The following is a 114,909-nucleotide window of genomic DNA, read 5'->3' on the forward strand; positions in this document are numbered from 1 at the left end:
CCCAGAGCCCGATTGCCAGCGTGGTGCCATTGATGCTGTTCCTCATGGCAACCTTCCTGATGATCCAGCTGCACAGTGTGCAGAAGATGTTTCTGGTGGCGAGTGTTGCGCCGCTGGGGCTGATCGGCGTGGTGCTGGCGCTGATTCCCACCGGCACGCCCATGGGCTTTGTGGCAATCCTGGGTATTTTGGCGCTGATCGGCATCATCATCCGCAACTCGGTGATCCTCGTGACGCAAATCCATGAATACGAGGTGGCCGGTTATACGCCGTGGGATGCGGTGGTGGAAGCTACCGAGCACCGGCGTCGGCCGATCCTGCTCACGGCGGCGGCGGCGAGCCTGGGCATGATCCCGATTGCGCGGGAAGTGTTCTGGGGGCCGATGGCGTACGCGATGATTGGCGGGATTATCATCGCCACGTTGCTGACGCTGTTATTCCTGCCGGCGCTGTATGTGGCTTGGTACAAAATCCGCGAACCCAAACAGGAAACCCAGGAAAAACGCAGTTAAAAATGTGGGAGCGGCGGTGCGACGATTCGACTTGCTCGCGAATGCGGTAGCTCAGTTACAGATGTACTGACTGACACCCCGCATTCGCGAGCAAGCCCGCTCCCACAGTCGGAATGCATTGCCAGGCTGCTTTCAGCGTTTGCGCCAGACACTCGCCAGCCACGGTTGCTGCTCCCGAGGCAACCCAGCGGGACGGTAGTAATGCTCCAACTCATCAAACCCAGCCGCTGTCAGCAGTGACTGCCACGCCTCCAGGTCGTGATAAGACCCATACCGTGGCCCGTTCCAGCCTTCCCGGTTTTCGCCGCGTGGATTGGAGCTGAACAAGACTCCGCCTGATTTCAACGACCCGTGAAGCTGCTCCAGCACACGCGGTAATTCCTGCTTGGGAATGTGAAACAGCACCGCATTGGCAAAGATTCCATCGAAGCGCCGGGCCGGCAGATCCAGTTTGAGGAAATCCTGCTGCAACACTTCACAGCCACTGTCTTCGCGCGCCATCTGCGCAAACCGCTCCGAACCATCAAGCCCCACGGCGATATGCCCCATGCGCGTAAACGTCTGCAAATCGCGCCCCGGCCCGCAGCCGAAATCCAGCACGGTAAACGGCGCGGAGCCCTGGATATGCCGCAACAGCGCGTCGATGTTCTGGCTCACATCGTGATCGCGGGTGCCTTCGCGGAAATCCTCAGCCACTGTGTTGTAGTGGCCAAGGGTGGTGGCGGTGATCTGGTCGAGGTCGTCGGGCTTGAGAGTCATGGAGAGCAATACCGGGCGCTGAGATGGTCCGACTATACCTCACCGCTTGTTCAACACCCGCGCCAACCGATCCCCACCCAACTGAATCACCGCCACCAGAATCACCAGCAGCACGATCACCGTCAGCATGATCTGCGTATCGAAGCGCTGATAACCGTAGCGGTAGGCGATGTCACCCAAACCGCCCGCGCCAATCGCCCCGGCCATGGCGGACGAGTTGATCATGGTCACCAGGGTGATGGTGAACCCGCCGACAATTCCCGGCAACGCTTCCGGCAGCAGCACGTGCCAGATGATGTGCCAGCGTCGGCAGCCCATGGCTTGCGCGGCTTCGATCAGGCCGTGGTCGACCTCACGCAGGCTCACCTCGGCAATCCGTGCAAAAAATGGCGTGGCGGCGATGGTCAATGGCACGACCGCCGCCCACACGCCGTAGGTGGTGCCGACGATCAATCGGGTGAACGGGATCAATGCCACCATCAGGATCAAGAACGGAATCGAGCGGAACAGATTGACGAACGCCCCCAGCACGCGGTTCAGCGCCGGGGCTTGGTAAATACCGCCCTTGTCGCTGGTGACCAGGAACACCGCCAGTGGAATTCCCACCAGCAACGCGATCAGCGACGACACGCCGACCATCAACAAGGTGTCGATGGCGCCCTGTACTAAACGATCAAACCACATAGCCCAGCACCTCCACCTGTTGTGCCCAATTCCCGGCGCGTTTACGCAGCTCGCAGGCGTCGTGGGGCGAGCCACTCACCGCCAGCAGCAGTTGCCCCAGGGCGTGCCCCTGGATACGTTCCACGCCGCCTTGCAGCAGGCGTACACGCCCGCCGAGCGCGCTGAACAACGCGGCCAGGTCCGGCTCGTCGGTATCGCTGCCGGTAAACTGCAAACGCAGCACCACAGCGGCATCGGTGGATTGCGGTGTGGCCTGCAAACGGCTTTGCAACTCGTCCGGCAGCCCATGTTGCAGCGGTGCCAGCAGGGTTTTGCTGACGTCATGTTGCGGGTTTCCAAACACTTGCCATACCGGGCCCTGTTCAACGATGCGCCCGTGTTCCAACACCACCACGCGGTCGCAGATTTCGCGGATCACTGCCATCTCATGGGTGATCAATACGATGGTCAGGCCCAGGCGCCGATTGATCTCACGCAGCAGGCCGAGGATCGACTGGGTGGTCTCTGGATCAAGGGCCGAGGTGGCTTCGTCGCAGAGCAAAATCTCTGGGTCGTGTACCAACGAACGAGCGATGCCCACGCGCTGTTTTTGCCCGCCGGAAAGCTGCGCCGGGTAGGACGTGTGCTTGTCCTGCAAACCCACCAATTCCAGCAGTTCGCGCACCTTTTGCTCACGTTGGGGCTTGGGCACTCCGGCCACTTTCAGTGGTAATTCGACGTTTTGCCACACGGTCTTGGCCGACATCAAATTGAAGTGCTGGAAGATCATGCCAATACGCCGACGCAGCGCCACCAGGCGGTCTTCGTCAAATTCGCCAATGTCCACCTGATCGATCAGCACCCGTCCGCTGCTGGGCTGCTCCAGGCGGTTGATGGTGCGGATCAGCGACGACTTGCCGGCGCCGCTGCGGCCGATAATGCCGAACACTTCACCGCGCTGTATCGCCAGGTCTATGCCTTGCAAGGCGTGCACGGTGCCGTCATAGGTCTTGCCCAGGTTGATAAAACGCACATGGGCGCGGTTCAGGTCCGGATGCAGTTCTGTCTGCTCGGCGTCCCTGGGCGCTGAGCCCAGGTCGCGCAATTGGGCATTGGCGGCGGTCATTTTTTATCTTCCCAGCCGACTTGGTAGAGCTTGCCGAGGGACTTATCCAACGCAGCGCGTACCACGGGCGAGTGCTGGTAGATATCGACGAACTTGATCACCCGCGGGTCGGTTTTGCTTTTCGGCTGGATCACGAACTGGATCACGTACTCCGGGTGGTCGAGGCCGTCGAACAGCAGCGCCGATTCAGCATCGAAGGTTTTGGACAGGCGGATATAGGCCGGGTAGCCCTGCACCAGGTCTGCATCGTCATAAGCGCGCACCAGTTGTACGGCCTCGACTTGCAGGATCTTGATCTTTTTCGGGTTGGTCACAATGTCTTCTTCGGTGGCCTTGTAGCCCACGCCCGGCTTGAGGGTGATCAGGCCAGCCTTGGCCAGCAATTGGAGGCCGCGACCGCTGTTGATCGGGTCGTTGGCAATCGCCACGCTGGCGCCCTGGGGCAAGTCGTTGATGCTTTTATATTTTGTCGAATACAGCCCGACGTTGTTGATGATGCCCGGCGCGTACGGCACCAGGTCAAAACCGGCGGCGGCCTTGGCGTTTTCCAGGAATGGGATGTGCTGGAAGTAGTTCACGTCGATATCACCGGCGGCCAGGCTGACGTTGGGCGCGATCCAGTCGGTGAACTCCACCAGCTCGACCTTCAGGCCTTGTTTGTCGGCTTCGGCTACCGCGGCTTCCAGGGGAATGGCGAAGGCGGCGGTGGTGCCGATTTTCAACGGCGCATCGGCGGCGAACGCCGCAGAGCTGAACAAACCGAAGGCCAGGGCCAGTGCTTTGACTGGGTGAGAGAGCAGTGTTTTTTTCATGGTCGATTTCCAGTCATAAGGTGTATTCATTAACAACTCGGTCAACTGTGGGAGCTGACTTGCCTGCGATGGCGGTCTTTCAGCCACATGTGTATTCGCTGACCTACCGCTATCGCAGGCGAGCCAGCTCCCACAGTTTTGGTTCAGTGTCGGTAGGTCGAGCCGGTGTGTTGTTCGGGTAAGCGGGCGCTGCCACCGAAGACCTTTTCGCGCAGCGTTCCGGTGTCATAAGCAGTCTTGTACGAGCCGCGGCGCTGCAACTCCGGCACCACCAGATCAATGAAATCCACGTAACTTTCCGGCGTGACAATGCGCGTCAGGTTGAAGCCATCCAGGCCGGTCTCACTGATCCACGACTCCAACTCATCAGCAACCTGCTCAGGCGATCCCACCAACGTGATATAGCGCCCGCCCAGGGCGTGTTGCTCGAGCAATTTGCGCCGGGTCCAGTCGTTGTTCTGCAGGTTCTTGGTGGCCGATTGGATCGCATTGCTCTTCACGTATTGGATCGGCTCGTCCAGTTCGTACTGAGCGAAGTCGATCGCGGTGGACGCCGAGAAATGCGCCACGCCGGCCTCTGCGCTGGCGTAGCTCAGGTATTCGGCGTGCTTGGCCCAGGCCAGCGCTTCAGTGGCGCCAACGATCACGTTGAGGCCCATGAACACCTTGATGTCATCCGGGTTGCGCCCGGCTTCCACGGCGCTGGCGCGCACCTTGTCCACCTGGAGCTTGGTCGCGGTCTTGTTCTGTCCGCTGATGAACACGCATTCGGCATGACGCCCGGCGAACAGCAAGCCCCGGTCCGAACTGCCCGCCTGAAACAGCACCGGCGTACGTTGCGGCGAGGGTTCGCACAGGTGATAACCCTCCACCTGATAGAACTCACCGTGATGCTCGACCTTGTGCACCTTGCCCGGCTGCGCATACACCCGCGCTTGTGGATCGTTGATCACTGCGTCGTCTTCCCAACTGCCTTCCCAGAGTTTGTAGAGCACCTCCAGGTATTCATCGGCCTGGTCATAACGGCGGTCGTGCTCGACTTGCTCGGTAAGCCCCATGGTCTTGGCGGCGCTGTCGAGGTAGCCGGTGACGATGTTCCAACCGACCCTGCCACGGCTCAGGTGGTCGAGCGTGGACATGCGCCGGGCAAACAGATACGGCGGCTCATAGGTGAGATTGGCGGTGAGGCCGAAGCCGAGGTTTTTTGTGACGGCGGCCATGGCCGAGACCAGCAGCAACGGGTCATTCACCGGCAGTTGGATCGACTCCTTGAGCGGCACATCAATCGAGTGCTGGTACACGTCGTACACACCGACGATATCGGCGATGAACAGGCCGTCGAACAGCCCACGCTCCAGGGTTTGCGCCAGGTCGGTCCAGTACTCGATGGTCTTGTACTGGGTGGACGTGTCCCGTGGGTGGGTCCACAGGCCGTGGTTGATGTGCCCGATGCAGTTCATGTTGAAGGCATTGAGCAGGATTTTTTTCTTCGCCATCAAATGGTCCCCCGCAGTGGCGGGTTTTCATTGTTGAGGTAGTAATTGCCCACCGCGTGGTACTTCCAGCGCACCGGGTCGTGCAGGGTGTGCACGCGAGCGTTGCGCCAGTGACGATCAAGGCCGTGCTCGACCAGGGTGGCCTGGCTGCCGGCGAGTTCAAACAGCGCGCTGCCGGCGGCCAGGGAGATTTCGGTGCTCAAGGCGCGCACTTCAGCGACGGCAATTGAGGCGGCCGCAACCGTCTCGGCATTGCTGTCGGCCTGGGCACGGTCGAGAAATTCCCCTGCGCGTTCCAGCAGTGCCTCGGTGGCATGCAGGCGGATGCTCAGGTGGCCGAAGCTTTTCAGGGTCAGCGGGTCTTCAGTGGCCTTGTCGCTGCCGGAATCGATCCACGGGCGGGTCTTGGTGCGCACGAAGTGCAGCGCATCTTCAAAGGCTGCGCGGGCAATGCCGGTGTCGATGGCCGCATGGAGGATCTGCGCCAGCGGGCCGACGGTGGTCGGGCGTTCGAAGGCGCTCTGGAACGGGATTACGTCATGCGCGGCGACCCACACGTTGTCGAACACCACCGAACCGCTGCCAGTAGTGCGCTGGCCGAAGCCGCTCCAGTCGTCGATGACCGTCAGGCCGTCGCTGTCGCGCGGGACAAAGGCGAGTTGCTGCACGCCCTGTTCATCCACCACTGACGTGGGGATGCGCTGGGCGTAGATCGCGCCGGTGGAATAGAACTTGCGGCCGCTGATGCGGAACCCGTCGCCGTCGCGGGTGATTGAAGTGACGCGGTCATGGGCGGTCTTGGTGCCCAGTTCCGCCAGCGCATTGCCGAAGCGCTGACCGGCGAGCACTTCGGCGTACAGACGCTTTTGCTGCGCAGGGCTGCCGTTTACGCGCAGCACTTCCAGTGCGTAGAAATGGTTCTGCGGGATCTGGCCCAGCGAGGCGTCAGCCTGGGCGATCAGCGCAATGACCTTGGCCAGGGTGACGTTGGACACGCCTGCGCCGCCGTACTCCTTGGGCACGCTGATGCCCCACAGGCCGGAGCGCGAAAACACGTCCAGCTCGGGCAAGGGCAGGCGGCGCTCGCGGTCGCGCTGGGCGCTGTCGCGGCGGAAGTCTTCGGCCAGGTCGCTGGCGACAATAAGGGCGTGTTCGTCGCTGGTAATGACCGCGACGGGGTTAGAGAAAGTCATGATGTTCTCCAGATGTCTGGTCAGTCAGATCCAGGAATGTCGAGCCGGCAACGTGCCGTTCAGTCGATAAGCGCCCACCGCGTGATACTTCCAGCGCACCGGGTCGTGCAGGGTGTGCACCCGCGCGTTGCGCCAGTGACGGTCGAGGTTGAACTCGGCGAGGGTGGCGCGGCTGCCGGCCAGTTCGAAGAGCTTTTCGCTGACCAGCAGCGACACTTCGGTGGTCAGCACTTTCGCCTCGGCCACGGCAATCGACGCACGCGCGGCTGACTGAGCGGTGATCGGCGCGGCGCTGACCTGGTCCAGCACCTGACCGGCCTTGCGCAGCAGGGCTTCGGCGGCGTGCAGTTCGATCTTGAGCTTGCCGATATCGGCGATCACATACAGGTCATCACTGGCGCGTTCGACCTTGGCATCGATCCAGGGACGCGAGCGTTCACGAACGAAGGCGATGGTGTCCTCAAGCGCGCCGCGCGCAATGCCGGCGTCGATGGCGGCCTGAATCAGTTGGGAAACGGCGCCCTGGATGTTCGGGGTTTCGCCGATGCGCCAGTTTTCCACGACCCGTTCGGCGTCCACCGGCACCTGGTCCAGCAGCACCGTGCCACTGGCGGTAGTGCGTTGGCCGAAGCCCGACCAGTCATCAACAATGCGCAGCCCTTCGGTGCCACGGCGCACGAACGCCATGACCTGCTTGCCGTCATCGTTCAGGGCTTTTACCGCAACCCAATGCGCAAACAGCGCGCCGGTGGAATAGAACTTCTGGCCGCTGATTACGTAACCGTCACCCTTGGCGGTGATGCGCGCCTTGAGCTCCAGGGTGTTCTTGGTCCCGCGTTCAGGGCCGCCATTGCCGATGCGCCAACCGTCGAGGACGCTCTGGAACAGCTGCTTTTTCTGGCGCTCGGTGGCCGCACCCTGTAACAGGTGCAGGATGCCGAAATGGTTCTGCGGGATCTGCCCGAGGGCCGGGTCTGCCGCGCTGATGATCGCGAACACGTCGGCCAGGGTTACAAAAGACACCTGCGGGCCGCCGTATTCACGGGGAATGGAAATACTGCCCAGCCCACTGCGGGTGAACTGTTCAATCTGCGCCCACGGCAACTGGCGTTGCCTGTCGCGCTTGGCGGCTTGCAGGCGCGCAGCCTGAGCCAGCTCACGGGCAGCGTTCAACGCCTCTGCATCGTTGCGCAGCACAGCGGCCGGCAACAGCAGGGGGGCTACATCCAGATCACGCTGGGGAGTTGTTAGAGCCAAGTTAGACATCAGCGCCGCTCCTTGGCTGCACGTAATGCCCTGGCGTTGCGCACCGGGGTAATTCTGACCATACCGACCTCGCATTCAATGAAATAAAAACAGAAAAATCAGAGATGTCCGGTGGTCCGGTGCATATACCCTAAGCGTGTTAAATATTTAAATAAACTAACTTTTGGGAATATGCATAGAAGGTCTGTCACCCAGGTTCGCAGGGCGACCCGAGAGGGCGGGGACGATAGATCAGCGCAGTCCCGGCCGGGTGGGTTGGCACCTCGGCGGCAATGCGTAAAGTGCGGGCGGGTGCCCAGCGTGAGTTGTTGCCGACGCGATCCAGAATGCAATAGGTCACCTCCAGCCGGCAGTCGTCGCCGGCTTCGACAATCACCGTCGAAGGCACCCACACCTGCACCGCCTGGCCGATTTCCCTGGCCTGGATCTTCGGCAGATCCAGGCGCACATCGCCCCAGCGCAGGGTGATGGCATCGCCGGTGGTCATGTTCAGGTACGGCTCGATGGTCAGGGGAATACCACGCCGTACCTGGCTGGCGTTGACGCCGCAGCGGCGGATGGTCTCGGGCAGGCCCACGGGGGCGAGGTTGTGGTTTTCGTCGCGGTACAGGGGCGAGGGTTGGCCGCCAGGGTAGTGGGTCTTTACGCGCACCCGCGTTTCGGCGGAGCGCGCAGGGCCATGGCCGATCTGCATGACCTGGTAATGGACCTGAGCCGGTCCATCCAGCACGAAACTTTCCGGCACCCGCAGGTGGGTGAATGCGCCGACCTTGCACGCGGTCACCCGCCGTGAAGCGGCAAAGCAGTTGTTCCAGAACAGCTCGATCAGGTCGCCTTCATCCATGCCGGGATACGGCGCGATGTCGACCTGCAGGTGTGTGGCGGCCAGGGCATTGATGCCATTGCCGATGGCCTGGGGCAGTGTCGGGGCAGTGAGCAGGGGGGGCGTCATAAATAATCTCCTTGATACAGCCAGCAGCAATCGTCCCGGACCTTTGGCGCGGGTGCGCGGGGTGACCGAAATGAACGATTCAGAAAACAGCTGGGATAGGATCCAATCCTCTGAACGCTAGATAAGAGGGTTGGCCAAGGGGCGTCAATGGCGGCAAAAGGCTAAACGGCGGGTTTGGCGATATTCAGAAGGGTCTGACTGGGGCGGGGATATTCAGGCGGATACGGGGGGATGTTTTACAGGTTGGAATGAGGACTTCCTGTAGGAACACCCTTGTGTGGGAGCTGGCTTGCCTGCGATAGCATCACCCAGGTGTGACTGCTCTACCGAGGTGTCTGCATCGCAGGCAAGCCAGCTCCCACACAGGGGTTCAGTGCGCCAGAAACTTGCTCAAAAACTGCCGGGTGCGTTCTTCCTTGGGGTTGGCAAACAGCGTCTTGGCTTCGCCTTGTTCAACGATCACGCCCTTGTCGAAGAAGATCACGCGGTTGGCCACGTCACGGGCAAAGCTCATCTCGTGGGTGACGATGACCATGGTGCGGTTTTCTTCGGCAAGGCTGCGAATGGTCGCCAGCACTTCGCCCACCAGCTCCGGGTCCAGCGCCGAGGTGGGTTCGTCAAACAGAATCACCTCCGGCTCCATGGCCAGTGCACGCGCAATCGCCACGCGCTGTTGCTGGCCACCGGACAAGCGCCGTGGGTAGACATCTTCCTTACCTGCCAGGCCCACCTTGGCCAGCAGTTTGCGCCCCAGGGTGTCAGCGGCTTCGCGTGGCATCTTCTTGACCACGGTGGGGCCTTCGATGACGTTTTCCAGCGCAGTGCGGTGCGGGAACAGGTTGAAGCTCTGGAATACAAACCCCACGTGCTGGCGCAGGCGCCGCACCAGGCTTTGTTGCTGGTTGATCGGCCTGCTGGTGTCGATTTCGATGTCGCCTACCTTGATGCGGCCACTGGTGGGCTGTTCGAGGAAGTTCAGGCAGCGCAGGAAGGTGGTCTTGCCGGAACCGCTGGGGCCGATAATGGCGATGACTTCGCCTTCCTTGACCTCAAGGTCGATGCCGTTGAGCACCACCTGACCGTTGAATTGTTTGGTCAGTTTTTCAACCACGATCATGCTTCAGGACTCCAGGTCATGCCGGTTGACCCGGGCTTCCAGACGATTTTGGAAATACGCCAGGATGCTGACCAGCACCCAGTAGATCAGGGCGGCCGACAGGTACATCGCGAAAATCTCGAACGTGCGCGCGGACACCAACTGCGCCTGGCGCAGCAGCTCGGGCACTTGGATGGTCGCTGCCAGCGAGGTGTCCTTCACCAGCGATGTAAAGCTGTTACCCAGCGGTGGCAATGCAGTACGCATCGCCTGCGGCAGGATCGCCCGACGCAGGGTCTGCACACGGGTCATGCCGATACTGGCAGCGGCTTCCCACTGGCCACGCTCGATAGAGCTGATGGCGGCGCGCAAGGTTTCACAGATATACGCTGCCATGTTCAATGAGAGGCCGATCAACGCGGCGGGAATCGGGTCGAGTTCGATACCCACTTGCGGCAAGCCGTAATACATCATGAACAGCTGCACCAGCAACGGCGTACCGCGAAAGAACGACACGTAGACGCGGGCGATCCAACTCAGCGTCTTGAAGCGCGACAAACGCATCAAGGCCAGGCCGAAGCCCAGCACAAAGCCGAAAAACAAACCGCCCAGGCTCAAGATCACGGTGAAGTACACGCCCTGCATCAAGAAGGGCGTGGAATTCAGGATCAATTGAAACTTTTCTTCCATTATTGGGTGACGTCAGCGTTGAAGTACTTCTCGGAGAGTTTTTTCAACGTGCCGTCTGCGCGCAGTTTTTCGATGGCCTTGTTGACCGCAGCCAGCAACTCAGGCTCGCCTTTACGCAGGGCTACGCCTGCTTCTTGACGAGAAAACGCGTCACCGGCAGCGGCGGTGTCCGGGGCTTTTTTGGCGTATTCCAGTGCCGCCAGGCGGTCGATCAGGATGGCGTCGATACGGCCGATGCGCAGGTCCTGGAACTTGGTTGGGTCATCTTCGTAGGTGCGGATATCAGCGTTCTTGACGTTGGCTTTCACCCACTCCTCGTAATTGGTGCCCAGGCCCACCCCGACCTTTTTACCGGCCAGGTCGGCAGCAGATTTGATATTGAGTTTGTCTTCGTTCTTCTTCAGTACCAACGCCTGAATCCCGGAAACGGTATAGGGCTCAGAAAAGTCGTACTTCTTTTTGCGCTCTTCGGAAATGGTGACTTGGTTGATCACCGCGTCCAGTCGCTTGGATTCCAGTGCGGCCAGGATGCCGTCCCACTTGGTGGCCTGCAGTTTGACCTTCACGCCCAGCTCCTTGGCCAGCGCTTCGGAAAACTCCACTTCAAAACCCGCGAGCTTGCCGTCTTCCCCGACAAAGCTGAAGGGTGGGTAAGTGCCTTCCAGACCGACGTTGATGACGCCGGCTTTCTTGATGTTGTTCAGCTGCTCGCCGGCAATTGCCTGGCCCATCAGGCCAGCCCCGAGTGCCAGGCCCAAAGTGCCGACCAGCAACGTGCGACGGAATACAGAAATAGTCATGAAGAGCCCCTGTGTTTTTATGTTGAGCGAAGCAGGTGACGCGGTAGTCGTATCCTGCCTTAAAGCGCGTAGCGCGTCTTCGCCTACGGCGCGACTATAAAGCTGGTTTTTAAGACTTGAAAATAATATAAATATAAATTGATATTCTTTTTTAGAATATATCAAGGATCTAATGTGGCAGCGTTTATTCAGCTGAACACTGAGTCATAGGCAAACAACGCCGGCGCCCCGCCGGTATGCAGGAAAATAATCGGCCCGTCTTCAAACCGGTTACGGCCGATACCGTCCAGCAAGCCGGCCATGGCCTTGCCAGTGTAGACCGGGTCCAGCAGCAGGCCTTCCTGACTCGCCAATAGCTTGACCGCAGAAAGGGTGCCGGCGTTCGGTTCGCCATAGCGCGGCCCGAAGTATTCGTCCCACAGGATCACCTTGAACGCTTGCGGGATATCCACACCCAGCAACTGCGCGGTACGTTCGGCCAAGTCCTGCACTTTCGGGCGCTGGGCTTCGTCGGTACGCGACACGGTGACGCCAATTACGGGCAGGTCTGGCAGCACTTCACTCAAGGCCAGGGCGAGGCCGCTGTGGGTCCCCGCACTGCCGGAGGCCAACACCACGGCGGCAAATTCGATGCCGCTGTCTTCGATCTGCGCGGCCAGCTCAAGCCCGGCGCGTACATAACCCAGGGCGCCCAGGGCATTGGAGCCGCCGATAGGCACCAGGTACGGCTTCTTGCCGCTGCTGCGCAGGCGGTCGGCGAGGGCATTGAGCTGGTCGTCGACGTTGTCGAGGTTTTCCACCAACTCTACTTTGGCGTCGAACAGGTCAAGCAGCAGGCGGTTGCCATTGCCCAGGTAGTTGGGGTCGTCGGTACCGGTAGGGTTTTCCAGCAAGGCAACGCAGCCCAGGCCCAGCTTGGCGGCCAGCGCAGCGGTCTGGCGTACGTGATTGGACTGGATAGCGCCGGCGGTCACCAGGGTGTCGGCGCCTTGGGCGATGGCATCGGCGGCCAGGTATTCAAGTTTGCGCAGCTTATTGCCGCCCATGGCCAGCGGCGTGGTGTCGTCGCGCTTGACGTACACATCCCTGCCCAGCCAGGCCGACAGCCGCTCGAGTTTTTCCAGGGCAGTGGCGCCGCCCAGCAATTCCAGGCGGTTAAAACGGTCGAGCTGTTGTTTGATCATGGCTACGCACGGTTGATGAGTATGGGGCGACTATAGGCAGGCACTTTTCATCGGGCAACCGACAATCGCTTATTCCGGACAGTTCTTAGTATCACACCATTGGTTCTTAAGAGTGGCCCGGGCGCATACCGTAAAGTGATGGCCATTTCGTCAGGAGTGAATACCGTGAGTGAGCGTTCCAGCCATTGGCAACTACAGACCATCGTCAGCCAACTGCGCGGCGCCCGGGACCAATGGCGAACGCGCAATGGGCGCTTGAGTGGCGAGCATGGCGGCCGTGAGTTGCCGTCACGCGAGGCGGTGGCGCAGATTCTCGAAGCACTGTGTGGCGCGCTTTTCCCCATGCGCCTGGGGCCGGTGGACCTGCGTGAAGAGAGTGAAGATTTTTACGTCGGCCATACCCTCGATGTGGCACTCAATGCTCTGCTTGGTCAAGCGCGCCTGGAGTTGCGCTACGCTGCGCGCCAGGGCGCCCAGGACGACAGCACTGTCGATGCTCACGCCATCCGCCTGATCCAAGATTTCGCCCTGGCCCTGCCGTCCCTGCGCAGCCTGTTGGACACCGACGTTCTCGCCGCCTATCACGGCGACCCGGCCGCGCGCAGTGTTGATGAAGTGCTGCTGTGCTATCCGGGGATCCTGGCGGTGATTCACCATCGCCTGGCCCACCACCTGTACCGCGCCGGCCTACCGCTGTTGGCGCGGATCAGCGCGGAAATTGCCCACTCGGCCACCGGTATTGATATCCACCCCGGCGCGCAGATCGGCCCGAGTTTCTTTATTGACCACGGCACCGGTGTGGTGATCGGCGAAACCGCGATCATCGGCGAGCGCGTGCGCATCTACCAGGCCGTGACCCTGGGCGCCAAGCGCTTCCCGGCCGATGAAGATGGGCAGTTGCAGAAGGGCCACCCACGCCATCCGATTGTCGAGGATGACGTGGTGATTTACGCCGGGGCGACCATCCTGGGACGCATCACCATTGGCAAAGGCTCAACCATCGGCGGCAACGTGTGGTTGACTCGCAGTGTGCCGGCGGGGGCGAACCTGACGCAGGCGAACCTGCAGCACGATGACGGCACGCAAAAGTAAACTCGTCAGCCGTCAAGCCGACTCAGTGACAGGCGGGTTTGCTCGCGCAACCATTCGTTGCGCCGCGCGGCCAGGTCGTTATAGACCTGGTCGTAGAGCGGCACATATTGCTTGGCGTTTTCTGATCTTTCCTCGTGTTATGTGCTGAACGTTTTGTCATCTCCGCCCGTCATACCTTTCCCTGAGCTAGTGTGGGAATTGTCTACCACTCGGCCCTGCGATTAGTCCCAGACCGCCTATCCATGTTTAACTTGAATGCTCGTTCAAGTTAAACCCGGTGGTTCGCTGCCCGCTCACAACAGGAGGCTTACCTTTGCTGAGTCCGTTATTTACAGCCACATCCCTCATCGTCGGGGTGCATCGTTCATGAGTGCATCGTCCACCCCCGCAAGCGGCCTGGTGCGCATGAATGCGCCGGTCTTCTACTTTGCCGCCAGCTTCATCCTGCTGTTCGGCATCACGGTCATCGCTATTCCGCAACAGGCCGGCGCCTGGCTGCTGGCGGCGCAAAACTGGGCGGCCAATACGGTCGGCTGGTACTACATGCTGGCGATGACCCTGTATCTGGTCTTCGTGGTGGTCACCGCGCTATCGGGCTACGGCAAGATAAAACTCGGTGCCGACCACGACGAGCCCGAATTCAGTTACCTGTCCTGGGCCGGCATGCTGTTCGCCGCCGGGATCAGCATCACGCTGTTTTTCTTCTGCGTGTCCGAGCCGCTGACGCACTTGGTGCAACCGCCTCAGGGTGCGCCGATGAATGCCGATGCCGCGCGCCAGGCCATGCAGGTGCTGTTTCTGCACTGGGGCCTGCACGGCTGGGGCGTGTTCGCCTTTGTTGGTATGGCCTTGGCGTATTTCGCCTACCGGCATAACCTGCCGCTGGCGTTGCGTTCGGCGCTGTACCCGCTGATCGGCAAGCGCATCAATGGCCCCATCGGTTACGCGGTGGATGGCTTCGGCATTATCGCCACGGTGTTCGGCCTCGGCGCTGACATGGGCTTTGGGGTGTTGCACCTCAACTCCGGTCTCGATTACCTGTTCGGCATTGCTCATACCCAATGGATTCAGGTCGGCCTGATCACGCTGATGATGGGCGCCGCGATCCTGGTCGCCGTCTCCGGCGTCGACAAGGGCGTGCGGGTGATGTCCGACATCAACATGCTGCTGGCCTGTGCGCTGCTGCTGTTCGTACTGTTCGCCGGGCCCACCCAGCATTTGCTCAACACCCTGATCCAGAACATCGGTGACTACTTGGGCGCCTTGCCGACCAAGAGTTTCGACGTGTATGCCTACGACAAACCCAGCGACTGGCTGGGCGGTTGGACGGTGTTCTACTGGGCCTGGTGGATTGCATGGTCGCCGTTCGTGGGCCTGTTCATCGCACGCATTTCCCGTGGCCGGACCATCCGCGAATTCGTGTTCGGCGTGCTGCTGATCCCGCTGGGCTTCACCCTGGCGTGGATGTCGATCTTCGGCAACAGCGCCATCGACCAGGTGCTCAACCACGGGCTGACCGCACTCGGTCAGTCGGCCATCAATGACCCGTCGATGAGCCTCTACCTGCTGCTGGAAACCTACCCGTGGAGCAAAACCGTCATCGCGGTCACGGTGTTTATCAGCTTCGTGTTCTTCGTCACGTCGGCCGACTCCGGCACCGTGGTGCTCTCAACCCTGTCGTCCAAGGGCGGCAACGCCGACGAAGATGGGCCGAAATGGCTGCGGGTGTTCTGGGGCGCGATGACCGGGCTGGTCACCAGTGCCTTGCTGTTTGCCGGCAGCATCGACTCGCTTAAATCTGCGGTGGTGCTGACCTCGTTGCCGTTCTCGATGATCCTGCTGCTGATGATGTGGGGGCTGCACAAGGCGTTCTACCTCGAATCGCAGAAGCAGATCGCTCAACTGCATTCGCTGGCGCCGGTGTCGGGTTCACGCAAGGGCACAGGCGGCTGGCGCCAGCGCTTGAGTCAGGCCGTGCATTTCCCGTCACGGGATGAGGTGTACCGGTTCCTTGAGACCACGGTGCGCCCGGCGATTGAAGAGGTGACGGCGGTGTTCGTCGAAAAAGGCCTCAGGGTTGTCACCCAGCCCGATCCGTCCAACGACAGCGTCAGCCTGGAAATCGGCCACGGCGAGGAACATCCGTTCGTTTATCAGGTGCAGATGCGTGGCTATTTCACGCCGTCATTTGCACGCGGTGGAATGGGTTCCAAGCAGCTCAACAACCGTCGCTACTACCGGGCGGAAGTGCACTTGAGCGAGGGCAGCCAGGACTACGATCTGGTCGGCTACACCAAGGAGCAGATCATCAACGACATTCTCGACCAGTACGAGCGGCACCTGCAGTTCCTGCATTTGGTGCGCTGAGGCGAAGGACCGCGCATTTACGTCATTGGACCGTACCACTCTGACAAGACTTTGCTGTAAAAAGAAAGGGCAGAGTTAAGCGATTCAGCTGGTTAAAAGGCCTGGGAATATCGTTATTCCCAGGCCTTATTTGCCTACGTCCAAGAGAGGATTCGATGACTTACATTGCTGCCGAAAACCGCTATGAATCTATTCCGTACCGCCGCGTAGGCCGCAGTGGATTGGTGCTGCCTGCACTGTCCCTGGGGCTGTGGCACAACTTTGGCGACAGCACTCCGATCGACACCCAGCGCGCCCTGCTGCGCACCGCGTTCGACCTGGGGATCAACCACTTCGACCTGGCCAACAACTACGGCCCGCCCTACGGCAGCGCCGAGATCAACTTCGGCCGTTTGCTGCGCGAAGACTTCAAGCACTACCGTGATGAACTGATCATTTCCAGCAAAGCCGGCTGGGACATGTGGCCTGGCCCCTACGGCCAGGGCGGCGGTTCGCGCAAATACGTGCTGGCCAGCCTCGACCAGAGCCTGCAACGCCTGGGCGTCGACTACGTGGATATCTTCTACTCCCACCGTTTTGACGCCGACACCCCATTGGAAGAAACCGCCAGCGCCCTCGCCACCGCCGTGCAACAAGGCAAGGCGTTGTACATCGGTATTTCCTCCTACTCCGGGGTAAAAACCCGCGAAATGGCGGCCTTGCTCAAAGAGTGGAAAGTGCCGCTGCTCATCCACCAGCCGGCCTACAACTTGCTCAACCGTTGGGTCGAAAAAGACCTGCTGGACACCACCGAGGCGCTCGGTGCCGGGGTGATTGCCTTCACACCACTGGCCCAGGGTTTGCTGACTGACAAGTACCTCAACGGTGTACCGGCGGATGCGCGGGTCAATCGCCCGGGCGGTGGTTCGTTGCAGGCCAAGCACCTGTCCGAAGAAAACATCGCTCATGTGCGGGCGCTTAATGAAATCGCCCAGCGTCGTGGTCAGAGCCTTGCGCAATTGGCGTTGGCTTGGACGTTGCGTGATCCACGGGTGACCAGCGCGTTGATCGGTGCGAGCCGGCCGGAGCAGATTATCGAGAACGTCGGGGCGTTGAAGAATTTGAGCTTCAGTGCAGAGGAATTGGCGGAGATTGATCGGTTTGCGCAGGAAGGCGGGATCAACTTGTGGGAAAAGCCATCCACCGCTGAATAACCGGACACACCTGGGTAAATTTGTGGGAGCGGGCTTGCTCGCGAAGGCGGAGTGTCAGTCGATGAATCTGTTGGCAGGTCCACCAAGCTCCCACATTTGAGCTTAGCCAGGCTCTAGAACGGTACGTCGCCCAAGATTGTGGCTCGATGCATCACCCGCCGCTGCGGCCGGTAGTCATCCACTGCGTAGTGCTGGGTCACACGGTTATCCCAGAACGCCACGTCGTGCTCCTGCCAGCGCCAACGGCTGGTGAACTCCGGGCGGGTGGCATGGGCGAACAACAGCTTCAGAATCGCCTCGCTTTCCGCCGGTTCCAGCTCGTTGATCCTGGTGGTGAAGCCCTCACTCACAAACAACGATTTACGCCCACTCACCGGATGCGTGCGCACCACCGGGTGTGACAGCGGTGGGTTCTTCTTGCGTGCTTCTTCCCACCGAGCCAGGTCTTCGGCGGTGTTGCCAAAGCGCTCCAGCGGGAAGGATTTAGTGAAGTCGTGGGTGGCGGTGAGTCCATCGAGCAATCGTTTCAATGGCTCGGACAGTGCTTCATACGCCGCAATCCCACTGGCCCACAGCGTATCGCCGCCAAATGCCGGCAGCAGCTTGGCACTCAGCACCGCACCCAACGCCGGAGTGGGCAGGAAGGTCACGTCGGTGTGCCAAACGGCATTGTCGCGCACGTCGGTGACGGCGGTGTCCAGGATCAATACTTCGGGCTGTTCCGGCACGTTGGGGTAGATCGGGTGAATATGCAGATCACCGAAATTCGCCGCGAACCGTGCTTGCTGCTGTGGGGTGATCGGCTGGTCGCGAAAGAACAGCACCGAATGCGTGAGCAACGCCTGTTCGATGGCGTCACGCTGTTCGAGGGTCAGCGGCTGGGTGATATCGACGCCATTGATCTGGGCGCCCAAGGCGGTGCTTAGTGGGGTAACGGTCAGGCTGCTCATGCTGTTCTCACTCAATGTGCCTGGCCATGCCACGGCACCAGTTTTCGCTGCAGGGCACGCAGGCCCATTTCCATGGCGAAGGCGATCAGGGCGATCACCAGGATGCCCAGCACCACCACGTCAGTGACCAGGAACTGCGCCGCCGACTGCACCATGAAGCCCAGGCCGCTGGTGGCCGCGATCAGCTCGGCGGCGACCAAAGTGGACCAGCCCACACCCAGGCCGATGCGCACGCCGGTAAGGATGTCGGGCAGGGCACTCGGCAGGATTACGTGCCGAATCAGCTGGGCACGGGTAGCGCCCAGCGACTGCGCCGCCCGCAATTTGGCGGGGTCAACAGTGCGCACGCCGGTGGCGGTGGCGATGGCAATCGGTGCAAAGATCGCCAGATAAATCAGCAGCACTTTGGACAGCTCGCCAATGCCGCACCAGATCACGATCAGCGGCAGATAAGCCAGGGGCGGGATCGGCCGGTAGAACTCGATCAGCGGGTCCAGAATGCCCCGCGCAATTCGGTTGGAGCCGATGGCAATCCCTACCGGCACGGCGGTCAGTATGGCAAAGCCCAGGCCCAGGCCGATGCGGCTGAGGCTCGCACCCAGGTGCTGCCACAACGTGGAGTCCATGTAGCCCGTGGTTGCCAACAGCCAGCCTTTTTGCAGCACGGCGGAGGGTGGTGGCAGGAACAGTGGTTCGATCAAGCCGGTGGCGGTCACGGCCCACCAGATGGCCAGCAACGCGACCAGGGTCAGCAGGCTGATCCAGCGCGTGCTCAAGCTGCGACGTGCCGGAATAACCGCGTGCGCCACCGGTTGTGCGGCGGTGGCGGGGAGTTCGTAGCTGCTCATGCGGACACCTGCCGTTGGGAGAACACTTTGCCCAGCACGTGCTCGCGGGTTTCGATAAAGCGCGGGTCAGACTTGATTGCCCGTGCCGATTCACCCGCTGCATAGCGTTGGCCGAAATCCAAATGCAGACGCTCGACGATCTGGCCCGGGTTGGGCGCCAGCAGAATCAGGTCGGTGGCAAGAAACACGGCTTCTTCGATGTCGTGGGTAATCAGGAACACCGGCTTGGCTGTACGCCGCCAGACTTGCAGCAAAAGCTCCTGCATCTGTTCGCGGGTAAACGCATCGAGGGCGCCGAAGGGTTCGTCCATCAGCAACACGCGAGGGTCGGCAGCCAGGGCGCGAGCCAGGCCAACGCGTTGCTTCTGGCCGCCGGAAAGCTGCCAGATGCGACGGCTGTCGAAACCCGCCAAGTCCACCAACGCGAGCATTTCCCGGGCGCGCACTTCACGTTGCGCCTTAGGTACACCGGCCAGTTCAAGGCCGAAGCCCACATTAGCCAGCACGTCCTGCCAGGGCAGCAGGGCGTCGTCCTGGAACACCACGCCACGCTCGGCGCTGGGGCCTTTGACCGGCACGCCGTCCAGGGTGATGCGCCCGGCAGACGGTTCGACAAAGCCGGCGATCAGGTTCAACAGCGAAGTCTTGCCACTGCCGGACGGGCCGAGCGCCACCAGCAATTGCTGGGGCCCAAGGTCGAGTGAAATGTCGGACAGTACCGGTTCTGTGGCGCCTGGGTACTGTGCGCTGATGCGCTCCAGCTGAAGCAAGGCCATCGCAATGAACTCCTGATCAGTGGGTAATGAATTTGGCGCTGACGAAAGGTGCGTAGTCCGGCAGCACCGCTTCGACCTTGCCTTGTTCCTTGAGGAACGCAGCGGTGTCGGTCACAGCCTTGGTGGTCGGTGCACCCAACAGGGTCACCTGATCAGCGGCCAGCGGGTAGACGTTGCCTTGCAGCAGCAATGGGATGTCGCTGGCCTTGGCGCCGGAGAGCTTCACCAGTTTGTCGACGTTGGTTTTGTCGGCGAGCCAGGCTTGTGGGTCTTTGCGGTAGGCGGCGTAGGCATCCAGGGTGACTTTGGCGAACGCCGTGACGATTTCCGGGTGCTTCTCGGCGAAGTCCTTACGCACGATCCATGCGTCGAAGGTCGGCGCGCCGAACTTGGCCAGCTCGCCGGAGGTGATCAGCACCTTGCCGTTTTCCTTGGCCACGCCCAGGGCGGGGTCCCACACGTAAGTAGCGTCGATGTCACCGCGCTTCCAGGCGGCGATGATCGCCGGTGGGGCGAGGTTGAGGATGGTCACTTTGGACGGGTCGATGTTCCAGTGTTTCAACGCGGCGAGCAGGCTGTAGTGCCCCGTGGACACGAAGGGCACGGCGATCTTTTTACCGATCAGGTCCTGCGGGCTGTTGATCCCGGAACCGTTGCGCGCCACCAGGGCTTCGGCGCCGCCGATCTGGGTCGCGACAAGGAAGGTTTCCACCGGTACTTTGCGGGTGATCGCAGCGGTCAGCGGGCTTGAGCCGAGGTAGCCAATCTGTACGTCGCCGGAAGCGATGGCCGCGATGATGTCGGCGCCATTGTCGAATTTGCGCCAGTCGATCTTGGCGTTGGTGGCTTTTTCGTACGCGCCGTCGGCCTGGGCGACTTTGGCCGGGTCCACGGTGGTCTGGTAAGCGATGGTCACATCCGCCGCCTGGGCAAACAGGCTGGCACCGGCCAGGGACAATGCGGCCAGGAAGCGCAGAGGGGTTAACAGTTTCAAGGGGAAGCTCCTCAATCAGGCGGCCGAGGGTCGGCGTGTGAGGAGACTAAATGATCTAAGAATCCGAAAATAAATAACGTTTTCGAATTAGCTTATGAGCAGAAAAGTGCGACTCGGTCTTCAGGCTGAGGCGCAAATGTGGGAGCTGGCTTGCCTGCGATGCAGACAACTCGGTATTCCAGATAGACCGAGTTGATGCTATCGCAGGAAAGCCAGCTCCCACAGGGGACCGCGTAAGGATTTAGTTGCTGATGGCCAGAATGCTCGCCTGGTACGACCCGACAAACACATCAAAGTCGCCCACTTCGTTCTGCTCCAGCTCTGCCTGTTGCGCCAGCGATGTACGTGCCAGCTGTTCAAAGCGCGCCTGCTCGTCCGCCGGCAACGGCTCCTTGCGAAAGTGCTCAGCGTGCACCTGGCTCTGGTGCAGGGAGAACTGCGCAAAACTCTCTTTACGCTCGGCCATCGCCGCCAGCACCTGGGCCGACGGCGTCAGGGACGGGTCCTTGACCTTGGCCAACTGAGCGTCCAGCGCCTGGCTGTGCTCGGTGATGCCGTGGCTCTCATCCAACAACGCGGCCAACGGTGCAATCTGCTCCAGCAGCTCGGCAGCCCATTCCTTCATGTCCACCGGTTGCCCCTGACGTTGCAATTGCAGGCCCGGACGGCGACCTTCCTTGACCACGCTGAGGAAGTTGGAGGTTGCGTTGCCACATTCGTTGTTGGCGAACAGCGGGCTGTCGTTCAGCGCGCAATACAGCAGGAAAGCGTCGAGGAAACGCGATTCCGGCAGATCGATGCCCATCGGCAGGAATGGGTTGATGTCCAGGCAGCGCACTTCGATGTACTGGATGCCACGCGCCATCAGCGCCTGGATCGGCCGCTCGCCGGTGTAGGTCACACGCTTGGGGCGGATGTTGGAGTAGTACTCGTTTTCGATTTGCAGGATGTTGGTGTTGAGCTGTACCCATTCACCGTCCTTGTGCGTGCCGACTTCTACGTACGGCGCGTAGGGCGTTGCCACCGCTTCACGCAGGCTGTCGGTGTAGCTGGCCAGGTCGTTGTAGCACGGCGTGAGGCCGGCCTGGGCGTTGCTCTGGTAACCCAGGTCGCTCATGCGCAGGCTGGTGGCGTAGGGCAGGTACAGGGTGTCAGCGTCGAGCACTTCCAACTGGTGCGAGCGACCGCGCAGGAAGCCCGCGTCCAGCGCTGGCGAGGCCCCGAACAGGTACATCAGCAGCCAGCTGTAGCGACGGAAATTGCGGATCAGCGCGATATAGGCGTTGGACTGATAGTCGCGGTCAGTACCGACAAATCCTTCAGTTTCCTTGAGCAACGGCCACAGCTGTTCCGGCAGGGAAAAGTTGTAGTGGATGCCCGCGATGCATTGCATGGTCTTGCCGTAACGCAGGGCCAGGCCCTTGCGGTACACGTACTTGAGCTGTCCGATATTGGACGTGCCGTAGTAGGCAATCGGAATGTCTTCCTCGGCCGGCAACGGGCACGGCATCGAGGGGCTCCACAGGTATTCGCTGCCGAGCTTGGTGTAGGCAAAGCGGTGGATCTTGTCCAGGCTGCTCAGGGTATCGGCCGGGTTGGGCAGGGCGGGAGTGATGAACTCCAGCAGCGATTCCGAGTAGTCAGTGGTGATCAATTCGTTGGTCAACGCGGCGCCCAGGGCTTCGGGGTGCGGCGTTTGTGCCAGGCGGCCCTCACCCGTAACGCGCAGGCATTCGCGCTCGATGCCGTGCAAGCACTGCTCTAGCAGGGAGAGGTGTTCGCGCTTGCCGAGCAAAGCCAGGCGGCGGTTGAGAAGTTCGCTCAAGTTGGATTCCTTCACGCGTCAGTCGCCCCAATATGGGGGTGGGCAGGACGGTCTACAAGGGTGAAGTTAAAACTGGCGTGATCGCCTGGTTTAGAGTCGATTTGACCCGCTGTGAAAAAGCCTACTTCACTCCATGAATTTGGCTACAGCGCGGCAAGAAAATTCCGACGCTGTGATTGCAGCGCCGAAATTAACTCAAATCGGGGGTAGGGAGCTATAGGACAGCGAAGGTGCCCTGCGCTTTTGCGACAAGTCTTTCGTCTTGGTACACATCCGCCTCGACCACCAGCGTGCGGCGCCCGGCATGAATCACCCGGCTGGTGCACAGCACGTCACCGCCTTCCACCGCTCGGATATAGTTGATTTTGCACTCGATGGTCGCGCTCTGCTGGTCGAAACCATGTGAGCTGGAACAGGCCAGCCCCATCGTAATGTCCACCAGGCTGAAAATCGCCCCGCCATGGAGCTTGCCCGCGCGGTTGCGCAGGTGCGGCTCGAGGGTCAGGGCCACCTCGGCAACGCCTTCCTCCAGGCGTTGCAGACGGCAGCCGATCAGTTCGCTGAACGCGCTCTGGGTCAAGCCGGCCGGAATTTCCATCAACGCTTCTTCAGCTGTTTAGCGTTGGCGAACAGCGAGGCCATGGCGTTGTTGCTCGGCGCTGCGGTGGCGGTTTCCTTGCGTGGCGCGCTGTTTTGCGACTGGCGCGGTGCGGAGCCTGGGCGTGCGCCACGGGCACCGTCGATTTTCTCGCCGGGGGTGTCGCTCATGCGCATCGACAGGCCGACGCGTTTGCGCGGGATGTCGATTTCCATGACCTTGACCTTGACCACGTCACCGGCTTTCACCGCTTCGCGCGGGTCCTTGATGAATTTCTCCGAAAGCGCGGAGATATGTACCAAACCGTCCTGATGCACGCCGATATCCACAAAGGCGCCGAAGTTGGTCACGTTGGTGACGACGCCTTCGAGGATCATGCCCAGTTGCAGGTCCTTGAGGTCTTCGACACCGTCCTGGAACTCGGCGGTCTTGAACTCGGGGCGGGGGTCGCGGCCCGGCTTTTCCAGCTCTTGCAGGATGTCGGTGATGGTCGGTACACCGAAGGTTTCATCGGTGTACTTCTTTGGATCCAGACGCTTGAGGAATGCAGCGTCACCGATCAGCGAACGGATGTCGCGGTCGGTTTCGGCGGCGATGCGTTGCACCAGGGGGTAGGCTTCCGGGTGAACCGCGGAAGAATCCAACGGGTTATCGCCGTTCATCACGCGTAGGAAACCGGCGGCCTGTTCGAAGGTTTTTTCACCCAGGCGTGCGACTTTTTTCAGCGCTGCACGGGTTTTGAACGCGCCGTTTTCGTCACGGTGAGTCACGATGTTTTGCGCCAGCGTGGCGTTGAGGCCGGAAATACGTGCCAGCAACGCGACGGAAGCGGTGTTCACGTCTACGCCCACGGCGTTTACGCAGTCTTCCACCACTGCATCCAGGCCGCGCGCCAGTTTCAGCTGCGACACGTCATGCTGGTACTGGCCCACGCCGATGGATTTAGGGTCGATTTTCACCAGTTCGGCCAGTGGATCCTGCAGGCGACGAGCAATCGACACCGCGCCACGGATCGACACGTCGAGGTCCGGGAATTCCTTGGATGCCAACTCCGACGCCGAATACACCGAAGCACCAGCCTCGGAGACCATGACTTTGGTCATCTTCATGGCTGGGTATTTCTTGATCAGTTCGGCGGCCAGCTTGTCGGTCTCACGGCTGGCGGTGCCGTTGCCGATAGCGATCAGGTCGACCGAGTGTTTGGCGCACAAGGCGGCCAGGATCGCGAGGGTCTGGTCCCATTTGTTGTGCGGCACATGCGGGTAGACAGTCGCGTGGTCCAGCAGCTTGCCGGTGGAATCGACCACGGCCACTTTGCAACCAGTGCGCAGGCCTGGGTCGAGGCCCAGAGTGGCACGTGGCCCGGCCGGGGCAGCCAGCAGCAGGTCGTGCAGGTTGTGGGCGAACACGTTGATCGCCTCGGTTTCGGCGCCGTCGCGCAGTTCGCCCAGCAGGTCGGTTTCCAAGTGGGTGTAGAGCTTGACCTTCCAGGTCCAGCGCACCACTTCACCGAGCCACTTGTCCGCAGGACGGTTCTGATTCTGGATGCCGAATTGTTGACCGATCATGCCTTCGCAAGGGTGCATGGTGCCCGGCAACTCGTCGCCGACCTTCAGCGCGGAGCTGAGAATGCCTTCGTTGCGGCCACGGAAAATAGCGAGTGCGCGGTGGGACGGCATGCTCTTGAGCGGTTCGTCGTGTTCGAAGTAATCGCGGAACTTGGCGCCTTCTTCCTCCTTGCCGGCGATGACGCGGGCACTGAGGATGGCTTCCTGCTTAAGGTAGGTACGCAGTTTTTCCAGCAGGCTGGCGTCTTCGGCGAAGCGCTCCATGAGGATGTACTTGGCGCCTTCGAGGGCGGCCTTGACATCGGCGACGCCTTTTTCGGCGTCGATGAAGCGTGCGGCTTCGGTTTCCGGGGTCAGCGACGGGTCGTTGAACAACCCGTCGGCCAGCTCGCCCAGGCCAGCTTCCAAGGCGATCTGGCCCTTGGTGCGGCGTTTTTGCTTGTAGGGCAGGTACAGGTCTTCGAGACGGGTCTTGGTGTCGGCGAGCTTGATGTCGCGCTCGAGTTGTGGGGTCAACTTGCCTTGTTCCTCGATGCTGGCGAGGATGCTGATGCGCCGTTCGTCGAGTTCTCGCAGGTAGCGCAGGCGCTCTTCCAGGTGACGCAGTTGGATGTCGTCGAGGCTGCCGGTCACTTCTTTACGGTAACGGGCGATGAAGGGCACCGTGGAGCCTTCATCCAGTAGAGCGACGGCCGCTTCGACCTGTTGTGGGCGTACACCGAGTTCCTCGGCGATGCGGCTGTTGATGCTGTCCATAAAACCACCTGAAATTCTTAAAAGCAGCTCGCAAGCCCGGAAAACAAGGCGTTGGGAGGCTGGTTGAGCGGCCCGACTGGCGCCGCTGCCTGGGTCAAGAGGCAGCCTATTGACCCTCGAAATCGAAAAAATCACGACAAGCGGTGAAAAAAGCCTCGGCATCAAACGGTAACGATCTGACGTTGCCCTGCACGACGGCGCCGCATTATAACCAGCGTTCTGCCCTTGGGGGGGATTGCGCCAACGGTTGTAGGGCGCGGGTTCGCTGGCAGTAGAGGAAAAATCTGCTAACAATGCACACGGTGCGTATAACGGCAGCTAGGCCATAATGCGCGCCGAGATAAGAGGAGCATCTAATGAGCAGCACTGCACAAACTGCTGAAGGCGAAAAAATTCTCATCGTTGACGACGATCCGGGGCTGAGCAGCCTGCTGGAGCGTTTCTTCAACTCCAAGGGCTACCGCGCCCGCGCGGTGCCGAACACTGAGCAGATGGACCGCCTGTTGGGGCGTGAAGTGTTCAACCTGGTCGTACTCGACCTGATGCTGCCCGGCGAAGATGGCCTCACCGCCTGCAAACGCCTGCGCGGCGCGAACAACCAGATTCCAATCATCATGCTCACCGCCAAGGGCGATGAGCTTAGCCGCATCAAGGGCCTGGAGCTGGGCGCTGATGACTATTTGGCCAAGCCGTTCAACCCCGATGAGCTGATGGCGCGGGTAAAGGCCGTGTTGCGTCGCCAGGCGGCCCCGGTACCGGGCGCACCCGGCAGCGAAGACGAAAGCGTCACCTTTGGCGACTACGAACTGTCGCTGGCGACCCGTGAGCTCAAGCGTGGCGATGAAGTGCACATGCTGACCACTGGCGAATTCGCCGTGCTCAAGGCCCTAGTGATGAACGCTCGCCAGCCGCTGACCCGCGACAAACTGATGAACCTGGCCCGTGGCCGGGAATGGGACGCCCTGGAGCGCTCCATTGACGTGCAGATTTCCCGTCTGCGCCGGATGATCGAGCCGGACCCATCCAAGCCTCGGTATATCCAGACCGTGTGGGGTGTGGGTTATGTGTTTGTGCCGGATGGCAATAAAACCAGTTGACCGATGATTTGCAGGGCGGGCCTCCCGGCGTTTGATTCCATGAGAATCGACGGGAGGCCCGGCATCTGCAATTCTGCGAGCGCTGCTCGTTTCTGCAAGGTATCTAGCTGTCTTCTATGAAAACCCCGCTGTGGTTCCCCCAAAGCTTCTTCTCTCGCACCCTTTGGCTGGTGCTGATCGTCGTTCTGTTTTCCAAAGCACTCACGCTGGTTTATCTGTTGATGAACGAGGACGTGCTGGTGGATCGACAATACAGCCACGGTGTTGCCTTGACGCTGCGCGCCTATTGGGCGGCTGACCCCGAGAACCGCGAGAAAATCGCCAAGGCCGCCACGCTGGTCCGTGTGGCGGGCGCGGGGGTGCCCGAGGGTGAGCAACACTGGCCCTACAGTGAAATCTACCAGCGCCAGATGCAGTCTGAACTCGGTGAAGACACTGAGGTGCGGCTGCGTATGCATGTATCGCCAGCGTTGTGGGTGCGCGCGCCAAGCCTGGGTGAGGATTGGCTGAAAGTGCCGCTGTACCCGCATCCGCTGCGTGGGCAGAAGATCTGGAACGTGCTGGGCTGGTTCCTGGCGATCGGGCTGCTTTCAACGGCGTCGGCGTGGATCTTTGTCCGGCAGCTCAACCAACCACTCAAACGCCTGGTGTTTGCCGCCCGCCAATTGGGCCAAGGGCGCAGCGTGCGCTTGCCGGTCAGCGATACGCCCAGCGAGATGACCGAGGTGTACGGCGCGTTCAACCAGATGGCGGAAGACGTCGAGCAGGCCGGGCGCGAACGCGAGTTGATGCTGGCGGGAGTTTCCCACGACTTGCGCACACCCTTGACGCGGCTGCGCTTGTCTCTGGAGTTGATGGGCAACCATAGCGATCTCACCGATGACATGGTCCGCGACATTGAGGACATGGACGCTATTCTCGACCAGTTCCTCGCGTTCATCCGTGATGGCCGGGATGAGGTGGTGGAAGAGGTCGACCTGACTGACTTGGTGCGTGAGGTGGTCGCGCCCTACAACCAGAACGGTGAGCAGGTGCGCATGCGCCTTGAGCCGATCCAGCCTTTTGCGTTGCGGCGGGTCTCGATGAAGCGCCTGTTGAACAACCTGATCGGCAACGCTTTGCATCACGCCGGTTCCGATGTTGAAGTGGCGGCGTATGTATCCGGCGACAGTGCTGCGCCCTATGTGGTGCTGAGCGTCATGGACCGGGGCGCGGGCATCGACCCGGACGAGCTGGAGGGGATCTTCAACCCTTTCACCCGCGGCGACCGTGCCCGAGGTGGTAAGGGTACTGGTCTGGGGTTGGCAATTGTGCGGCGGATTGCCTCGATGCATGGCGGCAATGTTGAGTTGCGTAACCGCGAGGAGGGAGGGTTAGAGGCGCGAGTGCGTTTGCCGCTCGGGCTGATGTTGCCGAGAGACGCGGTCTAACAAACAGCAGCGATCCAAATGTGGGAGCTGGCTTGCCTGCGATGAGGGCGGCGCATTCAACGTCATTGTTGACTGAGCCTCCGCTATCGCGGGCAAGCCAGCTCCCACAGTCGTTGTGAGAGTCTGGAGGTGGAGGGTTGGGGTTTGTCAGCCCTTGCCCTTGGTCCGAGTCATATTCGCCCCGCCACTCTTTTCCAAATGCTGAATGATGATCCCCGCCACATCCTTGCCTGTGGTGGTCTCGATCCCTTCCAGCCCCGGCGATGAATTCACCTCCATCACCAGTGGCCCATGGTTGGAGCGCAAGATGTCCACACCCGCCACGCTCAAACCCATCACCTTCGCCGCCCGCAGCGCGGTCATGCGTTCCTCGGGGGTGATCTTGATCAGGCTGGCACTACCACCGCGGTGCAAGTTGGAGCGGAACTCCCCCGGCTTGGCCTGACGCTTCATCGCCGCAATCACCTTGTCACCCACCACGAAGCAGCGGATATCGGCGCCGCCGGCTTCCTTGATGTATTCCTGCACCATGATGTTCTGCTTGAGACCCATGAATGCCTCGATCACGGATTCCGCCGCCGTCGCGGTTTCACACAGCACCACACCTATGCCCTGGGTGCCTTCCAGTACCTTGATCACCAGCGGCGCGCCATTGACCATCTCGATCAGGTCGGGAATATCGTCGGGGGAGTGGGCAAAACCGGTCACTGGCAGGCCGATGCCCCGGCGTGAAAGCAGCTGCAGCGAGCGCAACTTGTCCCGAGAGCGGGCAATGGCGACTGATTCGTTGAGGGGCGATACGCCCATCATTTCAAACTGGCGCAATACCGCGCAGCCATAAAACGTCACCGAAGCTCCGATGCGAGGGATCACTGCATCAAACCCCTCCAGCGGTTTACCCCGGTAATGGATCTGCGGTTTATGGCTGGCAATGTTCATGTAGGCACGCAACGTGTCGATCACCACCATTTCGTGGCCACGTTCAGTGCCGGCCTCAACCAGGCGACGGGTGGAATACAGACGCGGGTTTCGCGACAGCACAGCAATCTTCATGCAGCACCTGGGGCAGAAATAGTAGAGACCGGGAACACCGGCTTGTCTTGAACGTACTTGACGCCTGGACTGACCACCAATTGGCCGTCAATCAGCGCCTTGGAACCCAGTAACAGGCGATAACGCATGGCCTTGCGGCACGCGAGGGTGAATTCCACCCGCCATACCCGATCACCCAGCGCCAGGGTGGTGCTGATCACGTAGCGCACCTGCGCGTGGCCGTTGGAGCTTTTGATGGTTTTCATCGTCACCAGCGGCGCCTCGCAGCGGCGGTGGCGCAGTTGCACAATGCTGCCCAGGTGCGCGGTAAAGCGCACCCATTTCTCGCCGTCGCGCTCAAAAGGCTCGATATCGGTAGCGTGCAGGCTGGAGGTACTGGCACCGGTGTCGATCTTCGCGCGCAGGCCTGCCACTCCCAGGTCGGGAAGTGCCACCCACTCACGCAGACCCACAACGGTCAAATGGTCAAATGTCTTCAATATGGGTAACCGATCGATTCGCCCAGGCCTGGGGTGAAACCTCAGCCAGGGCTTTGAATGCAGGCTTGGCGAACCAATAACCTTGCATCAGAAATATTCCGCAGTCGGAAAGGAAGTCACGCTCACCAGCACTTTCGATGCCTTCGGCGATGACAGTAACCCCTAACTGCTCACAGATTGTGACAATCCCCCGGACGATGATCTGTCGGACACGATCCTGATCGACATCGCGAATCAGTGCCATGTCGAGTTTGATCAAGTCAGGTTGAAAATCGGCCAGCAAACCCAGCCCTGAATAACCCGCACCGAAATCGTCGATGGCGGTCTTGAAGCCGAATTCGCGGTATTCACGCAGAATATTCGTCAAATGGCGATTGTTATCTACGTGCTCGCTTTCGAGTGTCTCGAAAATCAGTTGGTTCAGCGGGAAATTGTTCGCGCGAGCCGCCTCCAGGGTGCTGCGGATGCACAGCTCCGGACGGTACACGGCGTTGGGCATGAAATTGATGGAAAGATGGGTTTGCATACCCAGGGCCGCCGCCCCGGCGATCGCTTGGGTTCGGCAGCGTTGGTCGAAACGGTAGCGGTTGCTTTCGTCGACCTGGTCCAGCACAAACTGCGCCCCTTCGCCTTGCGTACCGCGCACCAGGGCTTCGTGGGCGAAGATCGAATGGTCCCGAAGGTCTACGATAGGCTGGTAGGCAAACGCAAAATCGAAGCCCAAGGGCTCGCTTTGCTGGCAGCCCACGCAGCGCTGGTCAGGCGAGGTGAGTGAAGTGGGAAAGTCGGTCACAGCGTATCCTCGCGAAAACAGGGTGCTACCTGGCGTATCTTAGGTGAGCCTTGAGGTTTATGCGTCGAAGGGTTTCAACGTTAAAGTTGCGACATTTTTCAGAGCGAGGAATTCAAGTGGCTCAAAAGCAGGAAGAGGAAGAAAAAGTCCGTCTGGACAAGTGGCTGTGGGCTGCGCGCTTCTATAAAACCCGTGCCCTGGCGAAGGCTGCCATCGAGAGCGGCAAGGTGCATCATCGTGGCGAGCGCTGCAAGCCGGGCAAGGAACCTCGCGTCGGGGATGAATTTCAGATTCGTACCGGGTTTGATGAAAAAACGGTCGTGGTCCAGGCGCTTTCAATCGTGCGCCGTGGGGCGCCTGAAGCGCAGGCGCTGTATACCGAGACCGAAGCCAGTATTGCCAAGCGTGAAAATGCGGCGGCGATGCGTAAGGCCGGCGGTATCGGCATGACCACCGATGGCAAGCCGAGCAAGAAGCAGCGCCGCGACTTGTTCAAGTTTCGCGGCAGTGGCAATGACGACTGACCGAGCGCGTTTGTGTAGTGAGCGGGGCAAGCCCGCTCACTACAAGCGTATGACGCTTAGCCGACTAATCAGTGGCACGCGTTGAAACAGCCGGAAGACGGGCGCTGTCACCCGCAACAACCCACCCGACACCTTCGCCGCAAACGGTGTGTAATACCCCCACCCCAGCGCCAACAGTGCCAGCAACACACCACCGATGTAGTCGTCCTGCCCCCAATGTGCCCCCGCCACCAGGCGCGGCATCATGAACAACATTGCCAGGCCCCAAATCACCAGCACCTGGCCGATGCGCTTGGCGAACACCGTCATGAACATCCCCCAGATCAACAGCACCGACGCGTGATCCCCCGGGAAACTCTGGCTCGAACGGTCCTTCAGTTCCCACGTCTTTTCCAGCCCCGGGAAGTAGTCGCTCATCTGGATCGCCCCGCTGATTACCATCGACGGGCTACTGTGTTGCCAGCCCATGTGTGCCGCGATTTTGGAAAACAGCATGCGGATAAACAGCAACAGCAGCAGAATTCCGACAAAACCTAACAATGCCTGGCGCACCTGCACGGCCTTGAATACCCAATCACCGCGAATCAACAGCAGCAGCAGAATTACGCCGACCACTGCATCAAACGGTCGCAAACTGGCCACGGCCCACACGTGCAGCCATGTGGAGTTGCTCGCCAGCGGATCATTGAGCAGATGAAACAGCCACTCGTCGAAAACCACACACAGCATCTGGCCCGTGGGCCACAGCCAAAAACACAGCAGCCCGATCGCGAGTAGATTGCACCAGGCCCATCCCCCGAGGTTCCACTTGGCTTGGAACAAACCCGGATTGTTCATAAACTGTCCCCCACGGCTCTAGAAAACCGCACCAAAACGGTGCTAAAGCGTTTAATTCTATAAACCTTGTAATCAATTTGTCATCAATTCAGATACCCAGACCTATGACTGATCTACCGGATACCGACTTCACCCAACGCTTCATCTTCGACGAGAACGACGCCCGCGGCGAACTGGTCTCGCTGGAGCGCAGCTATGCCGAAGTCCTTGCCAAGCACCCCTATCCGGAGCCGGTTGCGCAACTGCTCGGCGAGCTGATGGCGGCCGCCTCGTTGCTGGTGGGCACGATGAAATTCGACGGTCTGCTTATTTTGCAGGCGCGGTCTGAAGGTCCGGTCCCGATGCTGATGATCGAGTGTTCCAGCGAACGCGAAATCCGTGGCCTGGCCCGTTACGACGCCGACCAGATTGCCCCGGACGCCACCTTGTCCGACCTGATGGCCAACGGCGTGCTGGCGATCACCGTCGACCCGACCGAAGGCCAACGCTACCAAGGCATCGTCGACCTCGACGGCGAAACGCTGTCGGACTGCTTCACCAACTACTTCGTGATGTCCCAACAAGTCGGCACCAAGTTCTGGCTCAACGCCGACGGCAAGCGTGCCCGCGGCCTGTTGTTGCAACAATTGCCGGCTGACCGCATCAAGGACGACGATGAGCGCACCGATAGCTGGCGCAAGCTGACCGCCCTTGCCGGTACGCTGACGGCGGAAGAGCTGCTGGGCCTGGACAACGAAACCATCCTGCATCGCCTGTACCACGAAGAAGCCGTGCGCTTGTTTGACGCACAAGGCCTGCGCTTCCGTTGCAGCTGCTCACGTGAGCGCTCAGCCAATGCCTTGGTCAGCCTGGGCCTGGAAGATGCCCAGGATCTGGTGGTCGAGCACGGCGGCAATATCGAGATCGACTGCCAGTTCTGCAACCAGCGCTACCTGTTCGATGCGGCCGATGTCGCCCAATTGTTCGCCGGCGCAGGCATCGATACCCCTTCCGACACCCGCCACTAAAACGTTTAAGCACAGGTGAATCACCTGACAATTGCCGGTTTAGCGCTGTTCTGACGGGAGGGCCCTACTTTTTTTGGGCTTTTCTGGCATAATCCGGCCCACTTTTTTCGCGGTAGTAGTGCGCAACTTTCTACTACAAAACGTTTGGAGCACTCGGCCATAGGCCGACGGGGAACCTCATGACGCAAGCCAACAACGCCGTATACACCGATCTGAGTGTTGATGATCTGGTTAAAGAAGCCCTGCAGCGCGGTGAAGGCGTGCTTGCCGATACTGGCGCACTGGTCGTAGAAACGGGTCACCGTACCGGTCGTTCGCCGGTCGACCGTTTCATCGTTGAAGAGCCTTCCACCCAGGACGCCATTGCCTGGGGCCCAATCAACCGCAAGTTCCCGGCCGACAAGTTCGATGCCCTGTGGGCTCGCGTCGAGGCGTTCAACAACGCGCAAGAGCATTTCGTTTCCCACGTCCATGTAGGTGCTTCCGAAGACCACTACCTGGCCGTGAAGATGACCACCCAGACTGCCTGGCAGAACCTGTTCGGTCGCTGCCTGTTCATCAACCCGGCCCAGTACAACCCGGCCGGTCGTGAAGAGTGGCAAGTGCTCAACGTGGCCAACTTTGAATGCGTGCCTGAGCGTGACGGCACGAACTCCGACGGTTGCGTGATCCTCAACTTCGCCCAGAAGAAAGTGCTGATCGCCGGCATGCGTTACGCCGGTGAAATGAAGAAAGCCATGTTCTCGGTACAGAACTTCCTGCTGCCGGCTTCCGACGTCCTGCCGATGCACTGCGCCGCCAACATTGGCGAAGCAGGCGACGTGACCCTGTTCTTCGGCCTGTCGGGCACCGGCAAAACCACCTTGTCGGCCGACGAAAGCCGTTACCTGATCGGTGACGACGAACACGGTTGGGGCGAAGGTGTGGTCTTCAACATCGAAGGCGGTTGCTATGCCAAGTGCATCGACCTGTCCGAGAAGAACGAGCCGGTCATCTGGAAAGCCATCAAGCACGGCGCCGTGCTGGAAAACGTGGTTATCGACGATGCCAGGCACGCCGACTACACCAACGTCAGCCTGACCCAGAACAGCCGCGCCGCTTACCCGCTGGAGCACGTTGCCAAGCGTTCCGAAAAGAACCTGGGCGGCGAGCCAAACGCGGTGATCTTCCTGACCTGCGACCTGACCGGCGTGCTGCCGCCCGTGTCGATTCTCAGCGAAGAACAAGCGGCTTACCACTTCCTGTCCGGCTACACCGCACTGGTGGGCTCGACCGAAATGGGTTCCGGCAGCGGCATCAAGTCGACCTTCTCCACCTGCTTCGGCGCGCCGTTCTTCCCGCGTCCGGCCGGCGAATATGCTGAGCTGCTGATCAAACGCATCCGTGGCTTCGGCTCCAAGGTCTACCTGGTCAACACCGGCTGGACCGGCGGCGGCTACGGCGTCGGCAACCGCTTCAACATCCCGACTACTCGCGGCGTCATCGCAGCGATCCAGAGCGGCGCGTTGATCGGTGCTGAAACCGAACACCTGGACACCATCAACCTCGACGTGCCATTGGCCGTACCGGGCGTTGAGACTGGCCTGTTGAACCCACGTAACACCTGGGCTGACAAGGCTGCTTATGACGACGCGGCGAAGGCGCTGGCTGCGTTGTTCATCGAGAACTTCAAGAAGTTTGAAGTGAGCGATGCGATCAAGGCTGCGGGTCCTAAGTTGTAAGATTCGATCGGTGTGAAAAAGCCGCCTCTCGTAGGCGGCTTTTTTGTGTGCGAGAGTTTAATCGGCGATGTGCAGAACCACAGCGCCGACCAGTACCAGCACAACCCCCAGCACCTGCACCGCCGACAACCGCTCCTTGAAAAACACAAACCCAAGCATCGCCGCAATCCCGCCCGACAACGTACTGATCACCGTCACCACCGAAACCGACCCCGCCATCGCCCCCCACGAAAACGCCGAGAACCCACCGAGGTTCATCAGGCTAGCCCCGGTCAAGGTCACGCAGTTTTTCAGCGGCGGGATTTTCAGGCCGTCCTTGATCTTCAGCACCATCACCACCAGCACGCACAGGCCTACCAGGTAACCCAGCCACAACATCGAGACCGGCCCCAGCGCCGGTAAGGTGTACCGGCCTTGCAGCCAGAAACTGGTGCCGTACAGCAACGCGGCAAGCATGGCGTAGGCAATGGACAGGCGTGGGTTGTTGTGGGGTACACCGTTGTCCTTGTGGATGCTGGAGAGGATCACGCCGATCACGCACAGGGCGATGCAGCCCAGCTGGATCAGGCTGATGTGCTCACCGCTGGCCCAGGACAGCAATGTGGTGACCACGCCGTAGGACGTCACCAGTGGCGCGACGATGGCCGCTTTACCCAGGGCAAAAGCCTTGGACAGCGCAAGGGCGCCGGAGACGGTAAGCAATGCAGCAGCGATGCCCAGCAGCCAGACGCTCAGCGGCGCATCGAGAGATTTGAACAGGAAGGTGGGGAAGATGACCAGCAGCAGCGTCATGATCAGGAAACCGAGCGCTTGGCCAAAATAGACCGCGCGTTTAACGCCCACGGCTCTGGCGTTGAGGCCCACGAGAAAGTCCGTGCCACCCCAGAGCACGGCGGCCAGCAGGCCCATTATTACGTCCATGTAAAGTCCTTGTTGTTCAGTGCGCGGTTGAGCAGATTAGTGCAGATCCAGTGTGGGAGCGGGCTTGCTCGCGAAAGCGATGTATCAGTCAACATATTCGGCGACTGACCCTCCGCTTTCGCGAGCAAGCCCGCTCCCACATTTGACTTTCAGTGTGTTCGAAATCTGTATTCTCTCAGCTCAGATTCTCCAGCGTCTGCGTATCCCAGCTATGGGTCTTGATAGCCAGGTAGAGCATGCCGATGGTCAACGGCACCTTCTCGCCTCGCCCTTTGGCCCGGCGCTTGAGAAACACATCAAACACCGGTGGGTTGAAGTAACGATAAGTGTCGTAGTCGCCGAGGTCGAGCGCGAATTCCTGCTCCAGTGCTTCCATGAGTTGCTTGGCCTCACTGCCGTCACAGCCCAGGTCGAAGTTGAGTGAGGTTTGCAGGCGGATCGTCTTGTGTTTCGGCAGGCCGATTTCTTCGTGCAGCAGTTGCAGGAGTTGCTGCATCACGGGGTCTTCGGGGAGGTCAGGGGCCAGGTTCATGGTGGGGGCACGCAGGAGTGGGTGAGGGGGATGGTTGTGTGGGTGTCGGTATTTAGTTTGGCGGATCAGCAAAGCAACGCCCGTAACAAAAGCAATGACAAGCAGGCTCTCGATCTGTGACGCCCTTATCCAAGAGGTCGCGCAGAATAGAAGTGTAGGACCGATTACCACAAGGATCAGCCCACACCATTTTCTAAGGGCAGGGCGCTTGAGTGTTTTTTCAACTAAGGCGGCAACGGCAAAGAGTAGGGTCAGGCTGATCCAGTCGAGGTAGTCGGTCATTGTATTAGCCACCCTGGCGATTGGCAGCCAAGAGGACAAGGCGAATCACCGTCAAGATGACGCCGCAGTGAACTATGGGTTGAGTCCTTTCCATATTCACGGGTCTTAGCCGAAACGGTTGAGAGGACGCTATTTTCCGTCAGCGGTGGGTAACATCTACAGAGGGGCGAGCGACTGTTTGAAGCAGTTTGGGAAAAGTACGGCGCGAGGGTTAGAGGTTTCTTACAGCGGTTTCCGGCATTTGTAGCTTGAAAGTGATTTAACAGAAAACGCTCCCACATTTGGTTTGAGGTGTTCCTACAATCGCTATCGAATCTGTCTGATTTGGCCCAAGGCCATCGCCGCACCCTGTGTATCATCCTGTCTCTTTTTTCCTTGCGACCTTTCTCGATTCGCTGAGATTCCCAGGCTATGTTTTTAAGCCAACTCAGCGGTCAATGGAGTGACAGCCTATGCACGACACCCTCCAGCAGGTCTTTGGTTATCCACAGTTTCGTTTGGGCCAGGAGCAAACGGTCAACGCCGTACTGGCCGGTCGTTCTGCAGCGGCAATTTTTCCTACCGGGTCGGGCAAGTCCTTGTGTTACCAGCTGTCGGCGGTGTTGCTGCCGCACCTGACGCTGGTGGTGTCGCCGCTGTTGGCGTTGATGCAGGACCAGCTTGGTTTTTTGCAGCGTCACGGTATTTCGGCAGGCAGTATCGATTCGGCCCAGAGCCGCGATGAGGCCAATGACGTGATGGCCCGTGCGCGCTCGGGTGAGTTGAAAATCCTGATGGTTTCGGTGGAGCGCTTGAAGAACGAGCGCTTCCGTAACTTCCTGCAAAGCGTGCAAATCTCGCTGCTGGTGGTGGACGAGGCGCACTGTATTTCCGAGTGGGGCCACAACTTCCGCCCGGACTATCTGAAGCTGCCGGACTACCAGCGCCAGTTCAATATCCCACAAGCGCTGTTGCTGACAGCTACAGCGACGCCCAAGGTGATTGCCGACATGCAGGCGAAGTTCGCCATTGCACCGGACGATGTGGTCACCACGGGCTTCTACCGGCCCAACCTCAATCTGTTGGTGGAACCCGTCAGCGGTGCGGACAAGCGTCGTCGTTTGGTCCAGTGGATGAGTGAGCGCGCCAATCAACCCAGCATCGTCTACGTCACACTGCAGAAAACCGCCGAGCAGATTGCCGAGCACCTGAACCGCAACGGTATCCAGGCCGAGGCCTATCACGCCGGTCTGCCCCACGATAAGCGCGAGGGCATCCAGCAGCGCTTCATGGACGGGCGCTCCAATTGCATCGTCGCCACCATCGCGTTTGGCATGGGCATCGACAAGAGTGACATCCGCAACGTGGTGCACTTTGACCTGCCCAAGTCCATCGAGAACTACAGCCAGGAAATCGGTCGCGCGGGGCGTGATGGGCAGCCGTCTGACTGCCTGGTGTTGGCCAACCGCGACAGTCTCAATGTGCTGGAAAACTTCGTCTACGGCGATACGCCGGAGCAGGACGGTATCCATCGGGTGCTGGAAGAATTGCAGGCCGCGCGCGGCGATGGGCAGTGGGAGTTTTTGCTCCGGTCTTTGTCGGACCACAGCAATATCCGCGAACTGCCGTTGAAGACCCTGCTGGTGCAGCTGGAGCTAAAGGGCGTGGTTGCGCCGCGCTACGCGTTTTATGCCGAGTACCGCTTCAAGTACCTGATCGAGCCAGAGGCTTTGCTGGCGCGATTCTCCGGCGAGCGGCAGCAGTTCGTGGCGGCGATCATCCAGGTATGTAAACGAGCGAAAACCTGGGCGACGGTGGATTTCGACGCACTTTATCAACAGCACAATGCCGAACGCAGCCGGGTGGTGAAGGCGCTGGATTACTTCCAGGAGCAGGGCCTGATCGAGCTGGAAAGCAAGCAGATGACGGAGGTCTACAGCCTGCTGGATACCGATTTTGATCCACAGGTCTTGAGCACTGAGTTGTACACAGGCTTCAAGCAGCATGAGGTGGGCGAGGTCGCACGAATTCATGCGATGCTCGATCTGTTCGCCACCGAGCGCTGCCTGGGGCAGCGCCTGGCGCAGTATTTCGGCGATGAAAATGCACCGCAGCGTTGTGGGCATTGCTCGGTGTGCCACGGTCACGTCGCGCACCTGCCGCCACCGCCAGGCTTGCCGCCGCTTGTGGATAAAAACTTCATGGGGCTGTGCGGTGATTTTATCCACAGGCATCATGAGCACACCGGAGAACTGCCGGGCGCGGAACGACTGACACGTTTCCTCGGCGGGATCAGTGTGCCGTTGTTTACCAAGTTGAAGGCGCGGGGTATTCCCGGTTTCGCTGCGTTGGAAGATTACCCTTACGCTGAAGTACGCGAGTGGGCGCAGGCCCATTTGAATGACCTGTAAACCCACCTCCGCGAGACTTACCGATGCCTGACTCAGTGCCACGACGTGCCGATTATCCTCACTTCCAGCCGATCATCACGCGCTGGCACGACAACGATGTGTATGGCCATGTGAACAACGTGACTTACTACAGCTTCTTCGACACAGCGGTGAATACCTACCTGATCGAACAAGGTGGCCTGGATATTCATGACGGTGAAGTAGTGGGGTTTGTGGTGAGTTCGGCGTGTGATTATTTTGCGTCGATCGCTTTTCCCGAGCGCATCGAAATCGGCCTGCGGGTGGGCAAGTTGGGTAACAGCTCAGTCCAGTACGAATTGGCGGTGTTCAAGGCAGGCGAGGAAGAAGCCTGTGCGGCGGGGCGCTTTGTGCATGTGTTTGTGGATCGCGGGTCGAACCAGCCGGTGACGATTCCGGGTTCGCTGCGCGAGGCGTTGCAGCGGTTGGTGGCCTGACCCACGATCATGCAAACAATGAAGGCCAACTGTGGGAGCTGGCTTGCCTGCGACAGCGGTAGTTCAGGTTAAAAAGTGTCGCCTGACACTACGCTATCGCGGGCAAGCCCGCTCCCACATGGTTTTTGCAGTGGTGTTCAGACCGCTGACTTACCGGTGACGGTAGTGATGCTTGTTCTTGCGATGCCCATAGGCATGCCCGCGTCCACGGTGATCGTCGCGGTCATACCGACGGTTATCACGGCTACGCGAACGACGGTCGTCGTCATCGCTCTTGTTACCCATGTAGTTACCCAGTGCGCCACCCGCACCGCCGCCGGCGGCTGCGCCGATCAGGCTACCGGTGTTGCCGCCCATGCTGCGGCCAACCACGTTGCCGCCCGCTGCGCCCAAGGCGCCACCGATGGCTGCTTCGCCACGGCTGCGTTTGTCGGCACCCACCGCACTGCCGCCCGCGCCGCCCAGGGCTGCGCCGATGGCCGAGCCCGTGTTGCCGCCGATCGACTGGCCAACAACCGAACCGAGTACCCCGCCCAATGCGCCGCCCACACCGGCTTCGGTGGTGCCACCAGCCATGGCTGCGCCACTGACCAGGCCAAGGGACAACAAGAGAATCGAGGAGAACTTCATAGGGAGACCTCAAGAGGATGACGGCGCGATCCTGAGGCTGTGTCGACATTGTGACAATAGAAATCCGACCAGTAACACGAGTTGTACACAATTCGCTAAGTTACTGTTTTAGCTGGGGAACTTAAGTCGAATTAGTGAGTCTTTAGCTACTTGGGAATGGCCGCTTTTATGCAAAAGCGGCCTTTTTTGTGCCCGGAATTCATGGTTGTAATGAGCGGGCATTACGCCGAGCGGGCCATGATCAAGCCATTGTCACTTGCCGATTCCAAGCGGATCGCCACGAACTTCGACGTCGGCGTATGGCTGCCATCCCCGGTGCTTTCCAGCGGCACCAGTGGATTAACTTCCGGGTAGTAAGCCGCAGCCTGGCCCGCCGGAATATCAAACGCCAGCAAGGTAAAGCCTTTCACGCGGCGTTCACGCCCATCTTCCCACAGCGATACGATGTCAGCCTTCTGCCCCGGCTTAAAGCCCAGGCGGATGATGTCGGCTTCGTTGACGAACAGCACGTCGCGCTGGCCTTTGACCCCACGGTAGCGATCGTCCAGGCCATAAATAGTGGTGTTGTACTGATCGTGGGAGCGCATCGACTGCATGATCAGGTCCGGTATCCGGCCGGTGGCGTGGGTGCGCTCGTGGATCAGGTCTTTGGGCAGGATGTTCGGGCGGAAGTTGGCGCGGCCCGACGGCGTGTTCCAGCGGCGCGCACCTGCGGAATTACCCAAGTAGAAACCGCCCGGATTTTTGATCTTCTCGTTGAAGTCCTTGAAGCCAGGAATGGTGTCGGCGATCAGGTCGCGGATACGCCCGTAGTCCGCCACAAGCCAATTCCAATCAACGGGTTTGCTACCCAGGGTGGCGGCCGCAATGCCCGCGAGGATTGCCGGCTCCGATTTCATCAGCTTCGACAGCGGCTGCAGTTGGCCGTTGGAGCCGTGCACCATGCTGAACGAGTCCTCTACCGTTACCGCTTGCGGGCCATCGGCCTGCATATCAATGTCGGTACGGCCCAAGCACGGCAGGATCAGTGCGTCTTTGCCGTGCATCAGATGGCTGCGGTTGAGCTTGGTGCTGATCTGTACGGTCAGGTCGCAATTGCGCAAGGCTTCGAAGGTGCGTGGGCTGTCCGGCGTAGCTTGGGCGAAGTTGCCGCCCAGGCCGATAAACACCTTGGAGCGGCCTTCGAGCATGGCGTGAATCGCCTCGACCACGTTGTGGCCGTTGTCACGCGGCACCTGGAACTGGAAACGTCGCTCCAGGGAATCGAGAAACGCCACCGGTGGGCGCTCGTTGATGCCCATGGTGCGGTCGCCTTGCACGTTACTGTGACCGCGCACCGGGCACAGGCCGGCGCCAGGGCGGCCAATGTTGCCGCGCAGCAGCATCAGGTTGGCGATTTCCTGGATGGTCGGCACCGAGTGGCGGTGCTGGGTGATGCCCATCGCCCAGCACATGATCACGTTCTTGCCTTTGGCGTACATGCGCGCCGCTTGCTCGATCTCGACCAGGGTCAGGCCGGACTGCTCGACGATTTCATCCCAAGAGGTGTCGTCGATCTTGCCCAGGTAATCCAGCACATTAGCGGTGTGTTCGTTGAGGAAGTCGTGGTCGAACACCGCTTCCTTGCCTTCGGCCTGGGCCTGGCGTTCCCACAGCAGCAGGAACTTGGCCATGCCGCGCAGAATTGCCATGTCGCCACCCAGCGCCGGGCGGAAGTACGCGGTATTAGTCGGTTTGTCGCCGTTGGTGAGCATTTCCAGCGGGTGTTGCGGGTGTTGGAAGCGTTCCAGGCCGCGCTCTTTCAGCGGGTTGATGCACACCACTTGGGCGCCGCGTTTAACCGCTTCGCGCAGCGGCTCGAGCATGCGCGGGTGGTTGGTGCCGGGGTTCTGGCCCCAGACAAAAATCGCGTCGGCATGTTCGAAGTCATCAAAGGTCACGGTGCCTTTGCCCACGCCCACGCTCTGCGCCAGGGCCACGCCGCTGGCCTCGTGGCACATGTTCGAGCAATCCGGGAAATTGTTGGTGCCGTAGGCGCGTACAAACAACTGGTACAGGTACGCGGCTTCATTGCTGGCGCGGCCCGAGGTGTAAAACTCGGCCATGTCCGGGCTAGGCAGGGCGTTGAGGTGTTTGCCGACCAAGTCGAAGGCCGCTTCCCAACTGATGGGCAGGTAGCGGTCGGTTTCGGCGTCATAGCGCATCGGCTCGGTCAGGCGGCCCTGGTATTCCAGCCAATAGTCGCTCTGTTCAATCAAGGCACTGACGCTGTGCTTAGCGAAGAACGCTGCATCCACGCGACGTTTGGTGGCTTCCCAGTTCACCGCCTTGGCGCCGTTTTCGCAGAACTTGACCATGCCGCTTTCCGGCGAGTCGCCCCAGGCGCAGCCCGGGCAGTCGAAACCGCCGTTCTGGTTGGTCTTGAGCATCATGCGCAGGTTTTTCAGCGCGTTGTCGCTGGTCAGCCACGCCTGGGCCACGCTGATCAGTGCGCCCCAGCCGCCCGCCGGGCCTTTATAGGGCTTGTAGCGTGGGGTCGGGGTTTGGTCGGCTTGGTGATGATTGCTCATGGCTGGTACTCCATCGCAGGGCTGTAGACCCGCGGCGCGCTTTTCTGCGGCAGGTGGATGAGATTGAGGTTGTGTCGGCGCGCCCATTGCAGGGCCAGGCCGGTGGGTGAAGACAGGCTTACCAGGGTCTGGATGCCCGCGCGCAGGACTTTCTGTATCAATTCGAGGCTGCAACGGCTGGTGACAATCGCCAGGCCGCCGTCAGTCGGGATCTTTTGACGGATGAGTGCGCCAATCAACTTGTCCAGGGCGTTATGCCGGCCGATGTCTTCACGGCCCAGCAGCAATTCGCCCTGGCCGTTCATAAACACCGCCGCATGCACCGCGCCACTGTATTGGCCCAAGGGCTGGAACGCGCTGATGCGCTGGCGCAGGCCGTCGAGCCATTCGGCAGGCGGCAAGGGTGCGCCGGGCAGCACTTGCAGGTCTGGCAAGGCTTGCTCCACCGCTTCCACGCCGCACAGGCCACAGCCGCTGGTGCCGGCCAACTGGCGGCGCTGCTGCTTGAGGTTCCAGAAGGCACGGCTGGAGATCTGCACCTGAGCGTATTGGGCCGAGCCCGAACCGCTGAGTTTAAGATCATATATGTCGCTAACGTCGGCGATAATGCCGCTTCCGAGGCTGAAGCCGACGATGAAGTCTTCCAGGTCGGTGGGCGTTACCAGCATGACCGCCTGGCTGATGTCGTTATAGGCAATCGCCAACGCCACTTCTTCCGCCAATGCAGTACTGGCGACTTCTGTGTGTTCGAGGTTGCAAAACTGGTAGCTCTGGCTGGCGGAGGGCGCAGGCGCTTCAACAGCGGGCGCCGCGCAGACTGGACGCTTGGCGTTCATGGGGCAGTACCACCGACGGATTGATCAGTGCTCAGACTAGGCGCGACAAAGCGTCACGTCTAATTGCCAGTACTGATCCGCCGATAGATGACGTCGATCAAGATTCGATTTGCGATTTCTGATACAGCGCGAAACACGCCTCCGCCAACGCTGAACGCGGCGCGCTGCGGCGCATGATCAACCCCAGGCGGGCCAGTGTATGGGCGTCTTCGATCGGCTGCAGGCGCAGATGTTCGGTGAGCGCGTCCAAGCCCCCATCCAGCGGCATCACCGCACAGCAGAGGCCGCCATGCACAGCTTGTAACAACTGATGGACGGCATCGGTCTGCAGCAACGGCTGCGGGTTGAGCCCACGGCTGTGGAAGTTGTGGTCGATGGACTGGCGAAAGTGCATGCCACTGGTCAGCATGCCCAGGGGCAGTTCGATCAGCGCTTCCCAGCTCAACGGCGTATCTCCAAAGCTGAAGAAGCGCTGGTCGTAAAGCAGGCCCATACGGGTTTCGCCCAACGCCAGCGAGTCGAAGCGTTCGTTGTCCAGGCGTTCGAGGTAAGACACACCCAGGTCCAGCCGATTGCTCGCCAATTGTTCAAGGATCTGTTCAGAGCTGAGCGCCGACAGCTCGAAGCGCAGGCTCGGGTGTTCTTTATGCAGTTGCTGCATCAACGCCAAGGGATCGAAGCTCGACAACGGCACCACGCCCAGGCGCAACGTACCCACCAGGTTGCCGCGACAGGCTGCCGCTTCGGCCTGCAAGCCGTCATATGCCGCTAGCACCGTGCGAGCCCATGCCAACACCCGCTCACCGGGGGCGGTAAAACCTTCGAAGCGCTGGCCACGGTTGACCAGCGATAGATCAAGCTCTTCTTCCAGGTTGCGCAATCGCATCGACAGAGTCGGTTGGGTGATGTGGCAGCGCGCCGCCGCCTGGCCGAAGTGACGGGTTTCGTCGAGGGCGATGAGGAATTTCAGCTGTTTGATGTCCATCTTCGCTCCAGGGCTTATTCCAATGGCGGGGGGATTCTAGCGCGTTTGGGTCTTGGGTCGGGCTGGAACCCAAGTCCACAGGACTGGTCTAGTCTTGGGCATCTGGAAATCAAAAACCAAGGAGAGCGCACTATGAGCATTTTTAGCTTTATCAAGGAAGCTGGCGAAAAGATTGTCGACCTGTTGACGCCGGGCAATGCAAACGCCAGTGAGCAGTTGAAGGACCACGTGTCCAAAGTGGGTCTGGGTAATCCGAGCGTGCAGACCACGGTAGATGGCGACAAGGTGACGGTGACCGGTGAAGTCGCCACCCAGGAAGAGAAAGAGAAGATTCTGCTGGCGCTGGGCAATATTGCCGGTGTGGCCAGTGTGGATGACCAGATCACTGTAACGGGGCCGGCTGTCGAGGCTGCCACTTTTGTAGTCGTGAAAAAGGGCGACACGCTGAGTGCTATTTCTCTCTCGGTGTACGGTAACGCCAATCTGTATAACAAGATTTTCGAGGCGAACAAGCCGCTGTTGTCCCATCCGGACAAGATCTATCCAGGCCAGACACTGCGTATTCCCAAGTAATACGAAGGCCTAAATGTGGGAGCGGGCTTGTGTGGGAGCCGGGCTTGCCCGCGATAGCATCGCCTCGGTTGGAGCTAAACACCGCGGTGCCTGCATCGCGGGCAAGCCCGGCTCCCACATGGATCTTCTCCCACTTGGGGGTCAGAGTCCGACAATGAGATCTCGGTAATCACCCACCGCTGCGAATTCAGCTGTGTCCTTGGGCCCCTTCTTACTGTCCGGCTCTTTCACTGCCAGCAAATGCCCCACGCCAAACGCCTGGGCGCTGCGCAGGATCGGCAACGTGTCGTCGATAAACAGGCTGCGGGCGGGGTCGAAGTTGATGTCGGCTTGCAGGGCATCCCAGAATTGCGGGTTTTCCTTGGCGAAACCGTAATCGTGGGAGCTGATCAACCGTTCGAAATACGGCGCCAGTTCAATGCGTTCCAGCTTCAATGACAGTGAATCACGATGCGCGTTGGTGATCAGGATCACACGCTTGCCGGCCCTTTTGATGGCCGCCAGGAACGTGTCGGCATCGGGGCGCAGGGCGATCAAGTGGGCGGTCTCCAGCTTGAGTTCGCGCACCGGGATCTTCAGCTCCGCGCTCCAGAAATCCAGGCAATACCATGGCAAGTGTCCAGCGTTACGCTCGAACAGGGGCTGCAACTCCATCTCGGCCATGGCGCGGCTCACCCCGTGCAGCTCGGCGTACCGCTGGGGCAGGTGGTCCATCCAGAAATGGTTGTCGTAATGCAGGTCGAGCAGGGTGCCGTCCATGTCCAGCAGGACGGTGTCGATGGCGTGCCAGGGCAAAGCGGGCATGGGGCGTTCTCATGTAAGTAAAGATATCCGACACAGACAATCGGAAAAGCCACGGTATAGTAACCCGATCACGCCAAGGAGCCGTTTATGCGCCAGAAACCCACCGTCCTCGCCCGCGAAATAGTCGCCAGTAGCCGTTTGTTCCGCGTGGAGGAAGTGCAATTGCGCTTTTCCAATGGCGTTGAACGGACCTACGAACGCCTTGTGGGCCGCGGTGCCGGCTACGGCGCGGTGATGATCGTGGCGATGATCGATGAGGATCATGCATTGCTGATTGAAGAATACTGCGGTGGCACCGACGAGTATGAGCTGTCCTTGCCCAAGGGCTTGATCGAACCCGGTGAAGATGTGCTGGCGGCAGCCGATCGCGAACTCAAGGAGGAAGCCGGCTACGGCGCGCGGCAGTTGGAACACATTACCGAGTTGTCATTGTCGCCCGGTTACATGAGTCAGAAAATCCAGGTGGTGCTGGCCACCGACCTCTACGAGGAACGCCTTGAAGGCGATGAACCTGAGCCGATGCGTGTGGACCGGGTGAACCTGCGCGAGCTGTCGATGCTTGCGCAAAACGAGCAATTCAGCGAAGGCCGCGCCCTGGCCGCGCTGTACCTGGTACGAGACCTGTTGACCCAGCGTGGAGCGTTTACTGCATGAGCGAACTGTTTTTAGGCCACGCGTTTATTGCCCCTGTGATCGAACTGGCACGCCAGGCGGGTGAAGTGATAATGCCGTACTGGCGCGCCGATGTGGCGGTGACTTCCAAGGCCGACGAATCGCCGGTGACGGCGGCGGACCTGGCCGCGCATCATCTGATCCTGGCAGGCCTGACCGCGCTGGACCCGAGCATTCCGGTGCTGTCCGAGGAAGACGCCGACATCGACCAGAGCGTGCGTGCCGGCTGGGAGCGCTGGTGGTTGGTTGACCCGTTGGACGGCACCAAGGAGTTTATCGCCGGCACCGAAGAGTTCACCGTCAATATCGCCCTGATTGAACGAGGCCGCGTGGTGTTTGGCGTGGTGTCGATGCCCACCAACGGGCGTTGTTATTTCGGTGGCGCGGGCCTGGGCGCTTGGCGTTCGGACGTCAATGAAGCGCCCAAACAGATTCAGGTGCGCGCCGCGCCGGCGGCGGGTGAGTCATTTACTGTGGTCGCCAGCCGTCGCCATACAAGCCCTGAGCAGGAACGTTTGCTGGACGGTTTGAGCGAAGGCTTGGGTGAGCTGAAACTGGCGAATATCGGCAGTTCGTTGAAGTTTTGCCTGTTGGCCGAAGGCAGCGCCGACTGTTATCCGCGTTTGGCACCCACTTCACAGTGGGACACTGCGGCGGCTCAGGGCGTGCTGGAAGGGGCTGGGGGCGAGGTGTTGGAGTTGAACGGCGCGCCGTTCAGTTATCCGGCGCGGGCATCGTTGCTGAACCCGTTCTTTTTGGCGTTGCCGGCGAAGGCGGCCTGGCGTGAGCGGTTGCTGACCCTGGCCCGGTCCTAAGGCCACCATACATTCAATGTGGGAGCTGGATTGCCTGCGATGGCGGTGGTTCAGTCACTGAAACGGTGACTGTCAGACCGCTATCGCAGGCAAGCCAGCTCCCACAGTTGGTTTTGCATGATTGCTTTTAGCGGTGCAGGACGTATTGACCGGTGAAAGCCACCGCTCTTTCCTCACTGCCTTCATTCACAATCCATGTCTCCAACGCCAACCGCGCACGGCCATGACGCTTATACGTCGCCACAAAGCGTTTCCACACCTTGTCCTCCGGCGCCGCGCAAACAGCCGTCGCATCCCGCGTGACCGGCAGCGGATAGCTGATCTGCCCCTCCTGAATCACGATATGCCCGTCTTCAATCCCTTCTTCACGCAGCTGCAAGTGCAGCCAACCCCAGCCCGCCAGGACTGCACCGCAATACAGGCTGCCGCCGAACATGGTGCTCTTATGGTTGATATTGGGTTGCAAGGGCAGGTGCAATTCCAGCTGCCCGTGCTGCCAATCAAGCACCTTGAGACCCATTTCCCGGGTGAGGGGGATGTCGTGGTGAAGGATGGATTCCAGGTAACGGCTGTCGCGGCTCATGGGGGCCTCTTGGCGGGTGGGAGCGGTCATTCGTCGTCGCCACTTTGGTTGGCGAAGTTCAGGCCGTGCTTGCGCAGTTTGTCGTGCAAGGTTTTGCGCGGTACGCCCAAGGCTTCGGCCAGGCTACGCATAGAGCTGTGCGGGCGGGTCAGTTCGGCGGCGATCAGGCTTTTTTCGAACTGCTCGACTTGCTCGCTGAGGCCGCCGGGCGTGGAGGTCAGGACACCGGCCGATGGATTGTCCGGTGTGTTATCCAGCGCCAGTTCCAGGCCCAGGGCGAAGCGTTCGGCAGCGTTTTGTAGCTCGCGCACGTTGCCCGGCCAGCTATGACGCAGCAGCAGCGCGCGCTGGCCCGGTTGCAGCTCGTGCAGCGGCAGGCCGTGGCGGCTGCTGGCTTCATCGGCAAAATGCTGGAACAGCATCAGCGCATCTTCACCGCGCTCACGCAGCGGTGGAATACGCAGCGGCGCGACGTTGAGGCGGTAATACAAGTCGGCACGGAAACGGCCCTGGTCGGCGGACTGGCGCAGGTCTTCCTTGGTCGCGGCGATGATGCGGATATCCAGCGGTATCAGCTGATTGCCGCCCAAGCGCTCGACGACGCGCTCCTGCAACAGGCGCAAGAGTTTGACCTGTACATCCAGGCTCATGCTTTCGATTTCATCGAGGAATAAAGTACCGCCGTTGGCAAATTCGAATTTGCCGATCCGGCGTTTCTGCGCGCCGGTAAACGCGCCGGGTTCATGGCCGAACAGCTCGCTTTCCACCACGGATTCGGCCAAAGCGCCTGCGTTGATCGCCACAAACGGACCGCTGCGGCGGCTCGATAGGTCATGCAGCGCGCGCGCCACCACTTCTTTGCCGGCGCCGGTTTCGCCGAGGATCAGCACATCGGCTCTGGTCGCCGCCAGTGCACCGATCTGTTCGCGCAGGCGCAGCATTTGTGGCGAGTGCCCCACCAGGCGTGTGCTCAATTGCTGGCGGTCGCTGAGGGCCAGGCGCAGGCTGCGGTTGTCCAGCACCAGGCGGCGCAAGGCCAGGGCGCGGCGCACGCTGTCGAGCAAGGCATCGCTGGCGAAGGGCTTTTCGAGGAAGTCATACGCCCCGGCGCGCATGGCTTGCACCGCCAGCGGTACATCGCCGTGGCCGGTGATCAGCAGCACCGGCAGGTCCGGGTCCTGGCCGTGCAGTTCGGCGAGCAACTCCAGGCCGTCCATGCCGGGCATGCGGATGTCGCTGACCACCACGCCCGGCCAATCCCGCGACAGGCGCGCGGTAAGGCCGGTGGCTTCGCCCAGGGTCAGGACTTTCAGCCCGGCCAGGTCCAGGGTCTGGCACAGGGCCTGACGCAGGTGTGGATCGTCGTCGATCAACACCACCTGAATCTGGTTATCGATACTCATACACTGCGGTCCTCGGACGGTTGCAGACTGACGCCAGGCGAGCCGGCACGCAATTTCAAGGTTAACAGCGCGCCGCCTTCCTTGTGGTTGGCAAACAGCAGTTCACCGCCAAAGGCGCGCATCAGGGTTTCACAGATCGCCAGCCCTAACCCCAGGCCCTGGGTGCGGGTCTTGGTGGTATAGAACGGCTCGCTGGCGCGGCCCAGGGCCTCCATGCAAAAGCCCGGTCCGTTGTCGCGAATGTACAGGTTGACGCCCTGCTCGGTGGTTTCGGCACTCAGCCAGAGTTTGCGCGGCGGGCCTTTTTCGGTGAGGGCGTCGAGGGCGTTGGCCAGCAGGTTGCCGAGCACCTGGCGTAACCGGGTTTCGCCGGCCTGTACCCACAATGTTGCCTCCGGCAAATCGCGGATCAGCTCCACCTCCATCGACCGACGCCGCTTGGCCAGCAAGGCCAGCGCATCGTCCAGTGCCGGTTGCAGGGCTACGCTTTCGGGCGCATGCCGGTCGCGACGGGCAAAGGCGCGCAAGTGGGCAATGATCGAGGCCATGCGCCCGGTCAGTTCGCTGATCAGCTTGAGGTTGCCCCGCGCGTCGCTGGTGCGCTCGTGGTCGAGCAGGATTTCGGCGTTTTCCGCATAGCTGCGAATCGCTGCCAAAGGCTGGTTGAGTTCGTGGCTGATGCTCGCCGACATGGTGCCCAGCGCCGACAGTTTGCCGGCCTGTACCAGGTCGTCCTGGGCACGCACCAGCTCCTGCTGAGCGTGCTCGCGTTCCAGCACTTCCTGTTTCAGGCGCCGGTTGAGGCCTTCAAGGTCACTGGTCCGTTCGACCACTCGCGCTTCCAGCTCGCGCCGGGCCTTGGCTTCAAAGGCGATGCGTTCCAGGTAATGGCGGCGGCGTTGCATCATCAAGCCCAGTAACAGCATCAACACCAACAGCGTGGCGCCACCCACGGCAACGACCGTGCGTACCGGGCGGTTGATCAACGAACGTGGCGCGAGGATTTCCACGTTCCAGCCGGTCTCGGCGATGGCCGTAGATTGGCGAAGCCAGGCGGTGCTGCTCAGGCTCAGCGGCTGGGGATCGCGGGTGGGGTAGGGCTGGATGGCGATGATGGCCTGGCGCTCTTCAGCCGTCAGCGGCCGGGTGGCACGGAATCGCCACTGTGGCCGCGACGTGAGAATCACCACGCCGTTATGGTCGGTGACCAGCAGTTGTTCCGGGGTGTTGCCCCACAGGCTTTCGGTGTGGTCCAGGTCGACCTTGACCACCAGCACGCCGATGATTTTATCGCCATCGCGCACGGCGGCGGCGAAGAAATAGCCGCGCTTGGCCGACGTGGTGCCCAACCCGAAAAACCGCCCCAGGCGCCCGGCCATGGCTTCGCTGAAGTAGGGACGGAACGAGAAATTGCGCCCGACAAAGCTGTCTTGTTTATCCCAATTGGAGGCGGCGAGGGTCTTGCCGGAGGTGTCCATCAGGTACATCACCTCCACCCCGGCCTGGGCGGCGACGTCCTTGAGCAGCAGGTTGGCGTTGACCAGGTTGGTGCTGACCTGGGGCGCGCCAAGTGCCGTGCGCAAGGCCGGCAGGTCGCCAAGAATTTGTGGCAGTACTTCGTAGCGGTGCAGGGTGCCCAGCAGGTTGGCCACGTACAGGTCAAGGGTCTGGCGATTCTGGCCGGCCAGCTCACTGCGGTAATAACGCTCGGCCAGGTGCTCCAGCGGCCACAGCAGCGGTGCCAGGCACAACGCCAACAGGGCGAGGCTACGCCAGCGGGGTCTACGCGGGAGGGGTGGAGTCATGGGATTCGTGCGCCTGTGGGTACAGGCGCATTATGCCTAGTGCTGCCCTGCAAGACACTCGCGCAATGCGTCTTGCCACGGCGGTTGGCTGATGTGCCATTGCTGCTGCAGGCGACTGCAATCGAGACGCGAGTTCAATGGGCGCCTGGCTAGCGTCGGGTAGGCGCTGGCAGGGATCGGCTCCAGTTCAGCGCAGGCGTTGCCTTGCGTGCGCAGATGCTCGCCAATCGCCTCGGCAAACCCGAACCACGACGTTTCGCCTCTGGCGGTCAAGTGATAGACACCCCATTCCCCCGGCTCGCCCGCCTGCCAGCGCTCGATCAACCCACGCGTGCTGTGGGCGATGCTGCCGGCCCAGGTTGGCGCGCCGATTTGGTCGGCGACGATGCGCATCTGCGGCTTTTCCTTTAACAGGCGCTGCATGGTCAGCAGGAAGTTCTTGCCGTGGCTGGAGTAGACCCAGCTGGTGCGCAGGATCAAGTATTTGCCGCCAACGGCCGTAATCGCCTGCTCGCCCGCCAGTTTGCTCTGGCCATAGACGCCCAGCGGGTTCGGCGTGTCGGCTTCGGTGTAGGGGGCGGGTTTGCTGCCGTCGAACACGTAGTCGGTGGAGTAGTGGATCAACGGGATGCCCAGGGCTTTGGCTTCCTCCGCGAGAACGCCGGGGGCGATGGCGTTGATCGCGAACGCTACGTCCGGCTCGCTTTCAGCTTGATCGACAGCCGTATGGGCCGCGGCGTTGATGATCAAGTCAGGGCGATGGGCGCGGACTTGCTGGCGGATCTGGTCGGGGTTGGCCAGGTCGAGTTGGTCGCGGCCGAGAACGATGAGATCGCCGAGGTCCTGGAGCCGAAGTTGCAGTTCGCGGGAGACTTGGCCGTGTTGGCCGGTGATCAGGATCTTTAGAGCGGAGGTCATGCGAACAGGTCCGCATCTCTCAGGCTTTTGCCGTTTTGATCCTTGACGGACAAGATCGGCGGGCCGTTGAGTTGCCAATCAATGTTGAGATCAGCATCGTCCCAGCGAATGCATCGCTCTGAAGAGGGGGTATAGTAATCAGTCGTCTTGTAGAGGAATTCAGCGTAATCGCTGAGCACTACAAAACCATGAGCAAATCCCGGTGGAATCCATAGCTGGCGGCTATTATTGGCCGACAACCGCACGCCTGCCCATTTGCCAAAAGCTGGTGAGCTTTGACGTATGTCCACCGCCACGTCCAACACTTCACCTGCGGTCACGCGCACCAATTTGCCTTGGGGATGCTCCACTTGGTAATGGAGTCCGCGCAGGACTCCTTGCTGCGAGCGTGAGTGGTTGTCCTGCACGAACTGCTGTTGTAACCCGGTAGCTTTCGCGAAGTCCCGGGCATTGAAACTTTCATAGAAAAAACCGCGTTCATCGCCAAATACCTTCGGCTCGATGATTAATACACCGGGCAACTCAGTGGCGGATACATTCATATGGATTATCCCCTGCAAGGGTGAGCAAGTATTTACCATAGCCGGTCTTGCCAAAATATTTGGCCCGCTCCAGCAAATACTCACGATTAATCCAGCGATTCTGATAAGCGATTTCTTCCAGGCATGCCACTTTCAGGCCCTGACGATGTTCAATCGTCTGTACATAAAGTGAGGCCTCTAGAAGGCTGTCGTGAGTTCCTGTATCGAGCCAGGCGAAGCCTCGGCCGAATCGTTCCACATGAAGGTCGCCGCGATTGAGGTAGGCGTTATTAACATCCGTAATCTCAAGCTCACCCCGGTGTGAGGGTTTGACCGCTTTGGCGATTTCGATCACGTCGTTGTCGTAGAAGTAAAGACCGGTCACGGCATAGGGTGACTTTGGCTTGAGAGGCTTTTCTTCGATGGAGAGGGCCCGGCCTTCCTTGTCGAAATCAATCACGCCAAAACGCTCCGGGTCCTTGACCCAGTAACCGAATACCGTGGCACCGGAGGGCCTTTTAGCTGCTGCACGTAGTTGGTCGCCGAAATACGAACCATGGAAAATGTTGTCGCCCAAGATCAGGCAAACCGGATCATCCCCGATGAACTCTTCGCCAATAATAAAGGCCTGCGCCAGGCCATCGGGAGATGGCTGTTCTGCATAGCTGAACCGTACGCCAAACTGACTACCATCCCCGAGCAGATTGCGGTACTGCGGCAAATCCGCCGGGGTGGAAATCACCAGGATGTCCTTGATTCCCGCCAGCATCAGCACCGAGATCGGGTAATAGATCATCGGTTTGTCATACACCGGCAGCAGTTGTTTGGACACGCCCAAGGTAATGGGGTGCAAACGGGTACCTGAGCCCCCCGCCAATACGATTCCCTTCATCATGCAATCAGATCCTTCATGTCGGTATTGCCCAATCGTTCACCCTGATAACTGCCGTCTTGGACCCTGCGGCACCACTCCAGATTTTCGAGGTACCACTGCACAGTCTTGCGCAAGCCGCTCTCAAAGGTTTCCTCAGGAACCCAGCCTAGCTCACGTTCGATCTTGCTGGCGTCAATTGCGTAACGCTGATCGTGACCCGGTCGATCCTTCACGAAGGTGATCAGGTCGGTAAATTTCCCTACACCTGTCGGGCGTTGCGGTGCCAGCTCTTCCAGCAGGTCGCAGATACCACGCACCACATCAATGTTCTTCTGCTCGTTATGGCCGCCGATATTGTAGGTCTCGCCTACCATGCCCTCTGTCACCACTTTGAGCAGGGCGCGGGCGTGGTCTTCGACGAACAGCCAGTCGCGTACCTGTAAACCATTACCATAGACCGGTAGCGGCTTGCCCGCGAGTGCATTCAGTATCACCAGTGGAATCAGCTTCTCGGGGAAGTGGAATGGCCCGTAGTTGTTTGAACAGTTGGTCAGCAATACTGGCAGGCCGTAGGTGCGCTGCCATGCGCGCACCAAGTGGTCGGACGCAGCTTTGCTGGCCGAATAGGGTGAGCTGGGCGCGTACGGCGTAGTCTCGGTGAACAGATCGTCTACGCCATGCAAGTCGCCATACACTTCGTCAGTAGATATGTGATGGAAGCGGAAGGCGCCCTTGGCGGGTTCTGCCAACGTGTGCCAATAAGCACGAGCAGCTTCCAACAGGCTGTAGGTGCCGACGATATTGGTCTGGATAAAGTCCGAGGGCCCGTCAATCGAACGGTCAACATGGGATTCGGCCGCCAGGTGCATGATAGCTTGGGGCTCGAAACGCGTCAGTACGGCGCTGACGGTGGCCTGGTCGATAATGTCGGCCTGAACAAACTCATAACGGCTATTGCCCGCGATGCTGCTCAGCGATTCCAGGTTGCCTGCATAAGTGAGCTTGTCCAGATTGAGCACTTCGTGCTCGGTGTGTTGAATCAGGTGGCGAATCAGGGCGGAGCCGATAAAACCAGCACCACCGGTGATGAGAATGCGCATGTCGGAGGGCCTTTTCCTTAGACAGACAGTAAACGAATGGAGCATAGCTTGAGTTGTGCGGTGGGGTGGTGCAAGCGCGGCATGCTTCGGGGGTTGCCTAACCCCCCTGAAAAATGGCGATATACACCCCTAAAAAACCGAGGCTACCCTCCATGTTGCTCGCCACCCTGATCCATCGCGCCAGTCTACCCTGCCCGCAAGTTGGCCCCGATCAGGCGGCTCGGCTGCTCGAGGAGCATTACGGCCTGACGGGCACGCTGCACTCGTTGGGGAGCCAGCAGGACCTCAACTACAGAGTCGACAGCCCCCGCGGCCGGTTTGTTCTGAAAATCTGCCGCGGTGACTACGCTGCCGTTGAGCTGCAGGCCCAGCACGCGGCGCTCAATGCCCTGCAGGCCCAAGCCGATGTGCACGTGCCCAAGGTCATCAAGGCCGTGAGCGGTGAAGAGTTGCTGACCCTGACCCTCGACAGCCAAACCCTGCACGTGCGGGTGCTGGACTATATCGATGGCCAGCTGTTGACCCATCAGCCTCATCTGGGCCGCGCGGTAATTGCAGGTTTTGGTGATCTGTGTGGGCGGATGAGCCAAGCGCTGGCGCCGTTCGAACACCCGGGCCTGGAGCGCACGCTGCAATGGGACCCGCGCCATGCCCGGGAGCTGATCACCCATCTGCTGGCAACCCTGGAAAACCTGCCCCACCGCGAAGCGCTGGAGTACGTGGCAGGGCAGGTCGAAAACCGCCTCCGGCCCCTGGCTGATCATCTACCGTGGCAGGCGGTGCACATGGACATCACCGATGACAACGTGGTGTGGCAGCGTGATGCGCAACGTCACTGGCAACTTCAGGGCGTGATCGATTTCGGCGATCTGGTGCACACCTGGCGCATCGCCGATCTGTCAGTGACCTGCGCCGCGTTGCTGCACCATGCCGAAGGTGATCCCTTTGCCATCTTGCCGGCGATACAGGCCTGTCATGCGGTGACACCGTTGCAACACGAAGAATTGCAGGCGCTGTGGTCGCTGATCGTTGCACGGGCGGCGGTGCTGGTGTTGAGCAGCGAGCAGCAGCAACGCCTGGATCCGGATAACAGCTACCTTCTGAAAAACGCCGCACATGAGTGGGAAATTTTCCACGTGGCGACGTCAGTGCCGTTTGAGTTGATGGAGGCGGCGATCCTGGGCTGTGTCGGGCAGGCGTTGGCACCGATTGCCGGCCAAGGCTTCGCGCCCTTGCTACCGGGCCTGGTGGGACGTGAGTTTGCGTTGATCGACCTGGGCGTGCTCAGCCCGCATTTCGAGGCAGGCAACTGGGAGCAGGCGGGTATCGATCAGCGCTTGTTGCAGGATGCAGCTGCCGTGCACGGCCTGGCGGCCAGTCGCTACGGGCAGTACCGCTTGTCGCGTACGCAGCCCGACAGTGCTTATGAACCTGAGACGTTCGCGCTGCACGTCGAGCTGCACGTGCCCCGGGGCACCTCCATCGAGGCTCCGTTTGCGGGCATCGTCCGCCCCGGCGTGAATGGCGAACTGCGTGTGCACAGCAGCGAAGCCAATGTGCGGTTGTGGGGTGCCAAAGCGCTGTTGCAGCCTGGCGCCGCTGTACTCAAGGGGCAGGTGATCGGTGAGGTCGAAGGCCCGCTGACCGTGCAACTGTGCCGTACTGGCTTGCCGGCGCCGCTGTTCTGCACGCCGTCCCGGGCGCAGGCGTGGCAGGCGCTGTGTCCCTCGCCGGCGGCGCTGCTGGGCCTGGCTTGCGACGCAGAGCCCGAGTTGGACTCCGAGGCCTTGCTCGCTCGCCGCGACGCCAGTTTCGCCCGTTCGCAAAAGCACTATTACGTCGACCCGCCGCGCATCGAACGCGGCTGGCGCAACCACCTGATCGACATGCAGGGCCGTTCGTACCTCGACATGCTCAACAACGTGGCAGTGCTGGGCCATGGCCACCCGCGCATGGCGGCGGTGGCGGCGCGCCAGTGGTCGCTGCTCAATACCAACTCACGTTTTCACTATGCGGCGATTGCAGAGTTCTCCGAGCGCTTGCTGGCGCTGGCGCCGGAAGGCATGGACCGCGTGTTCCTGGTCAACAGCGGCACCGAGGCCAATGACCTGGCGATCCGCCTCGCCTGGGCCTACAGCGGTGGCCGCGACATGCTCAGCGTGCTCGAGGCGTACCACGGCTGGTCGGTGGCGGCAGATGCGGTGTCCACCTCGATTGCCGACAACCCCCAGGCGCTGAGCAGTCGCCCGGACTGGGTGCACCCGGTGACCGCGCCCAATACTTATCGAGGTGAGTTCCGCGGGCAGGACAGTGCGCCTGATTACGTACGAAGCGTGGAACACAACCTGGCGAAAATCGCCGCGAGCAAACGCCAACTGGCAGGGTTCATCTGCGAGCCGGTGTACGGCAATGCCGGCGGCATCTCCCTGCCGCCGGGCTATTTGCAGCAGGTGTATGCACTTATCCGCGCCAGGGGCGGCGTGTGCATCGCCGATGAAGTGCAAGTGGGTTATGGCCGTATGGGGCATTTCTTCTGGGGGTTTGAAGAGCAGGGCGTAGTGCCCGATATCATCACCATGGCCAAGGGAATGGGCAACGGCCAGCCGTTGGGGGCGGTGATCACCCGTCGCGAAATCGCCGAGGCGCTGGAGGCTGAGGGGTACTTCTTCTCATCGTCGGGGGGTAGCCCGGTCAGTTGCCGGATCGGCATGGCCGTCTTGGATGTGATGGAGGAAGAAAAGCTGTGGGAAAACGCCCAAGTGGTTGGTGGGCATTTCAAGGCGCGGCTGGAAGAATTGATCGATCGTCATCCATTAGTGGGGGCTGTCCACGGCTCCGGGTTTTATCTCGGCCTGGAATTGGTGCGCGACCGGCACACCCTGGAGCCGGCCACTGAGGAGACCGCCTTGCTATGCGACCGCCTGCGGGAGCTGGGGATCTTTATGCAACCCACGGGGGATTATTTGAACATCCTCAAGATCAAGCCGCCGATGGTCACGTCCAAACGCAGCGTGGATTTCTTTGTCGACATGCTGTCGAAGGTGCTGGACGAACACGCGTAATAATCGATTGTTATCGGTTATTTTCTGTCATCTTCATCTGCTATGAACTTATGTTGCTTTTAAAGCCGATTTATATCCGTTATAAAGTCGGCCTTTACCCCCATTCGGAGTCCTGATCGCCATGACCACCCTGCACAGCACCCCTCGCGCCGATGGCTTCCACATGCCTGCCGAATGGGCGCCACAGACTCAAACCTGGATGATCTGGCCAGAGCGCCCGGACAACTGGCGCCTGGGCGGCAAGCCAGCGCAGGCCGCTCACGTGGCGGTGGCCAAGGCCATCGCACGTTTTGAACCGGTGACCGTAGCGGTTTCCGCCGGCCAGTACGAAAATGCTCGCGCGCGCCTGGATGTGCCGAATATCCGGGTGCTGGAGATGTCCAGCGATGACGCCTGGGTGCGCGACACCGGGCCGACCTTCGTGATCAACAACAGCGGCGAAGTGCGCGGTGTGAACTGGGACTTCAACGCCTGGGGCGGTTTTGATGGCGGCCTGTATTCGCCGTGGAACCGCGATTCGCAGGTCGGCGGCAAGATCCTCGAGATCGAACGGGCCCCCCGCTATCGCACCGAAGGCTTTGTGCTGGAGGGCGGTTCGATCCATGTTGACGGCGAAGGCACCCTGATCACTACCGAAGAATGCCTGCTCAACCGCAATCGCAACCCGCACTTGGGCCGTGCCGAGATTGAAGCGGTGCTGAGTGCCAACCTGGCTGTGGATAAAATTATCTGGTTGCCAGACGGCCTGTTCAACGACGAAACCGACGGCCATGTGGATAACTTCTGCTGCTACGTGCGCCCGGGCGAAGTGCTGCTGGCCTGGACCGATGACCCGCAAGACCCGAACTACGCACGCTGCCATGCCGCCATGGACGTGCTGCAAAGCAGCACCGATGCCCAGGGTCGCTCGTTCACAGTGCATAAAATGCCGATCCCTGGACCGCTTTACGCGACCGAGGAAGAATGCGCCGGTGTTGATCCGGTTGACGGGACCCAGGAGCGTAATCCGACCGTGCGGTTGGCCGGTTCCTACGTCAACTTCCTGATCGTCAATGGCGGCATCATTGCGCCGAGCTTCGATGACCCGCTTGACAGCGTGGCCAAGACAATCCTGCAGGACCTGTTCCCGCAGCACGAAGTGGTGATGGTGCCGGGCCGCGAACTGTTACTGGGTGGCGGTAATATCCATTGCCTGACCCAACAACAGCCAGCCCCGCACAAAAATTGAGTGCACTTGTAACAGTGTCTTGGCGCTAGCCGGGTGCTTCCCGGTTTCAGCGCTAACAGCAAGCCCGCGGCCCCGCAAGGTCGCGGGCTTTTTTGTATCGGCATACCTATAAACACGAGACATTGGCATAGCTCTTGTATCGCTGTTGTCACAGTGGCCCAAGGTGATGACTGCGCAGTTCTGTCATAAACCTTGAGTAAGTTAGCCGCTCACGCAGTAGGAGAGAGCGCTGAAATGAACGCCGATATCAACCCGATGTACACGCGCACGTTCCACCCCTTGAGGGTCAATGGTGACGCGATCCATGCGCTGGGGCTCTGGTTGAAGGAAAACGGTTCGCGACAGATCAGGCAACAGCCTGACTTGCACAGTGTGATGCGTGAACGCTACCCGGCGGGGTTGTTCAGTGAGGACGAAGTGCATGCGTTGTGTGACGTGTTGAATAGCTGAAGCACCACCGAAATCAAATGTGGGAGCTGGCTTGCCTGCGATAGCGGTGTACCAGCCAACTATTCGCTGGCTGGCCCACCACTTTCGCAGGCAAGCCAGCTCCCACACTGACCGCGTTTTCCTCAGAAACTGTAGGTGCCTGTAACCACCACGCTACGCGGCTCCCCTGGCTGGATCTGCGCCACACTGGTCGCCGACGCATAGTAGGTTTTATCCGCGATGTTGTTCAGCGCCGCCCTTACATCCCACTCCTTCTGACGGAACCCCGCCAACGCATCCCAGCGGCCATAACCCGGTAGCACCACGGTGTTGAGGCTGTCGGCATAACGGTCGCCGACCAGCGTCAGGCCGGTTTCCGCGTACCAGCCCATCTCCGGTTTCCAGGTAATGAACAGGCTGCCGTTACGCTTGGCCACATCGCTGACGCGCTTGCCTTCGAAGCCGTTGTTGTCCTTCTCGACCGTGGCATTCTGCAAGCCCACACCACCGCGTACATACCAGTTTCCGACGATCTTGCCGGTGGCGGTCAACTCCACGCCGCGAGAGCGCTGCAAGCCGCTGAGCAGGGTGATGGTGCGGTCCAGCGGGTCGCTGGTGCGGCGGTTGTAGAGTTCCAGCTCGTACACGGCGAGGGTGGTGCTCAGGCGGTCGTCGAGCCAGTCGCTCTTGACCCCGATTTCCTTCTGCTTGGTCAGCTCAGGGCTCAGGTCGTTGACGCTGCCGGCGGCGTTCGGGGTGATGCCGATCAAGCCGCCGCCCGCAGGGGAGAACGTCTTGCTCCATGAGGCATAGAACGAGTGATGTTCCAACGGCGTCCACACCAGGCCAAAACGCGGGCTGGTGCTGTGGCTTTTGACGGCCTGCTGGGTGTTGAGCAGCTTGTTCTTGGTGTCTACCTCGAAGCGGTCATAACGCAGGCCGGCCAGGATTTGCCACTGGTCATTCAGGCGCAGTTGATCCTGTACATAAATGGCGCGACTGTCGACTTCGGTGTGGTTGTTGCTTTGCAGGCTCATCCGTCCGGTGTGGCTGAGGTTGCGGTTGGGCTGGTTGAGATCCAGGGGCGGCACGACGCGGCCGCCTTGTGCGACGGCCGTGGCGGTATACAGCTTCGGGTCGCGGCGCTGGCTGCCCAGTTCAAGGCCGGTGAGCAAGCGGTGCTCCAGGCCGAAGGTGCTGAAGCCGCCTTCCAGCTCGACGTTGTTGAAGATGTTGAGGGTGGTCAGGTCCTGCTGCCAGCGCTGGCGCGTGACACGGTTGGTCGACGGGGTATAGGCGGTGAGGTAGGTGTTGTCGAAATCGCTGTCGAGCTTGAACACACCCAGGGTCTGGCGCAGTTGCCAGTTGTCGTTGAGCTCATAGGCGAGCTTGGAGCGCAGCGACTGGGTTTTGTCGTCGATGTAGTCGCGGCTGTCGCCGTAGGTGGTGCTGCGGCTCACGTCAGCCGGGCGCCCGTTGACTCCGGGAATGCCACGGTCGGGCGTGCGGTTGTAGCGACTGTATTCGTATTGCACCAGCCAGTTCAGGTCTGGCGTCAGTTGCCAGCTCATGGACGGCGCGAAGAGCTGGCGGTTGCCGCTCACACCGTCGCGAAAGCTGTTGTTGTCCTGGTTACCCATGTTCAGGCGCAGGCTGATGTTATCGGTGGGGTCGGTGCTGAGGTCGGCGTACAAGCTGCGCAAATCATTGCTGCCGCCTTGGGCCTCAATGCTCGACTTATGTCCGGCGACCGGCAGCTTGCTCACGCGGTTGACGATCCCTCCCTGGCCGCCTCGCCCGTAAAGTACTGCCGCCGGCCCCTTGAGCACTTCGATGCGCTCGATGTTATGCAGGTCGCGAATGTATTGGCTGTCGTCACGAATGCCATCCAGGTAGAAGTCATTGCTCGCGTCGAAACCGCGGATGCGCAAACTGTCGAAACGCGTGTCGGCGCCGCTGCTGACGTTCGGGATGCCGCTCAACGCCTGGCCCAGGTCGTTGGTGCCGTAGGCGCGCAAGCTTTCGGTCTTCACTGAATCGATCGCCTGAGGCACGTAACGCACGGGTGTGGCGGTGCGGGTGGCCGTGCTGGTTTCCTTGACCCGGGGGTCGTCTTCGTCAGCTTCGGCACTGATCGAGGTTTCAGGCAAGGTGGTGGCCGCACAGGCAAAACCGGCAGACAGCAGAACGGAAAGCCCAAGGGTGATGGGCGTCAGGCGAAGGGCAGGCATGAAGGCATGTATCCGAATTGTTTGGGAGGAAAACTGCACGTTAATGGTAATGCTTTGCATTTGCGCGCGTTATCTATTACCAAACGTATCGACTTCTAAATATGTTACGAGATGTGTTTCAAGGGCATTTGAAGGTGTTTTTTTGTCGTTTTCAGAACAGCAATAGGCCTTTGCTTAGAATTATTTCGCCTAAATACAGACGATTCACGAAATTGACACATAGTTCAACGCGCGACTAGGATTGCGCCCAACGCCTGTGGCTCACCGCCATGACTCATCCAATAAAAAAAGGCTCGCGGCCTGTTAAGGCGTCCGCGGGCCTTCTTTTTTCAGGACGCAGTCGATACCAGAAAGCGACATGGGGCCTGGTGTCATAGCGCGTACTCAACCAGAAATAAGGAATACAAAAAAATGTTGAAGCAACGGATGAGTCTGATCGCTCTGGGGATTTTGAGCGCATCGACAGCAATGGCCAACGACCAGGACCAATCCAAGGGTTTTGTTGAAGACAGCCACCTGAATATCGCCGCACGTAATGCCTACATCAGCCGTGACTACAAAAACGGCAAGCAAGACAAAGCCGAATGGGGCCAAGGCTTCATCGGTAAGTTCGAGTCCGGTTTCACCCAAGGCACCGTGGGTGTGGGTGTGGACGTGATCGGCCAATACGCTATCCGTCTGGACGGTGGTCAAGGTCGCGCTGGCGCGGGCGGCATCGACTTCTTCAAACAGGGCAACGGCACTACCAACCCTGATGGCTCGAACAACCCTGGCTCGGCACCCCACGACCTGGCCAAGGGCGGCGCTGCCGTGAAGTTCCGCGTTTCCAACACGGTGCTCAAGTACGGTGATCAGTTCCCGGCTGTGCCTGTGCTTCAGTACGACAACTCCCGTCTGTTGTCGGAAACCTACACCGGTACTTCGATCGTCTCCAAAGAGATCGCCGGTCTGCAACTGGACGCGGGTCACTTCACCAAAGAAGCGCGCAAGAGCATGGAAGGCACCGACAGCGGTCGCCTGAAAAGCATCGACTATATCGGTGGTAGCTACAAATTCACCGAAAGCCTGTCGGCCGCGCTGTATGCCTCCGACATGCAGGACGTGCTGAAGAAGCAATACGTCAACGTCAACTACGTGCTGGCCCTGCCAGAGAAGCAGTCGCTGACATTTGACTTCAACGGCTACAAAACCAAGCTGGACCGCAGCTTCGCCCTGGAAAACCAGAAAGATGCTGACGCCCGCGACAACAAAATCTGGAGCCTGGGCGCCACGTGGGCTGTTGGCCCGCACAGCTTCACCGTCGCTCACCAGCGCAGCACCGGCGACACCGGCTACCTGTATGGCGGCTACCGCAACGCTGGCGGCATCGGCGACGGTGGCAACACCATCCTGCTGGCCAACTCCTACTGGTCTGACTTCAATGGCAAGGATGAGCGTTCGTGGCAACTTGGCTACGGCATCGACTTCGCCACCTTCGGCGTACCGGGCCTGACCTACAACGTGGCCTACGTGCGCGGTACCAATATCGACGACGGCACCAACCGTGGCGATGGCACTGAGCGCGAAATCTGGAACCAGTTCAAGTACGTGGTCCAGAGCGGTCCAGCCAAAGACCTGAGCCTGCGTGCTCGCGCCTCGTGGCTGCGCGTTTCCAACAACGTTGACCAGTACAACGTAGGCGGTAACGAAATCCGTCTGTTCGCCGACTACCCGATCAACGTTTTCTAATTGATCCGGCGTCGCGCCTGATGCCAGGCGATAAAAAGCCCCGACCTGTTCGGGGTTTTTTTATGTGCGCCCGGCAGTCCTTTTGCGCCTCAGGCACAAGCTTTATGCCCACAAACGTTGCGCAGATCCCTTTTCAGGAGCGCTGTACACCATTTTTTAAAAGCACTGACAAGGCGGGACGTCTGAAAAAACGGATAGCAGGTAAGTGGCAAAAATTTCGCCTAACCCAATCGACGTTAACCGCGTTTAAACACCCGAATATGAGTCAATTAAATGACGGTGATTTAAAGTCGCCTACCGTCTGGCGGCATAAAAGACGATATGTTGACAGTTTCTCCCGGATCTAACATGATCGGCGGCGTTTTGATGGCTTCAAGCCATTAAACTGACATCATTGCACCAAGCGGGCTGAGGGATTTGTCAGTCTGTGCTGGGCCTTAATCGTGCCACCGTTAGCGGACTGCCTATATGAAATCTCCGCTTGAGTCGTCAGGAAGAACCTCCATGGATGTTAAGCGAGTTTTGATTACCGGTGGTGCAGGCTTTATTGGCTCGCATTTGGTAGAGGCCTTGCTGGGCAAGGGTTACAGCATTCGTGTGCTGGATAACCTGTCGACCGGCAAGACGAGCAATTTGCCTATCGGGAATCCGCATTTGGATGTCGTCGTGGGTGACGTTGCAGACACGGCGGTGGTCGAGCAAGCCATGCAGGGATGCCATGCTGTGGTTCACCTGGCAGCAGTGGCATCGGTGCAGGCGTCGGTGGACGATCCTGTCGCTACCCACCAGAGCAATTTCGTCGGCACGCTCAATGTGTGCCAAGCCATGCTGAAGGCGGGTGTGAAGCGTGTGGTATTCGCTTCCAGCGCTGCAGTCTATGGCAACAACGGCGAAGGCACGGCCATTGAAGAAGACACCCCCAAGTCTCCCCTGACGCCTTACGCGTGCGACAAGCTGGCCAGTGAGTATTACCTGGACTTCTATCGTCGTGAACATGGCCTGGAGCCGGTGATCTTTCGCTTCTTCAATATCTTTGGCCCACGCCAGGACCCGTCCTCTCCGTACTCGGGTGTGATCAGTATCTTCAGCCAGCGGGCAATCGCCAAGCAGCCGATTACCGTATTCGGTGACGGTGGGCAAACGCGCGATTTTGTCTACGTGCAAGATCTGGTGAGCATTCTCGTGCAGGCCGTGGAGGCCCGCGAGGCAGCCTCTGGTGCGGTCAATGTCGGGTTCAGCCGCGCGACCAGTTTGAACGACCTGATCAGCGAGCTGGGTGGTGCGACCGGTACGGCGCTGACGGTGACGCATCAGGCGCAACGCCAAGGCGATATTCGTCATTCCCGCGCGGATAACACGCGCTTGCTGCAACGCTACGTGCTCTCGGAACCGACGTCCGTGGGCCAGGGGTTGGCACAGCTGCTTCGCAGTTTGTAACCCTCCGGTCACCTGTTTGACCTTAGCGCCGTCCCAGTTTCAATCATTTCAAGAGTGCATTATGGAAATCGTTTTTCGCAGGACGCGTGTCCGCGCAATAGCCGAGCGGCTGCTGGCCGCGTTTGCGTTGTTCGTTGGCGGGGCCCCTGTGCAGGCCGCTACTGTGCCGCAGCCGGCCAGCGTGGCCTTTTGGTATGCCGATCAGCCGCCCCTGGCGGAGTTGGCGCAGTTCGACTGGGCTGTGGTCGAGCCCGGCCACATGACGCCCGCCGACGTCAAAACCTTGCGCACGCTGGGCAGCGAACCCTTTGCTTATTTGTCCGTGGGCGAATTCGACGGTAATAAGGCGGAGCTCGACAAAGCCGGCTTGAGCAAAGCGGTTTCCCCGGTGCGTAACGATGCCTGGGACAGCCAGGTCATGGACCTCACTTCGCAAGCCTGGCGTGAGCATTTATTTGCTCGCGCCAAAGCCTTGCAAGCCCAAGGTTATGGCGGTGTATTTCTGGACACCCTCGACAGTTTCCAGTTGCTGCCTCAAGCCCAGCGTGAAGCTCAGCGCGTGGGCCTAGCCAACCTGCTGCGTGAAATGCACAAGCGTCAGCCAACATTGAAGTTGTTCTTCAATCGCGGTTTCGAAGTATTGCCCGAGCTGGATGGCGTTGCCGCCGCCGTGGCAGTCGAGTCGATTCACGCGGGCTGGGACGCCTCCGCCAAGCGTTATCGCCCGGTCTCGGAGTCCGACCGCGAATGGCTTGAAACGCATTTGAAACCGCTGCGTGCCAAAGGCATCCCGCTGGTAGCGATCGATTACTTGCCGCCTGAGCGCCGTGAAGAAGCGCGCAAGCTCGCAAAGCGCCTGCGCGAAGAAGGCTACATCCCGTATATCAGCACGCCTGACCTCAACACCCTGGGCATCAGCAGCATCGAGGTTCAGCCACGCCGTATCGCGCTGATCTTCGACCCGCGCGAAGGTGCGCTGGAAGATGCTGCCGGTCATAGCGACCTCGGCGGCTTGCTGGAGTACCTGGGCTATCGCGTCGATTATTTTCCGGCCGACAGCAAGCTTCCGCTGTACAGCTTCAGTGGCCTGTACGCCGGCGTTGTCACATGGATGACCAGCGGCCCGCCCCAGGACCCGGCTGCGTTTAATCGCTTCATCAATGCGCGCCTGGACGAACAGGTGCCTGTGGCGTTTTTCAGTGGTTTGCCGATTGAAGACAAGCTGCTGCTCAAGCGCCTTGGCCTCAAGCGTGATGCGCCGCCCGCCACGCAGGTGCTGACCGTTACTCACCAGGACAAAGCCCTGGTGGGCGCATTTGAAGCGCCGGTGGTGCCGCGCTCGCGTGACCTCGCCGCCGTTTCCGTGATGCCCAATGGCCCGACAGCGGCGCTGTCGTTGAAGGGGCCCGGCGGTGACGTGTTCACGCCGGTGGTGGTCGGCAAATGGGGTGGCTTGGCACTTGCGCCCTATCTGCTTGAAACCAACAACGAGCGCAGCCGCTGGATCCTCGATCCCTTTGCGTTTCTCCAGGCCAGCCTGCACCTGCCAAGCCAGCCGCGCCCGGACAGCACTACCGAAAATGGCCGGCGCATTGCGACCGTGCACATCGATGGCGATGGCTTCCCTTCCCGCGCCGAAGTGCGTGGCACGCCTTACGCGGGTCGCCACACGCTGGACGACTACATCAAGCCCAACCCGTTCCTGACGTCGGTGTCGATCATCGAAGCCGAGATTTCGCCGCGCGGCGCGTTCCCCTTCCTGGCCCGTGAGCTGGAGCCGATTGCACGCGAGATCTTTGCCAACCCTAAAGTTGAAGTGGCCACGCATACCTACAGCCACCCATTTTTCATGCAGCCGGATAAAGCCAAGAAACGCGAGAACTTCAATCCGGAATACGGCATGAACATGAAGGTGCCTGGCTACGACAAAATTGATTTTCGCCGCGAAATCTTTGGCTCGCGCGACTACATCAACCAGAACCTGACCACCCCGCAGAAGCCGGTGAAATTGGTGTTCTGGCCAGGTGATGCACTGCCATCGGCGAGCACCATCCAATTGGCGTATGACGCTGGCCTGAAAAACGTCAACGGTGCCGAAACCATCATGACCAAGGCCAATCCGTCGCTGACCGGCCTTAACCCGCTGCTGCGCCCTACCGCAGGCGGCTTGCAGTACTACGCGCCGATCATCAACGAGAACCTCTACACCAACTTGTGGAAGGGCCCGTATTACGGTTTCCGCGAGTTGATCGAGACCTTCCAGCTCACCGACAGCCCACGCCGTCTGCGTGGCCTGCACCTCTATTACCACTTCTATTCCAGCACCAAGCAGGCGTCGATCAAGGCCATGCACGAGATCTATGGCTACATGCGCGAGCAGCAGCCGATGTCGTTGTGGATGAGCGACTACCTCGACCGTCTGCACGGTTTGTATCAGGCGAGCCTGGCACGCACCGCGGATGGCGCCTGGCAGATTCGCGGGATGGACGCACTGCGTACCGTGCGCCTGGACGCGCAAATGGGCTGGCCGGACCTGTTGCAATCGCAGGGCATCGCCGGCGTGCGCGATTTGCCGCAAGGGCGCTACGTGGCCCTGAGCAGCGACAAGGCGTTGCTGGTGCTGCGCCCGGATCGAGACCCGAGACCGGCGCTGGAAGAAGCCAATTTGCCTCTGCTGGACTGGCGTTACCTGGATGAGCGCCGCGTGAGCTTTGCGTTCGCCGGCCAATTCGACCTGACCTTCTCCGTACGTTCGGCTACTGCCTGCCGCGTGGAAGTGGATGGTCAACGATTTGCGGGCAAGGCTTCCGCCGGCCTGTGGACTTTTCAATTACCTATGAAGCAGGTGAGTAATGGTCAGCTCCTCTGCAACTAAAAACAGCCGCCTGCTCAATCCTTGGGCATTGGCGGTGGTGGCGGTTGCCGTAGGTGGCCTGTTGTGGGCGACCTTCCAGCGTGAAGAAGTGTTCCAGCCTGACGGTCGCCAGCCGGATGCGGTCTCGGCCAACTATGCCGAGCTGCTGCTGACGGCGCACCCGGACGACGATCACCTGCGTCTGCAACTGGTCGATTTGTTGATTCGCCTCGGTGACTACACCAAAGCGCGCCAGCACCTGGAAGCGTGGCCCAAGCCACAGCCGGAAACCCAGGCTTATTACCGCCTGGAACTGGATGCCCTGGTCGCCGACAGCAGCAACGACCTGATCGCGCAACGGGCCCTGGCCGAGCGCCTGGGTAGCTTCGACTACCGCAAGTTGCCGATGCCGCAGTTGCAAAACCTGGCCAAGCGCGCGTTGACGTTGCAGGCGCCGGAGTTCGCGGCCAACGTGTATGAAGAAATCGCCGCGCGCGATCCGGCGCAACGTGCCGACTCGCTCAAAGCCGCCGCGCAGTGGTACATGGCCGCCGGCCAACCGCAGCATGCCGCGGACATCTACTTGCAACTGCGTCGCGACGCCCAGCTACCGGCCGAGCGCCGTGATTATGCGCAGTTGGCGTTCAACAGCTTGCTGTCGGCGGGCCACGACGAACAGGCCGCGCAGGTGCTGTCCGACGAATTGCCCCAGCTCACCCAGTCCTCGGCCGATGTGGCGTGGTTGGAGCAGGGCGTCGATGTGGCCGTGGCGACCAAGCGCTTTGACCTGGCGCAGCGCGTGCTCAAGCAGTGGCGCGAGGTGCAGCCGGACAACCCGAAAATTGCCCTGAAAGAATTCCACGTGCGCCTGGCCATCAACGACCTGGCCGGTGCGTGGGAAACCGGCCAGCAATTGACGGTCGACTACCCTGATGACCCCGTATTGCTCGAGCAAATGGCGCTCCTGGGCGAATGGCGCGGCGATAACGCAGCGGCCGTGGGTTATTGGATTCGCTTGCTCAAACTCAAGGAAGACCCGAAAACCCGCGAGCACGCTTGGCGCCTGGCGAGCCAACTGTTCGATTTCGACCGTTCGATCCCATTGCTCGCCGAAATCATGCAGCAGCGCGCGCTCACCGATATCGAGCTGGACGCCTTGGTCTACGGCCACGAATCGCGCGGCACGCCCGCCGAGGCCGAAGCCTGGTTGCGCACCTATCTGCGCAAATACCCAGGGCACCGCCTGGCGTGGACACGCTTGCTGCAAAACCTGGACAACACAGGGCAGTTCGCCGCGCGCAGCAAGGTCTACAACGACTACGCCAAACGTTTCACGCTGACCCCGGCCGAGCGAGTGGACTGGGTTGGCACCGAGATGAAGCTGTTTGACGAGCAGGCTGCATGGGACGTCGTGAAGTTGGATGACCCTTCGATCGAGGATCCTGAGTATTGGCACGCCCGCGCTAGCCTGGCGTGGGACCTGGAGCGTGATGAAGACCTGCGCGTTTCGTTGGAACGCCTGCTGGCGATCAACGGCAAGCTGGTCAGCGGCGACGAGAGCCAGCTCATCACTCTTTATCGCACCCGAGACCCACAGCGCGCCCTGGCCCTGATGGTCGCCAGTTGGAAACGCGCCCAAGACCCGCAACGCTTGGTCGAGGCCTTGCAGCTCGCCCAGGAATTGCAGGAGTGGGACCAAGTGGTCGCGTTGCTCGAAGACGCTAAACAGTACCCGGAGGCCTACGAGCAAGCCCAGGTCCTGGCCGTGCGGGGGGCATTGGCGATTGAGCAGGGCGATAGCGCCGAAGCCGAGCGTTTGTACCTGCTGGGCCTGTCACGTTATCCCAACGACAACCTGTTCCGCGAACGCATGATCTGGATGTATGTCGACCAGGGCAACACCGAGAAACTCAAGCCATTGCTGGCCAAATGGCGTGCCTATGCGCGTGAAGACCGTCTGCTCTGGCTGCCATTTGCCAGCGCCAGTCAGTTGTTGAATCGTGATACCGACGCCTTGGCCTGGTACCGCATGTACCTCAAGCTCACCCCGAACGACTGGCTGGTGCAGGCGGCATACGCCGACGCACTGGACACCGCCGGCTATCAGGATGCGGCGCAACGGCTGCGTTTGAAACTGCTGCGCAACCCCGAGGCTGAAGGGCTGCAACCTTCGTCCCAGCGCTACGCAATCTGGTTGCGGCTGATGTCCAGCAGCTACTCGCCACGCAAGGCGCAGCAGGAACTGTTGAAGTGGAAAGACGGTTCGCCGTCGATGAAGCAGATGTGGTTCGAGCGCTTGCTGGCACGGCTGGATGCGACCAATCAGGAGTCGCAGAAAGACCAATGGCTGGAATGGGCACGTAGCCAAGGCCTCAAGGTCGACCGTTACGAGCAGATTCAGGAAGCGCTGCGCAGTCGCAACAAGGCCCAGGTTGAAACCCTGTTGGCCAGCAGCGACCTGAACCCGGCGCAACGTGCGCAGGCACTCAGCCGCCTGGGTCGCACCAACGAAGCGCTGGACGTCAGCTTGACCGCATTGGGTGACGACCAGCCGGAGTCGGTGCGCGAGCAACTGCGCCGTCAAGCCGTGGAGATCCACGAAAGCACCCCGCAAGGCGCACTACTGTCCTACCAGAAGCAAGACTTCGGTGGCCTCTCGTTTGATGCGCCGCGCCTGGAAATCGCCCACAACCTGGGTGACAACTGGTACGCCGACCTCGAGATGGAGCACGGCAACTACAAGGGCGACGACATCATCTCATCGAGGATCGGTGACGAAAGCAACGCAGCCCTGACCTTGATTCGTTCGGTGGAAAACGGCAGCTGGAAGGTGTTCGCCGACACCAGCCAGCGCAAGGACGACGACCGCAATGGCCTGGGCCTGTCGCGCATGTGGCAGCTGGGTTCCAGCCACCAACTCGAGACCGGCCTGGACTGGCATCGCAAGAGTGACGACAGCGGCTTGATGCGCGCCTTCGGCCAGCAGGACCGAGCCTGGGTCGGTGGGCGTCATGGCCTGACCGCCCGGGACCAGTTGAGCTGGGAAGTGGCGCAGCGTTCGTTCTCTACCCGTGCCGGCGACTCGCTGGGTACCGGGCATGCGCTGAAGGTTGAGCTTAACCACACGCTGGAATTTGCCGGGCCTAACTGGACGGTGCGCGGCGGTGCGGATTATCAGAAGAACAGCGTGAAGGACCGGGAGCTTGACTACCTGTCGAGCCGCAACGGCGGCGCCGTCAAGGTGACGCCTCAGTCGATAGATACCGACACGGGTCTGCCTGATCCTCTCGATGTAGACCCGGTCACCGCCGACAACCTGCTGCAAAGCCGCTACGGCCAACTCTACGTCGGTACCACCTGGCGTCGCGGCATCCCTGGCGCGCTGGTGCGCACCAAGCCGCAATACACCTGGTTGGTGGACGTGACGGCAGGCTGGCAGTGGACAGACCAAACCTTCAACTACGGCATGAACACCGGCATCGGCTTTGAAGTGCTGGGTGACGACGAACTGGCCCTGACCGTCGGTTACCAATCTGCGCCACAAGGCGGGGATGGTAAATCCGGCGGCACACTGGGCATGAGCTACGGCGTGCGTTTCGGGCGCTGATTACAGAATCTCTACGGGAGAAAACCTATGCAAGTAATTCGTAAACTGAGCCTGGCGCTGACAGTCCTGTTCGTTGCCGGCTGCTCAAGCTTCACCAGTGAGACCAGCCCGAACCTGCCGCGCAATGCGCAGTGGGGCATCGTGCCGATGGTCAACTATTCGCAGACCCCGCAAGCCGGTGAGCGCAGCGAGCAGATCCTGCTCAGTGTGCTCAGCAGCCATGGTCTGCAACCACGGGTTTACCCTGTCACCACCCAGGGCGAACAAGCCTTGATGGACGACAATGAGCGTCTGGCCGGTGCCCTCGATTGGGCCCGTGAGCAGAAACTCGATTACGTGGTCGCGGGCAGCGTGGAAGAGTGGCAGTACAAGAACGGCCTGGACGGCGAGCCGGCGGTCGGCATCAGCCTGCGCGTGCTGGAAGCCAGCAGCGGCCGTGTGCTGTGGAGCAAAAGTGGCGCCCGCGCCGGCTGGTCCCGTGAAAGCCTGGCGGGCAATGCTCAAACAGTCATCGACAAACTTGTTGGCGCCCTTCGGTTCGAGTGAACGCAATGAATTCTCCACACATGGATTACAGCCTGGCGCCTCGCGCCAGCGGGCCGGTGTCTTGGCTGGAAACGATACTGGTGACGGGCCTGGCGATCGGCCTCGGCTTCTGGCTCACGCCTGAAGACCCGTTGCAGATGCATGCCGGTTTCCCCTGGCCGATCCTGGCACCGCTGCTGTTAGGTGTACGTTATGGCTTCGTGCGCGGCTTGTTCAGCGCGGTTCTGGTGGTGGCGGCGCTGTTTGCGCTGCGCAGCAGCGGGCACGAAGGTTACACCCAGCTTGATCCGTCGTTTATCGTCGGCGTGCTGGTGTGCGGGATGCTCGTCGGTGAAGTGCGGGACCTGTGGGTGCGTCGCCTTGAGCGTCTGCAGATGGCCAACGAATACCGTCAGTACCGTCTCGACGAATTCACCCGCGCCCACCAGATTCTGCGGGTCTCCCATGACCTGCTCGAGCAGCGTGTGGCGGGCAGCGACCAGAGCCTGCGCAGTTCCTTGCTGGGCTTGCGGGAAAAGCTGCGCGGCATGCCGGTCGAAGGCGATGCCCTGATCGCGCTGGCTGAGCCCATCGTAGCGATGCTCGGCCAGTACGGCGCCTTGCGCGTGGCTGGGTTGTACCGCGTCGACGACAGCGAAAAAAACATACTGCCGCAAGCCCTGGCGATGATCGGTGTGATGGGCCCGTTGGACGCGGGTGATGACCTGATCAAGCTGTGCCTTGAGCGCGGTGAACTGGTCAGCGTGCGCCAGGAATTGATTGATTCCGGCAACTCCTCGCAGTTTTCGTCGCTGCAAGCGTGCATCCCGCTGATCGACGCCGAAGGCAACCTGATGGCCATCCTGGCGGTTCGGCAAATGCCGTTCTTTGCGTTCCAGGACCGCACCTTGAGCCTGTTGTCGCTGCTGGCCGGTCACATCGCCGACCTGCTGCGTCGCGACCCGCAAGTGCTGCAACTGCCGGACGCCGACGCCCAGCAGTTCACGTTGCAACTCAAGCGCTCGCTGGTGGACATCGAGCAGCACACCTTGCCGGCCGGGTTGTTCGCGTTTGAGATGACGCGCCCCAACGACGAGCTGACGCGCCTGATGGAGCGCAGCCAGCGCGGCCTGGACCTGCACTTGCCGGTGCGCAACAACCGCGACCACGCGCTGCTGTTGGTGTTGTTGCCGTTGACCAGCCCGCAAGGCACCGAGGGCTACCTGGCCCGTATCAGTCTGCTGTTGCATGAGCACTTTGGTATCGACAGCGACTTCGAAAGCCTGGGCGTACGGGTGATGCCTTTCAACCTGGAGCCTGGCTGTGATCGCAACGGGCTGCGTAACTTCCTTTACAACGAGTGTGGCTTGAATGATCAGCAAGTGGCTGTTTAGCGGAGCCTTGTTGTTAGAGGCGGGCAGTTGGGCCAGTTTGTGGCTCGATGCGCCTCAATTGCACCAATTGCTGGTCTTCTCCTTCAGCCACGGGCTCGCCTGCCTGATGCTGTGCGCGGCCGTGTGGCTGTTGCTGCCGGCGCGCTACCGCAAGCCGTTGCCGTGGAGCCCGCTGTTCATCTTCAGCCTGGCGTTCTTTGTGCCGGTCATCGGCACCTTGGGTGTGGTGGCTGCGATCTTCCCGGCGCTGTACTTGCCGCGCAAACGCGACAAACAAGCCTGGCAGGCCGTTGGTATTCCAAGCTTGCCGTACCGCGCGCAGGCGCAATTGCACAAGCCGGTTTTCGCCGATGGCGGCTTACAAGATGTGCTGCGTCACGCGCCCGATCCGGACCAGCGTTTGTCGGCCTTGTTGGCCACGCGACGGATGCCCGGCAAGGAAGCGGTGCCCATTCTCAAGTTGGCGCTGGCAGACCCCAGCGACGACGTGCGCCTGCTCGCCTACTCGATGCTCGACAAGCAGGAAAGCGATATCAACCTGCATATCCAGATGGCCCTCGAGCAACTGGTGGATGTCAGTACGCGCACCGCAGGCCCGGTCCACAGCATGCTGGCGCGCTGGTACTGGGAACTGGCCTACCTCGGCCTGGCGCAAGGCAGCGTGCTGGAGCACGTACTCAACCAGGCCAGCGAGCATGCCGAGCAGGGCTTGGCAGCGGGCGAGGGCGGTGAGCTGTTCCTGCTGGCTGGCCGTATCGCCCTTGAGCGCGGCGAGAACGAGCGCGCCGAAGTCCTGCTGCGCCTGGCGGAAGAAAACGGCATGGGTTCGGCCCAGGTCTTGCCGTTTCGCGCAGAGCTGGCGTTCGAGGCCGGTCGTTATCACGAAATTCCCGGGTTGCTCGCCAGCCTTCCCGAGAAAACCCGCCAGCGGCCACCGTTCGCTGAGTTGGTGAGGAGCTGGAATGAGTAACAAGCAAGAGGCACCGATTGCAGACATCTGCCTGCTGCTCGAAGGCACCTGGCCTTACGTGCGCGGCGGCGTGTCGAGCTGGATTCACCAGATGATCCTCGGCCTGCCGGAGTTGACCTTTTCGGTGATGTTCATCGGCGGCCAGCGCTCAGCGTATGAGAAACGCCGTTACGAAGTGCCGGCCAACGTGCTGCACATCGAAGAGATGTTTCTCGAGGACGCGACCCATCCCACCCATCTGCGCGGCACACCGCGCGAAGCCGACCCGCAGCACCTGGCCGACCTGTATCGCTTTTTGCATCACCCGGATCAGCCTGAACGTGAGCTGGGTGAGAAGCTGCTCGATTGCATCGCCAACGGCGACATGACCCTCGACGACGTCCTGCGCAGCCGCGCCAGTTGGGAGACGCTCAGCGAAGGTTATCGCCTGCATTGCGCCGACCCGTCCTTCGTCAATTATTTCTGGACCCTGCGCTCGCTGCAGTCGCCTTTGCTGATGCTGGCCGAAGCCTCGCGCAAAATGCCGCGGGCGCGCATGCTGCATTCGATTTCCACCGGTTACGCCGGGCTTTTGGGCTGCATTCTCAAGCAACGCTGGAACTGCGCCTACTTGCTCAGCGAGCACGGCATTTACACCAAAGAACGCAAGATCGACCTGGCCCAGGCCTCGTGGATCGCCGAGACCTCCGGCCAGGCGCTGAACCGCAGCCTCGACGGCGGCTCGGGTTACATCCGTACGCTGTGGGTGCGCTACTTCGAGCGGATCGGCCAATTGGCCTACAACAGCGCCGACAACATCATCGCCTTGTATGACGGTAACCGTCAGCGCCAGATCAAGGACGGCGCCGAGCCTGCGCGCACGCAATTGATTGCCAACGGCATCGACCTGTCGCAGTGGAATCGTGTGCTTGAAACACGCGCGCCCGGCATTGCCCCGCGGGTGGGCCTGATCGGGCGTGTGGTGCCGATCAAGGACGTGAAAACCTTCCTGCGGGCCATGCGCGGTGTGATCAGTGCCATGCCTGAGGTTGAAGGCTGGATCGTCGGGCCGGAAGAGGAAGACCCGGAGTACGTCAGCGAATGCCGCAGCCTGATGGCCAGCTTGGGCCTGGAGGGCAAGGTGCACTTCCTCGGCTTCCAGCGCATCCAGGACATCCTGCCCCAGCTCGGCCTGATGGTGTTGACCTCGATCAGTGAGGCGCAACCCCTGGTGATCCTCGAAGCCTGGGCCGCCGGCACGCCGGTGGTCAGCAGCGACGTGGGCTCGTGCCGCGAACTGATCGAAGGCGGCAGCGCCGAAGACCGTGACCTTGGCATTGCGGGCAAGGTTGTCGCGATCGCCGACCCACAGGCCACCTCCGTCGCCATCCTGGAACTGCTGCGCAGCCCGGAACGCTGGCAAGCCGCACAGGCCAGCGGCCTGGCGCGGGTCAACCGTTATTACACCGAAGCCTTGATGTTGCAGCGCTACCGCGACCTGTACCAGGCAGCCATGGAGAACAGCTAAATGGCCGGTATTGGCTTTGAACTGCGCAAGATCCTCTCGCGCGACTCTTACACCGCCACCCTGCATGCCTACGTCTATGCCGGGCTGATCAGCTCCGGGCCGTGGGTGTTGTCGATCATCAGCGTGATGCTGGTGGGCATCATTAGCCTGGGCTTGATGTTGCCCAACTCGCTGGTCGGGCAGTTTCTGGTGACGGTGACGTACCTGATGGCCAGCTCGTTGATCCTGACGGGCGGCCTGCAACTGTTCTTTACCCGGTTTGTGTCCGACCAACTGTTCCAGCGCAACTACGAGCAAATCCTGCCCAACCTGCTGGGCATATTGCTGATGGTTACCGTAGGCGCTGGCGTACTCGGCATCATCCTGCTGGCGGTGCTGTTCGATCAGCCGCTGATCTACCGCGTGCTGGTGCTCTCGAACTTCGTGGTGCTGTGCAACCTATGGCTGGTGATCATTTTCCTGTCGGGGATGAAAAAATATAACCGCATCCTGCTGGTGATGCTGGTGGGCTACTCGCTGATGGTTGCGAGCGCCTACCTGCTGAGCTTCCTGCAGATGCCAGGCTTGCTGCTGGCGCTGTTGATCGGGCACAGCACGTTGCTGTTCCTGTACCTCTACGACATCCTGCGCGAATACCGGGCTGAGAAGCTCATCGCCTTCGACTTCCTCGATCGCCGCAACGTGTTCCTCAGCCTGCTGGTGACCGGGTTCTTCTACAACTTCGGCATCTGGGTGGACAAGATCATGTTCTGGTTCAACCCGGCCACCTCCAACACCGTCATCGGCCCGCTGCGCGCCTCGATCCTCTACGACATGCCGATCTTCATCGCCTACCTCGCGATCATCCCCGGCATGGCCGTGTTCCTGGTGCGCATCGAAACCGACTTTGCCGAATGGTACGACCGCCTGTTCCGGGCCATCCGCGACGGCGAAACCCTGCAGCATATCGGCTCACTGAAAACCGAAATGACCCTGTCCATCCGCCAGGGTCTGCTCGAAATCTGCAAAGTCCAAGGCCTCACCGTGGTGCTGCTGTTCCTCTTCGCACCACGCCTGCTGGACTGGCTGGGCATCTCCAGTTACTACCTGCCACTGTTCTACATCGACCTGATCGGCGTGAGCATCCAGGTCGTCTTCATGGCGCTGCTCAACGTATTCTTCTACCTCGACAAACGCCGCGTGGTGCTGGAACTGTGCGTCCTGTTCGCCGTCCTAAACGCCGGCCTGACACTGCTCAGCATGCACCTGGGCCCGAGCTTCTTCGGGTATGGGTTTACCCTGTCGCTGCTGGCGTGTGTACTGCTGGGGCTGGCGCGGTTGTCGTCGGCGCTGGAGGATCTGGAGTACGAGACGTTTATGTTGTCGCGCTGATCGCGGTGGCTGGCGAATAAAAAAGGCACTTGTCGGTTAGCGGCAAGTGCCTTTTTTGTTGCTGACGGCGGGTTATTGCCCGGTGTTTCAAGGAGACTCCAGCACCTTCAGGACTGTTTTTACGTACGCTCTTAACATGATCCCTATCCCTGAATGACGGCAAAAGGATACTGCCGCGCTGAGTGTAGGTCAGTCGTAGTTTTTTGCTCGAGCGGGAGAATCAAGTCGCTGTTTGTTTGTAGAGCAGAAGCTTTTTATGCGTCTAACTTACGCCGCGAGGGGGAGGGAGGCTCATTTCGCGAGGACTTTGAGAAGCCGCGGCGCAAGCTCAAACGGGGCGAGGCAACTCGCAATAACACCAAAGTGTAGAAACAACAAAGGCCCGCATTTCTGCGAGCCTTCGTTTTGTTTGGTGCGGCACCAGGAGTCGAAAATTATGATAATTTTATGATTTATATGGTTTTTATTTGTTGAGACTCGACTATCTATCTCTAAAACTATCCTTTAGTACTCGCCCAACCTTTCATCACCGCAAGAAAAGTCTAACCAGGACTGATTGCCCTCGATGCATGGTATGCATCGTACTTGCGTGATAAGAGTGGGGCTATGGTGCGCGCCAGCAAACGGCGCAACGCTGTGATTGGTAACAGTCCAGCAGTCAAGACCGGTCATTCTTAGAGGTATGCGCACGAGGGCTGCAACTCAGTGGGGCTGGGGGCGCTGTTTCGATACCTTGGTAGTTAATGCATTCACTGTTCTGCCATTAACCTTTCATCAAGTTATCTATAAACATAGAAGGGCGAGAGCCATAGGCCTGCCTCGCCCATTGTTTTACAAGATTAGATATAAAGTCTGAAGGTGTACTTAAGGTCAATGGTTGTTGCAGTTAAAAGTTTTCATTTGTGACTAACTTATGGAAAAATTTTGCACTGGTATAAGCTGCATATTTTTGCCAAAGGTCATTCTTCTCAGCGTCAGCAAAATCACACACAGACTTAATTGCGATTGGTAAAGGGGCGGGTCTGCAAGAAAAATCAGCACATGCCATTACAGCGTAGGCTTCCATCTCAACACCTAGAACTTCTCGATTTTGTGCAGTAATAGGCTGCATTGCATCGCTTGTGGCCAACACGGCGGCCCCAGATGCCATTGGGCCTACATGTATTGCAAGCTTACCCTGTGGAAGTTCTTTCTCCCATTCTGACTGTATCGCTCTAGCAGTTATGCCATCTGTCGCAAGCTCCATTGACAGTTGAGAAATATGCGTGTCAAGCGGATGTGGATAGGGCGCAGCCAAAAAGACGCGCGTGCCGTCTTCCTTCTCGGCATGCTTGCCACTCCCCCAGTCCCATGACGGGTCAGCTACGATGACATCTCCATAATTGGTTTTTCCTTTTACGCCTGCACAAATCCCCAACATTACTATATATTTAGGCTTAAACTTCGCTACCATTTTTGAAGCCAGCGCCGCAGAAGATGGCATGCCCTTTCTACGCGCAGACGCCGCGATTACAGTAAGATTGCCTTCCTTGCGATTGATTTCTCCCACATGATAGCCGGTCGGATCGTCAGGGAATCGCAATGATTTCCACCCATAGGGAAGCTCTAATACAGCAGGAAGTTCTGGGTCACCCAATGCGGTCATGATAACTACATCAAAACGAGGGGAAGCTGAATCTAAGCGGGCTCGCCGTTGGAGGGCATATTTAACTTTCCCCAATAAAACCCGCTTCCAATTGCTTGCCTGACCCTCTTTATAGGAACAAAATATAGCGCCCCTATCATTTACCTCCTGCTCGGCTTTCTCTAACTCCTCCTCTAAGGCGGAGAGAAATATAATATCGGGCAGAGAGATTGAGCGATCCAACATTAGCATGTCATGAAACGCCAGCCCCCCACTCCTCTCAGGGGCCGAGCCCAACGTTGCTGGAAGGTTAAGGTCAATGACGAGCAAGTCATACTCTGTATTTTGCAGCTTACGGCGAGCCTCATTCGCAGTACTTGCATGCTCAATAACTACCGAGGGATTGAATCCGGTAGCTACTTCGGATATCGAAGCTATTTTTGCGTATTCATCATCCACAACAAGAACTTTAATCATTGAATTTCAGCTCGAATGTCATTTATAAGGGTTTTCAACGAAGCTCGCCAACCATCTTCAGCAGGGTTGTAGTACACTGATCCGCGAAAGGTCGGCCTGAATTGATCTGCAAGCTTTTCCACCAACTGGCTAAGCGAGACTTTCGACGAGTTGTCCCCGAAAGCATCAAACATCGTTACCACAATGGTGGGTATTTTTATTCCTCGAAGTTTCATTTGGGCCAAAAGCTCGCTACCTGCAAAACTCTCTGGACTACCACCAGTTGGTTCCGTAGGTGATACGTCGTAATTAGGCATGCTCATATCCAAGAGAATAAACTCATAGGATTTTGAACCCTTGATTACAGATTTTAAGCCGCTATTATAAGATCGGGCCGTAGCTATGTCATATCCTGGAAATTCATTGTTAATGAAATCTTCAAGGATCTTGAGCTTGTCCTCATCGTCCTCAATTATAAGCATTTTATTCATCAGTCACCTCCATGCCGAATTTTACGGTAACTTTAAACTTTTGCTCATTTGTGAAGCCAAATACAAGAGATGGATCGCGATATTGAGGTGCGTTAATGATCGCCCATAATTTATGAAATCCGCTGCGTCCTTCCTTCTGTGCTTTGTTACGATTGTCATCCTTAGTCAACTCCGAGCGAATCCGCTCCAGACGCTCCTCATCACGATCATCAAATGTCTTGGGGAATACCTGATTGGTGAGTGTAGCACTGAAGCAGCCGTCTTTAAAATCGAGGTCTGCGACCACTTTAAGATTAGACAGAGACTCTCCTGAGTGACCAATCGCGTTCTCGAAGAGGACGCAGAACATATCGACCATGGCATCAAGACTTCTTCCGGGCATGATTCCTGCTGCGTCAGATATACTTAGAGCAACCCCCTCCCAATCACCCGCACCTGAGATAGAATTTCTGATCATGTTCGTTGCAATCAAGACAGGGAACTCGATGATGTAGTCTTGGCGGTCATATACTTCGCTTCGCTTAAACCAAGACGTCACAGTCATTAACTGTGTCTGAGTGCTAGTTCGCGCTCTATATACATGGTTATAAAGCTCTCCAAGCCGATCTGAGAAGGCTAGATTATTCAATGCGCGCAGTAGGTCGTCGAATGTCCCCATCAATCGCTGGCGAATCCCTGATCGCAATATTTCTTGTACGAGAACTAAGTTTGCATCCGTTTTATCCCATAAAGCATCAATGCATAGGTCGATAAACTCATCTAGGTTTTTGAGCTTGGTGTCACTTGTTTGCATGTACATGCGTTCAAGGTTTGATGTCTGATATGAGAATAGTGCTTGCTTGTTAGTGTCTTTGGAAATCAAGTCATGAGTTATCTTGATCTGGATCAGGTCGTCCTTTATATGCGCGATAATTGAATCTAGGTCAGTTGCAAATCCTTCAAGAACGTCTGAAAGCTCGTTGTGCTCACTTTCGTTTAGCTCGAATAGGGTTTGAGCCCAATGGTAATTAGGCACATATGATAAAGAGCCTTCTTTGCGCTCCGTCACAAGAAACTCATCCGCTGCAGGCTTGCGCAAGGCGTTGCTGAGCTTTCCATGCCGCACGCGCGTGCTTAGATAAGCATTCAAGCCATGATCGCCTCGGAGGAACTCATTTGTAACTTCTTTAAACATTGCCGCGAATTGGAGGTCTAATTCGGTCGGACTTTCAGCAAAAAGTATATGATACATTGATGCTATGTGAGCGACAGTGCTATCACTTCCCGATTTAGAGAGTAGCTCTGATAGCTTTCCAATCACCGAACTGTCAAGGCTAGGTATATTAGGTGTTGCTGATTTATATCGCGCGTATGCATCGCCAAGTTTAGTTCGTAGTGCTTTTTTTATTGCGGCAATGTCGACATACACTTTGCTCTGTTCTACTAAGTTTGTAGCTTTCGCGATTTCAAGAGTCTTTACGCGCTCGCGGATTTCGGCAAGATACCCAAGGGAGCTTTGGCTATCAATTTCAGCCAAGACCTGACAAACCTTAATTCGCTCCTCTTCAATCTGCCGCGTACCTTCGTATAACACTGTTTGCCGCATAACTTCTGGGCGCCAAACGTTGTTCAGATAGTAGATTACGTTACCTAGCCCAAACTCATCAGCTCTGCCACTTAGTGCGCTGGGCGACTCTATCTGAAAGCTTGTTTGGAATCGCTCAAAAGCGTACCTCAAATGTGTAATTCGATCATCTGAGCGGTAAGAAGTATAAAGTTCGAATGCGAGTGGTAAAAATATTGACTCTGGCCAATCTTCTGGCTCCTCTAACTTCCCTATAATTTCATCAAGCGGCAAAACGGTCGGGGCATGAGGCCATTTGAGAAAGCCTGTAACTAGATACTCGATGGATTTTGAGTATTGACCGCTTCTTGAATAAGCGATGGCGGCGGCAGCAGAGGCGCGTAGAGACTCTGCACCACTTGAGTTAGTTACCAACCATTCAAAATTTTCTATCGCTGCAGTGAAGTTGTTACGTGCAAGGTGGTAGGCGCCCAGATAGCGACGTCGGCGTTCCTCTGTAATATTTTTTGTGTCGGCTGCTTCGCCCTGGCTGACCAATATAAAGACTTGGATAGTGGCGCTATAACGATGTTTCTTACTGAAAAATCTAATAATGTCTTGCGTGCCTAAAACAACGGGCTGTAGCAAAGCGCTAAAGGGAGTAGGCTCGCTCTCCAGGATAACTAAGCGCCGCAGCGCCGCAGACGGATATTCGAACTTGTCACTCGTCAGTTCAGAAGCGACGACCGCTCGCAAAAATGTTGTCCAAGAGTGTCCGTAAAAACGATCATGAAGAGCGTATAGTGATAGAGCTGAAGAATATGTATCAGGGGTAAGAGATATGATATTTCGTAGATGTAGCTCAATTTCTCCAATTATTCCATCACTTTTCGTGCTTTCCTGCCCAAGCTTCAACTCAGCTCTCACACGCATTACGAGCGCACCCATGTCAGCGGGTTGCTGCTTTAGATGCACATCAGCTAACTCAAGCGCGACCTGATAATCTCCTTTGGAATAGGACTCAATGAGATCTTCTTTGCTACTAAGGCCTTTATATAGATCTCTATCTCTTACATCTAATGCGATCAAGAGTGGGATTAGGCGCTTATCTGATGTTGATCGATATAAGAAGAGCACTGGCTGCGACAAGATTTCGCGAAGAGTTTTTGTGAGCGGCTCTTTTGCGGCAACTGCTTGAAGTGTTGTAATTAGACTCTCGTAGTAGTCAATTACACTAAAGTGAGAATCAACTAGCAATGTTAACGAAAGATCGTCAATATCTGGATCTGATAGTCCAAATAGCTTGTTTTTCATGAATCGGTGTGCTGAGCTTTCTGATGACTCAAAAAAGTTTGCTAACTCGGTTTGGAGATAGCCAGGCACGGTTGTGCCTTCAATTCTTTTTGATATGAAGTACAGTAGTACTCTTAGAAAACTATTTTCCTCCGTTTGCTTTTCATATGCCCCGACAAGACGTCTTTTTTCTTCGACACCTTGATAGTACTGGGCGTTTGCCAAAGAGTTCTGAATGTACCATAATGACCAGCCAAGTTCTCTTTCGGTGTTTTTAAGAGCGTTTGACGCACCTTCGCGATCATTTAAAAGCAAGCAGAGTTCAAATTCCTCTTTGTATGAGATGAACGACTTTAGCTCCTTGTTGTATATGCTTAAAGTTACAATCGCCCATATTACTTCGTTGGCTAAACTGCTCGGGCTGCTTGTTAAAGACTCTGAGAAAATTTCATTCAATGATCTAGGGAAGGCAGCTCCATGCACGCCTTCGATAAATTCAGTGGTCAATTGAAGGCTATTTAAGAGTGGAAAAAAAATATCAGAGCGATTTTTGCTCTTTAGTGTGAATACATAATCTGCGTCTGGAACAGACCGGTTACTAAAGTTTCTCTGAGCAGCGAATATTTTTTTATTTGCGCCGGATTTGCTCAGCCGCCTATTCGATGGTTTCCTTGGCATATAATCACTTCGCCTGTTGGTAGAGTAAAAGACAGAGCCAATATTTTAACTATATTCTGAAGTGGCGCTTAGTGTATAGCGATCATCATACAGAAACCGCAACTGCATCAACTTTCTATTATGTTTTCGCTGCTGTAAAACTTACTTGCCTTGCCGGCTGAAGCTGACCTAGCAAATTTCCGACTTGCCTCGAGCGATTATGGATTAGGTTAGCAGCCCTCTGCCACAACAAAAAGTCGAAAGCCCCTACTTCATAACAGCATGTGGCAAGGCGCTTTCCGATCAGCATCAAAATGCGGATCATCTTTACACTTTCGTTCACGTCATTTCATCTTGCCTGGTAGTGTAGGTGCTTTGTTGCAGTCTGTAGGGCTCGTTGTCAGCCCCAACGAGGCGCGAGCTATCCGCGTTTGCTGCTCAAATGCGTGGCTGCGGCCGTTTGATTTGCGATATAAACCTGCTCAAGGCAGGCATGCCAGCGACGACCTGATGGCATGAAAACATGTGTTTTCCCCCCTCTGCTATCGGGGGGCTTCTAGCCCCGTCGATGATCGGACACCTCCGAAAACCGGTGTGTTCACACGTGGCATTTCTTAACGGCTTGGCCGCTTCAGGCCGATTGTTGTTGCAGGTGACTACCAAAAGTCAGGCTCTGCTCAAATATTGAAAACCCATGATGTTTCTAGGCGTCGAGCGAGCAACCGTGCCGTCAGGACATAGTAATACCGCGTCGCCTCACTCCGTTGGTTTATGTGATGTTTGAGATACCAAGCCAAATGCTTTCTTTGCCAAGTCCAAGGCGTCTCTCGCTGCCAACGTTTTGCAATCTCAGCTTGGATGAGTTTTGCTTGCCGTAAATGGCGCTGCCGCGTTGCGTACGAACCCGTCAGCACCGCAGCCAAGAATAGCTCCATATCGAATACCTTACTCATCTGCGACCTCCTACATAGGCAGCGATCACATCTATCCGACCGTGCCCCAACTCATAGCTGATTTGCTTCCGGGCCTCACGATCAAGGTTCCTATCTACCTGGTAACATTGGCCACCGTTGACAGGCGCGGGGTGTTGGGTGATTTGCTCATAGCGCTCACATGCGTACGCCGCTCGTAGCTCATGGAAGCCCTTGAGATTGTGTGCATGCAGGATGTCCCGCGCAGGGCGGATGATTTCTTGCAGAAGATTCAGGTAGCTTTCGTGTGGCGCAATGAGGTTGCGGCTACCCGCAGGCGACACCTGCCGTGCAAACCCAAGTGCACCCCGAACATGGTCGTCCACCGCAATCCAACGTGGCGCCGAAGCGCCGGCGCGGCCGCCTTTGGTGCCATCCTGAATGTTAATCCTGCCTAGGTCGTTAGCCTCACGGCTTAGCCGTCGCAGGTCAGCCAAAATGGCCTCACGCAAGCGCATGCCGGTGGCTCGCGCCAATAGAACGATAGCGGCGGCCCTTAGCTGATGATGGCTGTAAAACGCATCGACGATCTGCTTAACCTGTTCGTGGTCCTGGCCCTGCGGCACCGAGTGTCGAATCCCGGTGCGCTGCATACCCAACGCCTTGCTCGGACTTGGCAATTTCACGCACTGATCACCGCGAAGCGCCGCCATGGTCCTGTTAACGCTGGATAGCCGATTTTGCGCGGTGCTGATGGCGAGGTCACCGAGCCCAACCATGTCACGGAGATACGCCGCATAGTTAGCCAACACCTTCCGATTAACCTGCCGCGCATCATTGATACCGGGCCCCTGTTCGGATCGACACCACTTCACAAATGCCTGCCACCGATCAGAATGCGCCTTGACCGTGCCGTAGTGGCCACCGCCGAACATGTCTTTCAATGCCTGCGGCCCTGCGTAGCTCAATTGCCTGCCGTAGCCGAAATTGCGGCCATCGCGTCTACCCACCAATGCCATCTCAGTCACCTCATCTCCCGTTCTCCGATCCTCGCCCCACGTCATCCCGCCACCAATGTTGAGTGTTATCAGGGATCAAGGCCCCTGCGACCTGTGAGGGTTGTCCACTAACGCGGGACTGGCGGCTCCTTACGACCGGGAGCTTGGGCATCTCATGATCTGGCCTCCTGAGCACTTCCGAAGAAGTGGGCGGGTGGAGGCTGCGCTGGCTGACGAGACCAGCGCCGCGAGATCCTGAGTCGGGTTAAGGCAGTGAAGCGATGACCGGGGCATGCCTGACTGTCAGTCAGGTGAAGTCCATTCCGTGGATTGCGGCACCATCATCTGCATCGCTGTTGCTGGTGACTTCGGTATTTGTCACGCCGATTGTCACGAGGGGAAATGCCGCAAAGCCTTGTACGAGGTGGGCTGCAGCAGCGGTAGGAGCGCCCGTCTCTTTCCGGAAGAAAGAGACGGGCGCATGTTGGCGCAATGAAATGGCCAAGCGGATAGGTTGCTGCAGGGCAGCTATAAAGGGGTATGAGTTGCCGCAGTGGGCACTCTGGTAGAAGTAGGCATCCATCACATCGCTGTGACCGTGCGAGCTGCCGGACGCTAATCGCACTTTGGGAGAACCACCACAGTGTGGCGTAGCCTTAAAGGTTCTGGCTACCTGGGTTGCTGTCAACGACAGCGCTTTGCCCGATCTTTTCTACGCCTGTGGATAATTCGGGTCAAGGCTCGAATTTTCGGGAGTTGTGCGGCTGTGGATGAAATTATCCACCGGTGGAAATCTGTGGTTTTCCACAGACAGTTGCGTGGGCTTTAGATTTTTTAAGTGAGGTCCATCCAAGCAGGGCGGCTTTGCAGCCCTGTTTGGATGGACCCGCGTGGACAAGCGGATCGCTGAGATATGAAGGCCGAGCGCTTACTCAGTTGCGCCACGTTTTGCTTTTAAGCGAGTGACGTTTGGGCCGATCTGGTTCGCGAATTCGTGGGGGGTGACATGCTCCTGTCGATTCGTCTCCAGGTACCGGCTCCACCAGTTCATGATCAATCTGCGCTCCTCAATGAATTCGGCCTTGTGAATGTAAGCCGCGCGGACGTTGTTGCGCTCTTTGTGGCTCATCTGCCGTTCAATGGCGGTCTCCGACCATAATCCTGACTCGATCAGTGCGCTGCAGGCCAACGAGCGGAAGCCATGGCCACAGATTTCGGTTTTGGTGTCGTAACCCATATTTCGAAGCGCGCTGTTCACCGTGTTTTCAGACATCGGTTTCGACGGGTTGGCGTCGCCTGCAAATACCAGGTCGAATTCGCCGGTGAGGGTGCGGATCTGTTCAAGCAGGGTTACGGCTTGCGGTGATAAGGGTACAAGGTGGATGTCCCCGGCCATCTTCGTACCTCTTGTTGAAAAGGGTACTCCGTCCAGCGCGGGTCGAGTGTCCGGTATCTCCCAGGTGCCGCGCTTGAGGTCGAACTCGCTCCAGCGGGCGAAGCGTAGTTCGCTGGAGCGGACAAACACATGTAGCGAGAGCATGACTGTCAGCCGAGTCAGCGTTCGTCCTTTGTAGGTGTCGATGCGCTCCTGCAATTCAGGCAGGCGCGATAAGGGTAAAGCTGGGCGGTGAACTACCCTCGGGGCTTTGATCAAACCTTCAAGGTCGGAGGCAGGGTTTGCCGCGATCTGTCGAGCACGTTTCGCCTCGCGCATGATGCTTTGCAGGTAGTTTTGTACCCTTAACGCGACGTCAATCGTGCCACGCTTCTGGATTGCTTCCAGAGGTTGCATCAAGTCGTGAGTGTCTAGGTCGACAATAGCGCGATCGCCGATTAGTGGAAAAACATGGGTTTTGAGACGGCTCAGGACCGTCTTGGCATGACCCGGAGCCCATTTGGCAGACATCGCTTTGTGCCAGTCCAAGGCTGCGTCCTCAAAGGTTCGGCCTCGGATTGTGGCTTGCGTCTTAGCTTGGTGTTTGGACTCGATGGGGTCGATGCCTTCCGCCAGCATCCGCTTGACCTCTAGGCGCTTCTTGCGCGCATCGGCGAGGCCGACCACGGGGTAGTTGCCGAAGGAGGTCAGTCCTTCACGACCATCAGGTTTTACATACCTGAAACGCCAGCCTTTACGGCCATTGGGTTGGACTAGAAGGTAGAGGCCGTCGCCGTCGAAAAGCTTGTAGGCGCGGTCGGTGGGCTTGGCTGAGCGGCAAGCCGAATCAGAGAGCGGGGCAGTGGTGCGCGACATAAGGGTACTCCTCCCTTTATCGAATGACCTTACCCCTATCTTTATCCTTAAAACGGCTGGTATCCATAAGAATTTGGCGGAATCCGACGGAACGCCAAAACGAAAAAACCCGCCAGAAGGCGGGTTTTTCGGGGGTTCCAGAGATTTTGAAAGCCTTCTCTGGAACCTTGTATGGTGCCGGCACCAGGAGTCGAACCCGGGACCTACTGATTACAAGTCAGTTGCTCTACCAACTGAGCTATACCGGCGTGTTAGGGCGACGATTATAGCGATTGCCAAGCTTCTGTAAACCCCTGAATTCTGACTATTTTTGCAGAAGCCAAGGTTTTCTCGCAATGATCCCTTTTTCCTCGCAACGAGGTAGGATTCATCCCTCGTCATCTAGCGGTCTACTCGGCCTTGATCGAGGCAGCCTCCGCACCATTTCTACCAAAGGAAGCCCTACATGAAACGGACTCTTTCACTGTCCCTCATCCTTCTCGTCACGGCCCTCAGCGCGTGTTCCACCCATAAGCCTGGCAACGATCCAGCTTTGGTCGGCACCTGGAAGGGTTTGCGCACGGAGACCAGCAAGTGCCAGTTCCTGTCGTGGACCAATAACCTCAAGCCGGACGGCCGTTTCACTATTACCTTCTTCCGTGATGCGCAGCAGACTCAGGTGATTCAGACCGAGCAGGGCACGTGGGCAGCGGCCAATGGCAAGAATGAATTGCGCACGGATGGCGTGCCTTCGCCGGATATCTACACGTATAAACTGGTGGACCCGGATACCGTGCATTACGTAAGTGTGGCGGCGGATCCTTCCAGTGATTGCCAGGGTGATTACGAGTTCACCGAGCGCCGCATTCGCCCTTAAGTCGATTGGTGTGCCAGAACCGGGCAGTCGGGTGCCCGGTTCGTTCATGTGTACAAATACTTTGGGGCCAATGCTGGCGTGGTCATTAATTTGACTACTTGCCGCCGGTCTAAAAATTCAGCGTTAACTTCATCAAAATAATGACACTTTGTTGTCGGTGTCAGAGAATGCGGTAGCAGAGCCGCCTATATAAAAAGACCTGCGGTAAGCCTTCTTCTTGCCGACCCTTCACGTCTTTAGGCAGCGTCGTGTGGGAGTTTGGTCATGAGCCTTACTGACGAGATTTTTGTGTTGCTCGGCAAACATGTCACTCGAGATGTGCGCGGGCTGAGCGCGCGGTTGCATTTCTTCGGCAGTGTTCCGGTCGACGATGGCGCCCCCTTTCCTTCTTCAGGCCCGAGCGCCAATGAACCACCTCAACAGGAAGATGTTGCCGTGGCACGGCCAACTGTAGTCGCGTTGGTATCGGCCAATGGAGGCGTGGGCCGCAGCACGCTGGTCACTGCCTTGAGCAGCGGCATGCAGCGGTTGGGTGAGTCGGTGGTGGCCTTGGACTTGGACCCGCAGAACGCATTGCGTCATCACTTCGGCGTCAGCGCGAGCTTGCCTGGCATCGGTCGCACCAGCTTGTTGAATACGCCCTGGGCTCAGATCCAGCAACCGGGCTTCGCCGGGTGCCGGGTCATCCCCTTTGGCGATATCGATGCCCAGCAGCAGGAAAACCTTCACGGTTGGCTCAAGCGCGAACCGGGTTGGCTGGCGCAGCAGTTGTCGGGGTTGCACCTGAGCGCGCGGCAAACGGTGATCATCGATACCCCCGCCGGTAATAATGTCTACTTTCATCAAGCCTTGAGCGTGGCCGATGTGGTGTTGGTGATTGCCAAGGCTGACGCCGCGTCCTTGGGCACCCTGGACCAACTCGATAGGCTGCTGGCGCCACATCTTGCGCGCGAGGGCCCGCCGCAGGTTCGCTATGTGCTTAACCAACTGGATGAGGACGATGCCTTCACCCTGGACATGCTTGAGGCGTTCAAGCAGCGCCTGGGTGGACAGCCGCCGTTGGAGGTGCACCGCGACAAGGCAATCAGTGAAGCGCTGGCGTTTGGTATCGACCCCTTGGACAGCCAGGCATTGACCTTGGCCGGAGACGATATCGACGAGCTTTGCCGGTTATTGATTGCGCGCAAAAAATCGCTATAAGTCGCGGTTTATACGCTTAACGCCAGATGCTTATGCACAATCGGTTGGTTGAGGGGGTCACGTAACAGCCATTTTGTGGAGCGGTTCTCATCCCGCCGCAACTGCCTGTTTTGCGGGTGTTTTATTTTGTGAACAAAAAATGATCAGCTTGGTTTTTGACCTGTAGCGCAGATGGCTACAGGCTCTGTAAAGAATCCATCAACAGAGTTATCCACAGGCTGTGGTGCGACAATTCTGCCCCTTAATCGCGCTCGGCAAGCACCATCAAGTTGCGCGGCGTCAATGCGGGTTCGCAGAAGCTGCCCACTTCGACCTTGTAGCCGGTTTCGCTTAGAAACAATGCCCGATCCAGTACCAGCCATAACTCCAGCGGGCGCCGAAATAGGCCACGCACCAATTCCAGGTTTCTGACCTCGGCCAAGCGGCTCCAGCCGTACGCCTCTAATGTCGCCCACTCCTGTTCACCTGTGGATAACCCTTTAAGGCGTGCCAGTTCCCGGCAGTAGTCGGCGAAAGGCTTGTCCAGCCAACTCGTGGGCAGTGAAGGCGCGGGCAGGTATTCGTCGCAGCCACGCAGCTCGCGTTGCAGTTGATCGAAACCCAGGCGCCGCGCCATGGATGTGTCGCGCTGCAAGCGCACCCGCTTGCCGGCGGTGACGGTTTCGCTCAGGGGCAGGCCAAGGTCATCGATCGACAGTTGCAAGGTTGAGGCGCGGCCTGCGTTGGACAGTGCCTGGTAGGTGTCGGCGGTGATGCGGTTATAGCAGCAGGGCGCCAGCGCAAGCTGTTGGCAACCGACCGCGTTGGCCAGTTTTAGCAGGCGCACGTGCAGGTCGCCACAGGCGTGCAGGGCGACGGGCGTGTGTTCACGGCTGAGCGCCACATCGGCCATCACATCTTGCAGGCGATGGATAACGGGCAGGCCATGGTGATCGCTCAACGCCTGGCCTGCGGCGATCAACGCCGGATCATATTCCAGGCAGGTCAGCGCTTGATCGGCTTGCAACAGGCGACGGCCAAGGTAGCCCTTGCCCGCACACCAGTCGAGCCAGTGCGTGGGTGTTTGCGCAAACTGCAGGGCAGCGCCGAACGCTTCGATTTGCTGCCATTTGCGGCCGGGGACGTCGACGTTCAGGCGATGGCGAGCGGGTGCCAGCGGCTGCGTTGGTAATTGATCCACAGCGCTGAGGTGTCGGGCTTGCGCGGCAAGTTGTGGAAACGGAGCAGGTGCCGCCAGATCATGCGGCTGGTTGTGACTGGTTTCCGCATCGGCCAACGAACGTTGACGCAGCCAGGCGGCGAGGTCAGGATGTTCGGTTTCCCAGGGTAGATGCCGATGCGTAAAGGGCCGTGGTTTCCACAGCCCTTGGTGCTCGATCAGAAACGCATCCAGCGCCTGGAAGCGTGCCTCAACGTCCCTGGCATTCATCGACGCGCAGCCAGCGTTCCAGCAGTTTGAAGCCGCGTACCAGCAGATACGACATCAGCAGGTAGAACACGCCGGCGGTGAAGAACATATCCACCGTCAGATAGTTGCGCGCGATGATCGTCCTGGCCATGCCGGTCAGCTCCAGCAGTGTCACCGTGCTCGCCAGCGAACTGGCCTTGAGCATCAGGATCACTTCGTTGCTGTAGGCGGGCAGGCCGATGCGCGCGGCACGGGGCAGGATGATGTAGAACAACGTCTTGGGCCTGGACATGCCCAGTGCCCGGGCCGCTTCGATTTCACCCGGTGGAATCGCCTGGATCGCGCCGCGCAGGATCTCGGCGATGTAGGCGGCGGTGTGCAGGGTCATGGTGGCCGTGGCGCACCAGAACGGATCACGCAAATACGGCCACATGAAGCTGGTTTTCACCGCATCGAATTGAGCCAGGCCGTAGTACACCAGGAACAATTGCACCAGCAGCGGTGTGCCACGGAAAAAGAAGATGTAGGCGTAGGGCAGCGAGCGCACATACCAACGCTTGGACGCCCGGGCGACGCCTAGGGGAATCGCGAGTAGCAACCCGAGAATCACGGCAATGCCCACCAGCTCCAGGGTCAGGATGGCGCCCTGGATAAATTTCGGCAGCCACTTGAGGATGACTTCCCATTCCATTACGTCGTCCTCACGAAGCCGCGCGCGGCGCGTTGTTCCAGCAAGTGCATGCCGATCATCGACAGCGAAGTAAGGCCCAGATAGATGAAGGCCGCCACCAGATAAAAGGTGAAGGGCTGCCGGGTGACGGTGACCGCGATCTGCGCGTGACGCATGATTTCTTCAAGGCCGATGACGGTGACCAGCGCGGTATCCTTCATCAGGATCATGAACAGGTTGCCCAGGCCCGGTAGGGCGATGCGCCACATCTGCGGCATGATCAGGCGCGTGAAGATGCGGGTTTTCGACAGCCCCAGCGCCAAACCGGCTTCGCGGTGGCCCTTGGGGATGGCGATGATTGCGCCGCGCAGGACTTCCGTGGCGTAGGCGCCATAGCACAAGCCCAAGGCGATGACCCCGGCGGCGAAGGCACTGAGTGACAGGTCGGGAATGCCGAACACCTCGCCCAGTTCACGCATCAGATTGATCGTGCCGAAGTAAATGAGCAGCACCCACAACAGTTCCGGCACGCCGCGCACGATGGTCGAATACGCGCCACCCACCCATTGCAGCGGCTTGTACGGTGAAGTCTTGGCCAAGGCCCCGGCAAGGCCGAGCACCAGCCCCAGGCACAAAGCCGTGAGCGCCAGTTTGACGGTCATCAGCGCGCCAGCGGCAAGCGCCGGGCCGAATCCGTAGAGATCGAAATTCATGGTGTTTTCATATCGCGGCAGGCATTGCAAAAAGCCGACGCGCTCACATGAGCGCGTCGGGCATACCGTTCAGATCATTCGATGCTGAAAGGGAAGTACTTGTCGTTGATCTTCTTGTAGGTGCCGTCTGCCTTGATCTCCGCCAGGGCTTTGTTCAGGCGTTCGCGCAGCGGGTCGCCTTTACGTACGGCGATACCGATCTTGTCGCTTTCTACCACCGGGTCGCCTTTGAACTCGTAGGCGGAACCGTCTTTGCTCTTGAGCCATTCGTACTGCACGTACTTGTCGGCCAGGATGCCGTCCAGGCGACCGGACGTCAGGTCGAGGTAGGCGTTTTCCTGGGTGTCGTAGAGCTTGGCTTCGGTATCAGGCAGCTTGTCTTCCAGGTAAGTACCGGCCAACGTCGCGCGTTGTGCACCGATGACTTTTCCTTTCAGGTAAGCGGCGTCGGTCTTGAAGTCGGCGGTGGCTTTAGGTGCGATGAACTGCAATTTGTTGGAGTAGTACGGGTCTGTGAAGTCGACGGCCTGCTTGCGTTCATCGGTGATGGACAGCGAGGACACCAGGAAGTCGAACTTCTTGGCGTTCAGGGCCGGGATGATGCCGTCCCAGTCGGACACATACACTTCGCACTTCTCGACTTTCATCTTGGCGCACAGGGCGTCACCGATGTCTTTGTCGAAGCCGACGACGTTGCCGCTGGCGTCCTTGTTGTTGAACGGCGGATAGGCCGCTTCGATCCCCATTTTCAAGGTTTCTGCCATGGCCGTGGCGCTGAACGCCATCGAGACGGCCGCGGCCAGAAGGAATTTTTTATAGTTCTGCATGCATGTTGCTCCGTTAGCGGTTGCTGGACATGAATTGTTTGCAGCGCGCCGAAAGCGGGTTTTCAAACACCTGCTGTGGCGATCCTTGCTCTTCGACCAGGCCCTGGTGGAGGAACACCACTTCACTGGACACTTGGCGGGCGAAGCCCATTTCATGGGTGACCAGCAGCATGGTGCGGCCTTCTTCGGCCAGCGCGCGGATCACATTAAGTACTTCCTGAACCATTTCCGGGTCAAGCGCCGAAGTGGGCTCGTCGAACAGGATGACCTTGGGTTGCATCGCCAGGGTGCGCGCGATGGCCGCCCGTTGTTGCTGGCCGCCGGACAATTGCGCGGGGTAGGCGTGGCGCTTGTCGGCAATCCCGACCTTGGCCAGCAGGGCTTCAGCCACTTCAATGGCTTCGGCTTTACTTTGGCCGAGCACACGGCGGGGGGCCTCGATGATGTTGTCGAGGATGCTCATGTGCGGCCACAGGTTAAAGTTTTGAAACACAAAACCGATTTCGCTGCGCAGGCGGTTGATCTGCTTGCCGTCGGCGGCCATCAGCTCGCCGTTTTTCGCGGCCTTGAGCTTGAGTTCTTCGCCGGCCACCAGGATCTGGCCCTGGTGCGGGTTTTCCAGCAGGTTGATGCAGCGCAGGAAGGTGGACTTGCCGGAACCGGAGGAACCCAGGATCGAGATCACATCGCCGTCGCGAGCGGTCAGCGAAATACCTTTAAGTACCTCCAGCTCACCATAGCGTTTATGCAAGTTGCGGATTTCAAGCGCGGGCGTGGCCTCGGCCATGTGCGGTCCTCGTTGTGTTCGTTGCGATCTTCGCTGTTGGTCCGCCTTCCTGGCGAGGCGCCAAGCTAGCATAGCGTCTTGATGGCAGCCAACAGCGCGGCCGGCGGTAAACAGGTGGTGTGCGGCAGGGTGTCGCATCGGCACAGCAGCGTGTCGCGCCATCAACAACCGAACAACCGTTTGAACCCGAAAAGCCGCAGGCTTCGCGTAAAAAAGGGCGCGATGGTGCCAGCTTTGGCCGGGGGTTGGAAGGGTTAACCGGGCAAACGGTGCTTATCAGCCCTTTTGTAGGGCGTCACGTACTTTTTGTGTGTGTTTATGGTGCGTTTATTCGTCTTGAAAGTGAGTCGCACGGTAACGGTATAGCGGAATGCCATTGTTCTCAATGACTTGCGATGACTGCTCAATCTTCCTACAACCCGCGTCAATCGCGACGCCGTAACATTTTGGCGCAAATCTTGCGTAAAAAATAAAGAACGCCCTGTTGGTTTCTTTTCACGAGAAAGATCGCAGGCCGGGCGGACCGTTTTCGCAATTCCTCGTAAAGGTGTGTCAATGAGTAGTACGCAAAGCTCCAATGACCTCGAACAGGGGCTCAAACCGCGTCACGTCACCATGCTGTCGATTGCCGGCGTCATCGGTGCCGGTTTGTTTGTTGGCTCCGGCCACGCGATTGCTGCCGCTGGCCCGGCCGTACTGTTGGCTTACGCCGCTGCGGGTACGCTGGTGGTGTTGGTGATGCGCATGCTGGCCGAAATGGCCGTCGCGTCGCCGGACACCGGTTCGTTCTCCACCTATGCCGACCGGGCGATCGGCCACTGGGCCGGTTTTACCATCGGCTGGCTCTATTGGTGGTTCTGGGTGCTAGTGATTCCGTTGGAGGCCAACGCCGCCGCGACCATCCTGCATGCCTGGTTCCCGGATGTGGCCATCTGGGCCTTTACGCTGATCATCACCTTGCTGCTGACCGCGACCAACCTGTTCAGCGTGAAGAACTACGGCGAGTTCGAGTTCTGGTTTGCGCTGATCAAGGTCGTGGCGATTGTGGGCTTCGTGATCCTCGGCCTGGCGGCGATTTTCGGTTTCCTGCCAACCAGCCAGGTCAGCGGCGTTTCGCACTTGTTCGACACCCAAGGCTTCATGCCGAACGGCATGGGCGCGGTATTGGCGGCGATCTTGACCACCATGTTCTCCTTCATGGGCACCGAGATCGTCACCATCGCGGCGGCTGAATCGAAGAACCCAGGCCAGCAAATCACCAAGGCCACCAACTCGGTGATCTGGCGGATTGGTCTGTTCTACCTGCTGTCGATCTTCATCGTGGTGTCCCTGGTGCCATGGAACGATCCGACCCTGGCAGCGGTGGGTTCGTATCAGACCGTGCTGGAACGCATGGGCATCCCGAATGCCAAGCTGATTGTCGACCTGGTGGTACTGGTCGCCGTGACCAGCTGCCTGAACTCGGCGCTTTACACCGCCTCACGCATGCTGTTCTCCCTGGGCCGTCGCGGTGATGCACCGGCCGTGGCCAAGCGCACCAACAAGAGTGGCACGCCTTACTGGGCTGTTCTGCTGTCTACTGGCGCAGCGTTCCTGGCAGTGTTCGCCAACTACGTGGCCCCGGCGGCAGTGTTCGAATTCCTGCTCGCCAGCTCGGGCGCCATTGCATTGCTGGTCTATCTGGTGATCGCGGTGTCGCAACTGCGCATGCGCCAGAAACGCGCCGCGGCGGGTGAGAAGATCGTCTTCAAGATGTGGCTGTTCCCGGGCCTGACCTACGCGGTGATGGTGTTCATCGTGGGCACGCTGACCATCATGCTGTTCCAGGAAGCGCATCGGGTCGAGATTATCGCGACTGGGGTGCTGAGTTTGCTGGTGGTGGCTGCAGGGCTGTTTGTATCCAGCCGGCGCAAGGCGCAGAGAGCGGGTGCTGCGGTGCTGAACTAAACATTGTGGGAGTCGGGCTTGCCCGCGATGACGGACTGATAGTCGATATCTTCGTCGGCTGACACACCGCCATCGCGGGCAAGCCCGGCTCCCACATTTTGTCCGGTGTCAGTCTTGCGAGCTGGTCAGCGCCTGGGACGCCGCCACGTAATCCGCCTGGAACTCTGGCGACTCAATCCACGCCAGTGCTGCTGCTTCATCATCAGTGTCCGTGGCCCACTGCCGATACTCGATCAGCGCCGCCAGGATAAAGTCGGTGGCTTCTTCTTCGCCTTCCTGCTCAAGCACCAGCGCCAGCAACGGGTGGGCCAGGAACACGGCGCAGAGGGCTTGCTGGCTGGTTTCGCCTGCAGCGCGCATTTCTACGAACAGCTCGGTCAAATCCACTGACTCAAGGTCAATGCGGCTGTCATCACCGGCAAACGCATCCGGCTTGGTCGCGACAGCGCGCTGGGTACGGTTTTGCTTGGCCTTGGCCTTTGCCCGTTGGGCACGTTTTTGCTGCTTGTCTGGCGAGGCCATGGGCTTAGCGTCCTAGGGTTCTGAAACTGGGGGAGTATTGAAGCGCAGGTTGGGGGAAATCCCAAGGGGGTCCGAAGCTAATTGGCCGTTTTGCAGCCACACCAATGCAATCGGCCACAGCCTCTCCTGATGCTCGCTGCGAAAAAATGCGAAATGTCCGACTGCCTTTTCGCCAATATCTGCAGGCGCGATCCGCAGATGAGTGCGCTCACTGCCGTCGAAGTAACCCAGTAGTCGCTCGATGGCTGCGACGGTCCCAAATGGATCATCGGTGATGCTGATGGCCAGTATCTGCGCCTTCACGCGACTGAATGGCAACTCACCCAAGGTTCGCCCGCTGGGTCGCGTTTCAAACCTGGGCGTTAGCGTGCTCCAGTCCCGCACCACGCCCGCTGGCGTGTCCTCCAGCCAGCCCAAGCGTTTGCCGGGGAAGTACCCGCATAGTGCCGTCGCCAGCGGCATCACTACATGCCATTTGGCAAACATCCGCCAACGCTCATTTGCTGCGTAATCGCGCCAGTACGCAAACTGCGCCCCTACGGTCACGACCCGCCGGATGATCGCGCCCGACGCCCCGAGCCCGGCTGCACAGCCACCGAAGCTGTGGCCGACGACATCAATCGGCTGCCCTGGAAATTCCCGTTGCGCTCGCTGCAGCATCGCCTCGAAATCCAGCACGCCCCAATCCGACCATGAGGCTTTGAAGCCACGCAGTGAGCCGCTGCGGGATTCGCCGATGCCACGGTAGTCGTAGGTGATGACGTCAAGGCCGTTGGTGAACAGGTAGTCGGCGAAGCGGGCGTAGTGGCGGCAGCGTACGGAGGTGGCGGCGTTGATGACGACGACGGGGCGTTCGAGGGCGGTGCGCAGGTGGCGCCAGGTGAAGCCGCCGATGGGGTAGCCGTCAGCGGCGGGCTCACGGAACGCTTCGGGGGCGGGACGGGTTGGCAGGTGCATAGGGCGACTCTTTCCTTGCGCTTTTCTATGAGGGCTTGGTAGCTCACGCGCTTTTTATAAAGAATTGAAACTAACAAATTTCGCTCCCCTGGGCGCGGAGACTGTCACGATGCTCGACGTGATCCGTTTGGGTGCATAGGCTGACGAACTTTTGATCGATCTGAGTCAGGCCATGACCCGCGACACCCTCGAATACAACCAGATCCCGTTCTACTTTGTAGCTGTGCTGCTGGCCGCCGCTTTTGGCCTGCTCGCACCCTCACTTGCCCACGGCCTCAGCGCGCTGGTCACGCCCGCCATTGCGGTGCTGATGTACGCAATGTTCCTCCAAATTCCTTTTTTGGATCTGCGCCAGAGCTTGAGTAACAAGCGTTTCCTGTCGGCACTACTGCTCGCCAACTTCATCTTGGTGCCCCTGCTGGTGTGGGCATTGACCCAGAGCCTGGTCGGGCGTCCGGCATTGCTGGTAGGGGCGTTGCTGGTGTTGCTGACCCCGTGCATCGACTACGTGGTGGTGTTTACCCATATCGGCAAGGGCGATTCGCGGTTGATGCTGGCGGCCACGCCGGTGCTGTTGCTGCTGCAATTGGTGCTGTTACCGATCTATCTGAGTGTGATGCTCGGCGCCCAATCCGAGGTGGTGGTGGAGGCAAGGCCGTTTTTCGAGGCGTTTCTCTTGTTGATCGTGGTGCCGATGATTCTGGCGGTGGTGACGACTTCCCTGGCACGGCGATCGTCGGTCGTCAGTGTTTGGAACAGTGGCTGGGCGTGGTTGCCGGTGCCGGCGATGGCGGTGGTGTTGTTTGTGGTGATCGGCTCGCAAATCACATCGGTGGTACGGGATATCAACCTGTTGCTGCCGGTGATCCCGGTGTATGTCGGTTTTCTGGTGCTGGCGCCGCTGATGGGCGTGTTGGCCTCGCGGTTGTTTGCACTCCCGGCGGCGACGGCCAGGGCGGTGACATTCAGCGCGTCGACACGCAACTCGCTGGTGGTATTGCCTCTGGCGCTGGCCTTGCCCGAGGATGTGCGCGGGTTGGCGGCGACGGCGGTGATCCTGCAAACCCTGATCGAGCTGGTGGGCGAGTTGATTTACGTTCGGTTGATCCCTAAGTGGGTGTGGCCCGCAGGTCGGTAAGCGCGGGAATGTTCAGGTCTGTTCAGGCGTTATTCAGCAGGGCAGTCGGCACCATAAGTCGGCGCCCCTTACCTGACAGGTCAACCGATGGATCACCGCAACCGTTTTCGCCTGGAATCCCTGGGCATTTTCCTGTTTGCCCTGTTGCTGTTCACCTTGGGTATATGGGATCAGCAACCCCAAGGGTTTGACGGACGCTGGGCGCTGTTCCTACAAGAAATGTTTCGCCATGGTGCGAGCCTTTTCCCGACTACCTATGGCCAGCCCTACGCGGATTACCCCGGCACCGCGACCTTTTTCAGCTTCGTGTTCGCACGGCTGTTTGGTGCGCCCAACCATCTGGCGAATGTGCTGCCCACCGCCCTGGCGTCCGCTGGGGTGGTTGCCTTGATCTATCGCTTGCTCGTCCCGGCGAATCGCCAGTGGGCGCTGCTCACCGTGCTGCTGACGTTGCTCACCACCCAACTGCTCGAAAAATCCCGCTCGGTCTGCCTGGACCAGATGGTAGCGTTGCTCTGTGTAGGCAGTTTTTACCTGCTGCACAGTGGTGGGCGCTGGAGGCGGCTGGCGGTGTTTGCGTTGTTCATTCTGGGCTTTGCCATACGCGGGCCACTGGGGTTGATCGAAGTCTGTGGCGTGGTGTGCGTGTATTGGGCGCTGGGCAAGCCTGGCGAGCGCGTGAAGCAAGTGCTCATTCATGGCCTCGTCGGCCTGGTGTTGTTGGCAGCCTGTTGGTGGCTGTTGGTGAAACTGGCGCGCCTCAGCGGTGGAGACGCATTTGCCGATGAAGTGTTCAAGATGCAGGTGGGCGGACGCCTCGATGAAACCGGTGAGCCGTTCTATTTTTACTTCCAGCTGAGCTTGTATCGCTACTTCCCGGTGGTGCCGTTGGCGCTGGCCACCATGATTGCGCTGCGTCATCGCTGGGCCGAGCGGTTCGAGGGCGATATGCAATTGGTGGTGCGGCTCGGTGCCTGCGGCATGATGATCTTGCTCGGGCTGTCGGTGCCGCACTTCAAGCGCGCTTACTACATCCTGCCCATGGTGCCGATGTTTGCGGCTGTCGCGGCCTATGGGCTGCTTCAGTCGCAAGGTTGGCTCGCTGGCGTGCGCCGATGTTACGAAGGGCTTGTCGCGGCGCTACCGGCGTTGTGCGTGGTGGCAGTGTTTGTCTGTCGGCATGGCTGGCAGAAGCATGGTGACTGGCCAGATGTTTCGCTGCCGCTGCTGATCAGCGCGTTGGCGCTGCTACAGGTGGCGACGTTGATCGCCTGGCGGCGGGTGGGGCGGTTGGTGTGGCTCAGCCTGATCGCTTTGTTGGCGCAATGGTTGTTGTTGGTGATGGTGGTAGAACCGGCCAAGGACCTGCAGCTCGATACGCGGCAGTTTGTCGGCCAGGTGGAAGCACTGCGCGTTACGCAGCCGGGGCCTTTGGTGTTTATCAACCTTGGCCGGGATACCTGGGCAGTGCGCTACATGATGAACCTGGATCACGATGAGCGGCCGGTGTTTGTGGGGGCTCATGAGCTTGACCGATTAGGTACTTTGCCACGGCCGGCGTGGGTGATTGTGGCGCGCAAGGAAGTGGCGTTGCTGCAAGGGACATCCCTGGAGGACGTCGCTCCAAGTTTTGAAGGGCGGTTGAACGATAATCCGCTGATGGTGTTTTTGCTGAAGTGAGCGAAGCACCCAATCAAAATCGCCACTGGGTTAAGTCAAATTCCAGGCAACAAAAAACCCGCACTAGGCGGGTTTCTTGTGTGTTTCAGATGACGTTAGCACCACCTGAAACTAATTAGTGGTGCCCAGAGACGGAATCGAACCGCCGACACGGGGATTTTCAATCCCCTGCTCTACCGACTGAGCTATCTGGGCAACGGGGCGCATTAAACGGGTTTTTCAGGGGGTCGTCAAGCAAGTTTTCAAAAAATATTTAATTATTACCGTCGCTTACGTGCCGACCCCGGTTTTTGATCAATTATTGAGCAGGCGGCACGTAGCCGTCGGCCTTGGCGTATTCCTCGCCGGAAAAGAACTTGTCCATCTCGCCCGCCAGGTATTTACGGTCTTCGGCGTTCATCATGTTCAGGCGTTTTTCGTTGATCAGTAGAGTCTGGTGTTTCAGCCAGTCGGCCCAGGCTTTGGCGGAGACGTGCTCGAAAATGTCCTGGCCCTTGGCACCTGGGTACGGAGGGCGTTCGAGGCCTGGCAATTCTTCTTTGTACTTGCGGCACATGATGGTGCGGGTCATGACGAAACTCCTGCATTCAATACGTCGGCCGCGCGCTTCAGCAGTTTTTTCACCGGGGCGGCAAGGCCCAGGCGCGGCGGGGTGGCGAGGTTATACCAGAGCCAGTCGGCCTCGGCCACGTGATGGGCGGATTCCTCGACCTGGACCAGCCAGGGTTCGATAGCCAACTGAAAGTGGCTGAAGGTGTGAATCAGGCTCGGCAGTTCCTGTTGCTTGCCCAGTGCCAGCGCGTGCTGGTTGGCCAGGTGCTCCAGGTCTTGCAGGTCATCCAGCTCCGGCAAGCTCCACAGGCCGCCCCACAGACCCGTCGAGGGGCGACGGTAAAGCAGGATCGCGCCTTCGGCATTTGCCAGCAGCGGCATCAGCGTGCGCTTCTGCGGGATGGTCTTGCGCGGCTTGGGGATCGGGTAGCGCGTCTCCAGGCCGAGCATGTGCGCTTCGCAGCCTTTTTCCAGCGGGCACAACAGGCAGCTGGGTTTGCTGCGGGTGCAGAGGGTGGCGCCCATGTCCATCATCGCCTGGGTGTAGGCGTTGACGCGATCATGCGGCGTGAAGCGTTCTGCGGTGGCCCACAGTTGCTTGGCCACCTTGGGTTCGCCCGGGTAGCCCTCCTGCGCGGTGAAACGTGCCAGCACGCGTTTGACGTTGCCGTCGAGGATCGGCGCACGCAGGCCCATGCTCAGGCTGGCGATCGCTCCGGCGGTGGACAAGCCTATGCCGGGCAACTCGGTGAGCTTCTCGACATCCTTGGGAAATTCGCCGCCGTATTCGGCCACGATAATCTTCGCCGTCTTTTGCAGGTTGCGCGCCCGGGTGTAGTACCCCAGCCCGGTCCACAAGTGCAGCACTTCATCTTCCGGCGCAGCCGCCAGGGCCTCGACCGTTGGCAGCGACGCCATGAAGCGGTCGAAATAATTGAGCACGGTGCTCACCTGGGTCTGCTGCAGCATGATCTCCGAGACCCACACCCGATAAGGCGTTATGCCCTGTTGCCAGGGCAGGTCGTGGCGACCGTGGCGGTCGTACCAGTTCAGCACCGCCTCTGAAAATTGCTCGTTTCTCATCGATTGAACAGGCCTTTCAGTGCGTCTTTGAGCTTCGGGTTAACCTTGTCGAGCTTCTCTTCAAGCTTCTCGTTGAGGCGGTTGCCCGCCGCCTTGATCGCGACTTGGCCAAGGCCGTCCTTGTCCAGGCGGCACGCCTTGGCGCCCAGCTCCAGCGGGCCACGGCAGCGCAGCGGCACTTCGATGCCCTGGAAGTTGGAGCCCACCTGGCAGGCCGGGTCCGGCGTTTCGCGCTGATCACCTTCGACAATGATGCCGACGCGGTAGTCCATGCCCAGGACGCGCAGATCGACATCGCCATTACCGTTGACCGTCAGGCCCGGGATGCGCACTTTCAGGTCCGGGTTGCTGGCGACACCGTTACGGAAGGTCAGGTTGCCCTTCAGTTCCTGGAACGGCGTGTCCTTGCCTTGCGGTGTGCTGCTCAAGGTTTTGCGGTTGAGCAAGGCGATGCCGGTGCACAGTTGCTGTTCAAGGTTGGCGTTGAGCAGCACGCCGTTGTTGATCACGAAACTGGCGGTGCCGTTGAGGCTGTCGATCAGCGCTTTCTGGCTATTGCCGCGGCCAGTGAGGTTGCTGTCGAGGGTGATCTGGCCCTTCACCGGCGGGGTTTGCCCCTGGGCTTGCAGGATGCGTTCGACCGGTACCTGCTTGATCCGGCTTTGCAGCGCGAGCACCGGGATATCCTGGCGCACATCGAGGTTGCCGTTGGCCTGGAAGGTGCCGTTGTAGAGACCGCCGCTCAGGGTGTCGAGCTTGAGTTGGCCATCGATGCCGGACGCTTTGAGCACGGCATTCTGGATCGGCAACTTGCTCAGGGTCAGTTGGCCAAACGCGAGGTCGGCGTCCACATCCAGCGTGCGCAGGCGGGTCAATGGCAACAGTTTGTCGGTGCTCCAGGCGCCTTTGGTCGGCGCTTCGGGCAGCGGTGTGGTGCCGCCGGCAGCCATGGCACCGGCTTCGCTGTTCTGCACTTCGGCCTGGCGGGCAGCGGCTGCGCCCTTGGCGGATTCGGACTTGGCCGGCAGATAGTTGTCGGCATTGAACGTGTCGGCCTTGAGCTGAACGCGCAGGGATTGCTTGGCGAAATCCTCCACGGCGACGCGACCGGTGAAGGTGCTGCCGTCGAGTTTCAGGTTCAGGTCTTCCAGGGCGATGCTGCTTGGCGTGCCCTTGAGGCGGCTGACCAGTTCGACCTTGCTCAGGCTGCCCTCGGCCATTGGCGGCAGCGGGTGGCCGACGCTGTCGAGGAACTTGGCCAGGTCGAATTGGGCGATGGACAGGGCGCCGCTGAGCTGCGGGGTCTTGTCGAGGTCGTTGACCTTCAGCTCGCCCAACGCGCGCAGTTGGTTGGCCGAGAGCTTCATGTTGGTCCATTCGGCGATATTCGCCGCCTGGTCCACCAACAGTTGGCCCTGGGTCGAGAAGGTCACGGTCTTGCCTTGCAGTGGCTCGCCCGTGGCTTCGCCGGTGATCTTCATGTCTTCAAGCTGGTAGCGCTTGAGCGCACGCTGGATGCGCAGGTTGCCGTTGAGTTCGGTCTTGACGCGCATCACCGGCTGATTGCTGCCGAAGAAGGCGGTGAGTTTCACCGGGATGCTGGCGCCTTCATGCACGGCGCCAGCGCTCAATTGGATGCTTTCGGCGCTGAACTGCTTGCCGGTCTGCTCATCGTTGTATTCGATGCGGGCGTTGTTGACCGTCAGGCTGTCGATATCCAGGCGGATGGGTTTTGCCGGCTTGTCCGATTCGGGTTCGGCCGGTTGTTCAACCGAGCCAGGGCTGCCGACGCTCGTCTCTGTCACGTTCTTGCCGATGTCTTCCCAGTTGCCGTGCCCTTCCTTGTTGCGGTTGAGGCGCAGGTTGAGACCTTCGACACGCACGTCACTCATCTGCACTTCGCGGCGCAGCAGCGGCAGCACGCGTACCGACAGGCCGAGCATCTGCAGGTCGGCGAAGGGCTGGGTCGGTGCGGTCAGGGTTGCCACGCTGGCTTCGTGCAGTTCCAGGCCAAGCCAGGGGAACAGGCTCCAGCCGATGTCGCCATTGAGCGTCAGCTCGATGTGGGCCTTGTCGCGGGCAATCTGGCGAATCTCGTCTTTATAGTCGTTGGGATCGAAGAGATGGGTCAGGGCAAAGCCTAGAGCCACAATGATCAGCAACAGCCCGAGAAGTACCAGACCCAGGATTTTGCCGAACGCTTTCATGGGCGAGTCCTTGTATGTCGATTTCAAAATTTAGCCGCAGAGTATAACGCCCGACGGCCTGCGTCAGTGCTCCGATCGTTACATTGTATCCAGCGGTGGGGGAACGGGTTTTTGGCGTCAAATAAACAAATTTCCTGAAAAAGGTGATGTCACTTTGGTTTTTCTGTCATCGACAGGTGCTAATCTCTGCACGTTCGTCCGCCTTCTGCGACCTAAGGTCGCGCCTAAAATGGAGCTTCACTCAACAAAACGGCCACGCTTTGCGTGCAAGGCCGAGGGAGAGAGCGCCTGACGGACACATACTAACAACTGGGGGAAACACCAATGAGCACTAGCACTGCGGCAGGTTCATCTGCTGCAAAGCCAGCGTTCCTGTCCAAGGAACGCATCATCGCCAAGCCCGGCTTCAACCGCTGGCTGGTTCCACCGGCCGCCCTGGCTATCCACCTTTGCATCGGCATGGCCTACGGGTTCTCGGTGTTCTGGCTGCCATTGTCCAAGGCGCTGGGTATCACCAAGCCGGTTGCTTGTGCGCCGGACATGAGCTTCATCGCCCAAGTCTTCTCGTCCCAATGCGACTGGCCCATCTCCATGCTGGGCTGGATCTACACCCTGTTCTTCATCTTCCTGGGCTGCTCGGCAGCCATCTGGGGCGGCTGGCTGGAACATGCCGGGCCACGCAAGGCCGGTGTTGTGTCGGCGTTGTGCTGGTGTGGTGGCCTGCTGATCTCGGCGTTGGGTATCTATACCCACCAGATCTGGCTGATGTGGATCGGCTCCGGGGTCATCGGCGGTATCGGCCTGGGCCTGGGCTATATCTCGCCCGTATCGACCCTGATCAAGTGGTTCCCGGACAAGCGTGGCATGGCCACTGGTATGGCGATCATGGGCTTCGGCGGTGGTGCGATGGTTGGCGCCCCGTTGGCAGCCGCATTGATGGGTCACTTCGCAACGCCAGACAGCGTGGGCGTATGGCAGAGCTTCCTGGTGATGGCCGCGATCTATTTCGTGTTCATGATCGGTGGCGCCTTGTCCTACCGCGTTCCGCCAACCGGCTGGAAACCTGAGGGCTGGACCGCGCCGGCGAAAAAAGCCAGCAACGCGATGATCACCCACCGTCACGTGCACGTGAACGTGGCGTGGAAAACCCCGCAATTCCGCCTGGTTTGGCTGGTGCTGTGCCTGAACGTATCCGCCGGTATCGGCATCCTCGGCATGGCGTCGCCACTGCTGCAGGAAGTGTTCGGCGGCAAGCTGCTGGGTGTGGATGTACCGTTTGGTCAGCTGGATGCCGGTCAACTGGCTTCCATCGCAGCCATCGCCGCAGGTTTTACGGGGCTGTTGAGCCTGTTCAACATCGGTGGCCGGTTCTTCTGGGCGTCGTTCTCCGACTACCTGGGGCGTAAAAATACCTACTTCGTGTTCTTCGCCCTGGGCTTTGCCCTGTACGCGTTGATCCCGAACCTGGGGCATTTGGGCAACGTGGCGCTGTTTGTGGCGGCGTTCTGCATCATCCTGTCGATGTACGGCGGTGGTTTTGCGACCGTTCCGGCCTACCTGGCTGACCTGTTCGGCACGCAAATGGTCGGCGCGATCCACGGTCGCCTGCTGACTGCCTGGGCCGCTGCGGGCGTATTGGGCCCGGTGTTGGTGAACTACCTGCGTGAGTATCAGCTGAGCATTGGCGTTGAACGCGCGGCGGCCTACGACATCACCTTGTACATCCTCGCCGGCCTGCTGGTGCTGGGTTTCATCTGCAACCTGCTGGTGCGTCCGGTGGCCGACAAGTACTTCATGACCGATGCCGAATTGGCCGCCGAACAGGCGCTTGGCCATGACAAAGGCGCGGATGCGACCACTTCCCTGGAGTGGAAAGCGGCTTCCGGCACTGTGCCATTGGCGATTGCCGCCTGGCTGGTGGTGGGTATTCCGTTGGCGTGGGGTGTGTGGGTGACCCTGCAGAAGACGGCGGTACTGTTCCGCTAGCACCAAACCTGTAGTGAGCGGGCTTGCCCCGCGCTGGGTGGCGCAGCCGCCCCCAAAACCGGACACCGCGTTTTAACTGGAGAATTCGGTGCCTGGGTTGGGGCGGCTGCGCCACCCAGCGCGGGGCAAGCCCGCTCACTACACGACTGGCTCTCACATGTATGCACATGTCTATCCCCGACATCTCTCGCTTCAACTCGTCAGTCTTATCCCCTCCGATGTTTCTGTTTAGCGCCCGCGCCCCTATAATGGCTGCCTTTTTCGCCCAATGATTTTGCGGAGCTGGTGATGGCCGAACGTAAGGCGTCCGTCGAGCGCGACACTCTGGAAACCCAGATCAAAGCCTCGATCAACCTGGATGGCACCGGAAAGGCCCGATTTGATATCGGTGTCCCTTTTCTTGAGCACATGCTGGACCAGATCGCCCGTCACGGGCTGATCGACCTGGATATCGTCAGCAAGGGCGACCTGCATATCGACGACCACCACACGGTGGAAGACGTTGGCATCACCCTCGGCCAGGCGTTTGCCAAGGCTATCGGCGACAAAAAAGGCATCCGTCGCTACGGTCACGCCTATGTCCCGCTGGACGAAGCGCTGTCGCGTGTGGTCATCGACTTCTCCGGCCGCCCAGGCCTGCAGATGCACGTGCCCTACACCCGCGCCACCGTGGGCGGCTTTGACGTCGACCTGTTCCAGGAATTCTTCCAGGGTTTCGTCAACCACGCACTTGTCAGCCTGCACATCGACAACCTGCGCGGCACCAACACCCACCACCAGATCGAAACCGTGTTCAAGGCATTCGGCCGCGCGCTGCGCATGGCCGTCGAGCTGGATGAGCGCATGGCCGGGCAGATGCCTTCGACCAAGGGCGTCCTGTAATGCAGACGGTCGCGGTTATCGATTACGGCATGGGTAACCTGCACTCGGTGGCCAAGGCCCTCGAGCACGTCGGTGCCGGCAAGGTGCTGATCACCAGCGATGCCAATGTGATTCGCGAAGCCGACCGCGTGGTGTTCCCGGGTGTTGGCGCGATTCGCGATTGCATGGCCGAGATCCGCCGCCTGGGCTTTGACAGCCTGGTGCGCGAAGTCAGCCAGGACCGTCCGTTCCTTGGCATCTGCGTGGGCATGCAAGCCTTGCTCGACAGCAGTGAAGAGAACGATGGCGTCGACTGCATCGGTTTGTTCCCAGGCCAGGTTAAGTTCTTCGGCAAAGACCTGCATGAAGACGGCGAACACCTGAAAGTCCCGCACATGGGCTGGAACGAAGTCCGCCAGACCGTGGATCACCCGCTGTGGCACGAAGTGCCGGACATGGCGCGCTTCTACTTCGTGCACAGCTACTACATCGCCGCCGGTAAGCCGGGCCAGGTGGTGGGTGGCGGGCACTACGGCGTCGACTTCGCCGCCGCGCTGGCTGAAGGTTCGCGCTTTGCCGTGCAGTTCCACCCGGAGAAGAGCCATACCCATGGCCTGCAATTGCTGCAGAACTTCGCCGCCTGGGATGGGCGCTGGTAATGGCCAGGAAGCCGAAGCAGCCGATCTTGAACCTCACGCCCGAGCAGGAAAGTGAGGCTACCCTCAAGATCAAGCGCTTCATGGAAGACCGCTTCGAGCTCAAGCTGGGCTCGTTCGAGGTCGCCGAGATTCTTGAGCTGTTCACCACCGAAGTGGCTCCGCATTATTACAACAGAGCGATTTTCGATACGCAGACGCTCCTTAAAGAAAGGTTCGAAAGCATCGAAAGCGACCTGTGGTCGCTTGAGAAACCCTGATTTCCCAAGCATTGCTGAATATCGAATAAGGTTTGCCAGATGCTGATTATCCCCGCTATCGATCTCAAGGACGGCGCCTGCGTCCGTCTGCGCCAAGGCCGCATGGAAGACTCCACCGTATTCTCCGATGACCCGGTGAGCATGGCTGCCAAATGGGTGGAAGGGGGCTGCCGTCGTCTGCATCTGGTGGACCTGAACGGCGCCTTCGAAGGCCAACCGGTCAACGGCGAGGTGGTCACTGCGATCGCCAAACGCTACCCGAACCTGCCGATTCAGATCGGCGGCGGTATCCGCTCCCTGGAAACCATCGAGCACTACGTCAAGGCTGGCGTGAGCTACGTGATCATTGGCACCAAGGCCGTGAAAGACCCAGCCTTCGTCGCCGAAGCCTGCCGCGCATTCCCAGGCAAAGTCATCGTGGGCCTGGACGCCAAGGATGGTTTCGTCGCCACCGACGGCTGGGCTGAAATCAGCACCATCCAAGTGATTGACCTGGCCAAGCAGTTCGAAGCCGACGGCGTGTCCGCCATCGTTTATACCGACATCGCCAAAGACGGCATGATGCAGGGCTGCAACGTGCCGTTCACCGCTGCGCTGGCCGCTGCGACAAAGATTCCGGTGATCGCCTCCGGCGGCATTCACAACCTGGGCGACATCAAGTCGCTGCTGGACGCCAAGGCCCCCGGCATCATCGGCGCCATCACCGGCCGCGCGATCTACGAAGGTACCCTGGACGTCGCCGAAGCCCAGGCTTACTGCGACGCCTACAACGGCTGAGGACTGACCATGGCGCTGGCCAAACGCATCATCCCTTGCCTGGACGTCGACAACGGTCGCGTGGTCAAGGGCGTCAAGTTCGAGAACATTCGTGATGCCGGCGACCCGGTGGAAATCGCGCGTCGCTATGATGAGCAAGGTGCCGACGAGATTACCTTTCTCGACATCACTGCCAGCGTCGACGGCCGCGACACCACATTGCATACCGTCGAACGCATGGCCAGCCAGGTATTCATCCCGCTGACCGTGGGCGGTGGTGTGCGCACCGTGCAGGACATCCGCAACTTGCTCAATGCCGGCGCGGACAAGGTGTCGATCAACACGGCAGCGGTGTTCAACCCGGAGTTCGTCGGCGAAGCAGCGCAGCACTTCGGCTCGCAATGCATCGTCGTTGCCATCGACGCCAAAAAAGTCTCCGGCCCGGGCGAAACCCCGCGCTGGGAGATCTTCACCCACGGCGGTCGCAAGCCGACCGGCCTGGACGCGGTGGAGTGGGCAATGAAGATGGAAGCCCTCGGCGCCGGTGAAATCCTGCTGACCAGCATGGACCAGGACGGCATGAAAAACGGCTTCGACCTGGGCGTGACCCGCGCCATCAGCGATGCGCTGGGCATTCCAGTGATCGCTTCCGGCGGCGTCGGCAACCTGCAGCATTTAGCCGATGGTGTGATCGAAGGCCACGCCAGCGCGGTGCTGGCGGCGAGTATTTTCCACTTTGGCGAGTACACCGTTCCCGAGGCCAAGGCCTACATGGCGGCGCGCGGTATCGTCGTTCGCTAAACGCTGCTGGACACCATGGCAAGTGCGCGGCACTCTCTGCGCTTGCCATGGATTCCGGTAGCCTTCATGTTCAAGACCCTGCTGCTCGCCCTCGCCAGTACTTCCCTCCTGCTGGCAGGTTCGGCCAACGCCGAAGAACCGTCTGACGCCTCCCTGGTGTTGCTGACGGAAAACTTCCCGCCCTACAACATAGCGAAAAACGGCAAGAACTTCGCCAAGGACGAGAACATCGAAGGCATCGCCGTGGACATCGTGCGCGAGACCTTCAAGCGTGCCGGCATTTCCTACAACCTCACCCTGCGTTTTCCTTGGGAGCGCATCTACAAGCTCGCCCTGGAAAAACCTGGCTATGGCGTATTCGTGATGGCCCGTTTGCCGGATCGCGAGGCGTTATTCAAATGGGTCGGCCCTATCGGTCCGGACGATTGGGTGCTACTGGCCAAGGCCGACAGCAAGATCCAACTGACCGACCTTGAGCACGCGCGCCGCTACAAGATCGGCGCCTACAAGGGCGACGCCATTGCTGAAACGCTGGAAAAGCAGGGCCTTAACCCGGTCGTTGCACTGCGTGACCAAGACAATGCGCAAAAGCTGGTGGAAGGCCAGATTGATCTGTGGGCGACCGGTGACCCGGCGGGTCGTTACCTAGCCCGCCAGGTCGGGGTGACCCAGCTTAAAACCGTCTTGCGCTTCAACAGTGCCCAGCTTTACCTGGCGTTGAATAAAGACGTGCCGGATGAAGTGGTGAGCAAGCTGCAGGCGGCGCTTGATCAGTTAAGGGATGAGGGCGTTATCGATCAAATCATGGCCCGTTACCTCTAGGTTCGGCTCTGCTTGAGGGGCTTCTGATGCTGGAGGCGCTTCATCCGGCAATGGCGCGGCCTCGGAAGACTCGCTCATATAAATGTGATCACCATTGGTGTAGCTGACGGTACCTGAAACCTGGCTGCCGTCCTGACGCAGCAGGCAATACTCACTGCGCACAAGGTAAGCCGCGACGGCTTTGTTTGGCGGGACGTAAGTGATGATTTCCAGCGGCGAGGCGTGGCTCCAGCCTTTCGCCGAGCGTTGGGTGTGCGTGAAGTCTCGGTCCAGATGCGCCGAAAAATTCAACTCAAAGGCATGTGGGTACACGGGCCACTCGTTGCTCAGGTCGATGCTGGTGTTGGCTGCCAGGGCCTTGGCATTTCCTCCCAGTTCGCCCTTGGTGGCCGTCCACATGAACGGCTGACTGGTCGCCTCAGTGTTGTGCCCGAAGCCGGCGATAAGGTGGCGGTCCGTGCGCTCCAGGCGATAGGTGGGCGACGACTGAGACTGTTCGACTGCAGTCAGCTCCGGGTCTTTTACACAGAACCACGGCAGCTCGCACACCTGAAGCGTTGAGGTGGTGTCATCCGCAGCAGGGCTTTCATGCCCGATGAGGGCGGGAGGTGCCGGCAGGTCGCTGAGTTGCGCGGTCAGCGCCAGCCGCAGCGCGTAGGTCTCTACGCTTGGCCTGGCATAACTGTCACTGCCAAGGAAGGTGCCAGGTGCCAGGTAGGCTTCGCCGGGAGATGCACCGGGAGGGATGACCGACCAGGCGCTGAAATCGTTGGCGGAGCCGCTGCCTTTATCATTCCAGATCAGTTCGCCCACTTGAGCCGTGACGACCAGGTCTGCTCGTACACAGCGTACGGCATGGCGCGAAGGCTTGTCGTAGCCGACACCGCACACCAGTCCCATCGTGACGTAACCCTCCGGGGGCAGCGGGCGCCAGATTGAAAAATTGGCGTGAGCGCCAGTCCCTTCATCGTGCCACACCAATTGATAGTCAACGGGCGCACGCAGGGCCGTGCCGTCGACCTTATTCGCGTCGCTCACGACGGCGACGATCTTGCTGTGGTTGATATTGCGATAGTGACGCACCGCAATATCACCCAGGGCGTAAAACGGGTTCAGCGCATCGGATGTCATGCTGGGCCGCCAGAGGCCGACGGCTTCGTGCGCGCTGGACCCCTTGTCGTTCCACAGGGGCAGGAATTCGCTGGTAAAGCTGATGAGCAGGTCGTTGAATTGCAGAGGCTTCATGATGGGCTCTCCAGTTGATGGGAGCATCAACTATCGAGCAGTCAGCGCATTGCCGGGCTGTATCTATCTACGCGCAGGAAGGTAGGTGCCGTTTTTGCCGTGACCCGCCATCGCTTGGTTACTGCGCACGCTGATCATCAACTTGATATCGATCCAATCGACGCCCTGAGCCTTAAGTTTGGGCAGCTCGCGCTCCAGCACCGCCAGGGTTTGCGGGTAAGGGTGACCGATCATCACGACCGAACCCTGCTTGTGGGCCAGCTTGATTGCGGTCTGCAATTGCGTGGTGATCGCTGCTTCAGTGCGCTCGTCATCGAGGAATACATCCCGCGAGACATGGGCCAATCCAATCTTCTGCGCCTCGGCTGCCGCGACGGTCTGCGCGCTGGTGCGGCTGTCGACGAAGAACTTGTTGCGCCGTTGCAGCTCGGCCATCAACCAGGCCATGGCGACCGGTTGCGCGGTCATGCGGCTGCCCATGTGGTTGTTGATGCCTGCGGTGTAGGGCACCGCCTTGAACGCAGCGTCCAGGCGCTTGGCGAGTTCTTCGATGGGCAGCTCAGGGTGCCAGGCGAAGGGGCCGGTCGCCGGGTCCATGGGCATATGCAGGATCACGATCTTGCCGGCTTTGTGTGCCTCGCGGGCAAATTCGGCGGCGTGGGGTGTGTCGGGCATGACCGCCGTGGTGACCGGCCCAGGCAGGGCCAGCACGCGACGATCCCGGGGCAGGTTCTGCCCGAGGTCGTCGATGATGAGGGTCAGGTAGGCTTTGTGCGGCTCGCCGGCAGGCGTCGCGTGGGCGACGCCTGCCAGGCTGCACAGCACCGCGATGATCAGGGCAAAACGCATATCAACGGCTGCGCGTGATGCTCAGGCCTTTGAGCAGGCTGAGTGCCTGAGCCAGCTGGTAGTCGTCGTCCTGCGGCATCGGCTTGGCTTTCTTGCCGCTGCCGGTCGGTTGGTCGGCGCCGCCGTTGCCATTGCCCAAGTGACCTTGCAGGTCCGCTTCTTTGTAGTACTCGCTGTCGATCTCGTTGGTGATCTTGGCCTTGCGCACCTCAATGTCCGGCACGATGCCCTGGGCCTGGATCGAGCGGCCGTTCGGCGTGTAGTACAAAGCAGTGGTGATCTTCAGCGCACGCTCGTTGTTCAGCGGCAACACGGTTTGTACCGAGCCTTTGCCGAAGCTGGTGGTGCCCATCAGCACGCCGCGTTTCTGGTCTTGCAGGGCGCCGGCGACGATTTCCGACGCCGAGGCGCTGCCGCCGTTGATCAGCACGGCCAGCGGCACGTTTTCGCTGAGGTCGTTGCCGGTGGCCGAGAAGCGCAGTTCGGAGTTGGCAATACGGCCCTTGGTGTAGACGATCAGGCCCTTGGTGATGAAGTGATCAACCACTTCCACCGCCGATTGCAGCACGCCGCCTGGGTTGTTGCGCAGGTCGAGCACGATGCCGCTGAGTTTCTTGCCGTTGTCCTTGCGCAGCTTGGCCAGGGCCTTGGCCACTTCGTCACCGGTCTTGACCTGGAACTGGGTGATCCGGATGTAACCGTAGCCCGATTCCAGCAGCTGGCTCTTCACGCTCTTGACCACGATAGTCGCGCGGGTCAGCGTTACATCGAACGGGTTGCCGCCGTCGCGTACCAGGGTCAGGGTGATTTTCTGGCCGATCTTGCCGCGCATCTTGTCGACGGCTTCGGTCATGGTCTGGCCACGGGTCGGTTGGCCGTTGATCTTGACGATGAAGTCGCCGGCCTGGATGCCGGCCTTCGACGCGGGGGTGTCATCGATCGGCGAGACCACCTTGATGTTGCCGTCTTCGGCGCCAACTTCAATGCCCAGGCCGCCGAACTCACCGCTGGTGCTTTCCTGCAGCTCGGCAAAATCTTCCGGGCCCAGGTAGGCGGAGTGCGGGTCGAGGTTGCTGAGCATGCCCTTGATGGCATTCTCCAGCAGGGTCTTGTCATCTACGGGTTCGACATAGGCTGCCTTGATCCGGTCCATGACCTCGGCAAAGGTGCGCAGCTCGTCCAGCGGCAACGGCGCCTTGGTGGTCGCGGCGGTGGCAGCAGGTGCAGCCGGGGCGGCCTGGTCGGCGAAAGCCAGGGGCGCGCCGATCACCAGGGCGATCGTCAGGGCCAGCGAAGTGAGGCGGGACAAATGCAGCATGTCGAACGAACTCCTAATGTAGATGCGACCCTTATCCTTGGGTTCTGCACCATTGTGCAGGATCGCTCGGGCGACCCTGCTGACGAATAGCGAAGTACAGCGCCGGAGTGTCCTGGCCACCACTGTTACCCACAGTGGAGATGGATTCACCGGCTTTTACAACATCACCTGCCGACTTGAGTAAAGTCTGATTGTGGCCGTAAAGGCTCAAATAGCCATTACCGTGGTCGAGAATCACCAACAAACCGGCGCCGCGCAGCCAATCGGCAAATACCACGCGCCCACCGTGAACAGCGTGGACCTGGCTACCGGCAGAGGCGCTGATCATCACCCCGTCCCACTTGGCGCGGGTGTCATCGCCACGGGTTTCACCGAAGCGTGCCAGTAATCGACCATCAACCGGCCATGGAAGTTTGCCGCGAGCTGAAGCAAAAGGGCCGCCGAACGACTCGCCGGCGCTGGAAACCAGCGGGCCAGGGGCTGCATGCGCCGGTTTGCGCGGTGCCGGGGCGTCCGAGGTGGCAGCCAGTTCGGCCTCACGCTGGCGCTTTTTTTCGGCTTCCTGCTGGGCGATCAGCGCTTTCTGCCGCGCTTCTTCGGCCTCACGTGCCTGGCGAGCCAGGGTTTCTTCGATGGTCTTGAGCACTTTGGCCAAGTCGGCCTGGTCCTGCTCGCGGGCTTGCAGCTTGGCGTCGCGCGCCTTTACGTCGTCATTGAGCTTGGCCAGGGCCAGCTGGCGCTCCTTGCGGACCTTGTCCAGCTCGTTGCGCTGGGTGTCGAGGGCGCTTTTCTGGTCCTGCAATTGCGATTGCTGGTTGGCGATTTCCTGTTCCACATTGACCAACTGGCGCAGAGTCTCGTTGAAGCTTTTCAATTGCTCCATGCGGGCTTTGCTCAGGTAGTCGTAGTAGGTGAGGGTGCGCGCAAATTTCTCAGGGTTCTGCTGGTTGAGCAGCAGCTTGAGGTACTCCTGGCGGCCGTTCTGGTAGGCGGCGCGGGCCTGGATTGCGATCAGGCGTTGCTGTTCAACGCGTGCGCTCTGGAGTTTTTTTTTCTCAGCGTCGAGTCGCTCCAGTTCCGACTCGCTCTTCTTTAATTCTTTTTGTAGCTCCTGGACCTGCTTCTCCAGCTTGCCCATCTCGGTTTCCGTGCCGCGCAGGTCTTTCTGCACCCCGGACTTTTCTTCCTGGAGCTTGCCGAGCAGCTTTTTCAGCTCGGTAATGTCCTGACGCGTAGCGTCCAACTGTTGTTGGGTTTGTGCGCGCTCATCGGCAAACGCCGGTTGGAGCAGGCAGACAAGAGCAAGGGTAATCAAGGCGCGAAGCATAGAGGCGGGCGACACCAGGGAAATGGACGGCCTAGTATGCCCGCCAAGCGCGGCAAAAAAAACGCCCAATTGGGGCTGGAAGGCAAGATAGGTGCCGAGTGGCACAGGTATGGCGAAAAGATATCTTCCAAACAGCGCAAAACCAATGTGGGAGCGGGCTTGCTCGCGAATGCGGTGCGTCAGTCGTTGAAAATGTCGACTGAACGGCCGCATTCGCGAGCAAGCCCGCTCCCACACGGTTTTTTGGGTGAGGCTGAGAATCAGACCAGGATCGAGGTCCCGGTCATTTCTTGCGGCTTCTCCAGCCCCATCAACATCAACATAGTCGGCGCCACATCCGCCAGTACGCCGCCTTCACGCACTTTCAAATCGCGCTTGCCGACATAGATGAACGGTACCGGCTCGGTAGTGTGGGCGGTGTGGGCCTGGCCGGTGGATTCGTCGGACATTTGCTCGCAGTTGCCGTGGTCGGCAGTGATCAGCGCTTCGCCGCCGACTTTTTCCAGGGCATCGACGATGCGGCCGACGCACAGGTCCAGGCATTCCACGGCTTTGGTGGCGGCTTCCAGGTTGCCGCTGTGGCCGACCATGTCGCCGTTGGCGTAGTTGACCACGATCACGTCGTAACGCTGGTGTTCGATGGCGTCGACGATCTTGTCGGTGACTTCCGGCGCGCTCATTTCCGGCTGCAGGTCGTAAGTGGCGACTTTTGGCGACGGGATCAGGATGCGCTCTTCGCCCGGGAACGGCTCTTCACGGCCACCGGAGAAGAAAAACGTCACGTGGGC

At 59.4% G+C, this 114,909-nt stretch carries 98 protein-coding genes and 2 tRNA genes (2 of these 100 cut by a window edge); 38 read left to right on the forward strand and 62 right to left on the reverse strand.

Going from position 1 to position 114,909, the window contains the following annotated elements:
- Positions 1 to 512, forward strand: partial view of an efflux RND transporter permease subunit gene (locus BFP95_RS23105; RefSeq protein WP_065910767.1) — the final stretch only. Its footprint begins 2,554 nt before the window's first position; the window shows 512 of its 3,066 coding nt (coding positions 2,555–3,066); its start codon lies off the left edge, out of view; it ends in the stop codon at positions 510 to 512.
- Between the two features lie 132 nt (positions 513 to 644).
- On the opposite strand, the gene BFP95_RS23110 is transcribed toward BFP95_RS23105, so the two are convergent.
- The 12 genes from BFP95_RS23110 to BFP95_RS23165 all read right to left on the reverse strand — a co-directional run bounded on the left by BFP95_RS23110 (position 645) and on the right by BFP95_RS23165 (position 12,549).
- Positions 645 to 1,271 carry a class I SAM-dependent methyltransferase gene (locus tag BFP95_RS23110; RefSeq protein ID WP_065875886.1) on the reverse strand — a complete coding sequence of 209 codons (627 nt, stop codon included), beginning with the start codon at positions 1,269 to 1,271 and terminating at the stop codon, positions 645 to 647.
- A gap of 39 nt (positions 1,272 to 1,310) precedes the next feature.
- A complete protein-coding gene (locus tag BFP95_RS23115; RefSeq protein WP_016974994.1) occupies positions 1,311 to 1,955 on the reverse strand; it encodes a methionine ABC transporter permease in 645 nt (214 codons plus the stop codon).
- Positions 1,945 to 3,060 carry a methionine ABC transporter ATP-binding protein gene (locus BFP95_RS23120; protein WP_065879749.1) on the reverse strand — a complete coding sequence of 372 codons (1,116 nt, stop codon included), beginning with the start codon at positions 3,058 to 3,060 and terminating at the stop codon, positions 1,945 to 1,947. Before BFP95_RS23120 ends, BFP95_RS23115 begins: the two co-directional genes overlap by 11 nt.
- The gene (locus BFP95_RS23125; protein WP_065910768.1) at positions 3,057 to 3,872 is read right to left on the reverse strand and encodes a MetQ/NlpA family ABC transporter substrate-binding protein; all 816 of its coding nucleotides are present in this window, start codon (positions 3,870 to 3,872) and stop codon (positions 3,057 to 3,059) included. The genes BFP95_RS23120 and BFP95_RS23125 overlap by 4 nt, the downstream gene beginning before the upstream one ends.
- A 143-nt stretch (positions 3,873 to 4,015) precedes the next feature.
- Complete coding sequence (locus BFP95_RS23130) at positions 4,016 to 5,368, reverse strand: LLM class flavin-dependent oxidoreductase (protein ID WP_065910769.1); 1,353 nt, start codon at positions 5,366 to 5,368, stop codon at positions 4,016 to 4,018.
- Positions 5,368 to 6,561, reverse strand: a complete 1,194-nt coding sequence (locus BFP95_RS23135; protein ID WP_065879751.1) for an SfnB family sulfur acquisition oxidoreductase — start codon at positions 6,559 to 6,561, stop codon at positions 5,368 to 5,370. The genes BFP95_RS23130 and BFP95_RS23135 overlap by 1 nt, the downstream gene beginning before the upstream one ends.
- A gap of 24 nt (positions 6,562 to 6,585) precedes the next feature.
- Complete coding sequence (locus BFP95_RS23140) at positions 6,586 to 7,827, reverse strand: SfnB family sulfur acquisition oxidoreductase (RefSeq protein WP_065875875.1); 1,242 nt, start codon at positions 7,825 to 7,827, stop codon at positions 6,586 to 6,588.
- Positions 7,828 to 8,014: 187 nt separating this feature from the next.
- On the reverse strand, positions 8,015 to 8,779 hold the full coding sequence (locus BFP95_RS23145; protein WP_065875873.1) for a hypothetical protein: 765 nt from the start codon (positions 8,777 to 8,779) through the stop codon (positions 8,015 to 8,017).
- Between the two features lie 370 nt (positions 8,780 to 9,149).
- Positions 9,150 to 9,896, reverse strand: coding sequence for an L-cystine ABC transporter ATP-binding protein TcyN (gene tcyN, locus BFP95_RS23150; protein ID WP_065875871.1), 747 nt, complete (start codon positions 9,894 to 9,896; stop codon positions 9,150 to 9,152).
- Positions 9,897 to 9,899: 3 nt separating this feature from the next.
- The gene (gene tcyL / locus BFP95_RS23155) at positions 9,900 to 10,565 is read right to left on the reverse strand and encodes a cystine ABC transporter permease (protein WP_049710605.1); all 666 of its coding nucleotides are present in this window, start codon (positions 10,563 to 10,565) and stop codon (positions 9,900 to 9,902) included.
- Positions 10,565 to 11,365: a cystine ABC transporter substrate-binding protein gene (gene tcyJ / locus BFP95_RS23160; RefSeq protein ID WP_065875870.1), complete on the reverse strand. Its 801-nt coding sequence runs from the start codon at positions 11,363 to 11,365 to the stop codon at positions 10,565 to 10,567. The genes tcyL and tcyJ overlap by 1 nt, the downstream gene beginning before the upstream one ends.
- Positions 11,366 to 11,553: 188 nt before the next feature.
- Positions 11,554 to 12,549, reverse strand: a complete 996-nt coding sequence (locus tag BFP95_RS23165; protein WP_065879753.1) for a D-cysteine desulfhydrase — start codon at positions 12,547 to 12,549, stop codon at positions 11,554 to 11,556.
- A 165-nt stretch (positions 12,550 to 12,714) separates the two neighbouring features.
- Here BFP95_RS23165 and epsC point away from each other — a divergent pair, with 165 nt between their 5' ends.
- From epsC to mgrA, 3 genes are all read left to right on the forward strand, one after another.
- Positions 12,715 to 13,641 carry a serine O-acetyltransferase EpsC gene (gene epsC / locus BFP95_RS23170; RefSeq protein ID WP_065875866.1) on the forward strand — a complete coding sequence of 309 codons (927 nt, stop codon included), beginning with the start codon at positions 12,715 to 12,717 and terminating at the stop codon, positions 13,639 to 13,641.
- Positions 13,642 to 14,046: 405 nt separating this feature from the next.
- Entirely contained in the window at positions 14,047 to 16,008 is a 1,962-nt protein-coding gene (gene betT, locus BFP95_RS23175; RefSeq protein ID WP_175403005.1) for a choline transporter BetT, read from the forward strand.
- Between the two features lie 155 nt (positions 16,009 to 16,163).
- A complete protein-coding gene (gene mgrA / locus BFP95_RS23180; protein ID WP_065875862.1) occupies positions 16,164 to 17,201 on the forward strand; it encodes an L-glyceraldehyde 3-phosphate reductase in 1,038 nt (345 codons plus the stop codon).
- A 113-nt stretch (positions 17,202 to 17,314) separates the two neighbouring features.
- Here mgrA and tauD read toward each other — a convergent pair whose 3' ends face one another.
- The 7 genes from tauD to BFP95_RS23215 form a co-directional block, all read right to left on the reverse strand.
- Positions 17,315 to 18,151 carry a taurine dioxygenase gene (gene tauD / locus BFP95_RS23185; RefSeq protein ID WP_065910770.1) on the reverse strand — a complete coding sequence of 279 codons (837 nt, stop codon included), beginning with the start codon at positions 18,149 to 18,151 and terminating at the stop codon, positions 17,315 to 17,317.
- Between the two features lie 11 nt (positions 18,152 to 18,162).
- Entirely contained in the window at positions 18,163 to 18,999 is an 837-nt protein-coding gene (gene tauC, locus BFP95_RS23190; protein WP_065875857.1) for a taurine ABC transporter permease TauC, read from the reverse strand.
- Positions 18,996 to 19,775 (reverse strand): taurine ABC transporter ATP-binding subunit, encoded by a 780-nt coding sequence (tauB, locus tag BFP95_RS23195; protein WP_064450187.1) that lies wholly within the window; start codon positions 19,773 to 19,775, stop codon positions 18,996 to 18,998. Before tauB ends, tauC begins: the two co-directional genes overlap by 4 nt.
- A gap of 16 nt (positions 19,776 to 19,791) precedes the next feature.
- Complete coding sequence (gene tauA, locus BFP95_RS23200) at positions 19,792 to 20,769, reverse strand: taurine ABC transporter substrate-binding protein (protein ID WP_065879758.1); 978 nt, start codon at positions 20,767 to 20,769, stop codon at positions 19,792 to 19,794.
- Positions 20,770 to 21,010: 241 nt separating this feature from the next.
- Complete coding sequence (gene gshA, locus BFP95_RS23205) at positions 21,011 to 22,594, reverse strand: glutamate--cysteine ligase (RefSeq protein ID WP_065879762.1); 1,584 nt, start codon at positions 22,592 to 22,594, stop codon at positions 21,011 to 21,013.
- Positions 22,595 to 22,808: 214 nt separating this feature from the next.
- Entirely contained in the window at positions 22,809 to 23,192 is a 384-nt protein-coding gene (locus BFP95_RS23210) for a PaaI family thioesterase (protein ID WP_049710588.1), read from the reverse strand.
- Entirely contained in the window at positions 23,192 to 25,516 is a 2,325-nt protein-coding gene (locus tag BFP95_RS23215; protein ID WP_065875847.1) for a Tex family protein, read from the reverse strand. The genes BFP95_RS23210 and BFP95_RS23215 overlap by 1 nt, the downstream gene beginning before the upstream one ends.
- Before the next feature lie 356 nt (positions 25,517 to 25,872).
- On the opposite strand from BFP95_RS23215, the gene ompR reads away from it, so the two are divergent.
- Together ompR and BFP95_RS23225 are read left to right on the forward strand one after the other, a co-directional pair.
- Positions 25,873 to 26,613: an osmolarity response regulator transcription factor OmpR gene (gene ompR / locus BFP95_RS23220; protein WP_010214095.1), complete on the forward strand. Its 741-nt coding sequence runs from the start codon at positions 25,873 to 25,875 to the stop codon at positions 26,611 to 26,613.
- A gap of 116 nt (positions 26,614 to 26,729) precedes the next feature.
- Entirely contained in the window at positions 26,730 to 28,043 is a 1,314-nt protein-coding gene (locus BFP95_RS23225) for an ATP-binding protein (protein WP_065875846.1), read from the forward strand.
- A gap of 147 nt (positions 28,044 to 28,190) precedes the next feature.
- Here BFP95_RS23225 and rimK read toward each other — a convergent pair whose 3' ends face one another.
- From rimK to BFP95_RS23240, 3 genes are read right to left on the reverse strand one after another with little or no spacing between them, the layout of a single operon-like run.
- Entirely contained in the window at positions 28,191 to 29,096 is a 906-nt protein-coding gene (gene rimK / locus BFP95_RS23230; RefSeq protein ID WP_049710586.1) for a 30S ribosomal protein S6--L-glutamate ligase, read from the reverse strand.
- Positions 29,093 to 29,542, reverse strand: a complete 450-nt coding sequence (locus BFP95_RS23235) for a retropepsin-like aspartic endopeptidase RimB (RefSeq protein WP_175403004.1) — start codon at positions 29,540 to 29,542, stop codon at positions 29,093 to 29,095. The genes rimK and BFP95_RS23235 overlap by 4 nt, the downstream gene beginning before the upstream one ends.
- A 19-nt stretch (positions 29,543 to 29,561) precedes the next feature.
- A complete protein-coding gene (locus tag BFP95_RS23240; RefSeq protein WP_065875841.1) occupies positions 29,562 to 30,368 on the reverse strand; it encodes a S6 modification regulatory phosphodiesterase RimA in 807 nt (268 codons plus the stop codon).
- A gap of 116 nt (positions 30,369 to 30,484) precedes the next feature.
- Here BFP95_RS23240 and BFP95_RS23245 point away from each other — a divergent pair, with 116 nt between their 5' ends.
- Positions 30,485 to 30,892, forward strand: a complete 408-nt coding sequence (locus tag BFP95_RS23245; protein ID WP_065875839.1) for an RNA-binding S4 domain-containing protein — start codon at positions 30,485 to 30,487, stop codon at positions 30,890 to 30,892.
- Between the two features lie 39 nt (positions 30,893 to 30,931).
- Here BFP95_RS23245 and BFP95_RS23250 read toward each other — a convergent pair whose 3' ends face one another.
- Positions 30,932 to 31,729 carry a phosphatase PAP2 family protein gene (locus tag BFP95_RS23250; protein WP_065875837.1) on the reverse strand — a complete coding sequence of 266 codons (798 nt, stop codon included), beginning with the start codon at positions 31,727 to 31,729 and terminating at the stop codon, positions 30,932 to 30,934.
- A 104-nt stretch (positions 31,730 to 31,833) separates the two neighbouring features.
- Here BFP95_RS23250 and hslO point away from each other — a divergent pair, with 104 nt between their 5' ends.
- Positions 31,834 to 32,736 carry an Hsp33 family molecular chaperone HslO gene (gene hslO / locus BFP95_RS23255; RefSeq protein WP_065875835.1) on the forward strand — a complete coding sequence of 301 codons (903 nt, stop codon included), beginning with the start codon at positions 31,834 to 31,836 and terminating at the stop codon, positions 32,734 to 32,736.
- Between the two features lie 179 nt (positions 32,737 to 32,915).
- On the forward strand, positions 32,916 to 34,457 hold the full coding sequence (locus BFP95_RS23260) for a phosphoenolpyruvate carboxykinase (protein ID WP_065875833.1): 1,542 nt from the start codon (positions 32,916 to 32,918) through the stop codon (positions 34,455 to 34,457).
- Positions 34,458 to 34,514: 57 nt separating this feature from the next.
- On the opposite strand, the gene BFP95_RS23265 is transcribed toward BFP95_RS23260, so the two are convergent.
- Positions 34,515 to 35,378, reverse strand: a complete 864-nt coding sequence (locus tag BFP95_RS23265) for a DMT family transporter (RefSeq protein WP_225930672.1) — start codon at positions 35,376 to 35,378, stop codon at positions 34,515 to 34,517.
- A 175-nt stretch (positions 35,379 to 35,553) separates the two neighbouring features.
- Positions 35,554 to 35,910 (reverse strand): DUF1493 family protein, encoded by a 357-nt coding sequence (locus tag BFP95_RS23270; protein WP_065875831.1) that lies wholly within the window; start codon positions 35,908 to 35,910, stop codon positions 35,554 to 35,556.
- A 734-nt stretch (positions 35,911 to 36,644) separates the two neighbouring features.
- Between BFP95_RS23270 and BFP95_RS23275 the strand changes: the two genes are divergently transcribed.
- The gene (locus tag BFP95_RS23275) at positions 36,645 to 38,582 is read left to right on the forward strand and encodes a RecQ family ATP-dependent DNA helicase (RefSeq protein ID WP_065890237.1); all 1,938 of its coding nucleotides are present in this window, start codon (positions 36,645 to 36,647) and stop codon (positions 38,580 to 38,582) included.
- Between the two features lie 23 nt (positions 38,583 to 38,605).
- Positions 38,606 to 39,037 carry an acyl-CoA thioesterase gene (locus BFP95_RS23280; protein ID WP_065875827.1) on the forward strand — a complete coding sequence of 144 codons (432 nt, stop codon included), beginning with the start codon at positions 38,606 to 38,608 and terminating at the stop codon, positions 39,035 to 39,037.
- Between the two features lie 150 nt (positions 39,038 to 39,187).
- Here the strand turns inward: BFP95_RS23280 and BFP95_RS23285 are convergent, their stop codons facing one another.
- The 4 genes from BFP95_RS23285 to BFP95_RS23300 form a co-directional block, all read right to left on the reverse strand.
- Positions 39,188 to 39,667: a YMGG-like glycine zipper-containing protein gene (locus BFP95_RS23285; protein WP_049710575.1), complete on the reverse strand. Its 480-nt coding sequence runs from the start codon at positions 39,665 to 39,667 to the stop codon at positions 39,188 to 39,190.
- A 221-nt stretch (positions 39,668 to 39,888) separates the two neighbouring features.
- The gene (locus tag BFP95_RS23290; RefSeq protein WP_065875826.1) at positions 39,889 to 42,237 is read right to left on the reverse strand and encodes an FdhF/YdeP family oxidoreductase; all 2,349 of its coding nucleotides are present in this window, start codon (positions 42,235 to 42,237) and stop codon (positions 39,889 to 39,891) included.
- Entirely contained in the window at positions 42,234 to 43,073 is an 840-nt protein-coding gene (gene fdhD / locus BFP95_RS23295) for a formate dehydrogenase accessory sulfurtransferase FdhD (RefSeq protein ID WP_065910771.1), read from the reverse strand. The genes BFP95_RS23290 and fdhD overlap by 4 nt, the downstream gene beginning before the upstream one ends.
- Positions 43,074 to 43,170: 97 nt before the next feature.
- On the reverse strand, positions 43,171 to 44,058 hold the full coding sequence (locus BFP95_RS23300) for a LysR family transcriptional regulator (RefSeq protein ID WP_049710572.1): 888 nt from the start codon (positions 44,056 to 44,058) through the stop codon (positions 43,171 to 43,173).
- Between the two features lie 132 nt (positions 44,059 to 44,190).
- Here BFP95_RS23300 and lysM point away from each other — a divergent pair, with 132 nt between their 5' ends.
- Positions 44,191 to 44,631 carry a peptidoglycan-binding protein LysM gene (gene lysM, locus BFP95_RS23305; protein WP_065910772.1) on the forward strand — a complete coding sequence of 147 codons (441 nt, stop codon included), beginning with the start codon at positions 44,191 to 44,193 and terminating at the stop codon, positions 44,629 to 44,631.
- A 141-nt stretch (positions 44,632 to 44,772) separates the two neighbouring features.
- Here lysM and yrfG read toward each other — a convergent pair whose 3' ends face one another.
- A complete protein-coding gene (gene yrfG, locus BFP95_RS23310) occupies positions 44,773 to 45,435 on the reverse strand; it encodes a GMP/IMP nucleotidase (protein WP_065910773.1) in 663 nt (220 codons plus the stop codon).
- A gap of 87 nt (positions 45,436 to 45,522) precedes the next feature.
- On the opposite strand from yrfG, the gene nudE reads away from it, so the two are divergent.
- Positions 45,523 to 46,089 (forward strand): ADP compounds hydrolase NudE, encoded by a 567-nt coding sequence (gene nudE / locus BFP95_RS23315; RefSeq protein WP_065875823.1) that lies wholly within the window; start codon positions 45,523 to 45,525, stop codon positions 46,087 to 46,089.
- Positions 46,086 to 46,922, forward strand: a complete 837-nt coding sequence (cysQ, locus tag BFP95_RS23320) for a 3'(2'),5'-bisphosphate nucleotidase CysQ (RefSeq protein ID WP_065875822.1) — start codon at positions 46,086 to 46,088, stop codon at positions 46,920 to 46,922. Before nudE ends, cysQ begins: the two co-directional genes overlap by 4 nt.
- A gap of 127 nt (positions 46,923 to 47,049) precedes the next feature.
- Here the strand turns inward: cysQ and BFP95_RS23325 are convergent, their stop codons facing one another.
- From BFP95_RS23325 to rfbB, 7 genes are read right to left on the reverse strand one after another with little or no spacing between them, the layout of a single operon-like run.
- On the reverse strand, positions 47,050 to 47,505 hold the full coding sequence (locus tag BFP95_RS23325; protein ID WP_065910774.1) for a thioesterase domain-containing protein: 456 nt from the start codon (positions 47,503 to 47,505) through the stop codon (positions 47,050 to 47,052).
- Between the two features lie 26 nt (positions 47,506 to 47,531).
- Positions 47,532 to 48,908: a sigma-54-dependent transcriptional regulator gene (locus tag BFP95_RS23330; protein WP_049710567.1), complete on the reverse strand. Its 1,377-nt coding sequence runs from the start codon at positions 48,906 to 48,908 to the stop codon at positions 47,532 to 47,534.
- On the reverse strand, positions 48,905 to 50,713 hold the full coding sequence (locus BFP95_RS23335; RefSeq protein ID WP_065879770.1) for a sensor histidine kinase: 1,809 nt from the start codon (positions 50,711 to 50,713) through the stop codon (positions 48,905 to 48,907). Before BFP95_RS23335 ends, BFP95_RS23330 begins: the two co-directional genes overlap by 4 nt.
- Before the next feature lie 36 nt (positions 50,714 to 50,749).
- Positions 50,750 to 51,631, reverse strand: coding sequence for a dTDP-4-dehydrorhamnose reductase (gene rfbD / locus BFP95_RS23340; RefSeq protein ID WP_065910775.1), 882 nt, complete (start codon positions 51,629 to 51,631; stop codon positions 50,750 to 50,752).
- Positions 51,628 to 52,173 (reverse strand): dTDP-4-dehydrorhamnose 3,5-epimerase, encoded by a 546-nt coding sequence (gene rfbC / locus BFP95_RS23345; protein ID WP_065875813.1) that lies wholly within the window; start codon positions 52,171 to 52,173, stop codon positions 51,628 to 51,630. The genes rfbD and rfbC overlap by 4 nt, the downstream gene beginning before the upstream one ends.
- Entirely contained in the window at positions 52,154 to 53,047 is an 894-nt protein-coding gene (rfbA, locus tag BFP95_RS23350) for a glucose-1-phosphate thymidylyltransferase RfbA (RefSeq protein ID WP_065910776.1), read from the reverse strand. Before rfbA ends, rfbC begins: the two co-directional genes overlap by 20 nt.
- Complete coding sequence (gene rfbB, locus BFP95_RS23355; RefSeq protein WP_065910777.1) at positions 53,044 to 54,126, reverse strand: dTDP-glucose 4,6-dehydratase; 1,083 nt, start codon at positions 54,124 to 54,126, stop codon at positions 53,044 to 53,046. Before rfbB ends, rfbA begins: the two co-directional genes overlap by 4 nt.
- Positions 54,127 to 54,278: 152 nt before the next feature.
- Between rfbB and BFP95_RS23360 the strand changes: the two genes are divergently transcribed.
- From BFP95_RS23360 to BFP95_RS23370, 3 genes are all read left to right on the forward strand, one after another.
- Positions 54,279 to 57,188, forward strand: coding sequence for an aminotransferase (locus BFP95_RS23360; RefSeq protein WP_065910778.1), 2,910 nt, complete (start codon positions 54,279 to 54,281; stop codon positions 57,186 to 57,188).
- Positions 57,189 to 57,309: 121 nt separating this feature from the next.
- Entirely contained in the window at positions 57,310 to 58,416 is a 1,107-nt protein-coding gene (gene aguA / locus BFP95_RS23365) for an agmatine deiminase (RefSeq protein ID WP_065875807.1), read from the forward strand.
- Positions 58,417 to 58,650: 234 nt separating this feature from the next.
- A complete protein-coding gene (locus tag BFP95_RS23370) occupies positions 58,651 to 58,866 on the forward strand; it encodes a hypothetical protein (RefSeq protein WP_065910779.1) in 216 nt (71 codons plus the stop codon).
- A gap of 122 nt (positions 58,867 to 58,988) precedes the next feature.
- On the opposite strand, the gene BFP95_RS23375 is transcribed toward BFP95_RS23370, so the two are convergent.
- Entirely contained in the window at positions 58,989 to 61,076 is a 2,088-nt protein-coding gene (locus BFP95_RS23375; protein WP_065875914.1) for a TonB-dependent receptor, read from the reverse strand.
- 411 nt (positions 61,077 to 61,487) lie between these two features.
- Between BFP95_RS23375 and BFP95_RS23380 the strand changes: the two genes are divergently transcribed.
- From BFP95_RS23380 to pelG, 9 genes are all read left to right on the forward strand, one after another.
- Positions 61,488 to 62,804, forward strand: coding sequence for an OprD family porin (locus BFP95_RS23380; RefSeq protein ID WP_065875805.1), 1,317 nt, complete (start codon positions 61,488 to 61,490; stop codon positions 62,802 to 62,804).
- A gap of 504 nt (positions 62,805 to 63,308) precedes the next feature.
- Positions 63,309 to 64,241: an NAD-dependent epimerase/dehydratase family protein gene (locus tag BFP95_RS23385; RefSeq protein WP_065875803.1), complete on the forward strand. Its 933-nt coding sequence runs from the start codon at positions 63,309 to 63,311 to the stop codon at positions 64,239 to 64,241.
- Between the two features lie 61 nt (positions 64,242 to 64,302).
- Positions 64,303 to 67,116, forward strand: coding sequence for a bifunctional glycoside hydrolase 114/ polysaccharide deacetylase family protein (locus BFP95_RS23390; RefSeq protein ID WP_065875802.1), 2,814 nt, complete (start codon positions 64,303 to 64,305; stop codon positions 67,114 to 67,116).
- Complete coding sequence (locus BFP95_RS23395) at positions 67,094 to 70,702, forward strand: tetratricopeptide repeat protein (protein WP_065875800.1); 3,609 nt, start codon at positions 67,094 to 67,096, stop codon at positions 70,700 to 70,702. The genes BFP95_RS23390 and BFP95_RS23395 overlap by 23 nt, the downstream gene beginning before the upstream one ends.
- 27 nt (positions 70,703 to 70,729) lie before the next feature.
- Entirely contained in the window at positions 70,730 to 71,248 is a 519-nt protein-coding gene (locus BFP95_RS23400; RefSeq protein WP_065875799.1) for a penicillin-binding protein activator LpoB, read from the forward strand.
- Positions 71,249 to 71,253: 5 nt separating this feature from the next.
- Positions 71,254 to 72,621 carry a PelD GGDEF domain-containing protein gene (locus BFP95_RS23405; protein ID WP_065879782.1) on the forward strand — a complete coding sequence of 456 codons (1,368 nt, stop codon included), beginning with the start codon at positions 71,254 to 71,256 and terminating at the stop codon, positions 72,619 to 72,621.
- Entirely contained in the window at positions 72,599 to 73,591 is a 993-nt protein-coding gene (locus BFP95_RS23410; protein WP_065875797.1) for a transporter, read from the forward strand. The genes BFP95_RS23405 and BFP95_RS23410 overlap by 23 nt, the downstream gene beginning before the upstream one ends.
- Positions 73,584 to 75,098, forward strand: coding sequence for a GT4 family glycosyltransferase PelF (gene pelF / locus BFP95_RS23415; RefSeq protein ID WP_065875796.1), 1,515 nt, complete (start codon positions 73,584 to 73,586; stop codon positions 75,096 to 75,098). Before BFP95_RS23410 ends, pelF begins: the two co-directional genes overlap by 8 nt.
- A complete protein-coding gene (pelG, locus tag BFP95_RS23420; protein WP_065910780.1) occupies positions 75,099 to 76,469 on the forward strand; it encodes an exopolysaccharide Pel transporter PelG in 1,371 nt (456 codons plus the stop codon).
- A gap of 886 nt (positions 76,470 to 77,355) precedes the next feature.
- On the opposite strand, the gene BFP95_RS23425 is transcribed toward pelG, so the two are convergent.
- The 8 genes from BFP95_RS23425 to BFP95_RS23460 all read right to left on the reverse strand — a co-directional run bounded on the left by BFP95_RS23425 (position 77,356) and on the right by BFP95_RS23460 (position 86,941).
- Positions 77,356 to 78,570 carry a phosphorylase family protein gene (locus tag BFP95_RS23425; RefSeq protein WP_065910781.1) on the reverse strand — a complete coding sequence of 405 codons (1,215 nt, stop codon included), beginning with the start codon at positions 78,568 to 78,570 and terminating at the stop codon, positions 77,356 to 77,358.
- Entirely contained in the window at positions 78,567 to 79,040 is a 474-nt protein-coding gene (locus tag BFP95_RS23430; RefSeq protein ID WP_065910782.1) for a response regulator, read from the reverse strand. The genes BFP95_RS23425 and BFP95_RS23430 overlap by 4 nt, the downstream gene beginning before the upstream one ends.
- Positions 79,033 to 82,554, reverse strand: a complete 3,522-nt coding sequence (locus BFP95_RS23435) for a hypothetical protein (RefSeq protein ID WP_139115326.1) — start codon at positions 82,552 to 82,554, stop codon at positions 79,033 to 79,035. The genes BFP95_RS23430 and BFP95_RS23435 overlap by 8 nt, the downstream gene beginning before the upstream one ends.
- A 656-nt stretch (positions 82,555 to 83,210) precedes the next feature.
- Positions 83,211 to 83,486: a hypothetical protein gene (locus BFP95_RS23440; protein WP_065910784.1), complete on the reverse strand. Its 276-nt coding sequence runs from the start codon at positions 83,484 to 83,486 to the stop codon at positions 83,211 to 83,213.
- The gene (locus tag BFP95_RS23445; RefSeq protein ID WP_065910822.1) at positions 83,483 to 84,463 is read right to left on the reverse strand and encodes an integrase domain-containing protein; all 981 of its coding nucleotides are present in this window, start codon (positions 84,461 to 84,463) and stop codon (positions 83,483 to 83,485) included. The genes BFP95_RS23440 and BFP95_RS23445 overlap by 4 nt, the downstream gene beginning before the upstream one ends.
- A gap of 286 nt (positions 84,464 to 84,749) precedes the next feature.
- Positions 84,750 to 85,025, reverse strand: a complete 276-nt coding sequence (locus BFP95_RS23450; RefSeq protein WP_065910785.1) for a hypothetical protein — start codon at positions 85,023 to 85,025, stop codon at positions 84,750 to 84,752.
- A 345-nt stretch (positions 85,026 to 85,370) separates the two neighbouring features.
- Positions 85,371 to 86,693 (reverse strand): tyrosine-type recombinase/integrase, encoded by a 1,323-nt coding sequence (locus BFP95_RS23455; protein ID WP_065910786.1) that lies wholly within the window; start codon positions 86,691 to 86,693, stop codon positions 85,371 to 85,373.
- A gap of 172 nt (positions 86,694 to 86,865) precedes the next feature.
- Positions 86,866 to 86,941: transfer RNA gene (locus BFP95_RS23460), tRNA-Thr, on the reverse strand.
- 197 nt (positions 86,942 to 87,138) lie between these two features.
- Between BFP95_RS23460 and BFP95_RS23465 the strand changes: the two genes are divergently transcribed.
- The gene (locus tag BFP95_RS23465; protein ID WP_065875794.1) at positions 87,139 to 87,549 is read left to right on the forward strand and encodes a hypothetical protein; all 411 of its coding nucleotides are present in this window, start codon (positions 87,139 to 87,141) and stop codon (positions 87,547 to 87,549) included.
- 264 nt (positions 87,550 to 87,813) lie between these two features.
- Positions 87,814 to 88,749, forward strand: a complete 936-nt coding sequence (gene bcsQ / locus BFP95_RS23470) for a cellulose biosynthesis protein BcsQ (protein WP_065890255.1) — start codon at positions 87,814 to 87,816, stop codon at positions 88,747 to 88,749.
- Positions 88,750 to 88,990: 241 nt separating this feature from the next.
- Here the strand turns inward: bcsQ and BFP95_RS23475 are convergent, their stop codons facing one another.
- From BFP95_RS23475 to BFP95_RS23495, 5 genes are all read right to left on the reverse strand, one after another.
- Entirely contained in the window at positions 88,991 to 90,178 is a 1,188-nt protein-coding gene (locus tag BFP95_RS23475) for a methyltransferase (RefSeq protein ID WP_065875792.1), read from the reverse strand.
- Complete coding sequence (locus BFP95_RS23480; protein WP_065875791.1) at positions 90,159 to 90,848, reverse strand: ABC transporter permease; 690 nt, start codon at positions 90,846 to 90,848, stop codon at positions 90,159 to 90,161. Before BFP95_RS23480 ends, BFP95_RS23475 begins: the two co-directional genes overlap by 20 nt.
- A complete protein-coding gene (locus BFP95_RS23485; protein WP_065875790.1) occupies positions 90,848 to 91,540 on the reverse strand; it encodes an ABC transporter permease in 693 nt (230 codons plus the stop codon). The genes BFP95_RS23480 and BFP95_RS23485 overlap by 1 nt, the downstream gene beginning before the upstream one ends.
- Before the next feature lie 74 nt (positions 91,541 to 91,614).
- Complete coding sequence (locus BFP95_RS23490) at positions 91,615 to 92,367, reverse strand: ABC transporter substrate-binding protein (protein ID WP_003187758.1); 753 nt, start codon at positions 92,365 to 92,367, stop codon at positions 91,615 to 91,617.
- A gap of 13 nt (positions 92,368 to 92,380) precedes the next feature.
- Positions 92,381 to 93,154 (reverse strand): ABC transporter ATP-binding protein, encoded by a 774-nt coding sequence (locus BFP95_RS23495; RefSeq protein ID WP_010213906.1) that lies wholly within the window; start codon positions 93,152 to 93,154, stop codon positions 92,381 to 92,383.
- Between the two features lie 555 nt (positions 93,155 to 93,709).
- On the opposite strand from BFP95_RS23495, the gene gabP reads away from it, so the two are divergent.
- Positions 93,710 to 95,101 carry a GABA permease gene (gene gabP, locus BFP95_RS23500; protein ID WP_065910787.1) on the forward strand — a complete coding sequence of 464 codons (1,392 nt, stop codon included), beginning with the start codon at positions 93,710 to 93,712 and terminating at the stop codon, positions 95,099 to 95,101.
- 108 nt (positions 95,102 to 95,209) lie between these two features.
- Here gabP and BFP95_RS23505 read toward each other — a convergent pair whose 3' ends face one another.
- Both BFP95_RS23505 and BFP95_RS23510 read right to left on the reverse strand, forming a co-directional pair.
- Positions 95,210 to 95,623 carry a hypothetical protein gene (locus BFP95_RS23505; RefSeq protein WP_065910788.1) on the reverse strand — a complete coding sequence of 138 codons (414 nt, stop codon included), beginning with the start codon at positions 95,621 to 95,623 and terminating at the stop codon, positions 95,210 to 95,212.
- A gap of 12 nt (positions 95,624 to 95,635) precedes the next feature.
- The gene (locus BFP95_RS23510) at positions 95,636 to 96,580 is read right to left on the reverse strand and encodes an alpha/beta hydrolase family protein (RefSeq protein ID WP_065910789.1); all 945 of its coding nucleotides are present in this window, start codon (positions 96,578 to 96,580) and stop codon (positions 95,636 to 95,638) included.
- A gap of 172 nt (positions 96,581 to 96,752) precedes the next feature.
- Between BFP95_RS23510 and BFP95_RS23515 the strand changes: the two genes are divergently transcribed.
- Together BFP95_RS23515 and BFP95_RS23520 are read left to right on the forward strand one after the other, a co-directional pair.
- Entirely contained in the window at positions 96,753 to 97,718 is a 966-nt protein-coding gene (locus BFP95_RS23515; protein ID WP_065910790.1) for an arsenic resistance protein, read from the forward strand.
- A gap of 87 nt (positions 97,719 to 97,805) precedes the next feature.
- A complete protein-coding gene (locus tag BFP95_RS23520) occupies positions 97,806 to 99,398 on the forward strand; it encodes an ArnT family glycosyltransferase (RefSeq protein WP_065910791.1) in 1,593 nt (530 codons plus the stop codon).
- A 119-nt stretch (positions 99,399 to 99,517) separates the two neighbouring features.
- Here BFP95_RS23520 and BFP95_RS23525 read toward each other — a convergent pair.
- From BFP95_RS23525 to BFP95_RS23540, 4 genes are all read right to left on the reverse strand, one after another.
- Positions 99,518 to 99,593, reverse strand: a tRNA-Phe gene (locus BFP95_RS23525).
- Positions 99,594 to 99,696: 103 nt separating this feature from the next.
- A complete protein-coding gene (locus tag BFP95_RS23530) occupies positions 99,697 to 99,969 on the reverse strand; it encodes an oxidative damage protection protein (RefSeq protein WP_065875784.1) in 273 nt (90 codons plus the stop codon).
- Complete coding sequence (gene mutY / locus BFP95_RS23535) at positions 99,966 to 101,033, reverse strand: A/G-specific adenine glycosylase (protein WP_065890265.1); 1,068 nt, start codon at positions 101,031 to 101,033, stop codon at positions 99,966 to 99,968. The genes BFP95_RS23530 and mutY overlap by 4 nt, the downstream gene beginning before the upstream one ends.
- Entirely contained in the window at positions 101,030 to 103,240 is a 2,211-nt protein-coding gene (locus BFP95_RS23540) for an AsmA family protein (protein ID WP_065890268.1), read from the reverse strand. Before BFP95_RS23540 ends, mutY begins: the two co-directional genes overlap by 4 nt.
- A 324-nt stretch (positions 103,241 to 103,564) precedes the next feature.
- Here BFP95_RS23540 and BFP95_RS23545 point away from each other — a divergent pair, with 324 nt between their 5' ends.
- The 7 genes from BFP95_RS23545 to BFP95_RS23575 all read left to right on the forward strand — a co-directional run bounded on the left by BFP95_RS23545 (position 103,565) and on the right by BFP95_RS23575 (position 109,382).
- Positions 103,565 to 105,226, forward strand: coding sequence for an OFA family MFS transporter (locus tag BFP95_RS23545; protein WP_065875781.1), 1,662 nt, complete (start codon positions 103,565 to 103,567; stop codon positions 105,224 to 105,226).
- Between the two features lie 288 nt (positions 105,227 to 105,514).
- Entirely contained in the window at positions 105,515 to 106,108 is a 594-nt protein-coding gene (gene hisB / locus BFP95_RS23550; protein WP_017849940.1) for an imidazoleglycerol-phosphate dehydratase HisB, read from the forward strand.
- Positions 106,108 to 106,746: an imidazole glycerol phosphate synthase subunit HisH gene (hisH, locus tag BFP95_RS23555; RefSeq protein WP_065910792.1), complete on the forward strand. Its 639-nt coding sequence runs from the start codon at positions 106,108 to 106,110 to the stop codon at positions 106,744 to 106,746. Before hisB ends, hisH begins: the two co-directional genes overlap by 1 nt.
- Positions 106,746 to 107,003 (forward strand): DUF2164 domain-containing protein, encoded by a 258-nt coding sequence (locus BFP95_RS23560; RefSeq protein WP_010213888.1) that lies wholly within the window; start codon positions 106,746 to 106,748, stop codon positions 107,001 to 107,003. The genes hisH and BFP95_RS23560 overlap by 1 nt, the downstream gene beginning before the upstream one ends.
- A gap of 39 nt (positions 107,004 to 107,042) precedes the next feature.
- The gene (gene hisA / locus BFP95_RS23565; RefSeq protein ID WP_029295899.1) at positions 107,043 to 107,780 is read left to right on the forward strand and encodes a 1-(5-phosphoribosyl)-5-[(5-phosphoribosylamino)methylideneamino]imidazole-4-carboxamide isomerase; all 738 of its coding nucleotides are present in this window, start codon (positions 107,043 to 107,045) and stop codon (positions 107,778 to 107,780) included.
- A gap of 9 nt (positions 107,781 to 107,789) precedes the next feature.
- Positions 107,790 to 108,560: an imidazole glycerol phosphate synthase subunit HisF gene (gene hisF, locus BFP95_RS23570; protein ID WP_017138643.1), complete on the forward strand. Its 771-nt coding sequence runs from the start codon at positions 107,790 to 107,792 to the stop codon at positions 108,558 to 108,560.
- Positions 108,561 to 108,626: 66 nt separating this feature from the next.
- Complete coding sequence (locus BFP95_RS23575) at positions 108,627 to 109,382, forward strand: substrate-binding periplasmic protein (protein ID WP_065910793.1); 756 nt, start codon at positions 108,627 to 108,629, stop codon at positions 109,380 to 109,382.
- On the opposite strand, the gene BFP95_RS23580 is transcribed toward BFP95_RS23575, so the two are convergent.
- From BFP95_RS23580 to gpmI, 5 genes are all read right to left on the reverse strand, one after another.
- Complete coding sequence (locus BFP95_RS23580; RefSeq protein ID WP_065910794.1) at positions 109,335 to 110,627, reverse strand: Vps62-related protein; 1,293 nt, start codon at positions 110,625 to 110,627, stop codon at positions 109,335 to 109,337. The two genes, BFP95_RS23575 and BFP95_RS23580, sit on opposite strands and share 48 nt — an antisense overlap.
- Positions 110,628 to 110,690: 63 nt before the next feature.
- Positions 110,691 to 111,476, reverse strand: a complete 786-nt coding sequence (locus BFP95_RS23585) for a divergent polysaccharide deacetylase family protein (protein WP_065875777.1) — start codon at positions 111,474 to 111,476, stop codon at positions 110,691 to 110,693.
- A 1-nt stretch (position 111,477) separates the two neighbouring features.
- Entirely contained in the window at positions 111,478 to 112,794 is a 1,317-nt protein-coding gene (locus BFP95_RS23590) for a S41 family peptidase (RefSeq protein WP_012721751.1), read from the reverse strand.
- Positions 112,795 to 112,825: 31 nt separating this feature from the next.
- A complete protein-coding gene (locus BFP95_RS23595) occupies positions 112,826 to 114,121 on the reverse strand; it encodes a murein hydrolase activator EnvC family protein (RefSeq protein WP_065875776.1) in 1,296 nt (431 codons plus the stop codon).
- 260 nt (positions 114,122 to 114,381) lie between these two features.
- Positions 114,382 to 114,909, reverse strand: the final stretch of a protein-coding gene (gene gpmI / locus BFP95_RS23600) for a 2,3-bisphosphoglycerate-independent phosphoglycerate mutase (RefSeq protein WP_065910795.1). It continues 999 nt past the right edge of the window; the window shows 528 of its 1,527 coding nt (coding positions 1,000–1,527); its start codon lies beyond the right edge, outside the window; it ends in the stop codon at positions 114,382 to 114,384.

Origin of the sequence: Pseudomonas sp. 58 R 12 (genome assembly GCF_900005865.1) — a bacterium.
Lineage (GTDB): Bacteria > Pseudomonadota > Gammaproteobacteria > Pseudomonadales > Pseudomonadaceae > Aquipseudomonas > Aquipseudomonas tritici.

Excerpts from the sequence above, each read along its gene's own strand:
- BFP95_RS23110 (WP_065875886.1), bottom strand. The coding sequence starts at position 1,271 with ATGACTCTCAAGCCCGACGACCTCGACCAGATCACCGCCACCACCCTT.
- BFP95_RS23115 (WP_016974994.1), bottom strand. The coding sequence starts at position 1,955 with ATGTGGTTTGATCGTTTAGTACAGGGCGCCATCGACACCTTGTTGATG.
- BFP95_RS23120 (WP_065879749.1), bottom strand. The coding sequence starts at position 3,060 with ATGACCGCCGCCAATGCCCAATTGCGCGACCTGGGCTCAGCGCCCAGG.
- BFP95_RS23125 (WP_065910768.1), bottom strand. The coding sequence starts at position 3,872 with ATGAAAAAAACACTGCTCTCTCACCCAGTCAAAGCACTGGCCCTGGCC.
- BFP95_RS23130 (WP_065910769.1), bottom strand. The coding sequence starts at position 5,368 with ATGGCGAAGAAAAAAATCCTGCTCAATGCCTTCAACATGAACTGCATC.
- BFP95_RS23135 (WP_065879751.1), bottom strand. The coding sequence starts at position 6,561 with ATGACTTTCTCTAACCCCGTCGCGGTCATTACCAGCGACGAACACGCC.
- BFP95_RS23140 (WP_065875875.1), bottom strand. The coding sequence starts at position 7,827 with ATGTCTAACTTGGCTCTAACAACTCCCCAGCGTGATCTGGATGTAGCC.
- BFP95_RS23145 (WP_065875873.1), bottom strand. The coding sequence starts at position 8,779 with ATGACGCCCCCCCTGCTCACTGCCCCGACACTGCCCCAGGCCATCGGC.
- tcyN (WP_065875871.1), bottom strand. The coding sequence starts at position 9,896 with ATGATCGTGGTTGAAAAACTGACCAAACAATTCAACGGTCAGGTGGTG.
- tcyL (WP_049710605.1), bottom strand. The coding sequence starts at position 10,565 with ATGGAAGAAAAGTTTCAATTGATCCTGAATTCCACGCCCTTCTTGATG.
- tcyJ (WP_065875870.1), bottom strand. The coding sequence starts at position 11,365 with ATGACTATTTCTGTATTCCGTCGCACGTTGCTGGTCGGCACTTTGGGC.
- BFP95_RS23165 (WP_065879753.1), bottom strand. The coding sequence starts at position 12,549 with ATGATCAAACAACAGCTCGACCGTTTTAACCGCCTGGAATTGCTGGGC.
- betT (WP_175403005.1), top strand. The coding sequence starts at position 14,047 with ATGAATGCGCCGGTCTTCTACTTTGCCGCCAGCTTCATCCTGCTGTTC.
- mgrA (WP_065875862.1), top strand. The coding sequence starts at position 16,164 with ATGACTTACATTGCTGCCGAAAACCGCTATGAATCTATTCCGTACCGC.
- tauD (WP_065910770.1), bottom strand. The coding sequence starts at position 18,151 with ATGAGCAGCCTGACCGTTACCCCACTAAGCACCGCCTTGGGCGCCCAG.
- tauC (WP_065875857.1), bottom strand. The coding sequence starts at position 18,999 with ATGAGCAGCTACGAACTCCCCGCCACCGCCGCACAACCGGTGGCGCAC.
- tauB (WP_064450187.1), bottom strand. The coding sequence starts at position 19,775 with ATGGCCTTGCTTCAGCTGGAGCGCATCAGCGCACAGTACCCAGGCGCC.
- BFP95_RS23210 (WP_049710588.1), bottom strand. The coding sequence starts at position 23,192 with ATGGAAATTCCGGCCGGCTTGACCCAGAGCGCGTTCAGCGAACTGATC.
- BFP95_RS23215 (WP_065875847.1), bottom strand. The coding sequence starts at position 25,516 with ATGGACAGCATCAACAGCCGCATCGCCGAGGAACTCGGTGTACGCCCA.
- ompR (WP_010214095.1), top strand. The coding sequence starts at position 25,873 with ATGAGCAGCACTGCACAAACTGCTGAAGGCGAAAAAATTCTCATCGTT.
- BFP95_RS23225 (WP_065875846.1), top strand. The coding sequence starts at position 26,730 with ATGAAAACCCCGCTGTGGTTCCCCCAAAGCTTCTTCTCTCGCACCCTT.
- rimK (WP_049710586.1), bottom strand. The coding sequence starts at position 29,096 with ATGAAGATTGCTGTGCTGTCGCGAAACCCGCGTCTGTATTCCACCCGT.
- BFP95_RS23250 (WP_065875837.1), bottom strand. The coding sequence starts at position 31,729 with ATGAACAATCCGGGTTTGTTCCAAGCCAAGTGGAACCTCGGGGGATGG.
- hslO (WP_065875835.1), top strand. The coding sequence starts at position 31,834 with ATGACTGATCTACCGGATACCGACTTCACCCAACGCTTCATCTTCGAC.
- BFP95_RS23260 (WP_065875833.1), top strand. The coding sequence starts at position 32,916 with ATGACGCAAGCCAACAACGCCGTATACACCGATCTGAGTGTTGATGAT.
- BFP95_RS23265 (WP_225930672.1), bottom strand. The coding sequence starts at position 35,378 with ATGGACGTAATAATGGGCCTGCTGGCCGCCGTGCTCTGGGGTGGCACG.
- BFP95_RS23270 (WP_065875831.1), bottom strand. The coding sequence starts at position 35,910 with ATGAACCTGGCCCCTGACCTCCCCGAAGACCCCGTGATGCAGCAACTC.
- BFP95_RS23275 (WP_065890237.1), top strand. The coding sequence starts at position 36,645 with ATGCACGACACCCTCCAGCAGGTCTTTGGTTATCCACAGTTTCGTTTG.
- BFP95_RS23280 (WP_065875827.1), top strand. The coding sequence starts at position 38,606 with ATGCCTGACTCAGTGCCACGACGTGCCGATTATCCTCACTTCCAGCCG.
- BFP95_RS23285 (WP_049710575.1), bottom strand. The coding sequence starts at position 39,667 with ATGAAGTTCTCCTCGATTCTCTTGTTGTCCCTTGGCCTGGTCAGTGGC.
- BFP95_RS23290 (WP_065875826.1), bottom strand. The coding sequence starts at position 42,237 with ATGAGCAATCATCACCAAGCCGACCAAACCCCGACCCCACGCTACAAG.
- fdhD (WP_065910771.1), bottom strand. The coding sequence starts at position 43,073 with ATGAACGCCAAGCGTCCAGTCTGCGCGGCGCCCGCTGTTGAAGCGCCT.
- BFP95_RS23300 (WP_049710572.1), bottom strand. The coding sequence starts at position 44,058 with ATGGACATCAAACAGCTGAAATTCCTCATCGCCCTCGACGAAACCCGT.
- lysM (WP_065910772.1), top strand. The coding sequence starts at position 44,191 with ATGAGCATTTTTAGCTTTATCAAGGAAGCTGGCGAAAAGATTGTCGAC.
- yrfG (WP_065910773.1), bottom strand. The coding sequence starts at position 45,435 with ATGCCCGCTTTGCCCTGGCACGCCATCGACACCGTCCTGCTGGACATG.
- nudE (WP_065875823.1), top strand. The coding sequence starts at position 45,523 with ATGCGCCAGAAACCCACCGTCCTCGCCCGCGAAATAGTCGCCAGTAGC.
- cysQ (WP_065875822.1), top strand. The coding sequence starts at position 46,086 with ATGAGCGAACTGTTTTTAGGCCACGCGTTTATTGCCCCTGTGATCGAA.
- BFP95_RS23325 (WP_065910774.1), bottom strand. The coding sequence starts at position 47,505 with ATGAGCCGCGACAGCCGTTACCTGGAATCCATCCTTCACCACGACATC.
- BFP95_RS23330 (WP_049710567.1), bottom strand. The coding sequence starts at position 48,908 with ATGAGTATCGATAACCAGATTCAGGTGGTGTTGATCGACGACGATCCA.
- BFP95_RS23335 (WP_065879770.1), bottom strand. The coding sequence starts at position 50,713 with ATGACTCCACCCCTCCCGCGTAGACCCCGCTGGCGTAGCCTCGCCCTG.
- rfbD (WP_065910775.1), bottom strand. The coding sequence starts at position 51,631 with ATGACCTCCGCTCTAAAGATCCTGATCACCGGCCAACACGGCCAAGTC.
- rfbC (WP_065875813.1), bottom strand. The coding sequence starts at position 52,173 with ATGAATGTATCCGCCACTGAGTTGCCCGGTGTATTAATCATCGAGCCG.
- rfbA (WP_065910776.1), bottom strand. The coding sequence starts at position 53,047 with ATGATGAAGGGAATCGTATTGGCGGGGGGCTCAGGTACCCGTTTGCAC.
- rfbB (WP_065910777.1), bottom strand. The coding sequence starts at position 54,126 with ATGCGCATTCTCATCACCGGTGGTGCTGGTTTTATCGGCTCCGCCCTG.
- BFP95_RS23360 (WP_065910778.1), top strand. The coding sequence starts at position 54,279 with ATGTTGCTCGCCACCCTGATCCATCGCGCCAGTCTACCCTGCCCGCAA.
- aguA (WP_065875807.1), top strand. The coding sequence starts at position 57,310 with ATGACCACCCTGCACAGCACCCCTCGCGCCGATGGCTTCCACATGCCT.
- BFP95_RS23370 (WP_065910779.1), top strand. The coding sequence starts at position 58,651 with ATGAACGCCGATATCAACCCGATGTACACGCGCACGTTCCACCCCTTG.
- BFP95_RS23375 (WP_065875914.1), bottom strand. The coding sequence starts at position 61,076 with ATGCCTGCCCTTCGCCTGACGCCCATCACCCTTGGGCTTTCCGTTCTG.
- BFP95_RS23380 (WP_065875805.1), top strand. The coding sequence starts at position 61,488 with ATGTTGAAGCAACGGATGAGTCTGATCGCTCTGGGGATTTTGAGCGCA.
- BFP95_RS23385 (WP_065875803.1), top strand. The coding sequence starts at position 63,309 with ATGGATGTTAAGCGAGTTTTGATTACCGGTGGTGCAGGCTTTATTGGC.
- BFP95_RS23390 (WP_065875802.1), top strand. The coding sequence starts at position 64,303 with ATGGAAATCGTTTTTCGCAGGACGCGTGTCCGCGCAATAGCCGAGCGG.
- BFP95_RS23395 (WP_065875800.1), top strand. The coding sequence starts at position 67,094 with ATGGTCAGCTCCTCTGCAACTAAAAACAGCCGCCTGCTCAATCCTTGG.
- BFP95_RS23400 (WP_065875799.1), top strand. The coding sequence starts at position 70,730 with ATGCAAGTAATTCGTAAACTGAGCCTGGCGCTGACAGTCCTGTTCGTT.
- BFP95_RS23405 (WP_065879782.1), top strand. The coding sequence starts at position 71,254 with ATGAATTCTCCACACATGGATTACAGCCTGGCGCCTCGCGCCAGCGGG.
- BFP95_RS23410 (WP_065875797.1), top strand. The coding sequence starts at position 72,599 with ATGATCAGCAAGTGGCTGTTTAGCGGAGCCTTGTTGTTAGAGGCGGGC.
- pelF (WP_065875796.1), top strand. The coding sequence starts at position 73,584 with ATGAGTAACAAGCAAGAGGCACCGATTGCAGACATCTGCCTGCTGCTC.
- pelG (WP_065910780.1), top strand. The coding sequence starts at position 75,099 with ATGGCCGGTATTGGCTTTGAACTGCGCAAGATCCTCTCGCGCGACTCT.
- BFP95_RS23425 (WP_065910781.1), bottom strand. The coding sequence starts at position 78,570 with ATGATTAAAGTTCTTGTTGTGGATGATGAATACGCAAAAATAGCTTCG.
- BFP95_RS23430 (WP_065910782.1), bottom strand. The coding sequence starts at position 79,040 with ATGAATAAAATGCTTATAATTGAGGACGATGAGGACAAGCTCAAGATC.
- BFP95_RS23435 (WP_139115326.1), bottom strand. The coding sequence starts at position 82,554 with ATGCCAAGGAAACCATCGAATAGGCGGCTGAGCAAATCCGGCGCAAAT.
- BFP95_RS23440 (WP_065910784.1), bottom strand. The coding sequence starts at position 83,486 with ATGAGTAAGGTATTCGATATGGAGCTATTCTTGGCTGCGGTGCTGACG.
- BFP95_RS23445 (WP_065910822.1), bottom strand. The coding sequence starts at position 84,463 with ATGGCATTGGTGGGTAGACGCGATGGCCGCAATTTCGGCTACGGCAGG.
- BFP95_RS23450 (WP_065910785.1), bottom strand. The coding sequence starts at position 85,025 with ATGGATGCCTACTTCTACCAGAGTGCCCACTGCGGCAACTCATACCCC.
- BFP95_RS23455 (WP_065910786.1), bottom strand. The coding sequence starts at position 86,693 with ATGTCGCGCACCACTGCCCCGCTCTCTGATTCGGCTTGCCGCTCAGCC.
- BFP95_RS23465 (WP_065875794.1), top strand. The coding sequence starts at position 87,139 with ATGAAACGGACTCTTTCACTGTCCCTCATCCTTCTCGTCACGGCCCTC.
- bcsQ (WP_065890255.1), top strand. The coding sequence starts at position 87,814 with ATGAGCCTTACTGACGAGATTTTTGTGTTGCTCGGCAAACATGTCACT.
- BFP95_RS23475 (WP_065875792.1), bottom strand. The coding sequence starts at position 90,178 with ATGAATGCCAGGGACGTTGAGGCACGCTTCCAGGCGCTGGATGCGTTT.
- BFP95_RS23480 (WP_065875791.1), bottom strand. The coding sequence starts at position 90,848 with ATGGAATGGGAAGTCATCCTCAAGTGGCTGCCGAAATTTATCCAGGGC.
- BFP95_RS23485 (WP_065875790.1), bottom strand. The coding sequence starts at position 91,540 with ATGAATTTCGATCTCTACGGATTCGGCCCGGCGCTTGCCGCTGGCGCG.
- BFP95_RS23490 (WP_003187758.1), bottom strand. The coding sequence starts at position 92,367 with ATGCAGAACTATAAAAAATTCCTTCTGGCCGCGGCCGTCTCGATGGCG.
- BFP95_RS23495 (WP_010213906.1), bottom strand. The coding sequence starts at position 93,154 with ATGGCCGAGGCCACGCCCGCGCTTGAAATCCGCAACTTGCATAAACGC.
- gabP (WP_065910787.1), top strand. The coding sequence starts at position 93,710 with ATGAGTAGTACGCAAAGCTCCAATGACCTCGAACAGGGGCTCAAACCG.
- BFP95_RS23505 (WP_065910788.1), bottom strand. The coding sequence starts at position 95,623 with ATGGCCTCGCCAGACAAGCAGCAAAAACGTGCCCAACGGGCAAAGGCC.
- BFP95_RS23510 (WP_065910789.1), bottom strand. The coding sequence starts at position 96,580 with ATGCACCTGCCAACCCGTCCCGCCCCCGAAGCGTTCCGTGAGCCCGCC.
- BFP95_RS23515 (WP_065910790.1), top strand. The coding sequence starts at position 96,753 with ATGACCCGCGACACCCTCGAATACAACCAGATCCCGTTCTACTTTGTA.
- BFP95_RS23520 (WP_065910791.1), top strand. The coding sequence starts at position 97,806 with ATGGATCACCGCAACCGTTTTCGCCTGGAATCCCTGGGCATTTTCCTG.
- BFP95_RS23530 (WP_065875784.1), bottom strand. The coding sequence starts at position 99,969 with ATGACCCGCACCATCATGTGCCGCAAGTACAAAGAAGAATTGCCAGGC.
- mutY (WP_065890265.1), bottom strand. The coding sequence starts at position 101,033 with ATGAGAAACGAGCAATTTTCAGAGGCGGTGCTGAACTGGTACGACCGC.
- BFP95_RS23540 (WP_065890268.1), bottom strand. The coding sequence starts at position 103,240 with ATGAAAGCGTTCGGCAAAATCCTGGGTCTGGTACTTCTCGGGCTGTTG.
- BFP95_RS23545 (WP_065875781.1), top strand. The coding sequence starts at position 103,565 with ATGAGCACTAGCACTGCGGCAGGTTCATCTGCTGCAAAGCCAGCGTTC.
- hisB (WP_017849940.1), top strand. The coding sequence starts at position 105,515 with ATGGCCGAACGTAAGGCGTCCGTCGAGCGCGACACTCTGGAAACCCAG.
- hisH (WP_065910792.1), top strand. The coding sequence starts at position 106,108 with ATGCAGACGGTCGCGGTTATCGATTACGGCATGGGTAACCTGCACTCG.
- BFP95_RS23560 (WP_010213888.1), top strand. The coding sequence starts at position 106,746 with ATGGCCAGGAAGCCGAAGCAGCCGATCTTGAACCTCACGCCCGAGCAG.
- hisA (WP_029295899.1), top strand. The coding sequence starts at position 107,043 with ATGCTGATTATCCCCGCTATCGATCTCAAGGACGGCGCCTGCGTCCGT.
- hisF (WP_017138643.1), top strand. The coding sequence starts at position 107,790 with ATGGCGCTGGCCAAACGCATCATCCCTTGCCTGGACGTCGACAACGGT.
- BFP95_RS23575 (WP_065910793.1), top strand. The coding sequence starts at position 108,627 with ATGTTCAAGACCCTGCTGCTCGCCCTCGCCAGTACTTCCCTCCTGCTG.
- BFP95_RS23580 (WP_065910794.1), bottom strand. The coding sequence starts at position 110,627 with ATGAAGCCTCTGCAATTCAACGACCTGCTCATCAGCTTTACCAGCGAA.
- BFP95_RS23585 (WP_065875777.1), bottom strand. The coding sequence starts at position 111,476 with ATGCGTTTTGCCCTGATCATCGCGGTGCTGTGCAGCCTGGCAGGCGTC.
- BFP95_RS23590 (WP_012721751.1), bottom strand. The coding sequence starts at position 112,794 with ATGCTGCATTTGTCCCGCCTCACTTCGCTGGCCCTGACGATCGCCCTG.
- BFP95_RS23595 (WP_065875776.1), bottom strand. The coding sequence starts at position 114,121 with ATGCTTCGCGCCTTGATTACCCTTGCTCTTGTCTGCCTGCTCCAACCG.